The organism is Marinobacter sp. F3R08, assembly GCF_018860425.1.
In the GTDB taxonomy this organism is placed as follows: Bacteria; Pseudomonadota; Gammaproteobacteria; order Pseudomonadales; family Oleiphilaceae; genus Marinobacter.
Genome location: NZ_JAHKPI010000014.1, coordinates 403,342 through 518,684, shown reverse-complemented (window position 1 = coordinate 518,684; position 115,343 = coordinate 403,342). Strand labels below are relative to the sequence as shown.

Below are 115,343 nucleotides of genomic sequence, written 5' to 3'. Positions count from 1 at the left end.
ACGCGGCCATGTGCATGGCGTACTCACCGCTGACCTGGTAAACAAACGTTGGCACCCGCAATTCGGTTTTCACCCGATGCACGATATCCAGATACGGCATACCGGGTTTGATCATCACCATGTCTGCGCCTTCGGCTAGGTCCATGGCAACCTCGTGCAACGCTTCATCACCATTGGCCGGATCCATCTGGTAGGTTGCCTTGTTACCCTTACCAAGATTGCCTGCCGAGCCCACCGCATCCCGGAAAGGCCCGTAATAACTTGATGCGTATTTGGCAGAATAAGCCAGAATCCGGGTGTTCACATGGCCCCTGTTTTCCAGAGCTTCACGAATGGCACCAATGCGGCCATCCATCATGTCCGAAGGGGCAACCACATCGGCGCCGGCGTCAGCGTGTGAAAGCGCCTGATTAACCAGAGCCTCGACAGTGACGTCATTTAAAACATACCCGTCATTGTCGATGATCCCGTCCTGACCGTGGGTGGTAAACGGATCGAGCGCCACATCGGTGATCACGCCCAGCTCCGGATACGCCGCCTTCAGGGCCCGGGTCGCTCTTTGCGCCAGACCCTCTGAATCCCAGGCTCCGGAGCCGGACAGATTCTTTTTCTCGGCCGGCACCACCGGAAACAGTGCAACGGCCGGAATTCCCAGGTCCACCAGTTCTGCCGCTTGCTCGACCAGAAGATCAATGCTCAGACGCTCCACCCCCGGCATCGAAGACACCTGTTCCCTTTGGCACTCACCCTCGAGAACAAAAACCGGATAAATCAGGTTATCCGGTGTGAGCTGATTCTCCCGAACCAGTCGACGGGAAAAGTCACTCGCCCGATTGCGGCGCAGGCGGGTGGCAGGAAAAGCTCGGGGAGTCGGAATCGGCACGGACAACCTCCTGAATGGCGGAACAAGAACGGATGGATAAGCACGACACTGGCACAGTGCCCTTTACATCATCATACACGCCCAGCGCCGCCGGTTGCAGACTCCCCACTCAGGTTAGATCGACAAAATGACAGTTCGGTTACCTGATTGAGTCCAACGCCTCTGCCCGGATCCGTTCAGCCGGATCGAAATGACTGGCTCTGAGACGATCCAACGCTTCCTGACGGTCCGGCCCTGCCAACCCCGATGAGATCAACTGGTCACGTTCCCGGGAATAAAGCTGCCAACGCCGCGCCCACGCCTCCTGCTCCTCCTCAAGCCCGGCCAGCCTGTCTGCTGCAGCCTCACCAAACGTCTCCCTCCGCCAGGCCGCAAGTGCCCGGGGGTCATCCGCCAATTCTGAGCGTACCTGTTCATACTCGGTAAACCGTCGGGTTTCCATTCGGGCTGCGCGGAGAGGCTCTGGCAACGAAGCTTCCGCTTCGCGCAGGGCCTCTGCTTTCTGATCCCCGGTCAGGCTGTCATCCGCGGCAATGGCCAGCTTCTCCATCTGGAAGCGATCCACCGCTTCGTCATCAGCAAAAAAAGCGCCTGCCGTTTCAGCATCCAGCCAGGTTCTGCGCAAGGCCTGAATCTCAGCCATGCGCCGCTGCATTTCCTCGACCCCACCTCCGGACGCGTCACCATAAGCCTGTTCCAGGTCCGAAACTGCCAGCTTGTATTCCAGGTAAGCGCCAAGGGTTGCCAGCGCCTGGGATCTCGCCGGTTCGTTGAGGCCGGAAAGCGCTGTTTCGATGCGAGCCACCAACTGTTGCAGTGATTCCTCGCCCAGAGCCGAAAGGAAATATTCAAACAGTTGCCGCAGATGCGGAGTTGGGATCAGGTTTCCTAACCGATCTGTTCGTGCCCAGCCGTCCGGCACTGAGGTACCCGAGAGCGAGGGCGGCAACTGCTCAGGAACATCAACCAGGGAACTTCTGCCCACCAGCTCCGACGGAGCTTTCCGGACGCCCTTCTGATCCACTACGCTGGTTGATGATTCGTTTACCCGGACAGAATCAGCCGGGCCGACAGGGGCATCCTGAGCCCTTCCGCTCAGCCAGAAGATGCCGACAACCGCGGTTATCAGTACAAACACAAACACGAGACGGATAGAGAATTTCATGACCCCAAAAACCGGAACGATCGGATGACTGGCACGGTGCCTCAATCGATGAAACAGAGTGATAGACAACGAGAATAGACGACGCTGACCCGCCATACCGAGAACCGGATCATAAACAAGGCCGGGGCAGAACATTCCCTCCGGCTCCCTGTATGATCCAGGCTGCTTTCGTTCTGCCGTCTATATACTCTGCGTGTCATAACCATGCCGCCTATAGATAACGGCGTCCGGCATCTTGCTGAAACTTATAGCAAATCCATGAATTTATTGATTAAAATCTTTACGTGCAACGAACTCGGGAATTGACAGAAAGAATGAATGCTGATTCACTACTTCTAGGGTGTCGGAATGGCCTATCGAGAAACTGAAAAAATGCGCCAGCGTAAGGCTGAGGCGCGAAAACGGATTGTGGCCTGCACCTACCAGTGCGTTGCCGAAGGCGGTTTTCGAAGCGCCAGAGTCACTCGCATTGCGGGTCTGGCCGGGGTTGCCACAGGAACCATCTATCGGCATTTCGAGTCCAGAGAGGACCTGTTTGCAGAAATTTTCCGGCTGGCGACTCAGCGGGAAGTGGACAAGGTAGCCGAGGCCCTGAACTCTGACGGAAACGCCGCCGAGCGATTGGAATGGGCCCTGAGACAATTCGCCGAACGGGCACTGAAAGGCCCGACGATGGCGTGGGCACTGATTGCCGAGCCGGTTGACCCGAAAGTGGAAGAAGAACGACTGGCGTACCGCAAGGCCTACGCCGATCTGTTCGAGACAGCCATCCGTGAAGGTATTGAGGAAGGATGTATCCCGGACCAGAACGCTCGCCAGAGCAGCACGTGCCTGGTCGGGGCCATTGCAGAAAGCCTGGTTGGTCCTCTGTCACCCACCCAGAGCAGCAAGACCGACAGTACAACAGACGACAACAATGACCTGCTGGTCGATTCCATTATCCATTTTTGTATTCAGGGGTTGACCGGCACCAGGAGATAATTATGAACCTGCGGCAGCCCGGGCCCGACATGCCATCAGATGACCAGGAGGGTCGCTACCTGGCCGCCACCCACGAAGTGTTCAACCAGCCCCCCGCCCTTGAGGGCTATAACCTGTTCGAACAGGATATTGCACTTCAGGAAGCCGCTCTCAGGGAGGGTGCCGGTCAAGCCACTGACGATCTCAGGGCTTTCGGTGCCCTGGCCGGCACGATCGAAACCATTGATCTGGGTTTCCGCGCCAATGCCAACAAGCCGGTATTCAATACCCACGACCGTTACGGGCACCGCACAGACAACGTCGACTTTCACCCGGCGTATCATGAACTGATGCGGATTGCCTTCGATCACGGTCTGCACAGCAGCCCCTGGAGCCATCCGGGCCAGGGCGCCCACGTTGCCCGTACTGCAAAATATTACATGCACTCCCAGGTCGAGGCGGCCCATTGCTGCCCGGTGACCATGACTTTCGCCGCTATCCCCTCGATCCGGAAACAGCCGGATCTCGCAGCCGACTGGGAAACACGAATCCTGGCCAACAGCTACGACCCCCGCAACCTGCCTGACCATCAGAAAAGCTCTGTCACCATCGGCATGGCCATGACCGAGAAACAGGGTGGTAGTGATGTTCGGGCCAACAGCACCAGAGCCTACCCGGCAGGCGCTGGAGGCCCTGGCCAGGCCTATGAGCTGGTGGGCCACAAGTGGTTCGTTTCTGCCCCGATGTGCGATGCGTTCCTGGTTCTGGCTCAGGCGCCGGGCGGACTGTCCTGTTTTCTGATGCCACGATGGCGCCCGGACGGTAGCAAAAATCCGTGGCAGATCCAGCGTCTGAAAAACAAGATGGGCAACGTCGCCAACGCCTCCAGCGAGGCCGAACTGCGTGGCGCTCTGGCCTGGATGGTCGGTGAGGAAGGTCGCGGCGTGCCAACGATCATCGAAATGGTCGCGATGACCCGGTTTGACTGCATGATCGGCAGCTCCGCCGGCATGCGCCAGGCTATCGCCCAGGCCAGCCATCATTGCCGACACCGGAGTGCCTTCGGCAACCACCTGAATGAACAGCCCCTGATGCAGAACGTCCTGGCCGATCTGGCCCTGGAAAGTGAAGCCGCACTGGCCTACACCATGCGAATTGCCCGCGCGCTCGACAATCAGGACAAGGAGCACGAGCGCCTTCTGGCCCGTCTGGCAACACCTGTCGGCAAATACTGGATCTGCAAACGCACTCCGAACCATGCCTACGAGGCCATGGAATGCATTGGAGGAAGCGGCGTGATGGAAGAGTGCATCATGCCCCGACTGTTCCGGGAATCCCCGGTCAACGCCATCTGGGAAGGCAGTGGCAACGTTCAGTGCCTGGACACCCTTCGCGCCCTGCAAAAAGAACCCGAAACCCTCGACGCCTTCTTCAACGAAGCCGCCGAAGCCAAAGGCGCCGACCGTCGCTTTGACCAGTTTCTGGCGCAACTGCAACACGACTTCGCCGATATCAGCGACTTCCAGTACCGTGCCCGTAACCTGGTGGACCGAATGGCGCTTGTCATGCAGGCATCCCTGCTTCTCCGCCACTCCGACCAGGCCGTAGCCGATGCGTTCTGCGCCGCCCGCCTGCAATCCGGTGGCGGCTTGAACTACGGCAACCTGCCCTCTGGCACTAATCCGGCGGCTATTATCAAACGGGCAACGCCTGTAGTAGGCTAAAACACTATCTTTCCGACCAATTGTGAGCCTAGCGAATCAGCGATGTCAGAAGCCCTGAGAAGACTCCTGAAAGAGGGCCGAAAGCCCCAGCAGCCGGCGGTCATCACACCCCACGTGGGCGTCCTGACCTTGCATTTCCAACTCTACGGCTGCGACGATCTCAAAGCCAAGCGCAAAGTCTTCACAGCCCTGAAGGCACTGTGGGGTAAAGAGCCCGACCTGGCTGTTGCCGAAACCGCCGACCAGGAGGCACTGGATTGCGCTACCTGGACCATCGCCGCCCTCGGCACCTCATCCCAGCAAATCACCCAGCGTCTGGATCAGATCGAGAAGTCCATCGAGGAGCGGGTGGATGCGGCCATACTGGACATACACCGGGAAATACTCTGAGCTTATAATCCTGACCCGGAGCGTGTGGCGTAACTTTTCACCAGGCCGTATACTACGCCCCCTCAGGGATGCCAGTGCGCCTGCCAGCGGCGGGTGACCAAATCAATGCCGGATATATTTGCCGGCCGTATCCGCAGGGCATCCGGAACCGGCCCTTCGGATGACCACTGAGTGTGAGTGGCACCTATGACCGGAAAGAAAAAATCCGCCCAGGCCTCGGTAGGGGCCATGTATCGCGTATTCACGGTGCCTGAAGCACCGGAATCCACGCTAAGCCGGATTGACCAGAACATATCCCGCAACCTTGCAGGCTTCCTGCAGGAACATATTGTTGCGGTTGAACGGGACCTCTCGGATGTGGAGAAAGACTTCTCCGATTACAGCATCCCCGAGAAGCCCGTGTTCGTCTCTGAACAGGCCCAGTTTCTGCTCGACAAGCTTGTGGCCAATTCCGTTCACACAGCCTCACCAGCCTTTATCGGGCACATGACCTCAGCGCTGCCGTACTTCATGCTGCCGCTGTCAAAAATCATGATTGCCCTGAATCAGAATCTGGTCAAAACCGAAACCTCCAAGGCCTTTACACCCATGGAGCGCCAGGTTCTCGGCATGATTCATCGTCTGGTGTACGAGGAAGACGGCGCCTTCTATCGCAAATGGATGCACGACCCCCGCTACGCCCTCGGTGCCATGTGCTCCGGAGGCACCGTTGCAAACCTGACGGCGCTGTGGGTGGCCCGCAACCGGGCTTTCCCCGCGGAAGGCAGCTTCCGGGGCCTGCATCAGGAAGGTCTCTTCCGGGCCCTGAAATATTACGGATACGAAGGCGCTGCCATCGTTGTTTCTCGCAGGGGCCACTACTCTTTGCGAAAGGCCGCCGATGTGTTGGGCCTGGGCCGCGAGTCTCTGATTCCCGTAGACACTGACGATGAAAACCGCATCCAGACCGATGCGCTGCGGGACAAATGCCTGGAATTGCAGCGCCAGAAGATCAAGGTCATGGCCATCTGTGGAATTGCAGGTACCACCGAGACCGGCAACGTCGACCCGCTGGACGCCATGGCCGACATTGCCCGCGAGTTCGGCGCACATTTCCACGTAGACGCCGCGTGGGGAGGCCCAACGCTCTTCTCCCGCAGCTACAAACAATTACTTCGTGGCATCGAGAAGGCCGACTCCGTCACCTTCGACGCCCATAAACAGCTCTACGTACCCATGGGCGTGGGGCTTGTTGTATTCCGAGATCCGAGCCTCGCAAGTGCCGTTGAGCACCATGCCCAGTACATCATCCGAAAAGGCTCCCGAGACCTGGGCACCACAACACTCGAGGGCTCGAGGCCGGGCATGTCCATGCTGATCCACTCCGGTCTGAAAATTCTGGCCAGAGAAGGCTACGAGATTCTGATCGACCAGGGCATCAACAAGGCAAAAACCTTCGCAGAAATGATCGAAGCGGAGGCGGATTTCGAGCTGGTTACAAAGCCAGAGCTGAACATTCTGACCTATCGCTACTGCCCGGAAAATGTTCAGAAAGCCCTGGCATACGCAGATCCATTACAGGCAGAAAAGCTCAACACCTGCCTGAACCGCATCACCAAGTTCATCCAGAAAACCCAACGGGAACGGGGCAAGGCCTTCGTGTCACGGACCCGACTGGAGCCGGCACGTTACTTTCACTTTCCCTGCATTGTATTCCGGGTCGTATTGGCAAATCCGCTGACGACCAAAGACATTCTGGCCGACATTCTCGCTGAACAGAGAGATCTGTCACGGGATGAAGGCATACAAGATGAAATTCACATTCTGAACCGAATGGCGAATGCAGTACTAGAGCAGGTGCAAGCGGGCGCCAGGCAGGCCTGACAACACATCAGTGCCCGAACAAGCCGCTCGGAGACAGGCATAGCACATGCCTCCGAGCGGCTCACTCCGCACAGTCAATCTCAGTAAAGGGCCTCTTCATCATCCAGAACGTCGTGGATGATATCCAGGAACATCCGATCCGCCTCACTCCAGCTCTCGGGAATCCGGATGGTGGTATTTGCACTGATTTCTCGGGCAATGAGTTCCTCGGCATTTGGCTGCCCACGATGTGCACGAGCAATCTCCATGGATTTGACCGCAATGGTCGGGTCACTCATCACTTTCTTGATGAATACCCGAAGCTCATCAATCATCTTCGCCTGACGGCTCTCAATCGATGTACTCATACTTCACTCCCCGGACAATTGGATGCTCGGGGGCGCCGCCCCCGTAATTTCTGCATAGTATGGCCAAACTGGTCTGCTACAACCAGCCCAACGCGTCAGACCAGCAAACCGCGGAGCGTAAAGAACAGCATCGCGGCCATAATGGCCGAGGCCGGCACGGTGATAATCCAGGCGGCTGCGATCTTCACCAGATGCGACCGCTTCACCATTTCTTCCCGATAAATCTTTTTCAAACGCTTGCGTTCAGACTTGGACAAGGGGACCTGTTTCTTCTTCTTGGCCTGCTTGAGCAGATGCTCCATTTCCTCAACCGAGGCGTTGCGGAAATCATCCAGAAACGGTTTGAGACGCTCCTGCTCGGCAGGATCATGGTGCTCCATGATCTTGTGCAACTGGGTGGCATAGTTCGTCTTCAGATACTCCCGGAGGAAGCCAACACCGAATACTCCGCCGATTGCTATATGAGTAGAGCTGACCGGCAGCCCCAACTGGGACGCAAGGATAACTGTCAGTGCCGCTGACAGAGCAATACAGAAGGCTCGGGTCTTATCCAGTTCGGTGATTTCACTACCCACGGTCTTGATCAGGCGCGGCCCAAAGAGCATCAGGCCAATAGCCAGACCAAGGGCACCGACCATCATCACCCACAACGGTATGCTTGCGGATGTAACGACGGCACCGGCAGACAGGGCATCGTTGATTGCCGCCAGCGGACCAATGGCATTGGCCACGTCGTTGGCACCGTGAGCAAAGCTCAGAAGAGCAGCAGCAAAGATCAGCGGCCAGGTAAACAGGGTATTCACCCCGGCGGAACTGTTTTCCATGGTGGATGCCATGCGCCCCACCAGCATGCGCATGATAAAGAACACCAGCGCTGCAGCAGCAAGGCCGATCAGTGTTGCATCGAGAAAATCGACCTTGACGATTTTTTTGACGCCCTTAACCATCAGGTAGGTACCGAAGGCCCAGGCCATGATGGCCACCAGCCATGGAACAAAGGTTCTCGCCGCCGGAACGACCTCTTTCCGGTACAGCACGGTTTTCTTGATTGCAAACAGGAACAGGGCGGCCAGGGCGCCACCTAACACTGGCGAGATGACCCAGCTGGCGGCAATTTTGCCCATCACAGCCCAGTCAGCAATACCCCAGCCGCCAGCCGCGATACCGGCACCGAGAACACCCCCCACAATGGAGTGTGTCGTGGAAACCGGTGCGCCCATCCAGGTGGCCAGGTTCAGCCAGAGAGCGCCAGCCAACAAGGCGGCGGTCATCAACCAGACGAAGGCCCGACCGTCCTCCAGACTGGAAGGATCGATGATGCCGCCCTTGATGGTCGAAACAACATCACCACCGGCAATAATCGCGCCTCCGGCTTCAAAAACAGCTGCAACAACAACGGCGGCACCCAGGGAAAGCGCCCCGGACCCGACCGCAGGCCCAACATTGTTGGCAACGTCGTTGGCACCAATGTTGATCGCCATGTATCCGCCAATGACCGCCGCGGCCATCAACAGCATACTGTTGGGCATTCCCTGACTGAATGATCCGACAGTCAACCAGACGCCGAGCAGGAACAGCAGGCTGATGCCGATCCTGTATCGTTCTGTGGTAGGGCTGGTGAGAAGGGTATCCAGGAATCCGCTCGAACGGGCCATAACAGATCAGATCTCGTTTAGTCTGTGAGGGTTGGGAGCGAGCTCTGCCGCGGTGCAACTATAAATTTTTTGACATCAAAATGAAATAAACCGTTCATAATTCAATCAGCGTACATACATCACGGATCGGACTGCAAAAAACCACTAAAGTGGCTTGCCAAAGTGCCCCGACGCACCAAAATTACTGAAATTCCAACAATAAGACACTTATGCCTCTATCCACCGCTTTTGGCCAACTCACGGTTGGCGAAAGGGAAGATGCCCAAATCTCGCACATGCTCGCCTGGCTTTCGGGAGTGGGCGCACTGTTTCTGGCGGGCATAGGCACCAAGGCCTGGATGTCGAACCATACTACGCATGCTCTGGTGCTCTGGTGCTTCATCGTATTGATCGCCATCAACCTGGCGCTCTTCGCCCGGACCGGCAACCAGACCTGGCAAAAAACAGGCCTTCTGAGCATTGCCGCCCTGCTCTTCAGCTACCTGGTCGCCTCGGGCGGCGAAAGCAACACCGGACCGCTGTGGTTCTATATCTTCCCACCACTTCTATTCTACCTCACGGATCTGAAAACGGGCACCGCTGTTCTGCTGGTCTGCAGCCTGGTTGCCGTTGTGGTCTTTCAGTTCCCGGAACTGCCACTGGTTGCGGCACAATACAGTAGCGACTTCAAAATTCGCTTTTTCGCCACCCTGAGCTTCGAATCAATCTTCTGTTTTATACTGGAAGCCAGCCGCCTTAAGGCCCGCAACGAACTTCTCGCCCTGGCTGAAGCCCATGAGCATGCAGCACGGACGGATGAACTCACCGGACTTGCCAACCGTCGTGATATGCAAAACCGCCTGACCATGGAGTTTTCCCGCTACCAACGTTCCGGCCACCATTTTTCCATAGCCCTGATCGATCTGGATCTGTTCAAACATATCAACGATCAGTTCGGCCACGATGCCGGCGACGACGTCCTCCGTGAGTTCGCTACGTTAATGCGAACCGTTATCCGCCATACCGATGTCGCTGCCAGATGGGGCGGTGAAGAATTCCTGGTCTTGTTACCGGACACCTCGCTGCTCCAGGCGCTGACTCTTGCTGAAAGACTCAGATCTGAAGTTGACGCGCGCCCGTTCCGGTTTGGCGGCCGGGAATTACCTGTGACCATCAGTGCCGGCGTCTGTTCCATTGTCACGGCCCGTTCACTTGATGACCTACTCAAGCAGGCCGATCTGAACCTGTACAATGCCAAGGAGTCCGGAAGAAACCGGATAGCTCCGAGGGTCCGAAGCCAGGAAACCGGGCCCACTGCGACCTGCCCATCTTGAGGCAGTAAAACACTCCAGCTATCATCATACGCCTCCAAATGACCGGAAGATCATTCCCAAGGCAGCAAACAGGTAAGCTATGACTTCGATCAGAATCCTGGTGGGCAGCGTTTATGGTGGCGCACTCCTGACAGCCAGAGCCATTAAAGAGGCGCTGGAACACGAAGGCCACCGCGTCACGGTGTTGGAGAATCCTGAACTGGATGACATCACCTCAAACAACGACCCGTTGCTTGTGTGTACATCAACAACCGGACAGGGTGAATTACCAGCGAATTTACTGCCTTTCTACCTGGCCCTGCGGGAACAATTGCCGCAACAACCGGGCCGCCCGTTTGGCATCATCGTTCTGGGCGACAGCTCCTACGGCGACACCTTCTGTGGCGCCGGCGATCTCATGGAAGAAGCACTCTACGAAACCGCTGCCCGCAAAGCCGGAAACACACTCCGGATTGATGCCCTGGAAACCATGGAACCCGAATCAGAAGCACTGCCCTGGGTCCGCTCATGGCTCGATGAGATCTGAGTCTCACCGCTAACCATTAGCCAGCCAGGATCGGCCAGCGACTTGAGCTGCCAACGGCGACGCGCCATACTCCTGATAATAATGATAAACAAACGGTACGACGTGGGATCCATTTACTGGCTTCGTTCTCTGGTAACGCTGTTGCTGTTGTCGGCGCTGGCTGCTCCATCCCTTGGAGCAGAAAACTCCTATGTCCCGCAAATCGACTTTCTGCGCTCCGCGCCCGGTGACAATCTGACGGCCAGTGACGCCCTGTCCTCAGAGCACTGGCAAACCTTGCAAGAGAAAAGCCCGAATTTCGGTTACGTTCAGGATACCGTCTGGCTAAGGTTTCCAGCGGCTAATCCTGACACCATTGACCTGCTTGCCGTCCATTATTCACAGCTGGACAAGCTCACTTTTCACCTGCTGGAGAACGGTCGCATTATCCAGCGCATCGTGACTGGCGATCATGTTCCGTTTGATCAGCGCCCGATACGGCATCGGTATTTTCTTTTTCCATTTGAACAAAGTACGGCAAGCCAATACGAAATCCTGCTCGAAGTGCACACCAAAGGGGCAATGCAGATACCGCTCAGACTCTGGAACGCCCAGGCGTTTTTCGAACACGCCTCCAGAGAAGATCAGATGCATGCGCTCTACTATGGCATCCTGATCACCGTCATATTTTTCAACCTGTTTATCTTTGCTGCCCTCAGAGAACCGGTCTACCTGCTCTATGTACTGTCAACAATGGGCTACCTGCTGCTAATCGGCAGTCTTAACGGCACCACCTTCCAGTTTCTGTGGCCGAACAGCCCCGCTCTACAGAACCAGATAATGTTACTGGTGGTGCCCTTTTCACTCCTGTTCACACTCGTGTTTTCCCGGTCTTTTCTGCGACTGAAGTACACAGACCCGTTCCTGAATCGCCTCGTACTGTTCATGATTTCGCTGAATGCAGCGATTGCCCTGATGATGTTCTTTATGGATTACAGCTCTGGTAGCCGGTTAACCGTTGCAATGGCAATACCCAGCTGCCTGCTGCTGACCGTTCTGGGGCCAGCCCAATGGTGGAAAGGAAATCCACAGGCCGGGTATTACACCGTGGCCTGGGCGGCACTAACCCTGGGCAGTGCAACAACCGCTGCCAACAAGTACGGCCTGCTACCCAACAATTTCGTGACCACCTACGGCATGCAGATTGGATCGGCACTGGAGGCCATTCTGCTCACCCTGGCGTTGGCGGCACGGGTATACCAGGAACGGGAAGAAAGAGTCGACGCCCGGGAAGCAGAACTGAGTGCCCTCGCGGCACGAAGATCTGCAGAGCTCAAGTTGATGGATCATGCACTGCATAACCCTCTCACCGGCCTTCCCAATCGGGGCAGCCTGGAGATGATGCTGAACAATCTGATGAGGCGCAGCCCCGACCGCCGATATGGCGTTGCCATTATCAGCTTGAACAATCTTCGGTCGGTTACGAAAACCCTGGGCCATCGCAACAGTGACCGGGTTCTGGAGCTGGCCTCCAAGCATTACAACGCCGTCGCACGGGAGCTTCCGGGTGCCATTCCGGTGGAACAAAGTGACCAGCACAACTACTACCTGACATCACTGGATCCTCAGACATTCGCCTTTGTTATCGACGCCGACATCACGGGTTCTGCTCCGAGAGCCATTCTGCGGTCTCTGGAAGGTATCCGCTACCCGATTGACTATCTGGGCATGCAAATCCCCCTGGACCCGAGACTGGGCGTGGCGATCTTCCCGGAACACGGGACTGATGCAAATACCCTGATACGCCGTGCTGTCATTGCCGAAGGCTCGGATTCTGCGCGGGAACGGGGCATCGCCTACTACAAATCCCAGAAAGACTCCTACAGTGCCGACCGGCTCACCCTGGTTTCGGAGCTGAAGCATGCTCTTAGCAGCAATGAGCTCGCCCTGTACCTGCAGCCAAAGCAGAGCCTGAAAACGGGCAGGATTGTCGGGGTTGAAGCTCTCATTCGCTGGCCCGGACGGGCAAAACCGATCAGGGCCGATGAGATCGTCAGTCTTGCTGAACAGACCGGGTTGATCAAACCGCTCACCCGGTGGGTACTTGAGCAATCCCTGGAATTACGCTCGCGGCTTCTGGATAGGAACTGGTGCCTCAGCATGTCCATCAATATATCGCCCAACAATCTGCGGGAGCCTGATTTCCCCATCTTTGTGCAGCGCCTGATGAACAGCTATCACAGCCATCAGGGTGCCATTATATTTGAAGTGACGGAAACATCCATGATGCAGGATCCGGGCAACTCCCTGCAGGCCCTGAACTCACTCAACGCTGCAGGCATCCCGGTGTCGATCGACGATTTCGGGTCCGGCTATTCCTCCCTGTCCTACATCAAGCAGCTGCCCGCCAGTGAGATCAAAATCGACCGGTCGCTTGTCACCGACCTCGCCTCCGTTGCCGAAGACCGGGTGATAGTGCAGACCACCATTGATATGTGCCACAACCTTGGTTATCGGGTAGTCGCCGAAGGCGTCGAAGACGATGCTACCGCCAATCTGCTCAGAGAGATGGGCTGCGATATGATTCAGGGTTATCTGCTGACACCACCCTTGCCCCTGGAGGCGCTGGTTGGCTGGCTGGAGCAGAACGATTCTCAACCCGAACAGCATAACCTGGGATGATCATCTACTGCTTCTGACGAATCAACGCCTCCTGAGTCGTGGAAGCCACCAGCACGCCCTTCCTGTTAAAGAAATTGCCACGATTAAAGCCCCGTCCCGCCGAAGCACTCGGACTGTCCTTGTCGTACAACAGCCATTCGTCCATGCGGAAATCCCGGTGGAACCAGATGGCATGATCCAGGCTGGCCACCTGGAGGTTTTTGCTCATGAATGTCAGGCCATGCGGGTTCAGGGAAGTACCGAGAAACTGGAAATCCGATGCGTACGTCAGCAGGCATCGGTGCAGTACCGGGTCATCCGGAAGATGTCCCTGAGCACGAAACCAACTCTGCTTGTGGGGCGGTCGTTTCTCTGGTTTTAACGGATTCACCGGATCTACCGGTCGGATCTCGATCGGTCGGTCACGGGTCAGGATTGGCCGCATTTTCTCAGGCACCTGGGGTGCCAGCAGTTTTCCCCAGTCCTGTTCCGAGCGAAGCGTTTCCGGATCCGGCGCGTCAGGCATGGCAAGCTGATGCTCAAACCCTTCTTCGGCCACTTGAAACGACATGGATCCGGTCAGGATTTCCTTTCCATCCTGGCGGGCAATCACCCTGCGCACCGAGAAGCTGCCGCCATCCCGAACCCGCTGGACCTCGTAGTCTATAGGCATGCTCTGATTGCCCGGACGCAGAAAGTAGGCATGGAGAGAATGACAAAGGCGACCTTCGACCGTTCGACTGGCAGCCATCAACCCCTGACCCAGTACCTGCCCGCCAAACACATTCGGGAATCCCAGATCTTCACTGTCACCCTGAAAATGATCGTCACCAATGGGCGAGAGATCCAGCAATTCCACCAGTTTCTTGGTTACCTCAAGCATGCCTGCTCCTGTGATTTCGTTAGCACACGACGGAGTTTTCTACCGTAAGCGGCAAACTTTCGCAATGAAAAGCCGTTGCCGGCGGTGACAAAACAGCCCCGTGAAACCGGGGCTGTTGAATGGAGCGGGCGAGTCTCAGCCGTGTATTGGCGGCACTTCCTTGGACAAGGCCTGCTTTTCCATGGCAAATCTGCCAGTCAACGCAAACCCCTGAACCTCACCGCCGGAGCTCTTGAAGACTGCCTTGACGTTGCTGCCATCCTGCTCCATTTCCCATCCGCCCTGGGCCCCAGAAGGTGGCGGGCAGACAGCGGTGGGACAGCAGGGCGTTTTGATCATAACCGGCATGGTGCCATAACTGACCTCAACCCGCTCACCGAGCAATGTTTTGGCGAGCGCCCGCGAACAGGCCATCAATGGCAACACATAAAGCAGAACGTGACCATCTACCTCGGCGCAATCACCGAGTGCGTAGACATCCGGTGCCGAAGTCTCCAGGGCGCGGTTGACCACAATACCCCTGGCCGTCTCAATCCCGGCAGCCCGAGCCAGATCGATCCTCGGGCGCAGGCCAACTGCGGACAATACCAGATCGGCATCCAGCATTTCGCCATTGGCAAGGGTCAGGCTGACACCATCTCCCTGACGATCGACCCGGTCAACGACGGTTCCGAGGTGGAACCCAACTCCCAGAGTCTCCAGCTCCTGCTGCACCGCATTGGCCGCAGGTTCAGGCAGCAACCCGGGCATCACCGACTCGGAGGGTGCAATCACATCAACCTCATAGCCACCATTGCGAAGGTCATTGGCAAACTCGCAACCAATCAGACCGGCACCCATGATTGCCACTCGCTTGCCCTCTCCCAGAGCCTTCCGGAAGGCGCGGTAATCCATCAGGTCATTGATTGAGAAAACATGCTCCTGACCATCACCCTCGAGGCCAATCCGGATCACATCTGCTCCCCAGGCCAGCACCAGCTTGCTGTAGGCAAGGCGCTCGTCACCAAGGATCAGTTCATGAGCATCGACATCAATACCGGTTACCGTAGCAAAGGTCCTGACCTGGACGTTCAGCTGCTTCGCCATGTCCTCGGTCGAGCCCTGGGCCAACCCATCGGCATCCTTTCCCTTGGTAAAACCGGTAGACAACATGGGCTTGGAGTAGCTCACACCATCGTCGGCAGTCACCATCAGGACAGGTATCTCCTTGTCCTGCTTTCGAATTTCCCGCACCAGCGAATAACCGGATAAACCGGTGCCAACGATAATGATGGGAGCCTGTTCAGTCATAACCGCTTTCCTGTATTTAACTAGCCATGGCCGATCTCACCAATCAAGCCGGGAATGATCAGCCAATCTCGATCATCTCAAAGTCTTCCTTGCCGACGCCGCAATCAGGGCACACCCAGTCTTCCGGGACGTCCTCCCATTTGGTGCCCGGCTCAATGCCGTCATCCGGCCAGCCTTCAGCTTCATCGTAAATCAGACCACAAACCACACACTGCCACTTCTTCATCAACACTCTCCCAACATCATTCAAGGATAATCGTTATTGTCCGACAATTACGCACACGCGCCTCTTGTCCAGGTTACAGATACGAATCGTTGTCGAATCCCGTCATCATACCCATCGCTTCGGAATTGACCAACGCCAACGAGGCTGTCCGGAGATTTATGCCAATAGCCACAAATACAGATCTGGCAGAAGGCAGCGCCCCTCCCTTCTGCCGCCCCTCTCCGGTATAATCGCCCGTTTTACGACAGGACCGCCCGATATGACCGATACCGTCGCCGAAATGAACAAGGTAATGGCCGAAGCTGACTGCCTGGTCGATGAACAGCAGGTACAGACTGCAATCGGCAACCTGGCAGACGATATTACCGCCCGCCTGAAAGACAGCAACCCTCTGTTATTCTGTGTCATGAACGGCGGACTGATCCTGACCGGACAACTGCTGCCCCAACTCCGGTTCCCGGTCCAGGCCGAATACCTGCACGCCACCCGTTACCGCCAGGAAACTACCGGCGGCATTCTTGAGTGGAAGCTGCAGCCCGAAGCCGACATGAACGGCCGCACTGTTCTGATAGTCGATGACATCCTGGATGAGGGCACCACCCTGTGCGCTATCGCCGACTACTGTCGTGCTCACGGTGCCAGCGAAGTGCTGACGGCTGTTCTGGTCGACAAGCAACACGACCGCAAAGCCCGGCCGGATCTGAAAGCCGATTTCACCGGCATGGAAGTGGAAGACCGGTTCCTGTTTGGTTACGGCATGGACTACAAGGGCTACTGGCGCAATGCGCCCGGCATCTATGCAGTCAAGGGTCTTTGATATCGACGGCCACCTGACCATACCTCCGACTGACTGGCACCCTTCGCTGACTGCTGCAGGCCTGCGAAACCCGGCGGTAAAGGGGCCAGCGCAGTACTGGCTGAAAGTGGAGGGTTCGTTTACCCGTGCTTTACAAAAGCAATGCCGGCAGTCCTTCCATGTTGAGGTCCGTCGGGAAGGCTACGCAACGCCGACACAGGATGAAGCCAGCCGCCTCGGCATCCCCCACCGCCAGCGTGCCTGGATAAGGGAAGTCAGTCTGTGTGGTGACAATCGGCCCTGGGTATTGGCCAGAACAATCATCCCCCTGAATTGCCTGGAAGGCGAGGGGCGACGGCTTTTGCATTTGGGCAACCGGCCCCTGGGGGCTTATCTGTTCACCAGCCCCCACTGGCAACGAGGCCCACTGGAGACCGGACTCTGCAAACCGGAAATACCAGGCCAGCCGGAGTTGGCCCGGCGCTCTCTGTTCAGTGGTCAGAGCAGCTCACTCCTGGTGGGAGAGTATCTGCTTCCCGCCCTGTTTCAGAGGAACGCGCTTTAACCGGCCTCCTGCCACTGGCTATAATCCCAGCACTCATTCGTTTCCCAGAACACCAAACGGACGCACACCATGCTGCCTGACGCTGTGCCAGAATCAATCCGCCGACGGTTGGCCGATTACGCCAGCCTGCTCAGAATCGACCGCCCGATCGGAACCTTGCTCCTGCTTTGGCCGACCTACTGGGCTCTGTGGCTGGCCGGTGAAGGCAGCCCCGGAATCAGCAATATCATCGTTTTCACATTGGGCGTATTTTTCATGCGCGCCGCCGGCTGTGCCATCAACGACTATGCCGACCGGGACTGGGACAAGCACGTCAAACGCACCAAAGACCGGCCGCTTACGGCCGGCAGGGTCAAGCCCTCGGAGGCGTTGGCGCTGTTTGCGGGCCTGTGCCTGATATCTTTCCTCATGGTGGTTCTGTTCACCAACTCGCTCACCCTGTATCTGTCGTTCGGCGGCGCCCTACTCGCGTTCATCTATCCTTTCATGAAGCGCTACACCCATCTGCCCCAACTGTTCCTCGGGGCCGCATTTTCCTGGGCCATCCCCATGGCGTGGGCAGCGGAAGCCGGCAGCCTGAGCCAGCTCACCTGGTTGTTATTCACCGCCAACGTGCTCTGGACCGTAGCTTACGACACTCTCTATGCCATGGTAGACCGGGATGACGACCTGAAAGTGGGCATCAAATCGACAGCCATCCTGTTCGGTGATGCCGACAAGGCGATTATTGCCATCCTGCAAGCCATGGTCGTACTGGTCCTGATCATCGTGGGCCATCGTGCCGAACTGGGCAGCTTTTATTATCTGGGGCTCGTCGCCATGGCCTGTCTGTTCGTATATCACCAACATCTGGCACGGGAACGCGAACGTGAAGGCTGCTTCAAGGCGTTCCTGAATAACAACTGGGCCGGTTTTGCGGTTTTTGCGGGCCTGGTGATTGACCTCACTGTTGGCTGAGCCTGTCATATACTTGTAACACTTGGGCGTTGTAATGAGGCAGCAACAAACCAAGGTCTGACACAGGTTAGAAGCTCATGACTGGAAAAACTGTCCTGATCGTCGATGACGAGGCACCTATCCGCGAGATGATCGCCGTGGCCCTCGAGATGGCGGATTATGACTATCTGGAGGCAGCGGACGCCCGGGAAGCCCATGCCCTGATTGTCGATAAACACCCGGATCTCGTGCTCCTCGACTGGATGCTTCCCGGCACAAGTGGCGTGGAACTGGCCCGTCGCCTGAAAAAAGAAGAGGCGACCTGCGATATTCCCATTATCATGCTCACTGCAAAAGTAGAGGAAGACAACAAAATCCAGGGCCTGGAAGTTGGCGCCGACGACTACATTACCAAGCCGTTCAGCCCACGGGAGCTGGTTGCCCGACTGAAAGCCGTGCTTCGGCGCGCAACCCCGCCGGGCGTAGACAGCCCGATTGAGGTTAAAGGCCTGACCCTGGATCCCGTCGGGCATCGCGTTACCACCGAGGAAGGCGCCCTCACCATGGGCCCCACCGAATATCGGCTGCTTCAGTTCTTCATGACACATCAGGAACGGGTATATACTCGCTCCCAGCTCCTGGACCAGGTCTGGGGAGGCAACGTCTATGTCGAAGAGCGCACAGTGGATGTTCACATCCGCCGGCTTCGGAAGGCCCTCGGCGACCAGTACGATCACCTGATCCAGACGGTACGGGGTACCGGTTACCGCTTCTCCGTCAGAGCGGCGTAACCAACTCCGGCCCGCTGGCGACCATCAGCCCCGGAACGGACACAAGGCATTTTTTAATGCAACATAACTGGTCACGCTACCTGCGCTACATTATCGGTGGTCTGATTGGCTCCACCCTGGTTGGTCTCTACTTCGGTGAGCCCGTCTACGGTCTCAGCTTCGGGCTGATTGTCTATCTGTGGTGGACATTGGTTCAGGCCCGGCGCCTCTACCAGTGGCTGTCCAATCCAAGCGCCACCGACGAAGCACCCCAGAGCATCGGGCTCTGGGGCGATATCTTCGACAATCTCCACAAACTGCACCAGAAGCATCTGAGAACCCAGGACCGGTTGCGAGCCCGGATCAACCGGGTTCAGGAATCAACCAACGCCATGCGGGATGGCGTGATCATGACCGACTCCCGGGGAACCATGGAATGGTGGAATGGCTCCGCTGAATACCTGCTGGGCTTCCGACGTAATACAGATGAGGGTCAGTATATTCATAACCTGATCCGAACCCCGGTCTTCAAGACCTATTTTGATTCCCGGGACTATCGTGAGCCTCTGGAAATACATTCACCGGCCAAACCTCACATTAACCTGCAGATTCAAATCAGCCTGTTCGGTGACGACGACCGCCTGATCGTCGCCAAAGATGTGACCCGTTTGTACCAGCTGGAACAGATGCGCCGGGACTTTGTCGGTAATGTGTCGCACGAGATGCGCACCCCTCTCACGGTCATCAGTGGTTATCTGGAGACCCTGGTGGACAACGCCGACGATCTGCCTCCGAAGTGGCGCCGCGCCATCAATACCATGGCGGCCCAGTCATCCCGAATGGAGGCTCTGATTACCGATCTGATTCTGCTATCACGGATTGAAACCGGCGAACAAACCGTCAACGACACACTCACGGATGTAAACCAGCTGCTGGCACAGATCTGCCATGACGCCCGGGTACTCAGCGGCGAAAAACATCACGACATCACCATGCATATCGAAGATCACAGACTGTTGAATGGGGATGAAAGCCAGCTGCGCAGCGCTTTCTCGAACCTGATTTTCAATGCGGTAAAATACACGCCGGCGAACGGTCAGATCACGGTTTCCTGGTCCACCGACCGGGAAGGCGCTCATCTAACGGTGAAAGATACCGGTATCGGCATTGATCCGGTTCATATCCCTCGCCTGACGGAGCGCTTTTACCGCGCCGATCCCAGCCGCCACAAGGATACCGGTGGCACCGGCCTTGGCCTGGCCATCGTCAAACACGTTCTGCTCAACCACGATGGCAATCTGGAGATTCGCAGCCGAATTGGTGAAGGTAGTCAGTTTATCTGTAACTTCCCCCGGGAACGACTGGTTGAACGCGTCCCGGAAAAAGTGGATGACCAGGGAATGAATTCCTAGCGCATTCCCGCCCGGAAACGGGCAACAAACTTCGATAAGTCCTCGAGCTTCTTCGGGTCTTCATCGACAAAACGAATGGTTACGCTTACAAAATCGGTGTCCTGACGTTTATCCACGGCCTGCAGCTGATGCACGTAGCCGTTCAGCCTGGCCATCTGGCCCTCGCCTGTTTCGATGTCCACCACCGCCTGATCCAGAATTCCGGGGAACACCTGATCCCGCTTGGCAATCACCCGCACTTCCGTCAGATTGATGTCCTTGACCACCGATTTCAGAGTACTTTCGGCAAATCGCACCGATGCAAGGCTCATCAAACCGCGGGACTGGGCCTGTTTCGGCGTTGCCGAAGCTTGTGTCCGTGAGGGTGAGGCAGGTGCCGGAGCGGCCGCGTTCTCAGGCACGGATTCCGGCTTACGGGTCAGAATGTTGGCGGATTCCTTGAAAGCATCGGCGGGGCTCGCCAGGGACTTGCCGCTGCGATCCATGGCGTCTTTGAGTTTACGCCCCATCACCTTGATGATTTTCTTGCTCAGACCGTCGGGGCTGAAGGGTTTACCCAGATATTCGGAAACGCCTTCTTTGACCGCCTCAATAACATGATCTTTATCACCCCGGCTGGTAATCATGATGAAGGGTACGTTTTCATACTGGGGTTGCTGGCGCATCCACTGCAACAACTCCAGACCCGACATTTCGGGCATTTCCCAGTCGCACAGAATCAGGTCAAACGCCGTCCGGGACATCAGCGACTGGGCTCGCCGACCATTCTGGGCATCGGTTGTCTCGATCACAGGAAAACGCTGGCGAACGGTTCGTTTGACCAGATCACGTACAAAGCTGGCGTCATCAACCACCAGCGCCTTGAGCATTGCCATATTGCAAACCTTCCCCTAGCGACAACCTGATTCTATGGTGCAACTATAGAACAAAGACCCGCGCCAGAAACCTGTCAGCAACAAAAAGACGACAAACCCTGCAAAGCGCGAAGCCGCAGGTTAAAGAATTGTCACTCCAGCAGACGCCGGACAGTGTTTCTCCGGCCGGAAAACGCGCTAACATGGGGTCCGGACTATTCCACCATCATCGGCCTGATAGGGGTTTTGTGTGCTGACCACACCTGCAAGGATTCTTCGCCAGGGCGGCTTTGCCCGCGCATTACTGGCTTCCGGTTTTATATCGCTTCTGTCGCTTCCTGCCAATGCCCAGGAGAGCGATGCATCGTCTTCTACCGGTTTCGCCGAATGCAAGGCCCGGCTCCAGGACCAGGCTATTGCCGCCGGAGTCAGCCGCAAGACCGCCAGCGAAGTGATGGCGAACGTTGAACATCTGGATCGGGTGATCGAGTTGGATCGGCGGCAACCTGAATTTACGACCACCTTCGCCGATTATCTGAACCGCCGGGTGAACGATGCCCGGGTCAGTAAAGGTCGTGAACTGCTTCAGGAACACCAGGCATTACTGGCAAAAGTCACCCGGGAAACCGGCGTTCCGGCACCGTATCTGGTTGCGTTCTGGGGGCTGGAAACCAACTTTGGCAGTTATTTTGGCAAGATGTCGGTTCCCAGCTCACTGACAACGCTGGCGTGCGATCCCCGCCGACGCACCTTTTTCACTGAACAGCTCATCGCCGCCCTGCGTATTATTGATGAAGGCGCCATTCCGGCTGACCAGATGGAAGGTTCCTGGGCCGGCGCCATGGGCCATGTCCAGTTCATGCCCACGGTCTTCCTGAAGCATGCGGTCGATGGTGACGGCGATGGCCGGAGGGATCTCTGGAACAGCCTGCCAGATGCCATGATGTCGGCCGGCAGTTTTCTGGAATCCATGAACTGGAACAGCGATTATCGCTGGGGCCGCGAGGTAGTTCTGCCCGAGAATTTCGACTATTCCCTGGCAGACGGGCGTCGCCTGCCTCTGAAAAAATGGCACGACCTGGGCGTCACGGATGCCTTTGGCAACCCACTGGCCCACGAACCGATCAATGCCGCCCTGGTGGTACCCGCCGGACACCGTGGCCCGGCGTTTCTCGCCTATGACAACTTCCGGGTCATCATGGGCTGGAACCGCTCCGAGTTCTACGCCATCGCGGTTGGCCACCTTGCTGACCGTATCGCCGGTGCGGGCCAGTTGCAGAACCCGCCACCGGTAGATGCACCGGCCCTGTCTCGGGCCAACATCATCAGCCTTCAGAAAGCCCTTCAGCAACACGGCTACGAGCCCGGCAAGCCTGATGGCATCATGGGCCCGGCCACCCGATCTGCAATCCGCCAGTTTCAGGCGGCCAACGACCTCGTGGCCGACGGTTATCCCGGTGACTCGGTTCTTGTTGCGCTGGAAATAGCGGTGAGCGAGTGATCCGGAACAGAGTCTGCGACCTACAACAACAGGTAACCGTCCTGATGCGAGACTGATCTGACATGGATTCCATAACCCAGGCCGCTCTGGGTGCCTCCCTGGCCGGTGCCATAGCCGGCAAGACTCTTGGCCGTTCGGCCTTGGTGGCGGGCGCGTTGCTGGGTACCCTGCCGGATCTCGACGTGGTCATCGATTATGGAACGGCGGTGGCCAACTTCACTCAGCACCGCGGGTTCAGCCACTCGCTGTTTATCCTCGCGCCCCTTGCGGTTACCCTGGCCTGGCTGCTGTGGCGCTGGAAACCGCAACTGAGCTTTCAACGGTGGCTCGCAGTAACCGGACTGGTCCTGATTACCCATCCACTGCTGGATACCTTTACCACCTATGGCACCCAACTGTTCTGGCCCATCCGGCCACCGGTCGCCATCAACAGCATTTTCATCATTGATCCCCTCTATACCCTTCCCCTGCTCGTTGGCTGCCTGTTCTTCCTGGCTCGGCCACCGGCAAGGCAGGCTATCGTTACAGGGCTGGCACTATCCACGCTGTACCTGGGCTGGAGTGTACTGGGACAACACCTCATTACCCAACGAGTGCAACCGGCACTTGCAGACGCCGGGCTGGAACACTCCGCGCTTCTGGTGCAACCGATGCCGTTCAGTACCCTGTTGTGGCGCGCCACAGCCCTGCAAGGTGATCAGCGGGTAGAGATCGTGACCGGCTTCCTGGATGGTGACGCCCCCCTGAGCCTTGAATATTTCCCCCGCCGGCAAGATCTCGCGAGGACGGTGGCAAACCTTCCCGACGCACGGCGGCTGGAATGGTTTACCAAAGGCTTTCTGGATTACGATCAGGTGGGTAACCACATTACTGCTACTGACATCCGGTTAGGCATTCCCGGCGCCCACCCTTTCACCTTTGTTCTCGCCGTCCAGAATGGAGAGGGCGTTGCACCCACGACAAGCATCCGCACTCTTCGCCCCGACGTGGATTCTGAAAAGCTGGCTTTGCTCTGGTCTCGCATAACCGGAAAAACCCCGGTGCTTTGTCTCGCCAGCCTGAGCACGCCAGCACAAGGACAAGGCTGCTGAAAACCATGCGCCTGGATTACTTTATTGCCACCAGCACCGAACTCTCCCGAAAGCAGGCGAAACAGGCCATCAGCCGGGGAGAAATAACGGTAAATGATCAGCCCTGCAAAAGCGCCAACACCCGCTTGGCCGGCAATGAAAGAGTAGCCCGGAATGGCGTACCGCTCGTTTTACCGGGCGAACGCTATCTGATGATGAACAAGCCAGCGGGCGTGGTGAGCGCCACAACCGACAGCGACCATCCAACGGCTCTGGACCTGCTGCCTGCAGACATAACCCGGAATCTTCACATTGCCGGCCGCCTGGATGCAGACACCACCGGCTTGTTGTTGTTGACCACTGATGGACAGTGGTCCCACCGGATCACCTCACCGCGAACGGATTGCCCCAAAACCTATCGGGTGACGCTGAACGAGCCGCTGCCAGACTCTGCGGCAAAAGAACTGGAACAAGGCGTGCTCCTGCACAATGACCCGAAGCCTACCCGGCCTGCCCGGATAAAAACTCTTGAAGAACGCATCATTGAGCTGACGATCTCGGAGGGACGCTACCATCAGGTTAAACGTATGATGGCAGCTGTTGGCAACCATGTTGAGGCATTGCATCGTATCCGGATCGGACAAATAGAACTGGATACGGCGCTGAAGCCCGGCGAATACCGGGAACTGACTTGTCAGGAAAAAGGCAGCCTGGACTGAAATTCAGGCTCGCTCAAAACGCTGGGCCTTCAGGTTCTTGCGAACCGCTCCGGCTTCAAACACTTCGCCGTTCATCGCGATATAGACACCCGGTGGCAGCAATTGCACCGACGCCCAGGCAAAACCGATATTGAACACTGCATCAGTCCGGCGCATGCGAGCAGGTTGCATGGCTCCGGTCAACACAATGGTTTTACCTTCAAGGCTGGACAGCACCGAGGCTGTCTCTGCCATGGTGTCGGTGCCATGGGTGATGACAATGCGGTCACAGTCACATTCCTTGGCCGCCGCCAGCACCTGCTGACGATCGTCATCGGTCATCTCCAGACTATCTTTACGCGTCAATTCCCGCAGGCGATAGCCTTCGTGGATATTGGATTCAGACAGTAACTCCGGCAACAGACTATGGCCTACTTCGAACTCGCTGTTGGCATCAAAGTACACCTTGTCGATGGTGCCACCCGTAGTGAAGATCTGGATCATAGCAGAATTCCCTCAAGTGTCAGTTCACGCTGACAGCGCTGTTACCTGCGGTCGCGTAGGCCGCATTCTTTTCCTGTTCGTAACGCCGTGCCGCAGCGGCGACCGAACCCCGGGCACCGGTGTCCAGCCAACGCTTGACCCGCCCGGCATCGCCCATGGGGGAGCGGGTGCCCAGGGAATCCAGAAGCACGGTAACCACTTCCTTGCCGTTCATCTGTGAAATCATGACCAGGCACCGCCCGGCCTCCGCAAGATAACCGGTCTTGCTCAGGGCCACCCCCCAGCTATCCCTGTGAACCAGAGCGTTGGTGTTCCCGAACGACAGGCTGTAACGGGGCATACGAAACTGTCCGCGGAAATACCCTGTCGTGGAATAGGCACGGATTTCCGGATAGTCGGCCGCGGCATTAACCAACCGGACCAGATCTGCGGCGGTTGAAAGGTTCTCGGATGACAGTCCGGTTGGGTCAACAAACCGGGTACCGGTCATACCGAGTTCCCTGGCCTTGGCGTTCATCGCTTCAATAAAGGCATCGAATCCGCCCGGATGGTTTCTTGCCAAAGTGTAGGCGGCGAAGTTTTCGGATGACATCAAGGCTATGCGCAAAACATCCGCACGACGCATCTGTGAGTCAATACGAATCCGGCTGTAGGCATTCGCGGCCGCTGGCGTGTGTCGCTTGTGAAAGGTTAACCATTCGTCCAGCGGTTCTCCGGATTCCAGAACAACCAGTGCAGTCATCACTTTGGTGATCGAGGCTATAGGCACTGGTCGGTCGGCATTCTTGCCAAAGACCAGGTCATTGTCACCGGCCCACGCCACTGCAGCATTCACCGAGGCAAGACTTGGCCCCTGCTCAGCAGCCGGTGTCTCGGCGCCGGATGTCTTTTGATGGGCGCTAAGCAGCCCCGGCAAACACAGCAATACACAAGCCACCAAAGGGGCAAGACCAGACCTTCTCATTTGTACAGATCCTGTGAATGATGCATACCTCGTACGACCAGTTCATCGTCGGGATTTGTGCAGGTGATTGGTTCAAAAAACCACTATACCAGCGAATCCCGGGTTTGATCAGGTGAAACCTTGTTTACCCCGTTGTCATTCAGGCAACGACAGGATGAACCCGTCACGCTCAGGCTGGAGCAACTCCCTGGCCGGTATGGCCAGGGATACTCTCAGGGCAGATCCGTGACCGCACCGTTCGAGGCGGAACCGACCGTGCGCGAATACTTCGCCAGAACACCTCGGGTGAACCTTGGCGCTGGTTTCTGCCAGTTCTCGCGGCGGCGCTCCAGTTCCTGCTCCGCAACATCCAGCTCAATGCTGTTGGCTACCGCATCAATGGTGATGGTGTCGCCATCCTCAACCAGAGCAATGGGCCCACCCTCAGCGGCTTCCGGGGTGATATGACCAACAACAAACCCATGGCTGCCGCCAGAAAAGCGACCATCGGTAATCAGGGCCACATCACTGCCGAGGCCCTTGCCCATAATGGCAGAGGTGGGACTGAGCATTTCCCGCATCCCGGGCCCTCCTTTTGGCCCCTCATAACGAATAACCAGCACATCGCCTGCCACCACGGTGCCGTCCAGAATCCGCTCCTGGGCCTCTTCTTCCGAATGAAATACGCGAGCGCGGCCGGTAAAGTGGGTACCTTCCTTGCCGGTGATCTTGGCGACCCCTCCGGTCGGCGCAAGGTTCCCGAACAGGATTCGCAGATGGCTGTCAGCCTTGATCGGGTTCTCAAAGGCGTGAATGATGTCCTGCCCCTCGGGATAGGGCGCAACGGCGGCCAGATTCTCCGCCAGAGTCTGGCCCGTCACGGTCAGGCAATCGCCATGCAGTAAACCCCGGTCCAGCAGCATTTTCATCAGCGGCTGAATGCCGCCGATGGCCACCAGTTCCGACATCATGTAATGACCGCTTGGACGAAGGTCTGCCAGCACCGGCACCCGCTTGCCGATTTCAACGAAATCTTCCAGCTCCAGATCAACGCCCACTGTGCTGGCCATAGCCAGAAGATGCAGCACTGCATTGGTGGAGCCACCCAGGGCAATCACCACCGTAATGGCATTCTCAAAGGCTTTCCGGGTCATGATGTCGCTGGGTTTGATGTCTTTCTCCAGCAGGTTCAGAACTGCCGCGCCGGCGCCCCGGCAATCCTCCGCCTTGGTATCTGACACCGCATTCTGGGCGGAACTGCCTGGCAGGCTCATACCCATGGCTTCGATGGCCGATGCCATGGTGTTGGCGGTATACATGCCGCCACAGGAGCCCGGACCGGGAATTGCCGTTTCCTCGATCTGCTTGACCTCGATCAGATCCAGATCGCCCCGGGCGTGAGCGCCAACGGCCTCAAACACGGAGATGATATCGGTGTGGTTTTCCCCGGGCATGATGGTGCCTCCATACACGAATACCGAAGGCCGATTCAGGCGAGCCAGCCCCATCATGCAGCCGGGCATATTCTTGTCACAGCCACCGATGGCCACCAGCCCATCAAAACCCTCACAGCCAGCCACGGTTTCAATGGAATCGGCAATCACCTCCCGGGACACCAGGGAATACTTCATGCCCTCGGTGCCATTGGCGATCCCGTCCGATACCGTGATGGTGTTGAAGATCAGCGACTTGCCGCCCGCGTCATCGGCACCAGCCGCCGACGCTTCGGCCAGCTGGTTAATGTGCATATTGCAAGGCGTAAGGTTACTCCACGTAGACGCAATGCCGATCTGGGGCTTGCTGAAATCCTCATCCGTAAACCCGACCGCCCGAAGCATGGCGCGACTGGCAGATTTGCCGATGCCATCAACCACGGGTGCTGAATATTTCCTCCGATTGTCCTGATTCCTGTCTCGCGTCATGGGAGTCTCCTTGTTCAGATGCCTTATCCGGTCAGACTCTCAGAAACCGTGGCATTCGGCAACGTGCAGGCAACCAGATCCTGCCGCTCACCCAGAACCGGTCTCAGAAAAGATGCAGCCCCGACTGACCTGAATCAAGGGCTGTGCCCGGTGGTGGTTTTAGAATCCAATGACACACTGACGCCATGGAGCCATCTCATGTCATTACCCATTCAAACAGCACCGGTGGACCCCACCCATTCAGGCTGTCCGGACTACCGGCGCTGGTGCGATGGCTATGGTGTCATCCATCACAGCGAGACCACGAAACAGAAGGTAAGGCTGCTGTCGGAGCATCTGGTAGAGGCCGGACACCAGCCGGATGCCGCCGCGGTTTACCGTCAGTTGGCCGACCTGGACCGATTAGCCAGTGCCGGTCTGTGGCTGGTGGTTCATATGACCTACGCGCGCCGGGTAGATGTCTCAGGTCAGCCTCTGGCGCCCCAGGATTTCAAAACCAATCCGGAAGGTCACACCGGCGGTGCCCTTAACATGGTGCCGGCTTATGCCGGCTATATGGCACTGAACAATTTAACCGGGCGAACACGGAGCTGGTTGATGGGCCAGGGCCACTGTGTGTCAGCAATTGACGCCCTGAATGTGCTAACCGGAAATCTTCATCCGGAACAGGCGGAACGCTACCGCGGCCCTGACGGTCTCTCCATCCTGGTGGCTGATTTCTACAGCTATCGGCAGACCCCGGATGGCACCATGGCCGCGCCCCTTGGCAGCCATGTGAATCCGCACACCGCGGGCGGCATTCTCGAAGGTGGTTACCTGGGGTTTGCCGAACTCCAATACGCCCACATGCCCCTGCCCGGCGAATCCCTGGTGGCTTTCCTCTCAGACGGTGCCGCTGAGGAACAGCGCGGAAGCGACTGGGTCCCGCGCTGGTGGCGTGCCGAAGACTGCGGTGCCGTCATGCCGGTATTGATTGCCAACGGCCGGCGCATTGAACAGCGAACCGAGCTGGGTACCCGCGAGGGCCTTGAACGCTTTGAGGCGCACCTTGAGCAACGGGGGTTCGTACCGTTCCGTTTTGACGGCCGTGATCCTGCTGCCTTTGTCTGTGCCCTGTATGAAATGGAGCAGGCGCTGGCAGCCAATGGCGAGGCTGTTCTTCAGGGCGACAGTAACTATCCGGCCCGGATGCCATACGGCATTGCAGAAACCACCAAAGGTTACGGATTCTATGGCGCCAGCAGCAATTCGGCCCACAACCTGCCACTGCCCGGCAATCCACGCATTCACGCGCGAGCCCGGGAGTTGTTTAACGAACATGCCGCCAGATTGTGGGTGGCTCCGGACCAACTGCAGAACTGCATCGCCCGGCTGAAACAGCATACCGAGCAATCACGCCCTCTGGAGCGGGACCATGCCCTCGCAACACGCAATCCGCCAGCCCCTGTGATTCCCCGGCTACCATCCAACCCCAACCTCGCCTCTCCCATGCAGGCGGTGGATGACTTTTTCCGGGCATTGGTGAATGAAAACCCGGACCTCAGGGTTCGGGTGGGCAATCCTGACGAGCTGGCCAGCAATCGGCTCGGCGGTGTGCTGAGCCAACTGAAACACCGGGTAAACGATCCCGAAAACGACAAGGAATCGGTGCACGGGAAGATTATCACCGCGTTGAACGAAGAAGCCGTGGTTTCGGCCTGTCTTGCCAATAAAGCAGGGCTGAATCTGGTAGCCAGCTATGAGGCATTCTGCGTAAAGATGCTCGGCGCCATCCGGCAGGAACTGATCTTCGCCCGACACCAGAAAGAAGTGGGCCGACCGGCACGCTGGCTTGGCCTGCCGGTTATCGCCACCTCACATACCTGGGAAAACGGCAAGAACGAGCAATCTCACCAGGACACCACCTTCTGCGAGAGCATGCTCGCAGAGATGAACGATGTGTCCCGGGTTGTGTTTCCCGCCGATTACAACAGCACGCTCGCAGCTTTGCCATCGGTATTCAGCGCACGAGGGCAGATCACCTGTATGGTGATTCCCAAACGGGAGCGGCCCTGTGTCTTTGACAGCACCGAAGCCGACCTTCTGGCCAGACACGGAGCCCTGGTGGTAGATGAAGATACCTCTGCCGGCGAACCGTTGCTGCTCATGGCCAATGGCGCCTATCAGTTATCCGAAACAATACGGGCCTGTGAGCGTCTGCGGGAGACCGGCACCCCATTCCGCCTGGTCTATATCCAGGAACCCGGTCGGTTCCGCCAGCCAAGGGACACCATGGAAGCACAGGCCTGTCTGTCGGAATTCGAAAGGGAACGTCTGTTTCCCCAGCGTATTAATCGGCGAGTTGCTCTCACCCACATGCGCCCTGAAGTATTCCGGGGCCATTTTCATCCGCTGTTTCCGGACCCGTCACAGGCCCGTGTTCTGGGTTACATCAATCGCGGCGGAACACTGAATGAGGCCGGCATGCTGTTTGCCAACGGTTGTTCCTGGGGCCATGCCCTGGCAGCCTGTGCCAGTGTGATGGACAAGCCCCCAGGGGAATGGCTGTCCAGCGCGGAGCTGGCAGCGGTTGAGGGGCGGGGCGATCCAGCCGTAATTACACGGGGCCTGCCCTGAGCAGGCGCTTTCGCAACAACGTTTCGATTTCCAGAATCGCCAGAACCATTAGTCCGGCTGCCACTGCAAAACCGAGCATTTCCAGGCTCAGTGCCCGGGTACCAAAGGTATCGTTGAACCAGGGCACATAGGTAAATAGCAGCTGCAACGCAATCACGCTGGCAACAGCGAGAAGCACAACCGGCGTACCCAACACACCACGGAGGGTAATGGACGCTGAATCCAGGTAACGCACGGCGAACAGATAGAACATCTCCATGGCCACCAGCGTATTGACCGCAAGCGTCCGCGCCGTCTCCTCGTCGCCGTAATGATGGATGGCCCAGTGCCAGGCCGCAAAGATCCCGATCAGGAACAACAAGGAAACAAACACCACACGCCAGATCACAAACCCCTTCAACAATGACTCGTTCCGGGCCCTGGGCATACGTTTCATTACATCCGGTTCCGCGGGCTCAAACGCCAGCGTCATTGCCAAAACCACCGAACTGACCATGTTGACCCAGAGGATCTGCAAGGCGGAAATTGGCAAGGTCAGCCCCAACAGCAAAGCCGTGATCAGGCTAATGGACTCGCCTCCATTTATCGGCAACATAAAGGCAATGCCTTTTTTCAGGTTGCTATAGACGGTTCGCCCCTCGCGCACGGCCGCAGCGATACTGGCGAAGTTATCATCCAGCAAGACTACTGAAGACGCTTCCCGCGCCGCTTCCGAGCCCTTCACTCCCATTGCAATTCCGACATCCGCACGCTTCAGCGCCGGAGCATCGTTCACCCCATCCCCGGTCATGGCCACAACCCCATGCAGGGCCTGAAGCGCGGTTACCAGCCTCAGCTTGTGCTCCGGACTCGTCCGGGCAAAGACATCCACCTCGGCAACGAGATCCCGAAGCTGGCCATCATCCAGTTGGTCCAGCTCCTTACCGGTCAGTACCCGTTCGGTATTTTTCAGACCCAGCTTACGGGCAATAGCGCCGGCCGTAAGGCCGTGATCACCGGTAATCATCTTGACCCGGATGCCCGCATCGTGACACTCCGAAATCGCCCAAATGGCCTCCTGCCTTGGCGGATCAAGAAGCCCGACCAGACCAAGCAGTTCTGCGCCCTGTTCAAGATCCTCAATCGCCAGTTCGCCAATCCCACGCTCTGCCGGTTTTCGGGCCAGGGCCAGCACTCTGAGACCATCGGAGGCCATCTCGGCAATGACCTGCTCCCAGACATTCCGTCGCAGCTCCCGGGCCTCACCGGATTCAGCTACCTCGCTGGCACACATGTCCAGGATTCGCTCCGGCGCTCCCTTCAGGTAGACCACGCTATGCCCATGATGATCATGGTGCAACGTGGCCATGAAGCGATTCTCGGTATCGAAAGGAATTTCATCTTTCCGGGGCCAGTCGGTCGGACTGTTCTCAACATCAAACCGGGCTTTTCGAGCGAAAACCGAAAGCGCCGCCTCCATGGGATCGCCGGTGATTCTGATCTTCCCGGAATCCTGGTGTACATGGGCATCGTTACAAAGTGCCGCTGCCCGGGCAATTTCGTCCAGCAGTGCGGATTCCACCGGCTGTCCCGGTTCACTGCTCACCGCACCATCAAAATCATAGCCTTCGCCGGTCACCTCCAGCCGGGCGCCAGACAACACGACCCGGGTAACCATCATTTCGTTTCGGGTCAGGGTTCCGGTTTTATCCGAACAGATGACCGACACCGCACCCAGGGTTTCAATGACCGGCATTCGACGGACCACCGCCTGGCGACGGGCCATCTGGCGTACACCAATGGCCAGGGTAATGGTAAGAATCGCCGGCAGACCCTCGGGAATGGCAGCAACCGTCAGGCCAACCACTGCCATGAACAGTTCACGAAAGGGCAACCCGCTGAAGACAGATCCACCGACAAAAATCGCAATGCCCGCAAGAATAACGACGATGGACAGGATTCGTGCGAATCTGTCCATCTGTTCCAGCAAAGGGGTTTTCAGGGTTTCAGTCTGGGCAAGCAGACCTGAAATACGGCCGATTTCTGTCCGGGCGCCGGTGCGCACCACAATGCCTCGCCCCGTCCCGGTCGCAACCATGGTGCCCGAAAATGCCATCCCTGACTGATCACCCAAGGCAGCATCCGCAGTGACCGCCTCGGTCGATTTATCAACAGCTTCCGACTCACCGGTGAGGATAGCCTCATCGATTTTCAGATTATGGGATTTTTCCAGACGCAGATCCGCCGGTACACGATCGCCCGGCTCCAGCAACACTGTATCCCCCGGAACCAGACCCGCAGCGTCCACCTGATGCTGTCCATCGGAACGGACCACCCGGGCTTTGGGCGCGAGCATATGACGAATAGCCGACAGGGCCTGCTCGGCTTTTCCTTCCTGGACAAAGCCGACCAGGGTCTGGATAACAACAACGGCGAGAATTACGCCGGCATCTACCCAGTGGCCCAGGATTGCCGTAATTGCTGCGGCCGCTGTCAGCACAAAAATCAGAAAGTTTTTCAGTTGCCGGCCCAACCGGGCCCACGGGCTCCGTGCCCGAGATTCCGGCAGTGCATTAGGGCCGTAGCTGGCCAGACGATGGCGAACCTCATCAGCAGACAGAGGCATCTCTGCGTTCAGTTCCTGTCTGGTTTCAGCAGGCCCTAGCACATGCCATTCCGGCTCCCCCTCCCCGCGTTCGCTGCTTTTCACTTCCACCAATTCGGTCATTCCCTGGAGCTCCCTGTCGTTGCAACAGGACCATTAAACCGAGAAAGAGCCCGATATGGTTTGCGCTGCGTCAAGGACAGAATAGCTAAGGGAACGGCCGCTCGTATTATCCGATGGCTGCCTCCAGCACCGTACGGTTTCCGGCACCGGGTAAGACCCGGCGGGACGCGTTTCGTGCCGCATCGATCTGGTAATCTCTTGATTTTATTGTATCCACAAAATACCAGTCTGACCGGGCCTCTTCCGGAGTAAAGGTAACCAACATATAGCCACGCTGGTTCACATTCAGGTAATCCAGATCATCCACCAGCAAACCAATGGCTTGCTCAGCCCCCTGGATCATGTCATCCGGAATGCCCAGATATTCCTCCAGACCGGGGGATGTAACCGAGGCTGTGGCGAATTCCACGCCAATCTGGTCCCCCTGGATGTCTTTCAGATTATTGGCCCAGGCATTATGGGTGTCCCCCGCCAGCACCACCAGATTCTTGTTCAGCGCCTTGGCGGTACCCAGAACCACCTCCCGTTCATACTGGTAGCCATCCCACGCATCCAGGTTGTAGGGGGCAACCGTATTGATACGTGCCAGTTCCTCGTCAGTCAGAGTCGGATCACCCTGAAGAGCCCTGACCTTGATCTGGGCCAATTCCGCCAGGGTTTCCGGCAGGCCGTCCAACTGCTCCGTAGCGATGCCCACCAGTAATTCGGCGGGCAGGTTCATGCGCCCCATCAGCACCTGCTGCCCCAACACCTGCCAAGTGGCGGTGGAATAACTCAGGGAAGACTGCAACCAGAGCAACTGCTCAGCGCCCAGCAAGGTACGGTTCTGACTGCCAACATCTGCGGTAAAGCGGGCGGCATCCAGCCCTTCTCCGGTAAAATAGTCCATGTAGTCCAGTTGCTGGTCACGACCGATCACACGAGTATCCAGCATGTGCAGGTCCACCAGATTGCCGAATCGGAAGGTCCGGAAAATGGCTTCGTCGCTACCCTCAATCACCGGGCGAATCGGCATCCACTCGAAATAGGCTTTGAGGGCATTGAGCTTACGTTCGGAGAAACTGCCTTCGCCGTCATTATGGTTTTCAGCGCCTTCCTCCCAGGTGTCGTTGGCCACCTCATGATCGTCCCAGACCACGATGAACGGCACCCGGGCATGCAGGGACTGGAGATCCGGATCGGCCCGGTACGCAGCGTAACGCCTGCGATAATCCACCAGTTCAAGCAGCTCCAGATTGTTGTCCTCCGGGAAGGTTCGGCCCAGCGCCTGAGCATCTTGTGCCGCATAACTGCTACCGTCGGAGCTGTATTCGTAGATGTAATCACCCAGATGCACCACGGCATCCAGATCAGTCTGTTTACTGATTTCCCGGTAGACATTGAAATAACCACCCGGGTAGTTCGCACAGGACACCACGGCCAGACGCACGGAGTCGATGCTGCCTTGCGGAAGTGTCCTGGTCAGGCCTACCGGTGACTGGCGATCGGTCGTCTGGAAGCGATAGTAGTAGCTTTGCCCAGGCGCGAGCCCGCGAACATCCACTTTGACAATAAAATCATGGGATTCTGCGGCCTCCGCCGTACCGGAATGCACCAGCGTCTCGAAACTCTCATCGGTCGCTACCTCCCAGGACACACTGACAGGAGCTCCCTGGCCGGTTGCCGGCATTGCCCTGGTCCACAGCATGACGCCGTCGGCAAGAGGATCGCCACTGGCCACTCCATGAGTAAAGCTGATAGTTCGCGTATCAGAGCTGTCCAGCACGCAACCTGCCAGCCCTGTCGACACTACCACCGCCCCCATACTCATGGCCGATGCTTTCAGAAAATCCCGTCGTGTCAGTCGTTTCATTGTCATGTCTTCCCCTGCGTTCGTCCTTCGTAGTACCGGCGTTCTGCGATGTTTGCCGCTACTACTCCAACGAATGAACCTAATCGGACTTCATTAAGAACGCATTGCCAAATTGCGACAGGAGGTTGGCAAAACACGTCAAACACCCTGCAGGGACCAGAAACCACAAAAAAAGGGAGCCTTTGGCTCCCTTTCTTCGGGTCCATTCAGAATCTTCGCTATCCGCTGATGAAGACAGGGCCGACACCCATGTTCCAGAGAATCACAGACCCCACCCGGGTGGAGACCAGGATCACAAGGGCAACCGTCAGTAACGCACCGGCGTACATTACCGCCCGATCCTTTTCGATACCCATAACAATCGGCAAACCGTCATACATCAACCATGCGCCGTAACACGCTGCAATCAGGAAGACGATGGCGTTAAACCAGGGCACCGGATATAGCAGGGCAAAACCCGCCAGAAACAGAGGTGTGCAGGAGTATGCTGCCAGGGCAATCCCGTTGGAGGGGACGTGCTCTTCCTTTGCCCCGTACGTTTTTGCCATCCAGTTGATAGCAAATCCCAGTGCAAAAACCCCCACGAGCATTGCAAAATAGGTAAGCAGACTGAGCTGCATCGCACTGATTTCAGTGAGCTTGATCAACCGTTCATTGCCTACCGTCCAGCCAAAATAAGCCGTCGATATGTAGGCACAGATGGGTGCAACAGCCGCCAGGATGAAGACATAGGCAACGTACACCCTGCGGGGTGTTTCATGTTCTTTTCGTATGGAAGCCCATTCTTCGTCAGGATGGGTGAAGAGCCCGAACGCATGTGACAGGAGCATGGATGATCCCCTCTCTTTTCTATTGTTGGTATGTATACGTACGGAAAGCGGAAACTGTCAGACCAGAAGCCGTTCCTTATTCTTCACTATAGTCAAGAACGGCAATTGCGAAAGGAAAATTGATCAAGAAGTGAACCAGTTTTGCAGCAAGTGTTGGGCGACCGATAGTGACCGGCCGCCCCGAAATCAGGATCGGCGGGGATCGGTCTCGCCAACCCAGGGGTAGTCCCTGTGGCTGTCTCGGTACGCCAACAGACTTTCCACTCCCGAAAAGTCGACAAGCTCCCTGAAATCCAGCCAGTCTATCAGGCAGTACAAACAGATAGCCGGGTAGTTCCAGGATTCGAACTGACCGTCTTCGACCATCGCCGCCAGTGTACGCAAGGTCGTCATGATGCGCTCACGCTGAAGGTTATAGAACATCAGGTCTTGGCTGGTATCAATCCCGGATTTCTCTGAAAGAAGCATGGTGACGGCAGAATCATTGGCACCGTCAATCATGGTCAGCTGGTTCTGCTGGTTCCAGGTTAGCGGGTCGCGGCCCTGCTTGGCGCTGATATAGCGGGCGATAATCCGGGAATCATAGATTTCCTGTCCACCATCCTCAAGGACCGGAATTTTCAGGGTCGGATTGTTGCGACGCAACTCGTCCCGGCCCTCACCATAGATGTTCAGATCGACAAACTCATAGGGTTCTTCATCCAGTAGAATACGAATTCGCCGAACATAAGGTGAAGTGGTGGATCCGATCAGTTTCATTCTGTCTCCGAGTATTTCACGCTCAGGATCCCAACAGGGATTCAGGGTTTGTATATGGATGCCCGGTTCGGGCCCTTATTGGCCAAGGCAGTCACAAAAGGCAAAGTCACGTTATCCAGCGCCGGTGGCGATGTACGCGCCACCGCGCCGGGCATATTTGCCACGCAGTAATGTACCACACCATCAACGATATACGTGGGATCGTCGTGGGAGGTTGCCCGAGAGGTTTCCACGCAGCCCCCTGACCGATCGCAACTTCAACGATAACACTGCCTTCCGGCACGCGACGGATCATATCCCGGGCAATCAATCTGGATGCGGAAGCGCCGGAATTCACGAGTGTCCGGGTGTAGTGTCGTCAAAAGGCCCTATACTGGATTGACAATGGAATCCGTCAATTTAACGGTTCCTGACGTAAAACCGTGAACGCCAAACAACCGTAAGGAGCAGGACACGCTATGACCATTCTGAGCAAGGCGGCGACAACCGCGACCCTGTCACTCACCCTGGCAAGCACGCAAGTGCTGGCAGCAATACAAACCGAAACCGTCGAATACCAGGTTGGCGATGATACCTTTACTGGCTATATGGCCTGGGATAATGAAGTCGGGCAAAAGCGTCCCGGTGTTCTCGTGGTGCATGAATGGTGGGGACACAATGAATTTGCCCGGGATCAGGCTGAGCGACTTGCGGCAGAGGGCTATACCGCTTTTGCCCTGGATATGTATGGCTCAGGCAAGCAGGCAGAGCATCCCGATACCGCCAAACAGTTCATGCAGGAAGCGACCAAGGACATCGAGCAGGTCAAATCACGCTTCATGAAAGCCATGGACATTCTCCAGAGTCATGCAACTGTGGATGCCACGCGCATGGCGGCCCAAGGCTACTGCTTTGGCGGCGCTGTCGTTCTGAATATGGCACGCCTGGGCGTTGATCTGGACGGAGTGGTCAGTTACCACGGAGCCCTGGGAAGCCCGGTCACCGCCGAAGCCGGAGCCGTTAAAACCAGGATCCAGGTCTACACTGGCGGCGCCGACAAGATGGTTCCTGCAGAGCAGGTCGCCGGCCTGGTGAAAGAAATGCAGGACGCGGACGTGGATCTCACCCTGGTAAGTTTCCCCGGAGTACTGCATTCCTTCACCAACCCTGACGCCGACGAGATCGCCGAAACGTTCGGCATGCCGGTTGGTTATGACGAAGCCGCCGCAAACCGTTCCTGGGAGGGCACTCTGCGTTTTTACGAGGCAATTTTCGCACAGTAATACACTCTCCCGCCTCCGGAGACGACGTTTTTCAGCCATAAAAAAAGGCAGCCTAAGCTGCCTTTTTGGCGGTTATTGCCGAATCCATCAGGGATTACAGGGCAACAACGTTCTCCGCCTGAGGACCTTTCTGGCCCTGGGTAACGGTGAACTCAACCTGCTGGCCTTCTGCCAGAGTTTTAAAACCGCTGCCCTGAATAGCGCTGTAGTGAACAAAAACGTCCGGGCCGCCTTCACGAGTGATAAAGCCAAAGCCTTTTGCTTCGTTGAAGAACTTAACAGTACCGGTAGTAGTAGACATACTTAAACTTCCTGAAATCAATCATATTATCTGCCGCCTTTCACCTTTATGGTGCCAGGTCAGCGTTTTGCGGAAATACAGAAATCGCGTAATCAAAAACAGGACGGTCACTACTAACTGCGGAGGTACGTCTTATTCATGAAATGCTTTACTGAATCTTTCCTACGCCTTTCACTTTACTCCTGAATCCAGAGCTTGCCAAGGGTATTTTCGAGAATTTGTGTAGGTAGTGGTACACATCATCCTTTCACCAGGCCAAAGGTGTAAATTCCCAGCGCAGTCATAAGGATGGAGCCCACGACGTGGGCCAGAATACCGGTCAGGGCCATGGCCCATTTGCCATCCTGAATTGCAGCAAACATTTCCAGCGAGAACGTGGAAAAGGTAGTCAATGCACCACACAGACCAGTGATGGCAAACAGACGCCATTCCGGAGCCAGACTGGTGCCGTGACTGAAGAAGCCGATCAGCAGGCCGATCAGCCAACCACCACTGAGGTTGGCCACCAGCGTTCCGTATGGCACGGCATGATAAGCGCTGTTCAGCCACAACCCCAGCAGCCAACGAAGGTTGGCGCCGATGACGGCGCCAACACTCACTGCAACGAAAGACAACCACATTTCAGGACTGTCTCTTGTCAGGCTGGGTTGTGATCAATCACGGTTTCCTTGTTTCGTGCGAACGCATCAAACGGGAAGTCATCCACCGTCAGCATTTCAAGCACCACCGTCTCGTACTGGCGCATGAAATCGGCTTCCTCCTGAGTATAGACACCCGCCTCGAGCGCCGCTTCGAAACGCTCTTCCGGATGCAAGGCCGTCATCGGCAGTTCGCCCTTGGCGTAAGCTTTGGTCGCCTTGCGATAGAGCTGTTCTGCCTTGTCGTAGTCTTTCAGCAGATCATTGTACCGGGCAACCGGATTTTCCACGGAACCCTCTCCGCTGGTGTGCCACACACTGGCAATCAATTTATTACGAATCGGTGTATCGGTCGAGATCGCCCTGGCCAATTTGCGCGCCAGATCGTCATGGGGGCTTCCCCACCGGCGACCAAGCGGTAAGGTGACACCACGCAAGACCAACGCCACCGCGCGGTTCGGCAGATTCTGGAGGAACTCATCCAGTGCGTTTTCCGTGCGATGGAGCAACAGACTCAAGCTGTACTCCATGACCTCTTTTTCGCCGTCTACCGGCTGGGTCTCGTGCCAGTTCTTGAGCACCATAGAAGCGAGGTACAGGTTGGAAAGCATGTCCCCCAGTCGCGCTGAAATCAGTTCACGCATTTTCAGCTCGCTTCCCAGAGTGGTCATCGCCGCATCTGAACACAGTCCGAACGCCGCACTGAAACGGGCAACCGCCTGGGCATACTTGCGGCTACTGCTGTCAAAGGGCACATCGGCCCGCCCAAGACTCAAGGCCTGGGTGAAAGCACGAGCCGCGTTGCCGAAGATCAGGCCGGCATGGCCAAAGAAGGCATCATCAAACGCATTGATATCGTCATTATCCTTGGCTGCAAGTTCCCTGAGCACATAAGGATGGCAGCGTATCGCGCCCTGCCCGAAGATCATCAGGCTGCGAGTCATGATATTGGCACCCTCAACGGTAATCGATACCGCTGCACCGCTGTAACCAATGCCCAGATAGTTTCGGGGGCCGAGGGTTACTGTTTTACCACCATGAACGTCCATGGCATCAGTAAGAACACCGCGCTGAAATTCCGTAAGGTGATATTTGAGAATAGCGGACGGCACGGCCGGCTTTTCACCCTTATCAATCATGTTCGCCGTATGATTGACCGCTGTCTGAGAGATATAGGTTTTCGCAGCGATCCGGGCCAGCGGCTCCTGCACACCCTCCATATCAGCAACGGGCGTATTGAACTGGCGGCGAATTCGGGTAAAACCGCCAGCTGTGCCAACCGCAGAGGCAGATGCACCGGCAGCACCAGAAGGCAGGGTAATACAGCGCCCCACGGACAGGCATTCAACCAACATCCGCCAGCCCTCGCCCGCCATTTCGATACCACCAATGATGTAGTCGAGCGGAATAAAAACGTCCTTACCCTTGATTGGCCCGTTCAGGAACGGGCTGCCAATCGGGCAATGGCGACGGCCGATTTCCATGCCCTTGGTGTCCCGGGGAATAAGAGCACAGGTTATGCCGTAGTCTTCCGTATCCCCAAGCAAACCATCCGGATCAAACATCCGGAAGGCGAGCCCGACAACCGTGGCGATGGGCGCCAGAGTGATCCAGCGTTTCTCGAAGTTAAGTCGAATACCGACCACTTCCTTGCCGTCCACTTCCTGCTTGCACACGATGCCTGTGTCAGGAATGGATGTCGCATCCGAACCTGCCCGGGGGCCGGTCAGACCAAAACAGGGGATCTCCCGGCCATCAGCAAGGCGCGGAAGATAATGTTGCTTCTGTTCCTCGGAGCCGTATTTCACCAGCAACTCGCCAGGGCCGAGCGAATTCGGCACACCGACGGAGACCATCAGGGTTTCGTTGGAGGCCAGTTTCTGCAGGACCGCAGACTGAGCTTTGGCGGAAAACCCGAGACCGCCATATTCTTTGGGAATGATCATCCCGAAGAACCCTTCTTTCTTCAAAAACGCCCAGAGCTCCTCCGGAAGATCGGCCCTTTCAACCGCAACATCCCAGGTATTACACATGGAGATTGCCTGGGTGCACTGGTTGTCAACGAACGCCTGTTCTTCCTCTGTCAGCCCGGTATAGCGGTTGATCAACAGGTTATGCCAATCCGGGCGGCCGGTAAAAATCTCACCGTCCCAGCCCACTGTCCCCGCCTCCAGGGCAATCTTTTCAGTTTCGGAAACCTTCGGTGCGACTTTCTTGAACATCGCAAAAACTCGGGGGGTAAGCCAGCTCTTCCGAAAACCCGGCAGGCCAGCAGCCGCTGTGACCGCAGCCCCGATGAACAGCAGGAGGGCCAGCCAACCAGAAGCAAAAATCAGCGACAACAGCCCGGTGACGGCCATTACGCCAATGGCAGACATTGCACCGGACTCGCGCCGCATCACGATCAGCAGGCCTGCCAGTGCCACTATAAACAGTATGAAAGTCATCATAGGTTCTCTCTGTCATCCATGGTTCGGGAATATTGAAGACTATAAATCATTGCGTTTACGGTACCGCATCAGGTTAGGGCTGACTAGCAAGTGCCGCACAGTCAGCCAGTTACAGCCGTCACACCCCAGCTCATGAGGTCACGATCACACGAATGCCTTCCAATGCCAGGCTGGCATGGGCAATGGCATCCCGGGCGGCCTGAAACTGGTTCCGAAAGAAGTCAATTTCGTCCTCTCGAATCGCCGGATTCACTTTCTGCAACGCTTCGAGTCTGCGGATTTCCGGTTCAAAACTGGCAGACAGCTGCTGCAGTGCCTGAGTTTTCAGGGGTTCGAGGTGCGGCTCAGACAATCGCTCCGCGTGATCCACCATGGTCTCAACCTGCGGCCGGATCTGGGGCACAATAGCCTGAGCCGTTCGCCGGCGAATGTTGGAACACATGTCATTCAGCCGATCGTGGGGCAGAGCACCCGACAGCTCCTTGCCATTAACGTCCACTAGCAGCCGCAACGGCGAGACCGGCAGATAGCGGGTCAACTGCAGGGCTTCCGGTGCCGGACAATGCACAGTAAACAGGGCCTCCATCAACAGCGTTCCCGGTGGTAGTGCCTTGACCGAGAGGCTGGCAAGCGCGGCCTTGCCCAGACCGGAACTGGTCACGGAATCCATCACCCCGGTCACCATTGGGTGCTCCCAGCTCATGAACGCCAGATCTTCCCGCCCCAGGGCGTTTTGCCGGTCCCAGGTTACGGTAACACCGTCTTCGGGCAATTCGGCCACATGGCCAGCCTGATATTGCTCACCCGGACGAAGAATATCGGAGTGATCTGCATGGTCCTCAACGTCCACCCCGAGTATGTCGAAGGCTTCCATCATGTAATCCCGGACCTGGGCCTCGCCCTCTTCCTCCTCAATGGCTGAAATCAGCCCTTCAGCCACATCCTGTCGGCAGGAGTTAAGTTCGATCAGCGCGTCACGGCCATTCTGCAGCAACGTTTTCAGTCGCTTCGCCTCATCCGCCGACGCTTCTACCAGCGCATCGGCCAGCCCGGCGTCGCCATCAATAGCCTGCCGCCATTGAGTTTCCACAGCTTCCTGAACCGCGACACCCACAGCGCAACTTTCAGCGAAGGCATTCAGACCTTCATGGAACCAGCGGAACTGAATCTCCTGGCTGGTGCCACGCAAGTAGGGTACGTGGATATCGATGGTTTCAGTCTGTCCGATCCGGTCAAGCCGTCCGATGCGCTGCTCAAGCAAATCGGGGTTGGCGGGCAGATCGAACAGGACCAGGTGATGCGCGAACTGGAAATTCCGGCCCTCACTGCCAATTTCGGAACAGATCAGCGCCTGGGCACCCTGCTCCGTATCGGCAAAGTAAGCGGCAGCCCGATCTCGCTCGATCAGACTCAAATGTTCGTGAAACGCGGCGCTACGGATGCCAGCCCGAAGCTGAAGATAGTGCTCCAGAGCCATGGCCGTCTCTGCACTGGCGCAAATGACGACGACTTTTTCCGGACGAAGACTGACCAGTTTTTTCTCAAGCCACATCACCCGGGGATCGTCCGCCAGCCACTGCTCTTCGGACACCAGTTGCTCAGGAGCCAGTCCCGGAATGCCCTGAGCCTGCCCCTCGTACATGGCCGGACAACTCAAGGGCTCCGGATTGGGGCGACGCTCCGGGAAGCCCTGAATGGCCGCCCGGGTGTTCCGGAACAGCACCCGCCCGGTACCATGGCGGTCCAGCAAAGCATCAATCACCGATTGCCGCGCATTCTCCCCGGCCAATAGCTGAGCCAGCTCCTCTCCCAGCCATTCCTGCAACAGTGCCTGGTCCCCGGCGCTGATTTCGGAGGCCTCATCCTGAAGCCGGCGGACAACACCATTGATCGTTTCGTACTGTTTCTCTTCTTTCTGAAAGGTTTCCAGATCATGGAAGCGTGCCGGATCCAGCAGTCGCAACCGGGCAAAGTGACTGGCAACACCAACCTGCTCCGGCGTCGCCGTCAGCAGCAACAGCCCCCGACTGATCCCTGACAGCTCTTCGACAATCTGGTATTCCGGGCTGGCCTGATCCGGGCTCCATGCCAGATGGTGGGCCTCGTCCACAACCATCAGGTCCCACTGTGCCTTCAGAGCATCTTCACGCGCCCTCTGACTCTTCTTCAGAAAATCGAGGCTACACAGAACCAGTTGCTCGCTTTCAAAGGGATTGACCGCGTCGTCGTCACCAAAAATATGATTCATCAGAGCATCAACGTCGCTCTCCTGCTCTTTCAGAGCGTCATAGCGACCCTGATCCACGATCGAAAAACGCAGATTGAAACGCCGAAGCATTTCCACCAACCACTGGTGAGTAAGGGAGTCCGGCACGACGATGAGCGCCCGCTTTGCCCGACCGGTGTGAAGCTGGTAGTGCAGGATCAGCCCTGCTTCAATGGTTTTTCCGAGGCCGACTTCATCCGCCAGAAGAACCCGTGGTGCATGACGCCGTGCAACTTCGTGAGCAATATAGATCTGGTGTGGCAGGTGCTGGGTCCGTGCACCGATCAGCCCCTGGGCCGGGGACGCACGAAGACGGTTCATGTGCTGAAGCGTGGCGAATCTCAGGCGAAAAGCACCGTTGCGATCAAACTGGCCCGCGAACAGTCGCTGGTGAGGGGCTGAAAAATTCACCGACCCGGCGAGCTTTACCTCGGAGATTTCATGCAGATCGCTGCCATCGTCTCCGTGGTACATGAGCACGCCGCCAATATCCTCGACCGCGCGGACCGTGTACCGCTCACCACTAAAGGTCTCTATTTCCTCACCCAACTGATAGATGATGCGAGACAGTGGCGCGTTATCAATCGCGTAGGTGCGCTCCTCATCGGCGGCCGGAAATCCCAGAGTGACCCGGCGTCCGGAGATGTCGGTGACGATACCGAGCCCCAGACCGGTATCACTGTGGCTGACCCAACGCTGACCAATAACAAATTCCGATGTATCCAAGAAACCTCCAGACCAATTAAGTTCTTGTAGCGCCGTTTTCGCGCACCCAGTAAGCCGTTGCCCCACACACCGCCGCCGGAACCACAAAAAGGTTCAGTATCGGCACCATCGCCGCCAATGCCACCGGCAGGCCAAACCCGAAGGCTGACAGCCGGGTGTCACCCAACAACCGACGCAAGGCGGGGAAACTGACCTTATGGTTATCGGCGGGATAGTCGACATACTGCAAAGCCATCATCCAGCTGTTGAAAAGAAACCAGAGCACGGCTGCAACCAGATTAACAACAGGAATCAGGCCAATGATGAGCAGGCCGAGAGCCCGCGGCAGGTAGTACAGGATTTTCTGCACCTCACGCCACAGTGCGCGGGGAATGTCCTTGATAATGGACGCCCAACTGTCTTCGGTAGTCACTTCCTGGCCGGTCAGGTGCTTTTCTGTCAGTTCAGCAAGGTACCCATAAAAGGGAGAGCCAATCAGATTGGCTACGATCACAAAGCCGTAAGCCAGCATCAGCACGATGACGGCGCCATACAAAATCCAGAACAGCCAATCCAGCGCCTGAAGCCAGGGCCAGTCCGGCAGCCAGGACATGGCAACGGCAACCAGGCCGGCGAAGAGTTCTCCCAGAAAGACGAACAGTAATCCGAAGAGCAGAATATTGATAACCAGTGGAATAATAACGAACAGCCGCAGGCCAGGCTGACGAATCAGGCGGAAACCTTCACCCAGATAGCCCAGTCCACGAAAAAAATTACCCTTGAGCATCGCTGGCAGGACCTCCGCTTCAATGACAATGACGGGGCGCAAAGCATATCATGTTGGCAACATTCCCACAGCCCGAGAACGCTCAGGGACTTCCCGGATGGATACTTTGAAACAACAGCTGACCAGCCTTCTGAACTATCGCCCCTTTTGGCGGGCAGCTTTCGTGCTGTCTGTGCTGGCCATCGGGTTTCTTGCGACGACCAGCACCGCATACCCGATCTCCTCATCATCCAGTGACAAGCTGAACCATCTGATTGCCTTTCTTGAGCTAACGATTCTGACCCGTCTGGCCTGGCCAGAACTCCGTGCCATCTGGTTTGCTCCGGTACTTCTGGGCTTTGGTCTCGGCATTGAACTCATCCAATCCAATCTGCCATACCGGGAGTTTTCCCTGGCCGACCTGGCTGCTAATGCTGCCGGCGTCACCATCGGGCTCTTGCCTTGGCCAGGTATCCAGAGACCCGAAAAGAGTGGCTTGAGAAATTCGCCAGAATCTTTGTGAGATATATCTCACAAAGCCGTGAGATCTTTCAGTGCAGCCGCGTGCGCGGCCGGTCTACATACCTCTTAGCCAAAATCTAACGCACTGATAAATATCAACTATTGATCCTGGCAAAGCCGCGGCTGGCGACCCTTCGCGCCAACGTACACACGATTGTCACTGTTCAACTGGTATATTGATTTCATCAGGGAGGACGAGGAAAGGACGACGCACCGGATGCACCCCTGCATGGATTGCAGGGAGAGGTAAGGACACAAGGACGCCTCGCTTAAGGGATAACTGGATAGTTGGCCTGGATGCCAGCACCAAGGAGTGGCTCAAGGATCTCGCAACACGGCTGTTGCCCAATGCGCAAGGACGCGCCGACCTGTTCTGACAAAGGGTAACCCCCATGGTTGCCCTTTATTTTTTCCAGTCCTTTTTCCCTGCTTCTGTTTCGCCACTGGTCGTCCCGGCCACATATATTCTCACCTGATTGAACTCCTCGAATTCGTTCAGATCCGGCCAGGTCCGGGCTTCAATCACAGTCTGCTTGCAATACGCATGGTCACCCAGAACTTTCATCCGAGAGTCTGCCAATAACACCCGCGGTGCGGCCTGTCGAAACACCTGGAGTAATGGCCGATTGTCCGGGTCATAGAGTACATCTGCCGCCGTCACGACATCCAGATCCCGGGGTCGGTCTGCCCAGTCACTGCAGAGCCCAACGGACACGCCATTAAGTTCCGCGTTGGCATGGACAGCCTCCAGAGCGGCCGGATCAATATCACACGCTATAACGTCCCTGGCCCCAGCCATCGCCGCAGCCACGGCCACTATCCCGGACCCGGAACCAAAATCCAGAACCCGCTTACCCTTCACCCACAGAGGATTATCCAGAATCCAGTTAGCCAGCACCTGACCGCTGGCCCAGCAAAAGGACCAGTAGGCAGGTTCTGCAACCACGGCCTGTGCTTCGTCATGGGACAAGGGCCCCTCAAGTACGGCAGGATCAAAGAGATACAAGGCAATTCGTTCACAGCCAGCTGGGCGGGTCACAGCCACCCGCCCCCGGGCCAGGGTCTTGCGCAAATGTTGATTCAGACAATCCTCTGACACAGAATTCACCCTTGAATTTCAACGGGACGCCATTGTACCCCGGAGCGTCGGCGAACAGAGCACGATGAGCAGAAAACACCCATTTCCGCTATACTGCCGTACCTATCAGACAACTGGCTCAACCCCAAAATGGCAAGCAGACACGACACCGACGACTACCTTTCCCTGTTCCTGAATGACGTGCCCCTGATGGACGTTCGGGCACCCGTGGAATTCGCCCGGGGCAGCTTTCCAAGCGCGGAAAATGCGCCACTCATGAACGATGAGGAACGCCACCGGGTCGGCATCTGTTACAAGGAAAAGGGCCAGGACAAAGCCATTGAACTGGGCCATCAGCTGGTTTCCGGTGACATCAAAGCTCAGCGCATTGAGGCCTGGAAACGTTTTATTGCCCGCCATCCCGAGGGGTATCTTTTCTGTTTCCGGGGCGGCCTTCGGTCCCGACTCACCCAACAGTGGATCCGCGACGCCGGGATTGACTACCCGCTGGTAAAAGGCGGCTATAAATCATTGCGCCGGTTTCTGATAGACAGCCTGGAAGAGCAGGCCAGCTCTGGCCAGTTCCGTATGCTTAGCGGACGCACTGGCACCGGCAAGACGCGAATTCTTCAACAACTGCCAAACCCGGTAGATCTTGAAGGCCTGGCCAACCACCGGGGGTCCAGTTTCGGACGTCAGGTAACGCCCCAGCCCTCACAGATCGATTTTGAAAACCGGCTGGCCGTAGCCATGCTCAAAGCCCGTCATTGCAACCATGGCCCGGTTTACCTGGAAGACGAGGGCCGCCTGGTCGGACGTTGCGCTCTGCCCGAGACCCTCAAGGAGCGGATGGGCGCATCCCCACTGCTCATCCTTGAGCAACCCATGGAAGAGCGCATTGCCATCATCCGAGAAGACTATGTTGAGGGCATGTATGCGAACTATGTGAGTCGCGACGGCGCCGAAGCTGGCTGGCTGAATTTCCGGGACTACCTGCTAAGCGCCGTGGACCGTATTCGCAAACGACTGGGCGGGGAACGTCACAAACAGTTGCGCGGCTTGATGGAACAGGCATTGGCGCAACAGAGTGCTACCGGCCAGACCGATACCCATAATGCCTGGATTCAGACGCTGCTTCAGGATTATTACGACCCCATGTATGACTATCAACTCAGCCAGAAACAAGGGAGAATACTGGTCCGCGGAGAACCTCGGGCCATCCTTGATTGGGCCCATGAAAACCGTTGTGCCTAGGATTTTATCCGAAGATTTAACCGGCAATATACTTTCGTTAACGTTGTCTGCTATATAAAGATATAGACGGATCAAGCTGTTGCGGAAATTTGTCTGTTGACCTCACCCTTATGAAAAATATTAATGAACAAGGAGTTCTTTTATGGAAGACCTGTTTGGAGCCGAAGGCGGCGCTTCAGCACTGATGGATCAGGCCATGGCCCTGATTATGACCTACGCACCGAAAGTGGTGCTGGCCATCGTCACACTGATTGTCGGCCTGTGGCTGATCAATCGGCTTGTCGGTGTACTCGATAGCAAATTGGGCAAGAAAGACCCCACCCTCAATAAATTCCTTTGCGGTCTGGTCAGCGCGATTCTCAAGATCCTGCTGCTGATTTCTGTCGCATCCATGGTTGGTATTGCCACCACCTCCTTCATTGCCATTATTGGTGCCGCTGGCCTGGCCGTCGGCCTGGCACTCCAGGGCAGCCTCGCCAACTTCGCTGGCGGCGTGCTGATCCTGATCTTCAAGCCTTTCAAGGTTGGTGATGTCATTGAAGCTCAGGGCTACCTTGGCTCAGTGCGGGAAATCTCGATTCTGTACACTCTGATCGACACCTTCGACAACCGTCGGATCATTATCCCGAACGGCCAACTGGCCAACGCCAGCCTCACCAACATGAGCATCTATGACACCCGTCGCTGCGACATGAGTTTCGGTATCGGGTACGGCGATGACATCGACAAGGCCAAGGCAGTCTGCAAACGACTCATCGAAGAAGATGAGCGCGCCATGAAAGATCCTGAGCCGCTTATTGTGGTTGGCGCTCTGGGAGAAAGCTCTGTAGATCTCACCGTCCGGGTCTGGACCAAAGCAGGCGATCTGTGGCCGTTCTACTGGGACATGCAAGAGAAAGTCAAGAAAGCGTTTGATGCCGAAGGGATCAGCATTCCGTTCCCTCAGCGCGATGTGCATATGGTTAAAAGCGACTGAGACTCAAAATCCGTTGCTCTTTGATACATCTGGTTACTCGCAAACTGCGTAACCTCAACTAAGCTGACCATTAATGGCGGGGTCTCCCGACCCCGCCAGATCATCGGAGCCAGACAATCTGAACGACACAGGCTCCGGAACGCTGTCATTGCTGGTAGGAGGTTGTCACTATGCCGGTACAGCAGTTGAAGGAATTCCTTGATGGCGCAGGTATCGAATACATGTGCCTCTCCCACCCCCCTGCGTTTACCGCCCAGGAACTGGCCCACCACGTAAAAATCGCAGGCGACCGCGTCGTCAAAACAGTGATTATTGAGCTGGATGGCAAAATGGCGATGCTTGTCATGCCGGCGACCTGGCGAATCCGCTGGGACAGATTATCCCGAATTCTGGACACCGATTTTATTGATCTCGCTGATGAACAGGAGTTCCAGGACCGCTTCCCGGATTGTGAGGTGGGTGCCATGCCACCCTTCGGCAACCTGTTTGGAATGACCGTTTACTGTGCAGAAGCCCTCACGGAACAATCGGAGCTCGCCTTTGCCGCTGGCAGTCACAGTGAATCGGTACACATGAAAACCACCGATTTTCTGACTCTGGTACAACCCATGGTACTGCACCAGGGCTTCAACAAACCCGGCGCCCAGAAGCCTGCCTGGCTGCTAAAAAGCCGTCGCCGGCCTGACAACACAGCCGAACATCAGGTGTCCGGCATGGCAGGTTAGCCGGGCTTTCCCTGCCTGCCTGTCCCCGGTCTCTTGTCTGGCAGCCGTCATCGCGTAAACTGAGGGCCTCAGACAGGAAACCGATATGACTCAAGCCTTTGATATTTTGGTGGTTGGCGCCGGCATGGTCGGTGCTGCCCTGGCCACTGGCCTCGGCCAGAATGGCTTCCGCGTTGCTGTGGTTGATCGAGCCCCGGCACCCCGGTTTGATCCTGCAACCACGCCGGACATCCGGGTATCAGCCCTGAGTGCTGGCAGTGAACGCTATCTTCAAAGCCTCGGCGCCTGGGACCACATCACCCGGATGCGAGCGACGCCCTACCGACGCCTGGCAGTGTGGGATGAAACCCGTCATCCGTTGACAGACCTGATCCCCCGGAAACTGGCTGAAGTTCAGTTCGACGCCAACGAACTGGGCGCAGCCCACCTTGGCCATATTGTCGAAAACTCGGTAACGCAGCAGGCTCTTTGGCAAACGGCGGAGGCCTGCCCGCAGGTCACCCTGATCCAGGGTCATGGCGTTTCCTCGCTGACCCAGGCAGGGAATTCAGCCACCGTCACCCTGGATGACGGCAGCGAACTGGTTGCAAGCCTGGTGATCGGGGCCGACGGAGCTCAGTCCCGGATAAGGGACCTGGCAGGTATTGGCATCACCCGGAACCAGTATGACCAGCAGGCGATGGTAATCTCGGTTCGTTATCAGGGAGCGGTCGACGATATTACCTGGCAAGGTTTCCATCCCTCCGGCCCCCGGGCTTTCCTTCCATTGCACAGTGCCGGAGCGGCACATCCCGGAGAAAGCTGGGCCTCGCTGGTGTGGTACGATTCGCCCGATGAACTGGCGCGCCTGAAAGCTCTGGACGACAGCGAACTGATGGCGGCTCTCCAGTCAGCGTTTCCCGCTTGCCTGCCAATGCTGACCCATATCGACCACAGAGCCTCATTCCCCATTGCCCGCCAGCATGCCAGGCACTACCACTCCGGGCGTGTGGTTCTGGCCGGCGATTCTGCGCACACGATCAATCCCTTGGCCGGCCAGGGCGTGAATCTTGGTTTCCAGGATGCCCAGGCCCTGCAGGCAATCCTCCGGGAAGCCAAACGCGCGGGCGATGACCTGGCCGCCCCTGAGTGGCTGGAGAGGTACGAACGCCAGCGCCGGCCCGCCAACCGGAGGATGATGCTGACCATGGATATGTTCTACCATCTGTTCAGTAACCGGATTCCACCGGTACACCTGGTGCGCAACCTCGGCCTCGGCGCCGCCCGCGCGCTCCCCGTCGCCCGCAACCGGGTTGCCCGCTACGCCATGGGTATCGACGAGGAACTGCCACCCGTAGTCAGGCAGATAACCGCCCGGATTCCGGGCCTGAGCCAGCTCTAACACCGCACGAAAATCTCAAGAACAATCCATAAGGAGCCGTCATGTCAGAAACGATATTTACCAAGATCATTAACCGGGAAATCCCCGCCGACATCCTCTACGAGGACGACATCAGCCTGGCGTTCAGTGACATAAACCCCCAGGCACCCGTGCACTTTCTGGTAATCCCGAAGAAAGCCATCGCTACGATCAACGACATCACTGAAGAAGATCGGGAACTGGTGGGGCATCTGTATCTGGTGGCGGCGAAGATTGCCAAGGAGAAGGGTTTTTCGGATGACGGCTATCGGGTTGTCATGAACTGCGGGGAAAATTCCGGGCAGACGGTGTTCCACATCCACCTGCACGTCCTTGCCGGCAAGCCTCTCGGATGGCCGCCTTATACCGACAGGATGAAACAGGCCTGACCGGTCAAGAGCAATGGGGAGGGCCGGCTCGCTTGCGCCTCCCCAAGCCAGAAAAATCAGCGTCCGACGACTTTCTCAGCTTCTTCCACCGGCGTATGACGGACGTCCTCACCTTTCACCATGAAGATCACGTTCTCGGCAATGTTGCACGCATGGTCACCTACCCGCTCCAAGGCACGGAGCACCCACATGACAGACATGCACCGTGAGATATTGCGGGTGTCTTCCATCATGAACGTCAGCAGCGTGCGGGCTGCCGCCTGATATTCCTCATCGACGCGCTTGTCTTCCTTCATGATCCGCAGGGCCTGCTCGGAATCCAGTCGAGCAAAGGCATCCAGGGCCTCGTGAAGCATGCTGAGCACGTGAGTGCCGATATGACGCACTTCCACGTAACCACGGGGTGCCTGGCCTTCTTCGGTCAGTTTGATGGCCAGTTTGGCAATCTTCTTGGCTTCATCACCAACCCGCTCCAGATCCGCGACCATCTTGATCACCGAGATCACCAGACGCAGGTCCCGTGCCGTAGGCTGGCGGCGAGCAATAATAAGCGTGGCTTCCTCGTCGATTTCCACTTCCATGCGGTCAACTTTCTTGTCGTTGGCGCGAATTTCCTCGGCCAGATGACCATCTCCGTCCACCAGAGCCTGAACGGCACTCTCGACCTGAGCTTCCACCATTCCGCCCATTTTCAGGAACTTGGTTTTGAGTTCCATCAGTTCATTGTTGAACTTGTGGGAGATGTGATCCCCGTAAACATCATCCTTCTTCGTAGGCATACTATTCTTCTCCAAAAATTCCTCAGGTCCGGAATCAGCCGAAACGGCCAGTGATATACGACTCGGTCAGTTCATGTTCCGGCGAGGTGAAGACCTTGTTGGTCTCGTTCACTTCCACCAGATGTCCCAGGTGGAAATAGGCCGTGCGATGGGATACCCGGGCCGCCTGCTGCATTGAGTGGGTCACAATCACGATCGTGTAGCTCTCAGAGAGCTCCGCAATCAGCTCTTCCACTTTTGCGGTAGCGATCGGGTCAAGTGCCGAGCAGGGCTCGTCCATCAGCACCACTTCCGGGCTCACGGCAATCGCCCGAGCAATACACAGACGCTGTTGCTGACCACCGGACATACCGGTTGCCGTGGCATCCAGGCGGTCCTTCACCTCGTCCCAGAGCCCGGCTTTGCGCAGGCTGCTTTCGACAATTTCATCCAGATCCGATTTGCGGTTAGCCAGACCGTGAATACGAGGTCCGTAGGCCACGTTGTCGTAGATGGACTTGGGGAACGGATTCGGCTTCTGGAACACCATGCCAACCCGGGCCCGTAGTTCGACCACATCCCGCTTGGGGTCGTAAATATCGTGATCGTCCAGTTGCAATGTTCCATTCACCCGACAGATATCAATGCTGTCGTTCATCCGGTTCAAACACCGCAGGAAGGTGGATTTGCCGCAACCGGATGGCCCGATGAAGGCAATAACCTCGTTGCGGGCAATATCCAGGCTGATTTTCTTGATCGCACGGGTCTCGCCGTAAAACACCTCAACATCCCGAAGCTTGAACTTCGGATCATTCGAGAACGGATTACCGACGGTCTTGCCTTCCTCGATCACGGTTTCCGCAGGCTTTGATTCCTGGACTGGCACGGCCGTTTCGACCGGTTGGGTAGCTTCGCTGGCAATGGTTGTGTTCACACTATTCATCTTGATTCTCCTTACCACCGGCGCTCGAGACGTTTACGCATCCAGATGGCCAATGCATTCATGCTGATCAGGAAGGTCAGCAACACCATAATGGCTGCCGACGCACGTTCTATAAAGGCAAGTTCGGGACTACCGGCCCACAGGAAGACCTGCACCGGCAGAACGGTTGCAGAATCGAAGAAGCCATCGGGCACATCCACGATGAACGCCACCATACCGATCAGCAGCAGGGGCGCAGTTTCACCCAGGGCCTGGGCCATACCGATGATTGATCCAGTCAGCATCCCCGGCATTGCCAGCGGCAATACATGGTGCAGAACCACCTGCATCTTGGAAGCACCGATGCCTTCCGCTGCCTCGCGGATCGAAGGCGGGACACTCTTGATCGCGGCGCGGCCGGAGATAATGATCGTCGGCAGCGTCATCAGGCTCAGAACCAGACCACCAACCACCGGAACCGAGCGCGGCATGCCGAACAGGTTGATAAACACCGCAAGGCCCAGCAGACCAAAAATGATGGATGGAACCGCCGCCAGGTTGTTGATGTTGACCTCGATGAAGTCGGTGAATCGGTTCTGCGGTGCAAACTCCTCCAGGTAGATGGCGGCTGCCACACCTATGGGAAACGACAGGATCAGGGTAACGAACATGGTCAGCAACGAACCGACGATTGCACCGACAATGCCTGCCTTGGACGGATCACGGGAATCGCCGCCACTGAAGAAAACGTTGTTGAACGATGTATCGACAACGTTTCGCTCCAGAAGATCGTCAACCCATGCACGCTGCTGTTCATTCAATTTGATGGAGTAAGCACCATCCCCTGCATGCTTCACATAGACATCAACATCCGTATGCGTCAGGAACGTCAGGGTCCGGGTGGTGTTGAGCCACTCAGGATTGTTCTTGAGGGCATCTCGAAGCGTGACGGAAGCGTAGGGGTTAATCAGTTCCCGAACCTGCTTCCGGTCTTCTTCCGTTGCCCCGGGGATCTCTTTGATCAGCGCCTGAACCAGAGGCTCGACAAAATCGGCCATCTTTATCTGGCGCTCGTCCGTGGGATCGTCCAGATACATCATCCCGCCATCCAGCTGGACATCCATGGTGATGGTGGTTTTCACGAAACCGGTGTAACCCTTGCCGATAATATCGGTGAACAGGATTATCAGGGCCCCGAGGGCAATGGCGATGGCCATGATGCCGTAGGCACGGAAACGACGTTCCTTACGGTAGCGGCGCTTGAGCGACTGGCGGACAATTTCCGCCTGTGAACGTTGGTCAGTCATACTGTTCCCGATATTTGCGTACAATTTTCAGTGCAACGACGTTAAGCAACAAGGTTGACAGGAAGAGCATGGCGCCCAGAGCAAAGGCGGCCAGCGTCTTGGCACTGTCGAACTCCTGATCCCCCGTGAGCAGTGTCACGATCTGGACGGTAACGGTGGTGACCGTTTCCAGAGGGTTGGCTGTCAGGTTTGCCGCCAGACCTGCGGCCATGACCACAATCATGGTCTCACCGATGGCCCGGGAAACTGCCAGCAGAATACCGCCCATGATTCCAGGCAGTGCGGCCGGGAATATCACCTTTTTCATGGTTTCGGACTGGGTTGCCCCCAAGGCCAGAGAACCGTCGCGCATGGCCTGAGGTACCGCATTGATCACATCATCCGAAAGAGACGACACGAAAGGAATAATCATGATGCCCATAACCGCACCGGCGGCCAGTGCACTCTGGGAGGACGCTTCAATACCGAGGGTGGCCGCAACGTCACTGATAAAGGGTGCAACGGTCAGGGCGGCAAAGAAGCCATAAACCACGGTAGGTATACCGGCCAGCATTTCCAGCAACGGCTTGACCACACCGCGAACCTTTTTACCGGCATACTCAGACAGGTAAATCGCCGACAGCAATCCAACGGGTACGGCGACAATCATGGCAATTGCAGAAATCAACAGGGTGCCGGTGAACAGGGGGATCATCCCGAAAGCACCCTGGGAAGCGACCTGATCGGCCCTCAGTGCGGTCTGGGGGCTCCAATGGCTGCCAAAAATAAAGTCTGTGAACGGCACCTTCTCGAAGAAGCGAAAGGTCTCAAAGGCAACCGAAAAAATAATGCCAACGGTGGTCAGAATGGCGAGTGCCGCACAGGAAAAGAACAGCCACTTGAGAATGGCTTCCACCTGAGCGCGGGCATTCAGTCGCGGCCGAATTCTCAACCAACCCAAAAAGCCAGCCAATACCGCCACAGAAATAACCAGAGCAGACATCAGGAACTGGCTCTGCGAACGCAACGCCTTCAGCCGCTCTGCCGCCTCTGCGATCGGCGCTTCCACAAACCCGGAGGGCAAGGCGCCACTGGCGACGTTACTGATCTTGCTTAGCAGAAGACTCGCCTCGCCATCAGTCGGCGGAATCAGCCCTTCCGGTAAGCCACCAATCACGATCAACTGAATAACCTTGCCCTGAAAGGCCATCCAACAGGCCAGTACAAGCAGAGCGGGAATACCACTCCAGAGGGCTGCTCGGGCGCCGTAATAAAAAGGCAGCGATTTCAGGTGTCGAATCCCGCCCATTGGCATTGCCAGTGACCGGGAACGGGCGTATCCAAGCCCGTACGCGACAATGGCCATCACCAGGGTCAGCAATAAAAGATTAGCCGGTTGCATGAAAATTCCTGTCCTCGACTTCGGATTGGCGCTCAGTTTACAGGTTCACATCTGCACTGGCACCGGATCGTCCAAACGTGCAAAAGGTGCGAGCCTCGCTCGAGACCCGCACCTCTGTTATTGACCGGACGGCGGTCTTACTTGAGCTCGCCCAGTGTCAGGTTCGGCATGCTTTCTGCCTTATCCATCAGTTCCATCAAATCAGCGCGGGGCGGAACGATCAGGCCAACATCTTTGAGGTAGCCGTTCTGACCCATGGCTGCGTTGCTGGTGAACTCACCAACGTATTCTGCAATGCCTGGCACCACGCCAACGTGTGCTTTCTTCACGTAGAAGAACAGCGAACGGGCAACCGGGTAATCATCTGCGGCAATCGCTTCAGCAGTTGGAACCTTGCCGTTGAGAGTCGCGGCCTGGAGACGGTCTGCGTTTTCTTCCAGGAAGCTGTATCCGAACACGCCGTACATGCCGGTGTCGCCGATCAGTTTCTGAACGATCAGGTTGTCGTTCTCACCCGCTTCGATAAAGGCCCCGTCTTCACGAACGCTTTCACAGATAGAAGCGTGCTCATCCTTACCCAGGTTCGCGGCTTCTGGCAGTTCGTCACAACCGGCGGCCAGGGCCAGCTCGTTGAACGAATCACGGGTACCGGAGGTCGGGGGAGGTCCCATCACGCGAATTGGCTTATTCGGCAAACTGGCATCAACGTCGCTCCAGTTTTTGTTCGGGTTGGCTACCCACTTGCCATTAACAGGCACTTTGGAACCCAGGGCCAGGAACAGCTGCTCCAGGGTGAGGTCCAGATTCTCGGCATCTTTCGAGCTGGCGATAACAATGCCGTCAGAACCGATGCGGAATTCAGTGATATCTTTAACACCGTTGCTCTGGCAGAGTTCGAACTCGGAAGTCTTCATGCGGCGTGACGCGTTGGTGATATCCGGATGCTGGGTACCAATACCCTGACAAAACAGCTTGAGACCGCCACCAGAGCCGGTAGATTCCAGCTTCGGAGTGCTGAAGTCCGTCTTGGTGCCGAAACGCTCGGCCACAACGGTGGCAAACGGATACACAGTAGAGGAACCCACGATGCTGATGGTGTCACGGGCCATGGCCGGTGCAGACAGGGCGGCTACGGAGCCAGCCAGCGCAACGGTCGCGAGTGCTTTGTTCAGTTTCATCACGTCAAGTCTCCATTATTCGGTTTGGACATTGTGTCGGATGTGTTTTACCGATGAATGCAGACTAATGGCACTCTATGACAAGTTTGTTACAGCTTCTGAAATATAGTCAGGAATATTGAAATTTGCTTGCAGCTTCGGCCCAGCCCGTTAACATGCCATTTAAAACAAGTCCAGGCTCGCACAAAGGCACCACTATGACCGCGTTAGACGATGACAAGCCCACACCCCGGGGTGAGCTCACCCTCCAGGTAATTCCTCTTCCCTCCGACACCAACGCCAATGGCGATGTTTTCGCCGGATGGCTGGTTAAACAGATGGATATGGCCGCAGCCACTATGGCCGGGCGTATCTCCCAGGGGCGCAATGCAACCGTAGCGATGGACAGGATGGAGTTCCTTTCGCCGTTACGCATAGGTTCCCAGGTTGGTTGCTACTGCGAGCTCGTTGATATCGGTCGCAGCTCCATGAAGATCTGCGTGGAAGTATGGACCCTCGACCGCACCGCGAAACATCCGCGCAAGGTAACTGAAGGTCTGTTTGTCTACGTCGCCATTGATGAGCAGGGACGGATCCGGGAAGTGCCCGAACAAAGCCTCTGAGCTTCATTTCCAGCCATGTAGCAGGCGGGCGTAATTCAGTCGCTCCCAGGCTCGGGCGTTCGGGGCATTCTCCATGGACAGCGCGCCCCGGGCTTCCGCAAGCGACTGGTATCCCATGCCGGAGAGCCGCTGAGTCATCTCCCTGTTAATTCTGGCCAGGGCACCGGCGCCGTCAGCCAATACGGCAGAAACAACCTGCACTACCGAGGCACCGGAAAGGACTGCCTTGACCGCATCGTCACCCGCATGCACGCCACCCGAAACCGCCATCTCAAGACCGGTCTGGCCATACAGCATGGCAACGGCGTGCAGCCGCAACGGCAGTTCGGCACTGGAAGACAGCACGACTTCCCGACTTAACTCCAGCTCATCCAGATCCATACCCGGCTGATAAAACCGGTTGAACAGGACCAGTCCTCGGGCGCCCCCCGCTTCGATACCGGCCACGAACGCCGGCAACGCCGAGTAGAAAGGCGATAGCTTGACGCTGACCGGGATACTCACCTGCTGAACCACGGAACGGACCACAGCCAACTGGCGCTGTTCCAGGGTGTCCGCGGTGTCGGAAGGATCCGGGGCCAGATCATAAAGGTTCAGTTCAATGGCAGCGGCACCGGCCTCCTCCAGCTCCCGGGCATACTGGGTCCAGCCACCGGGCGAAATGCCATTGAGCGAGGCGATCACCGGTACATCCAGGGCATTACGGAGCAGCTCGAGGCGTCGGCAATAACTGCCGGAACCCATCTCGAACACTTCGGATTCCGGAAAAAACGAGCGCGCCTCGGCATCCATATTGATGCGGGAATCGATAAACCGGTGCGCGGCCATCTGCTCTTCCACCAGCTGTTCCTCGAACAGCGAATGCATCACCACTGCGCCGGCGCCCGCAGCAACACAGGCTTTCAAAGCATCCAGGTCATCGGTCAGCGGACTGGCACCGACCACAAGAGGAGAGCGCAGCTCCAGGTCCAGCCAACGGGTTGTCAGATCAGTCATGACGTTCACCCTTTTGGTTGTCAGCACTGGCGGAATCGTGAGGTTCAAAGTGGATGCCGGCCAGCTGTTTGTATAGCTCCCGTTGTTCAGTGGCCGCTTCTGAAGCCGCCGACACCAGTTGCTCGTAGCGCTCAGGGTCCCTCAATTCCAGCATCCGGAAGCGGGCTTCCTCCTGCATGTAAGCCTTCATGGTGACTTTCTGACGCAGGGAGTCCAGTTGCAGCGGAGACAGGCCTTCGTGAATGCGCCTCGGGTCGAACCGGTACAACGGCCAGGCCCAGCTGTCGACTGCCCGCTTCTGTTGCGCCGGCGAGTGCACCAGATCATAGCCATGGGCAATGCATGGGCTGTGGGCAATGATCAACGCAGGGCCATCGTAACTCTCGGCCTCCTGCAGTGCTTTGGTGGCCTGATTGCTGTGGGACTGCATGGCGATCTGGGCGACGTAGACATGACCATAACTCATCGCAAGCAGACCCAGGTCTTTCTTGCGGGTTGCCTTGCCGGCGGCGGCGAACTTGGCGATTGCCCCCATAGGGGTAGCCTTGGATTGCTGGCCACCGGTGTTGGAATACACCTCGGTATCCAGCACCAGCAGTTTCAGATTCTGGCCCGAGGCCAGTGCGTGATCCAGACCACCATAGCCGATGTCGTAGGCCCAGCCATCGCCACCGATCACCCACACACTCTTCGGGCACAGTTCATCAGCCAGGCTGCCAAGCTCCCGGAACTCCGTCCCCTGCTGATCGGCCAGCCAGGCCAGTAGCTGTTTAACGGCGGCACGCCTCGAAGCCATGGCCGCTTCATCTGCGGTGGAGCAGGCATTAGTCAGTTCCGTGTATAGCCCACGGGGCAATTGACCCCGGACCTGATCCAGAAGCTGCCGGGCCCGTCCAACCAGTTTGTCGAGGCCCAGGCGCATCCCCAGACCAAGCTCGGCGGCGTCCTCAAACAGCGAATTGTTCCAGGTCGGCCCACGCCCTTCGGCATTGACGGTGTAGGGCGTGGTGGGCAGATTGCCGCCGTAAATCGAGGAACAGCCGGTGGCATTGGCGATCAGCATCCGGTCGCCCACCAGTTGGGTCAGCAGCCGGATGTAAGGCGTCTCACCACAGCCGGCACAGGCTCCGGAGTACTCAAACAGGGGAATCAGCAGCGGCAGCGATTTGAAATCCCGGGGAATTCGCTCCCTGGGCACCTCAGGCAACCCCCGGAAGAACGCCAGGTTCTCGGCTTCCACCTCCCGGTGTTGCTCGATAGGCTGCATGTTAATGGCCTTGCGCTTGGGTTGGGTGCGGTCCCTGGCCGGACAAACCTCCACACACAGCCCGCAGCCGGTGCAATCATCGGGCGCCACCTGAATGCGGTAATCCAGCCCCTCCAGCTCTGATGTCTGGGTTTCCGGCACCGTCTCGAAACTCTCCGGCGCACCGCTGACCGTTTCAGGTTCAAACACCTTGCTGGTAATGGCCGTGTGCGGGCAGATCATTGCGCAAAAGTTGCACTGCACACACAGGTCGGACTCCCAGATGGGAATGTCCAGAGCGATGGTTCGCTTCTCGAACTGGCTGGTTCCTGTGGGCCAGGTACCGTCCGGCGGAAACGCACTGACCGGGAGCTTGTCACCCTGCCCCTCCAGCAACAGCCGAGTGACTTTGTGCACAAAGTCCGGCGCATCCTCCGGCACCCGGGGCACACGGAAACGGGTAGCCGTTACCGTGTCCGGCACCGACACTTCATGCAGATTATCAAGCGCGGAATCCACGGCCGCCACATTACGGCGCACCACCTCCGGGCCGCGCCGACCCCAGGTTTTGCTGATGGATTCCTTGATATGAGCAATAGCTTCGTCGCGGGGCAGAATGTCGGCCAGGGCGAAGAAACAGACCTGCATCACCGTATTGATCCGACGTTCCAGCCCGGCTTTTTCTGCCACTTCGGCGGCATCAATCACAAACAGGCGAGCCTTGCGCTGGACCAGCACCCGCTGGACCTCAACCGGGAGCTGATCCCAGACTTCATCTTTTGGCCAGGGCACATTCAATAACACGGTCGCGCCTTCTGCCGCATGCTCCAGAACATCAAAGCGCTCCAGAAACTGGGGCGCGTGAATGGCGACAAACTGGGCCTGACGGATCTGGTAACTGGAGCGGATCGGCAGTGGACCAAACCGCAGATGGGATACTGTCGTGGCTCCGGATTTCTTGGAGTCGTAAACAAAGTGGCCCTGGGCAAACAGCTCAGTGCCCTCCCCCAGAATCTTGATGCTGGCCTTGTTGCTGCTGACAGTGCCGTCCGCGCCAAGACCGAAAAACAAGGCCCGGCGGGTTTTTGGGGACTCAATATCCAGCTCGTTATCCACGTCCAGCGAAAGGTGGCTGACATCGTCACGCACACCAACCGTAAAGCGGGTTTTCGGATCCCCAACCTTCAGTTCGTCAAAAACAGCGCTGACCATGGCCGGGGTAAATTCCCGGGAGGACAAGCCATAGCGACCTCCGATCACCCTTGGCAGGACCTTGCGCTCGCCCCGGCTATAGGCCTCCATCAGCGCACCACTGACCTCCAGTAACAGGGGTTCACCCTGAGCCCCGGGCTCCTTGGTTCTGTCCAGTACCGCCAGGTGTTCTACGGTAGCAGGCAAGGCCTTCAGAAAACGGTCCATCGCAAAGGGCCGGAACAGGCGCACCTTGAGCACACCGACCTTTTCATTCTTCTCCAGCAACCATTCCACGGTTTCATGGGCACATTCAGCACCGGAACCCATCAGTATGACCACCCGCTCGGCCTCAGGGTGGCCGACATAGTCAAACAAGCCGTATTGGCGACCTGTAATACCGGCAAACCGCTCCATCACAGCTTCCAGTTTTTCCGGAAACGCCTCATAGAAGGGATTGATTGCCTCTCGGGACTGGAAAAAGGCATCCGGATTCTGGGAGGTACCCCGAACCACGGGCCGGTCCGGCGTCATGCGACGGCTACGATGCGCTTCCAGACCCTGGTGTGGCACCAGGGCCAGCAGGTCCTCGTCAGTCAGGACAGCGATTTTGGCGATTTCATGGGAGGTCCGGAAACCGTCGAAGAAGTGCATCACCGGAACCCGGCTTTCCAGGGTTACCGCATGGCCGATGGCCGCCAGATCCTGAGCCTCCTGAACCGATCCGGACGCAAGCAGGGCGAAGCCGGTACCCCGGGCGGTCATCACATCGGAATGGTCGCAGAAGATAGACAGGGCATGGGTGGCTACGCTGCGGGCCGCAATGTGCATACAGAACGGCGACAGCTCACCGGCGATCTTGAACAGGTTGGGCAGCATCAGCAGCAGGCCCTGGGAGGCGGTAAAGGTGGTCACCAGGGAGCCGGCCTGCAATGCCCCGTGCATGGCCCCGGCGGCGCCTGCCTCAGACTGCATCTCCACAACACTGGGCACCTGCCCCCAGAGATTGGGCTTACCCAGGGCCGCCCAGTCATCGGCGTGCTCGCCCATCACCGAAGCGGGGGTAATCGGGTAGATGGCAATGGTTTCGCTCAGGCGGTACGCAACCGAGGACACAGCTTCATTGCCGTCGAGGGTATGAAACTCCATGGCCACAACTCCTGTGGTGAGGCCGAAAGACTGTTCTGAGTCTAGTATTGCCCGGGACAACCGCAAGTGAGGGGCTTGACCTGAGACAGATTCAGGCAAGAAACCGGGTCAGGATTTGCCTGGCCTGCCAGCAATCAGATCGCTGAACAGCGTCCGGTAGTCTTCCGCCAGTCGGGACGCCCGCCAGCCCTCCGGTGGACAGGCCGACGGCTGCTTCTCCAACAGCCGCTCCAGGCAATCGGCAGCAGCTTCCGCCTCCCGTTCAGCATCCGGCTCATGGCTCGCATATCGGCACAGATCCGGCACATAGTCCCGATAGGCCAGCCGGTCCGGCGCCAGGGGCATGCAGCCAGATGCCATGGCTTCAAGCATTGATAGGCCCTGGAAATCGTGGAGGGCTGTGGATACGACAATATCCGCCCTGCGCAGCAAGCAGTCATAGTCGTCACGACTCTCCAGAAAACCCCAGTGCTCGATTTGATCACCGAACTCTTCCCGGATCTGGTCAAACGCCTTCGGATATTTCCGGAACCGCTCACCCACCAGGCTCAGGCGGAACGGAACCGAACGCCGGTCCAAAACCTGCAGGAACCTCAACAGCCGTTCAGGCCCCTTGTCGTATTCCCATCGGTGGTTCCAGAGCAGGTGCGGGCATGTCCTGTCCATGGGCGCCGGCCGATCCATGAACAGCCGGTCTTCGATTGGCACCGGTATCACCAGTGACTTCCTGCGGAGCTCTTCGATCAGGCCATCCGGCACCCGGTCAGGCAGTTTCTTGAGAAAGGAATCAACGCCATCAACAAAACTGTCCAGATTCCAGCCACTGTTGAACACCACGCAATCCGCCGAAACGGCACTGTAAAGATTCACCATCTGAGGATCAGCACTCGCGTTCTGACCACCGGACAAGGGAAAGGCAAACTGATTCTCATGCATGTACAGCAGGCAGGGGATCTGCGTGAGGCGTGGGTGCAGACCCCGCAGCGACGCCAGATCCACCATCGATGTGGCGATTACCAGATCCCAGTGTTCCCGAAGCACCGGCTCATTCAGCCAGCTCAATGGATTGCCGCGAATACGCCATCGAAAGAATCTGGCCGGAAGCGTAAGGCTTTGCCACTCGTATTCCGGAAGCAAGGTCGTCAGCTGCTCACGCCAACGTTGGTGACTGGCAGCATCATAGCCGGAAAGCACAAGAATTTTCGGTGCGTGGTTACCCCGGCCTGGCAGGGAGGGTTCAGCCATGGAGAGCCTCAGATACTCATCAACGGAAACGGTTGCATTGCAGAACAGCGAGTAACATACAACAATTGAAAGTATCGTTTCCGCCGGTCGTTCGTCTTCAGGTTATCAGCTTCCAATCACAAAGGCCTTATTGACCATGCTTGCTTTGTTTACCGAATTTGCCACCTGGCTGGCTTACGGAATTCTTGGCCTTGATCCAGCGACCAGGATCGGTACGTCCGTCCATTTTTTCATTGAGGACACCACCAAGATACTGTTCCTGCTGGTGCTCATGATTTACGTCATTGCACTTGCACGGGCGGCTTTGGACCTTGAGCGTGTTCGCGCCTATATCCAGAGCAAGAACCGTTTTGCCGGCTACGTGTTCGGGTCCGGTTTCGGGGCTGTCACGCCATTCTGCTCGTGCTCCAGCATCCCTCTGTTTCTCGGTTTCACCAGTGCCGGAATTCCTCTGGGGATAACCATGGCATTTCTGTTTACCTCACCCATCATCAACGAGGTTGCTGTAGTTATGCTCTGGGGCCTGCTGGGCTGGGAGTTCACTCTTGCTTATGTGGTGATTGGCATGACCGCGGGTATTGTTGGCGGCATGATACTCGACAGTCTGGGAGGTGAACGCTGGCTCAAGGATTTTGCCGCCAAGGCCTATCAGAAAGCCAAAGACACGGCCCATGAACAATCGGGTGATCCGGAGCTTCCCAAGCGCCGGACGATGAGCTTTGCTGAACGCCACCAGTTTGCGAAGGAAGAACTCAAGGACATCGTCGGACGCATCTGGAAATGGGTGCTGATCGGCGTTGGTATCGGTGCCGGGCTGCATGGTTTCGTACCGGACGGCTGGTTTGCCGACAACCTGGGATCCGGCCAGTGGTGGAGCGTTCCGGCGGCTGTATTCGCGGGCTTGCCCCTGTATTCCAACGCCACCGGTGTTATTCCGGTCATAGAAAGCCTGATCGTCAAGGGACTGCCAGTAGGCACCACCCTGGCCTTCTGCATGAGCACAGTAGCGGCGAGTTTCCCGGAGTTCATCATGCTCAAACAGGTGATGACTTTCCGCCTGCTCGCGCTGATTTTCGTTATCCTGCTGGCCAACTTCATGGTAGTCGGCTGGGTCATCAACGCCATAAGCCCCTGGATCTTTACCGGATTCTGAGGGCACATTGAACATTCAACGAGATCGGGAGAAAGACCATGAAAACCTTTGAAATTCTTGGAACCGGCTGCAAAAAGTGCGTAAAAACAGCGGAAAGCATCGAACGGATTGCCGACGAACTGGGACAGACCGTAACTGTGGAAAAAGTGACCGATCCGGCCAAAATCATGGAATATCAGGTCATGTCCACGCCCGCCGTCGCGGTTGATGGCAACGTGGTGCACAGCGGCTCTATTCCCGGGCGGGACGAGATCACCCGCTGGCTGACGTCATGAACTGGCAGTCACAGAACGCACCCTTCCCAGCGACCACAACCCCAGAACAGGCCCGGGAACCAAGAGAAGCACCACCCAGACGTCCAGCATGCCCCAGAGCCCGCTGGTGAGCCAGATGGCCGGCAGTGTAATTATAAAGCCGATGGCATTCATGACCGCCAGCGAGGAGCCCAGCGTCTCTCTCGGTGCGGCCTCGGCAGCCAGTGCCGAGAGTTGGGGAGAATCTGAAATAACGGCTACCCCCCAGATCAACAACAACATAATCAGAAGCACCGGAGATAAACCCGCCAGCCAGGGGTAGATCAGACATACCAGGCCAGACAACAACAGCGCCCGCCGTGCCACCCACTCACTACCCAGGGTACGGGTGAGTGCTCCGCCACCGACACAGCCAACAGCACCAATGCCAATCACTGCAAACGACAACCAGGGAGCCAGTGAATCTCCCTGGTCCAGGCGCAGTAACTCCCGTTCAATCAATAGCGGTGCCAGCGTCCAGAACGCGTATAGCTCCCACATGTGCCCGAAATAACCGCCGGCTACGGCCCGAAACCGGGGTATACGCAGCGCCGCCAATCCCTGACTGAGAGGCAACCTGCCTCCGCTCTTTGGCAAATGCGGTCCATCCCCCAGCAACAGGACCAGCACGCCCCCCGCCAGGGCCAGCCCCGACGACACCAGCAACGGCCACTCCCAGGGCATTCCGGGAGTGGCTCCGCGCATCAGGTGTGGCAATGCAGTACCCAGAGTGAGCATTCCCACCAGCCAGGCCAGTGCAGCCCCCGCGTATTTCGGAGTCCAGGCAATGACCATCTTCATACCCAGTGGATAGATGCCGGCCAGGCACAGGCCAGTGGCAAATCGCAGCAGGAAATCAAACGGTGGCACGCCTGCAGTAAAAACAAACCCGCTATTCACCAGGGCACCGAGCAGACTGGACAGGGCAAAGATCCGACTGGCACCAAAGCGGTCCGCCAGCCCGGTCACGGCAATGGTCAAGGTACCCGCAATAAAGCCCGCCTGCACCGCCAGCGTTAACCAGCCCAGATCGGAGTCGGTTAACCCGAGTTCGCGGACAAGCGACGCCCAGACACCATTGATACTGAACCAGAGCGAGGTCCCGAACAGCTGGGCAATGACAATCACAGGCAGGGGGTAACGTCGTAGTAACTCAATCATTGTTATCGTCTTTTCTCCACCCGGGATCACAGCCTAGCGTCATGGGGCAGGTCTCGCCCATGCTACTTTGGTGTTCGTCTGAGCTTGCTGACATCAGGATTTCACCAAGCGGTCCAACCGCAAACGTTCGCGATCATCGAACAGCCTTCGCCCGCCCCATTTGACCGCCATCACAGATCCAAAGCCGGTGCCTGCCGTGATCACAAGCATCACCAGAATCTGGTACTTTACCGCTACCGCAGGTGGACTCCCCGCAAGAATCTGCCCCGTCATCATGCCCGGCAAGCTGACGATACCAGCCGCTGCCATGGCATTTATCGAAGGCATCATACCACTGCGCATGGCGTCCATCCGGATATCCTGCAGCGCCTGCTGCCAGGTCTGCCCAAGCATCAGACGGTTCTCGATCACAGCCCTTTGCCGCCAGATCGATTCATTGAGTCGATCCAGAGCCAGACCTACCCCAGTCATCGTATTGCCCAACATCATGCCAAGCAACGGAATGGCGTACTGGGGCGAATACCAGGGATCGGGCCCAATCACTACCGTCAAAGCCAGAATGGTGACCGTGAATGACGACACGAACATCGCGCCGGTGCCGATGCTGAAGGCCCACCACCCCCGAAGGCGTCGACTCTGGCGCGCCACCACCTCCCGTCCGGCAACCAGCAGCATCGCCAGCGCCATAAGAGCAACCCAGTAAAACGCGGCGGAAGCGAACAGAGCTTCCAGCACCAGACCGATCAACGCCAACTGGATCACCGTGCGCAGTGCCGCAATGAGCAGGCTCCGGGTCATACCCAGCCGGGCGAAATACCCGGTCGCAGCCAGAGCCAGAATCAACAGGGCCGCCAGCCCAAGCTTCCACCAGGCCAGATCAATCACTTCCATGGATAACCTCCAGCTCGGTTCCATGAACCCGGTAGTGGGCATTGGCCACCCGGTGAATCTGGCCCGAATCATGGGCGACCCATAGGACCGCGATCTGCCGCCGCCGGATCTCCTCAAGCAACCAGGATTCAATAATTTCGGTGGTGGTGGTGTCCAGATTGGCCGTGGGTTCGTCCAGCAACAAAGCCTCCGGCTGAAGGGCAAGTGCGCGCCAGAGCGCAAGCCGCTGGCGCTCACCGGAAGACAGACGACTGACCGGCCAGCCCATTACGTCAGCCGAAAAGCCCAGTGCGGAGGGTAGTCTTGCGCCGGTATCCGCCGGGAAGTGGCCACCCACTTCGTCAAACCACCACTGACTGTCAGCGGGAACCATCACCACCCGTCGTCGCCACTGGTGTGCTGGAACGTTCTGCTGGTCTGTGCCCGACAGAGAAACCCTGCCGCCATGGGGTTCGAGATCCGCCACCGCCCGAAGCAGGCGGCTTTTACCACAACCTGAGGGACCGGACAGACAGAACACCTGTCCGCCAGACACGGCCAGTGACACATGGCTCAAAGTGCCAACGCTTAGATTTTCCAGCAAAAGATCTGTCAAGATAGTGTCACCGGGGCTCGCAAACGTTATAAGGGTTATACCATTGCACAGTGCCGGGACAACAACCAGCCACACAGGGCCGCAATAGATGAAACGCCAAACGCTTATTGCATTGACACTGGGATCGGTACTGATCACGTCGCCGGTGGCCGCTGAAGTCAGCCTGGCCCCGTTTGTCGGTTATCGAGTAAGTAATTCGGTGGATATCGAGACGGCAGGCGCCAGCACCAAAGACCAGATTGACTTCCGGGATTCCGCAAGCCAGGGCCTGGTGCTCAATTTTGATCTGGCGGAGCCCGGTAAGCAGGGGGAACTATACGTTGGCCGGCAACGCACCTCGGCAAGGCTGGACGACGGGCTGTTCGCCCCCGGTGTCGGATCAATCGACCTGACTATTTACCAGGTGCAGTTCGGCGGGCTCTATTTCCCTGGCGGCAAGAATCACGGGGGTTTCGTATCCGGCGTGCTGGGCGTTACCCGACTTGAACCGAAAGATTCGGGGTATGACACGCACCACCGGGCAGCGCTGGCCATTGGTGGTGGCTATCAGTTTTTCCTGACTGAACACCTGCGCCTGAGACTGGATCTTCGCGGTATCTACACGGCCCTGAATTCCGGCGGCTCAGCGTTCTGCTCCGGAGGATGCGAGCTCAGGTTCAACAGCAGTGGCTACCTGCAGATGGAAGCAGGCGCCGGTCTGGCCATTCGATTCTGATATTTGCTCAGGCTGTCACCGGCCGGCGCTCGGGCAGTAACACAGACAGCACCGATGCCATAGCCACCAGACCCGATGATATCCACAGGCAGGCCTCCAGCCCCCAGACCTGGTAAACCCATCCTGACAGTATGGTTCCCAACAGCCTGCCGGCGGCATTGGACATGTAATAAAATCCCACATCCAGGGACACACCATCCCCCCGGGCATAGCTGACAATCAGATAGCTGTGCAGGGAGGAGTTAACGGCAAAGAGCACGCCGAACAACAGCAGACCACCGATAACCACGATCTGGGGTGACCAGCCGGCCGACAGGCCAACTGCAATCGCCGCAGGAACCAGGGCAAGTGCTGCCGCCCAGAGCACTGCAGGCTGTGTGCCCTCCATGTTTCCGGTGAGGCGCGGGGCAATGGTCTGGACAAAGCCGTAACCAATAATCCAGGTGGCCATAAAACCGCCCACTTTCCAGAAATCCCAGCCAAAGACCGTGTGCAGGTAAACCGGCAACGCCACCACAAACCAAACGTCCCGGGCGCCGAACAGGAACATCCGCGCCGCTGAAAGCACGTTTATGGCCCGGCTCTTGGAAAGCATGTCACGGAACTTCGGTTTGGCTTTGCTCTTGCCCAGCTCCTGTTTCAGCAGGAACAGGCTGGCCAACCATACCAGACCCAGGGCCAGGGCCATCGTCACCACGGCTCCCTGGAAGCCAGCGGCCATCAAGAGGACACCACCGAGGAAAAAGCCGACACCCTTGAGGGTGTTCTTGGAGCCGGTAAGGATGGCCACCCATTTGTACAGGGTGCCCTGCTGCTCGTCCGGCACCAGCAACTTGATGCCGCTCTTGGCAGACATCTTGTTCAGATCCTTGGCAATACCAGAGAGCGCCTGCGCGGCCATCACCCAGGGAACGGTGAGCATGGCCGCCGGGACCGCCAGCATGGCCAGCGCGACAATCTGCAGAAACAGCCCGATATTCATGGTGCGGTTCAGCCCCATGCGAGCGCCCAGATAGCCGCCGACGAGATTGGTCACCACCCCGAAGAATTCGTAGAAGATGAACAGCAGGGCGATAGCCAGGGGCGAGTAACCCAACTGGTGGAAATGCAGCACCACCAGCATCCTCAAGGCACCATCCGTCAGGGTAAACGCCCAGTAGTTGCCGGTAATGACGAGGTACTGTCGGATGGCGGCAGACATATCAGGCAGAGCCTACCCGCCGTGCCAGTTCAGCAGTGCGGTTGGCATAGCCCCATTCATTGTCGTACCAGGCGTAAATTTTTACCTGGGTGCCGTTGACCACCATCGTGGAGGGGGCGTCAACAATGGACGACCGCGGATCCGTCTTGTAGTCGATGGACACCAGCGGGCGTTCTTCATAACCCAGGATGCCATCAAGCTCCCCCTCAGCCGCGTCTTTCAACAACTGATTCACCGCATCACGGTCCGTGGCCGTTTCGACCTCGAAAACGCAGTCAGTCAGCGAGGCATTGGTTAACGGCACCCGCACCGCATGGCCATCCAGCCGCCCTTTCAGTTCCGGGAAAATCTCGATAATCGCCGTGGCGGAACCGGTGCTGGTAGGAATCAGTGAGCTCCCGCAGGCACGGGCCCGACGCAGGTCCTTGTGGGGCGCATCAATGATCGTCTGGGTATTGGTCAGACTGTGAATGGTGGTGATGGATCCGTGCTTGATACCCAGTTTCTCATGAATCACCTTCACCACCGGAGCGAGACAATTGGTGGTACAGGAAGCGGCCGTGACAATGCGATCTCTGGCGGGATCAAAGCTATCATCATTGACACCTACCACGATGTTTCTGGCACCCGCCTCCTTCACCGGCGCGGTGACTACCACGCGCTTCACGCCCTGATCCAGGTAGGCTTGCAACACCGACACTGTCTTGTTGACTCCGCTGGCTTCAATCACCAGGTCGCACCCCGACCAGTCCGTCTCATCAATACCCTTGTTATGGGTCACCCGGATGCGTTGCCCTTCAATGTCGATATCCTTGCCGTCCGGGACGGCTTCGTGTTGCCAGCGGCCGTGCACGCTGTCGAAATTCAGCAGATGCGCCAGCGTACCGGCATCCGCGCCGGGGTCATTGATGGCAACAAATTCCATATCCGGCCACCCCCAGGCGGCTCGCAAAGCCAGGCGGCCAATACGGCCAAATCCGTTAATACCGACCTTGATGCTGCTCATGATGCGCTCCTGAATTCGCTGTTACGTCCATTTGGTCACGTGATGGTTACTGGCATTGAACCAACGGGCGGTCGGCCATGGCCTGCAGCCGGGCAAGTGGCTGCTCAATCAATTCGGCATTATTGATAGCCGTTTCATCCAGTACCCGGGCCAGCCAGTCGGGAATACCCGGGTTCAGGGAGTAGTAGATCCACTGTCCCCGACGCTCGGTTGCCAACAGGCCTGCTTCCCGCAACGTCGCCAGATGCCGGCTGACCTTGGGCTGTGGCGCATTGAACACTTCCGTCAACTCACAGACACAGAGTTGTTCCTGACTTCGGATCAATAGCAGCGCCGCCAGGCGAAACTCGTCGGCCAGCGCCTTGAACACGGTTACCGGGTCATAACTGGCGGCTTTCGGGCCAGTCTGTTTCTGATGCACCAGGGCGAAAAGCGCAATGCGCTCTCGTATTTCCTTAAGCGTCAACGCAAAGATCGCCGTGCGGTTTACAGGAACCGGATCGGCAAAGTCCCAGGCAATTTGCTGGGCTGGCTGGCAGACAGTACCGCACTCATTGGCCGCTTTGTCACACAGGGTAATCACGTAATCCCAGTACTGCCCCTGCATATCCGCCAACTGCTTGCTGTGCAGACCTTCAGTGGAAATACCGGCTTCCTCAAGAACCTTCAACGCCAGAGGGTGAGGGCTGTCAGGCTCGGTGCCGGCACTGGCCACCTCAAAGCGATCCCCGGCCATGTCACGAAGCAATGCTTCAGCCATCAGCGAACGGGCACTATTCGCCGTACAGACGAACAAAACTCGGCGTTTCATATTCATTTTTCCGTATATTCGCTTTTACGTATATCTGATTTTATGCATAATAGGATCTGTATCTCTACAAGTAAAGGACTCCTCCAACAAATGAGCACTCAGGACCTTCCCAACATCGATTCGGACCTGTTCAGCACACCCACCATGGACCAGCTATTGAAGGCACCGTCGGCATCGCATCCGCCACGGATTCTGTTGCTGTATGGCTCCCTGCGCGATCGTTCGTTCAGTCGGCTGGCGGTGGAAGAAGCTGCCCGGTTGCTCGAAGCCATGGGCGCCGAAACCCGCATCTTTAACCCACGAGGCCTGCCCCTGGCCGATGCGGAGGACGCCTCGCACCCAAAGGTTAAGGAATTGCGTGATCTTGCCGAATGGTCTGAAGGGATGGTCTGGTGCTCGCCCGAACGTCACGGTGCCATGACCGGCATTATGAAAACCCAGATTGACTGGATCCCGCTCTCTATTGGTGGCATGCGCCCCACTCAGGGCAAGACACTCGCCGTCATGCAGGTCTGTGGCGGCTCCCAGTCCTTCAACACCGTCAACCAGTTGAGGGTACTGGGTCGGTGGATGCGGATGGTCACCATCCCCAATCAGTCTTCGGTACCCAAGGCGTTCCTGGAGTTCGATGACAACGACCGCATGAAGCCCTCCCCTTTCTATAACCGTATCGTGGATGTTATGGAGGAACTGGTGAAGTTCACACTGCTGATACGGGATCGGAGTGATTACCTGACAGATCGCTATTCGGAGCGGGTAGAGAGCGCCGAGACCGTATCAAAGCGCGTCAATCAGCGATCCATGTAAGAGGAAGGCCATGAGCACTGATATGGAAGCCACAACGCAAGAGTCCAGCGGCGGCATGGATCTGTTCGGCAGATTCCTGTCGGTCTGGGTTGCCCTGGCCATCATTGCCGGCGTCGCCCTTGGCCAACTGGCACCCTCGGTTCCGGAAACCCTGTCCCGCTTCGAATATGCCCAGGTGTCGATCCCCATTGCCATCCTGATCTGGGCCATGATTTTTCCGATGATGGCCCAGATTGATTTCAGCGCCGTGGTCGGGGTCCGGAAAGAGCCCAGGGGATTGGCGATAACCACCATCGTAAACTGGCTGATCAAGCCCTTCACGATGTTCGCCATCGCCTGGTTCTTTCTTATGGTGGTGTTCAAAGCTTTCATTGCGCCCGACCTGGCCAGCGAATATCTGGCCGGCGCCATACTGCTGGGGGCCGCACCCTGCACTGCCATGGTATTTGTCTGGAGCTACCTGACCCGAGGCGATGCCGCCTACACCCTGGTTCAGGTGTCCCTGAACGACCTCATCATGCTGTTTGCCTTTGCGCCAATCGTGGTGTTTCTGCTGGGTATTTCCGACATCCAGGTACCCTGGGATACGGTGCTTCTTTCTGTGTTGCTGTATATCGTCATCCCGCTGACCGCAGGCTATCTGACCCGTCGAATCCTGATCGCCAGCCACGGCCAGCAATGGTACGACCAGGTCTTCATGAAACGCCTCAGCCCGGTAACTCCGGCTGCCCTGATCATTACCCTGGTGCTGCTGTTCGCCTTCCAGGGCGAAGTGATCCTCAATAATCCCCTGCACATTCTGCTCATCGCTGTGCCGCTGGTCGTACAGACCTTCCTGATCTTCTTCCTGGCCTATGGCTGGGCAAGGCTCTGGAAGGTGCGACATTGCATTGCCGCGCCCGGTGCCATGATCGGCGCCAGCAACTTTTTCGAACTGGCCGTGGCAGCCGCCATCGCCCTGTTCGGCCTGCAATCCGGCGCGGCTCTGGCAACGGTTGTCGGCGTTCTGGTGGAGGTACCACTGATGCTGGTGCTGGTGCGCATTGCCAACACAACCCGGGACCGATTCCCCGTCTGACGCATCGAGACCGGCCGCCGGGCCGCAGTCCCGGTGCGGGTCTCGATGGCATTACCTGTTCAGTCCCCTGACACCCTGCTAATATCGCGACCACATCACCGACGTACTGAACCTGACGGAATCTAAGCGATGGACGTTCTCCAGGCCCTCTTCCTTGGCCTTCTCCAGGGACTGACCGAATTCCTGCCAATATCCAGCTCGGCCCACCTGATCCTGACACCGGCATTCTTTGGCTGGACCGATCAGGGCGTGGGTTTCGACCTGTCGGTGCACATAGGTACCCTGCTGGCCGTGGTCCTCTATTTCCGCAACGATGTATTCGGTATCGCCCGGGACGGCCTGATTTCCGTCAGCCGCCGCAAAATCGTCGGCCAGGGCGCCCTGGCCTGGTACCTGGTGATCGGCACCATCCCGGCAGGTCTGGCTGGCCTGGCTTTGCTGGACATGATCGATAACGAACTGCGGGCGGTGGAGGTCATTTTCTTTACCACCCTGTTCTTTGGCTTGCTCCTGGGCGTTGCAGACTGGATACCCAAGCGTCAGCGCACCCTCGACAAACTCAACTGGAAAGACGCCGTCCTGGTCGGCATTGCGCAGGCCATGGCCCTGGTTCCCGGCACGTCCCGCTCCGGTGTCACTATCACCGCCGGCCTGTTTCTCGGCATGACTCGTGAAACCGCCTCCCGGTTCTCTTTCCTGCTGGCAATTCCCATCATTGTGCTGGCATCGGCAGTGAAATTAATGGAAGTCGCAACGTCAGACATCATTGTCGACTGGAATGGATTTCTGATAGGTGGGGTAACGTCATTCCTGATGGCCATTACCGCGATTCACTTCTTCCTGAAGTGGCTTAACAAGGTAGGTATGTGGCCATATGTTATTTACCGCGTTGCTCTGGCCGGGGTTATTTACGTCGTTCTGATGTAAGCACTGGCCTAATCTCCAGCGTCAAGCGCCACCGCCTTCACCAAGGCCCTGGCGTTCAATAATATCGGCCCACTCAGTACTGCCCGGCCCGACCACGCACTGCCCGCTCTCGCGCAATGCAAGGCGCAGATGGCATTTTTTGATCTCGGTTTTCAATTCCAGCTCGGGAATGCTTCTCACGGCCGCCAGTAATTTTATCTGGAAAGGAGATCCTTCGCGGTTAAGGGTATAGAAAACCCATTTGCCTTCTTTATGCGCGGTCACCAGACCCGCTTTCTGCAGAATCTTCAGGTTGCGCGAAACGTTGTAATGGGTTTCTCCCAGCACATCCATCGCTTCCGCAACACAGATTCGTTCGTCGACATGCACCAACAACCAGAAAAGTCGCAAGCGATTGGTGTCTGCAATGGCCTTTAAGACATCGGTATAACAGGCATCTATCATTCTATTTCCAAACCTCCGTTGGTCTGGATCTTAAGTGATTACTATCGGAGCAGCAATCGTGAACCCGGAAACGGCTTATTCGGGCAAATTTCGGTGTTGCCTGAGTCCTCTCAGCATCAAAAAAACTCCGGCACAAAACACCAGTCCGGAATGACTGCCATGAAAGATCAGCTCGGCTTTGCTGGCACCAGACAGCAAAGCGATCCAGAAGAAGGGACACAGGAGCCCCAGCAAAGCAATAGAAAACCCGGGCCTGGCAGACGAGGGCAGCCTGCGCTCCCGGATCACCTGCCACAAGTGGGTGTAGGCGCATAGATTGGCTAAAACCTGTCTCGCTTTTCCCATGTTTCTCTCCCTGTTTCGTTAATCCCCAGCAGAAAATGATTCAGCACTCGGCAGGCTGCGTCCCCGTCGTCAGGGTTCCGCATACCCCTGCGAGCCTGAGCCAGCGCTTGTCCGTCGAATTTGGCGTGGGCCACATTCAGAAACTGGTGAAAAAAGTCGCCGGTAAACTCCGGGTGCCCCTGTATGGTCAAGACTCTGTCGGTATGACGCATCAGGTAATAAGGACAAAACTCACTGCCCGCCAGGAGCTCAAAACCCTCAGCCGGTGCAACGACCTGATCACGATGCATCGCGTAGAGAGCAACAGGCCTCGAATCAGGGAGTCCGACTATTCGTTGGTGCATGTGTACCGGATAGATTCCCAGCCCCCAGCCTGCAGCACGCTCTACGTGACCGCCTAAAGCCTGATGAATCATCTGGTGACCGAAGCAGATCCCCAACAATCTCCGATGCGCGCCATGTGCGACCCGAATAAAACTTCCCAGCTGTTCAATCCAGTGTTCCCGATCAAACACACTGGCAGGACTGCCACTGACCAGATAGACGTCAGCATCCCTGACATCGCCTGGCAGTTCACCTTTCCATGCCCTCCAGGTTCGGATTTCGGCCCCCGGGTTGTCGAGCCGGAGCCGTTTGACCAGACATTGGGCGTAGTTACCAAACCTCGATTGCAGGGCGTCATGTACGTCTCCACACAACAACAGGCCGACACGGGTCGGCCGTTGTTGTGCGCTTTGCCTGCAACCTGGTGTTTTAGAAGACAACACTGAAAACAACCCCACCAACAATGGCGAGAGTAATGACGGTTATCACGAAAGCCACCACTGCTTTCGGCTTGAGCACGGAAGAGATAATGGCGATTTCCGGCAGACTGGCACCCGTTCCGCCAATCAACAACGCCATGGCAGCCCCCATACCCATGCCTTTGGCAATGAGCACCTGAAGCAAGGGAAGAGCCATCTCAATTCGCAAATACAGTGGCACACCAATGCTTGCAGCCACGGGAATGGCATACCAGCTATCCTCGCCTATGTATTGCTCGACGATTTCCGCGGGGAGAAAAGCCGCAGACAGCGCACTGATCACGGCCCCAATCAAAACGTACGGAATTATTCGCTTGAACAGTGCCCAGGCGAAGCGCATGGCCAGCTTCATGCGCTCTTTGTGCGCTATGCCGGCCATGCTGCTGGTGGGAGCACAGGCGGTGGCTATGCATTCTTCCAACTGCCCTGACGGCGACTCTATCGCCATTGCCTCACTGTTGCAGCTGGGCATGGCGGTTGCCGTACATGCTGTGGCGGCGGGAGTCGGGGCAGAACAGGCCGAGACGGGAGCAGAAGCAGAGCAAGCAGGCGCCGGCGCACTGCCACATCCGCCTGCGGGTACATCCTCAATACGGCGAAAAGCATGTTTTAACGGTGTCCGGCCAATGACGAACCCCGCCAGCATGGCACCGCCCAGAGTCAGAGCCAGGTACACAAGCGCTACCTGCCAACCCAAAACCGCAACAATAAGACCGACAACAACAAAGTTGCACAGAGGGGCGGAAATCAGAAAGCCGAACACCATACCCATGGATGCCCGCATTTCTATCATCCCCATCACCACTGGCACCATGGATGCACTACAAAACGGTGTAAGCGTACCCAGTAACGCCCCCACCAACGGGCCTCGTTTTTCATTCTTGGCCAGTTTTTTCTGAAGTTTATCCTGTGGAATATATTCCCGGATGATGCCTGTCAGAACCGCGACAACGGCGATGATAAGTATCAGAGCACCGCCTACATGCAGCAACTCATCAAGGGCGACTGCCCAACTATTCTTGTCCATAACCTTTCCTTCAATGACGTAAAACGCTCCATATCTGCACGTATGCACATTTATGCGTTTGTGCACATTAAGGGATTGACCAACGCCTGACAAGGAAAATCGTATTCAATAGCTGCTAGCAGGCCTCCAAAGGCGCATAGGCAAGAACAAGCCACTTCGCCCCTTCATCAAAGTTCACCTGAACCCGGGTATGGTGCCCTGTGCCTTCTGAATTCATCACAATACCCTCACCGAACTTCGGATGGCGCACCCGCTGCCCCAGGCTGAACCCCGATTGCTGTGCTGAATCCTGGCTGAACATGCTTTCATTCGGACGCCCCACCATGGCTGGTCGGGTCACCGTGTTACGCAAACGCACTTCCTGCAGACAATCCGCTGGAATCTCCCGCACAAACCGGGACAGGGCATTGAATTTTTCCTGGCCGTACAAACGCCTGGATTCTGCGTAAGTCAGCACCAGCTTTTTCATGGCCCGGGTGATGCCCACGTAGGCCAGACGCCGTTCTTCCTCCATTCGGCCGGGCTCTTCCAGGGACATGCCGTGAGGAAACAGGCCTTCTTCTACACCCGCCAGGAACACCAGAGGAAACTCAAGCCCCTTGGCAGAATGCAACGTCATCAACTGGACACTGTCCTCATGGGCTTCGGCCTGGGATTCGCCGGCATCCAGGGCCGCCTGGGCGATAAACTCCGACAGCGGATCGACGCCGTCTTCCACGTCATAGTCAGACAGCGCGTTGACCAGTTCCTCCAGGTTTTCCACCCGGGCCTGACCTTTCTCGCCCTTTTCATTGGCGTGATAGTCTTTCAGCCCGCTGTTTTCAATGGTCTGTTTCATCAGGCCATGCAGCGAAGCCTCCCCCACCATGCCGGAGAGGCCTTCAATGATGGCAATAAAAGACTGTAATCCGGTTTTCGCCCGACCTTTCACCTGCCCGGCGTCCAGCAAACGCTCAGCAGATTCCCATAACGAGATGCTCTGCTCGGTGGCATATTCCCGAAGTTCCGCAAGGCTCTTGGCACCGATGCCACGGGGCGGCACGTTCACCACACGCTCGAAGGCAGCATCATCCCGCCGATACTGGACCAGCCGCAAGTACGCCAGAGCGTTGCGAATTTCCTGTCGGTCGTAGAAGCGCAGGCCACCATAAACCCGGTATGGAATGCCCTGACGCATCAGCGATTCTTCCAGAACCCGGGACTGGGCGTTGGAGCGATAGAGGATCGCGGACTCACTGCGCAGGTTGCCATCCTGAACCCAGGCGGAAATGCTGTCGGCGATGTAGTTGGCCTCATCCTGCTCATTAAACGCCGCGTACAGGCTGATCGGTTCGCCCTCGGGACCGTCCGTCCAGAGCTCTTTGCCCAACCGGCCCTGGTTATTGGCGATAACCGCATTGGCGGCCTTGAGAATCATCTGGGTGGAGCGGTAATTCTGCTCCAGACGAACCAGCCGGGCATTGGGAAAATCCCGCTGGTATTGCTGGATGTTCTCGATCTTGGCGCCGCGCCAACCGTAGATGGACTGGTCGTCATCTCCCACCACGGTCAATGGCACCCGGTTACTGGCCAGCACCTGGAGCCAGGCGTATTGAATTGTATTGGTGTCCTGAAACTCGTCCACCAGTATGTGCTGGAACCGACTCTGATAATGGGCCAGCAGCTCCGGCCTGTGCAGCCACAGCTCGTGAGAGCGCAGCAACAGCTCGCCAAAATCCACCAGACCGCCCTGCTGACAGAGCTTTTCATACTGGCGGTAGACTTTCAGCATGATCGACAGGAAGTGGTCACCCGGATTCTCCTGAATATGATCCGCCCGCAGTCCTTCGTCCTTCTGGCTGTTGATAAACCACTGGGCCTGCTTCGGCGGCCACTTGCTCTCATCAATCTGATTTTCCCGCATTACCCGCTTGATCAGCCGCAGCTGATCGTCACTGTCCAGTACCTGGAAGTTCTCCGGCAGGCCAGCGTCTTTCCAGTGCGAACGCAACAAACGGTGAGCGATGCCATGAAAGGTGCCAAACCAAAGGCCGCGAGCAGGAATCTGCATCATCTGTTCGATGCGGTAACGCATTTCCTTGGCGGCCTTGTTGGTAAACGTAACCGCCAGGATGCCAGTGGGCGGCACCCGATCCACGGTCATCAACCAGGCAATCCTGTGCACCAGAACGCGGGTTTTGCCACTACCGGCACCTGCCAGAACCAAGAGATGGTCGTTCTGTGCGGTAACAGCTTCACGCTGGGCATCGTTCAACGGATCGATGATGTGGGAGACGTCCATAGAAAATCGGTTCGCTACTGGTTAAATAAACAGGTCGATGAGTATAACAGGAGAAAAGCAGGTTTGTCGGGCAGGAATATTTTCAAAGAGTGAGCCGGATTACGCGTTGCTAACCCGACCTGCGTCATGTCAGGTGTGAAAGTTTGATCAGCCGTCACCCACCGCCAGAAAGAGCGCGGGGGAGGTTCCCCCTCAGGACTGTCTGTGGCCATGGATGGCCACAGACAAGCGCACATGGATGTGCTCGTAGCGTGTCCTGAAGGGGAACCTCCCCCCGTGCGACATCCTCAAAATCGAGGGCTTATACCTTAAAATCCACGCGGTACGGTCTGCGCTTCAACAAACTCGAACAGACCCTCCAGGCCACCCTCGCGGCCGATACCGGAGGCTTTCATGCCGCCAAACGGCGCTTCCGGTGTCGGACCAGTGCCGGTATTCCAGCCACAGTGACCGAAGCGAAGACCGGCCGCCACCCGTTGGGCGCGCTCAGCATCGGCTGTAAACACGTAAGAGGCCAGACCGAACTCGGTATCGTTACCAGCGTCAATCACTTCCTCTTCCGTACGGAACAGCGCCATGGGCACCAGCGGGCCGAAGGTTTCTTCCTGGTAGCAGCACATCTCCCGGTTTACACCGTGTACCACGGTGGGCGGGAAGAACAGGTCGTTACCCAGCTCTTCCGGCTTCTTGCCGGCAACCAGGGTCGCGCCTTTTTCCAGGGCGTCCTGCACATGGCGTTTGACCTTATCGTAGCCGGCCTGATTGATCAGGGGACCAAGATCCACGTCGCCATTGATGCCGTCACCGACGGTCATCTTGTTAACCCGCTCAGCCAGTTTTTCACCGAAGGCATCCGCCACTTTTTCATGCACGAATATCCGGTTGGCACAGACACAGGTCTGGCCACCACCGCGGAATTTATTGGCAATCAGATTATCCGCTGCCGCATCCAGGTCGGCATCGTCAAAAACGATGAACGGTGCGTTGCCACCCAGTTCCAGCGCCAGCTTCTTGACCTGCTCAGCCGTGTCGACGATCAGCTTGCGGCCTACCTCGGTTGAGCCGGTGAAGCTCAGCATCGGGACATCCGGGCTCTCACACAGAACCTTTCCGATCACGCTAGCCTTGCCCATCACCAGGTTCACCATGCCATCGGGCAGATCGGTGTGTTTGTCCATCAGACTGAACAGCGCAATCATGGTCAGCGGGGTTTCGCTGGCCGGTTTGATTACCGATGGGCAACCTGCTGCCAGGGCAGCGGAGAGCTTCTTGGCGATCATGCCAATGGGAAAGTTCCAGGGCGTGATCAGACCGGTAACACCGACAGGCCGGTAATGGACCGTCCAGGTGCAGTCTTTCGGTTTTTCCGGAATGGTATGCGCATCCAGGGCCTGGATGTGCCGGGAACAGTAATCGAAGAATCCCGCGGCATAGTCCACTTCACCCTGGGCTTCCTGCAGCGGTTTGCCGTGCTCCATACACAGGATCCGGCCGACCTCCTCCTTGTTGGCCTTTAGCGCATCCCGGATATCCTCAAGCCACTTGCGGCGGGTCTCAATGCTGTAGGGACTGGTCAACCGGAGTGCCGACTTGCCGGCAGCAACCGCAGCGTTTACTTCCTGTTCCGACATGGACGCGACCTGGGCGATCACGTTGCCTGTTGCCGGGTTATAAACATCGAAGGTATTGCCATGCTCATTGTCAGTCCAGCGACCACCGATGTAGCCGGTCCGCTTTTCCAGCAGGGGTGACTCGATCATCTCGGCTCCTCTTCTGTGATTGGCTCCGCCCCGAGTAGGACGCAGTATAGGTATTCTGGTTGCGTCAGTGTTTTATGTCTTTCATAGTGGATGTTGTATCCCAACCTGTAAAGTCAAGGGCAGGCTTTTGATCATCCCCCGAGTGTGCCTATACTCGGGGCATCAGACACTCAGGAGGCCGGACAATGAAGGCATTTTTCCATCCTGCACAGGATGAGCATATTCCACAGACCTACTTTACCCGCGGACAAATGCGTCAGCCCCAGGAAATTCCTGCTCGAACCGGAGAAATGCTGAGCGGTCTGAGGGAAATGGGTATTTCTGTGCTTCAACCGGCAGATCAGGGAGCCGGGCCGATCTCGAAAGTGCATGACCTGGGCTACCTGCGGTTCCTCGAATCCGCCCACCGGCGCTGGAAACAGATGGACGACTGGGGCGACGAAGTCATCTCGAACATTTTCGTTCGCTCCCCCAATCATCTGACCGGCATCCTGGCTGAGGCCGCCCGGTATCAGGCCGACGGCAGTTGTCCGATTGGCGAGCACACCTGGCATGCGGCCTACTGGTCAGCCCAGAGTGCCCTCGGTGCCGCGGACGCGCTGATTGCCGGCGACCGTACCTCATATGCAGTCTGCCGCCCACCGGGACACCATGCCCGTCGCGATGCTGCTGGTGGCTTCTGCTACCTGAACAATGCTGCCATTGCTGCTGAACACATGAAAACGCGGTTCCCGAAAATCGTGATCCTCGATACGGACATGCATCATGGCCAGGGCATCCAGGAAATTTTCTACGATCGTAGCGACGTGCTCTACATTTCGATTCATGGCGATCCCACCAACTTTTACCCGGTGGTTACCGGTTTTGAGAACGAGCGCGGCGAGGGTGAGGGTTTTGGCTACAACATCAATATGCCAATGCCCCATGGCTCAACGGAAGAGGACTTCTTCAGCAGAGTGGACGAGGCTCTGGCGGCTATCAAACTGTTCCAGCCGGATGCTCTGATCCTCGCGCTGGGTTTCGATATCTACAAAGACGATCCTCAGGCCAAGGTATCGGTTTCTTCGGAAGGCTTCTGCAAACTCAGCACCCATGTGCGTCAGCTCGGTCTGCCTACCCTGGTCGTTCAGGAAGGTGGGTATGATCTGGACGCTCTCAGCGAGAACGTCCAGCAGTTCTTCAAGGGCCTGTCTGGTTGAGGTTTCAGGCGGCGGGCGCGTAAACCTTCACGTTTGCGTGCCCTTCGGCTTTCAAATGGCCGGCGTGCATTCGGCTCATCGTGCCTCGATCGCAATACAGCAGATATTGCCGATTCTTTGGTAACGCCAACAACTGCTGATTCAGCTCGTAGAATGGGATGCGAAGAATTTCGTTGTTGGTTAGTGTCAGCGGCGACTGCTCGCCCTCCGAGGGGTGACGCACGTCGATGATCACGTCATCGACTGACGGCGTCTGCACCAGCTCCACTTCCTCCGGTGTCACGGTGGTTTCCAGCAGCCGGTGAACCGGCGTTTCCTCCCGGGCCTCAATCGCATTTGCCAGCACGTTGGCGTCCATCAGCGCTTCGTCAGCTTCCACCCGGTGGAGCTTGGCTCGGGTAGCCGGCTTCTGGGAAATCACACCACAATATTCCGGCATGTTCCGGGCGTAGACTTCTGTACCTATGTCCCGCGCCATGCTGATGATGGCCTCTTTATCCATCGACACCAGCGGACGAAGGACCACTTCGTCACTGGCCCGGTCCACGACATTCAGGTTGCTCAGGGTCTGGCTGGAAACCTGGGCAACGGCATCGCCGGTCACGATACCGCAGGCATTGTTCTTGCGCGCAATCTCGGCTGCGGCCATCAGCATCTGGCGCTTCAGCACCACCCCCCAGTGGCGGTGATTCACTGAACGCATGATTTCGGCCACCACACCCTCGAAAGGTACCGAGATGAACTTGGCATTGTGGGAGGCGCCGTAGCGGTCCCACAGATAATGCACCACCTGGCGCACGCCGACCTCATGGGCGATGCCTCCGAGATTGAAAAACAGAAAATGGTTGCGCAGGCCCCGGCGCATCATCAGATAGGCGGCTACGGATGAATCATAGCCCCCGGAAATAAGGGTCAGAACGTTCTCGACACTGCCAAGCGGGTACCCGCCCAAGCCTCGGTGCTTCCGGTGGGCAATATGAAACTGATCGCCGTGCACCTCGATGCGCACCTCAACCTGCGGTGATTTCAGGTCGACGCCACTGGCGGCTGACGCCTGCATCAGAGCAGAACCGGCCATTCTCTCCAGATCAATAGAGCGGAAACTGTGTTCACCCTGACGGCGAACCCTGACGGCAAACGTTTTGCCGTTCAGACGCTCAGCAAAGGCCTCAACTGCCTTTTCAGCCACGTCCTCAAGACTGATGAACGGGAATACCGCGATTTCCTGTATGGTGGAAATACCCGGAATTCGCGCAATCACGTCGATGGCGGGCCCGGATAACCCAAGGCCATCCGGAACCTCCACGTCCACGCGATCCCAGCTCCCTTCAACCCGGATACCCGGATCCAGCCGGGCCAGCAATTTGCGAATGTTCTGACGCAGATGACGCATCTGCTGTCGACGGACAGGTTTACTCTTGATAGCAACTTCCTGGGCGGGACGAATAAGCAGTTTCATAGATCGGAATTTTGTCGGGTGGCGTAAAGGAGTGAAAGGCCTTAGTCTACTCTTTTGACTGCTTGCCTCAAAGTCGGGCATTTCCGTAACACCCAGGAGTTCCACCGTTAATGCAGGAAACGACCATCAATGCCCTGGTTTCCCCCGAGGGCAGCCTTGAAATTCTCTCGAACCATGAGGTCAACCGCCTGAAAGACCGCAGCAAAGGCGGGTTGTACAAACTCTTTCGTCAATGTGCCCTCGCGGTCCTCAATACCGGCATCGAAACCGACGACTGCAAGGCATTGATGGAGTCCCATGCCGAATTTGATGTCCGGCTGGTGCCACAGCCACGGGGACTCAAGCTGGAGCTGATCAATGCACCGGCACACGCGTTTGTGGACGGCGAAATGCTCCGTGCCATTCGAGAGCATCTGTTCTCTGTTCTGAGGGACATCATCTACTCCCACTCGATCCCGCCGATGGCCGCTGGTTTCCGCCGGGATGATCCGGAAGACCTCACCAACTACGTGTTCCATATCCTTCGAAATGCCCGGGTATTGCAGGCGGGCAGACAACCGGACCTGGTTGTCTGCTGGGGCGGCCACTCCATCAGCCATGACGAGTACCAGTACAGCAAGGAAGTGGGGCACCAGTTGGGGCTCCGGGGCCTTAGCATCTGCACCGGCTGCGGGCCTGGCGCCATGAAAGGCCCCATGAAGGGCGCAACCATTGCCCACGCCAAGCAAAGGGTCAAAGATGGCCGGTATATCGGGATCACAGAACCCGGCATCATTGGCGCCGAGGCACCCAACCCCATCGTGAATGAACTGGTGATCATGCCGGACATCGAAAAGCGGCTGGAAGCCTTTGTCCGCTGCGGCCATGGGGTCATCGTATTCCCCGGTGGTGTCGGCACTGCCGAAGAAATTCTCTACTTGCTGGGCATCCTCCTGCACCCGGACAACGCCGATCTGCCCTTTCCGGTTGTTTTTACCGGTCAGCAGGAGAATGCAGAGTATTTCGAGATGATCGACAAATTCATCCGCAACGCCCTCGGGGACGAGGCCGCCGGCAAATACGAGATCATCATTGATGATCCGGTGCGCGTGGCGCAGACCATGAAGAAAGGTATGAGTGAAGTCGAGACGTTCCGACGCGCCATGCAGGACGCGTACTACTTCAACTGGATGCTGAAAATCGACCCGGTGTTCCAGCTGCCTTTCGAGCCCGATCATGACAACATGCGGGCGCTGGAACTTCATCGCGACCAGCCGGTACACCTGATTGCAGCGAACCTGCGTAAGGCCTTCAGCGGCATCGTTGCCGGAAATGTCAAAGAAGGAGGCGTTCGCCAGGTCCAGGAGAAGGGGCCGTTTGAGATTGCTGGTGACCCCAGCCTTATCAAACCGCTCGAGGCCATGCTGGAACAGTTTGTGGCCCAGGGCCGGATGAAGTTACCCGGCTCCTCCGCCTACAGACCCAGCTATCGCATCGTCAGCGGAGCGGCCTGAGCCGCCTCGCTGACACTGCCGGGAACTTACTGGCCGCCGCCTGCAGGCAGGCTGGCAAAGTATGCCGCCAGGTTAGCAATATCAGTATCGCTGAGGGCCGCTGCCTGGCCCTGCATTATGGCTGCCTGGCCACCGGTCCGCTGCTTGTTCTTGTACGCCTTGATAGACGATACAAGATACTGTTCGTTCTGGCCGGCCAGATTCGGATACGTCGGGATCTGCGCCACGCCGTTCTGGCCATGACACGCCGCACAAACCGCTGCCTTGGCCTTGCCAGCCTCGGCATCGGCGGCTGAAGCAACAACGGGCACCGCCGCGCCAAGCGCAAGAATTCCCGCAACAGCATAGTGTTTCACATTCATTGTTATTAACCTCTCATCATCATTGTTAAAGTGTTCAAATCGGTTGAAAAACCGGACACTGGATTGGGTTGAACTTATAGCACAGAGCCGGGGAAGCTCAAATGCGATAGATCAAGGATCCGCTTTCGACGTTCGTCCCCTTTCCCCGGCTGGCTATTAGAGTAAAAGTACGTTCGATTCCGCATCCAAGATCGTTTTACTACTCCGGAGATATGGTCCATGTCAGTAGAGGCCCAGGAACTGCCCTGTCGCGAAGGCCAGATTGGCGTTTTGACGCTGAATTCCCCAGGCAATCTCAACGCGCTCTCCGAGCAGATGATCCAACAGATTCAGGAAACTCTTGATCGCTGGGCCGACGATGACCGGATTTGCATCGTGGTCATACAGGGCGCTGGAGAAAAAGCCTTTTGCGCGGGCGGGAACATCCGCGAATTGTATGACGCCATCGTGGAGCCATCGGACTCTGAAAAGCCGGTGCGTTTTTTCAATCGTGAGTACCGGATGGATTACAGCATCCATCGTTTCCCGAAACCGGTATTGGGCCTGGCCCACGGCGTGGTGATGGGCGGCGGCCTGGGTGTGTTATCCGGATGCCGTTATCGACTGATAACACCGGATGTCACCCTGGCGATGCCCGAGATCGCCATTGGCCTGTTTCCCGATGTGGGTGGCAGCTGGTTCCTGAAACGGCTACCCGGCCGGCTCGGCCTGTTCATGGGTTTGACTGGCGCTCGCCTTAATGTGAGCGATGCACTTCGGGTAGGCCTGGCGGACATGGCCATTCTGCCTGAAGACCGGTTCAGCCTGCTCGACCGCCTGGTATCGGAACGCTGGACCGGACAGCCTGCCGCCGACGACAACCGCCTCTTCCGCTTGCTCAATCAGATCCAGGCACAGGATTACCGGGCATTGCCACCCAGCCACCTTGCCATGCATGAGCAGCGGATTGCCCGGCTGAGCGCCGGTGACGAACTGCCGGACATCGTCGATCAGTTACTCACAGCAGAGGTGGACTGCGATTGGTGGCATGCCTGCATGAATACGCTGAGAACCGGATGCCCGGTGTCGGCCTGGCTGGTGTGGACCCAGTTGCAGAATGCCCAGCAGATGTCTTTGAAGGACGCCTTCCGTATGGAGCTGGCAATGGTCTCGGAGTGCATCCGCCGTCCTGATCTTGCGGAAGGTATACGAGCTCTGCTCGTCGACAAGGATCGTCAGCCACAATGGAGCTACGCAAGTGTTGCCGACGTACCGGAAGAAGTGGTGGCCGCCCACTTCACCCCTGAATGGAATGATGAAACCGATCCGATGGGACTGGATTAATGCTCGCAACGCTATAGTTGGGCGCCCGCCTGCACCAGCAGCATCTCGAGATCCCGATTATTGCTGGCGCGGGCGATGTCCAGAGCTGTGCGGCCATCGCTGGCCCGGTAATTTACATCAGCGCCGGCAGCCACCAGCCTTTCTGCCGTCAGCAAATCCCCATTACCAACGATCTTCATAAGCAGGGACTGTCCCCCCTGACTGACATTGACGTTGGCACCGGCAGCCAGCAATAGTTTGACCACCGAAAGGTGACCGTTCTCCGCCGCCCGTATCACAGGGGTGTAGCCGTTGGGCCCGCTGGTGTTCACATCGGCACCGGCAGACAACAGTAACTGCACGCGCCTTTTTTCACCATTGCCGGACGCTGAAATCAGAAGTGCGTCAGCCTCGGCCAGAGCCTCCGGGCTCAGAGTAACCGGCTGGCCAGGGGAGGCGCAGGCTGACAACAAAAACACAAACGCAATCAACAGAAAACGGAGGAAGCCGGTTCCCTTGGCCATAACACATTCTCAGTAGGAAGGTACGTGAAGCCATTCTGAGCAGACACTGCCCGAAATTAAATCGAGCGGGTCACAAACCCGGCCCCTCCTTCAAAAGATCGCGAACAAGTTGTCGCAGACGATCCTCCCCATCTTTCTGTCCCAGGCACAACTTATCCTGTTGAAGGGAAGACCAGCCCCGCCCCTGAAGGACGCTGCAGCACCACAAGGCGAGCTCCGGATGGCCCTTCAGACAGGCCATGATACCCGGTGCCTGACTCAGCTTCCGCAACACCGGGATCATCATCTGAAACCCCCTGTGGCCGTTTGCGAAATTGCGAAGATCCCGCAGGTCATCGCGATCCAGCGCCGGGCCGGAAGGCAAGGCAGCCGTAATCTCCGCCAGCATAAGCGGGGTCAACCCGGACCAGTTGTTCGGCACCAGGGTAAGCCAATGGCTGGCCAGTCGGTGGCTTATACGCTTTTCCAGATCCTCGCCCGCCTGCGAGAGGCCTTTAATCATCTGCAGCGGATATTCGCCACTGGACGCTTCCTGTTGCAGACCGACCCTCACCACACGAAGAGCACAGGTCTGCCAGAAAGCCAGCAGATCAGCGCTGCCACCAAAACTGGTGCCAAGATAATCCAGACCCTGCTCCAACGCATGCGCCCTTGCGGCCTCGACCAGACGACCACCAATACCCAGCCGCCGGACATCGTCTGACACCGCGACACGAATAACCCGGAGCCCCCTCAGAGAAGCCGCTTCCGGATACCCGCTGTGACTGGCAAGCGACTGCGGCAGGAGGTGCCCTCGCACGCGGCGGGCACCCAGGCTGACCTGCTCCGCCAGCTCAGGTGCAAGCCCACCCTCAAGCGCACACCAGAGCACACCAATGGTCTTGTTACCTATCCTCGCACGCCAGCTACGAGCTTCCGGGTCGTCCAGCCATTGCCGAAGATCTGCCGGGCGGGTCCGGTAATGCGCATCCACCAGCAAACCAAAGGCATTGGACAACGCCTCATCATCCGCGACTGACGGCTGCCAGGGTTCAATGATCAGATCCCCGGCATGGCTTTCGTTCGTCCGGGAGGCGATACCGCCATCTGCAGCCAGGAGAAACAATTCAGACACCAGAGCTTCCAACGGATCCGTCCCGGCCCATCGCACCGGCTCGGACAGGACTACCTGCTGCCAGTGAGGCGTTGACTGTTCCAGCACCTGGCGAAAGCGGATAGAGAACCCCCGGCCGGCGCCTTCATAACCATGCACCGTGGTGGCAAAGGCCACTCTGGGCCAACCCAGAAGAACCGCTTTCAGGAGCGGGGCTGGAATCGCTGCAGCTTCATCGACCATGACGACTTCAGCCTCCGGCCGAGTGGCCAGGAGTTCCCGGATCGGGACATACCTCACGCGCCCGCCTGCGCGGGTTGTCAGCGTCCCCGGGCCGACCTCATCCAACTGGCCGGCGAGCGCTTCCCGGGCGTGACGAAACAGAGTCTCTACATTCTGTTCCGATGGCGCAGTGACAACAATTTCCTGCCTGCCGGTCTGCAGCAGTTCCGCCGCCGCCATTCCCAGAGCCGCAGACTTACCCCGGCCACGGTCCGCCGTAATGACCAGCGGTCGACGCCTCCTGCCCAGACCAAAACGGACCAGACGCTGAACCAGTTGAGCCTGATCGCCGGTGGTTCCGGTGCGAAATGGATCTTCCGGTGAAGGAAGTACGGGCAGCAATGGTGAGCGCCCACTTCCCGGAGAAAGGCGGATGACTGCTTTATGGTTGGCCAGTATCCCGGCCATGCGGCCAGCGAAGGGGTGTTCGCCACCATAGTCGAGGCCGGTTCTCGGATAATCCGGATCGGCGTAACGACTCCAGTCTTCCAGGGGCGGCATCAGCCAGAACAGCAGTCCGCCAGCCGTCAACGCGCCTGAGAGTGCCGCAAAGGCATCCGGTGGATTGCCCTGCCAGCCGTCCCAGACGATCAGCGAAATGTCACGGCCCAGCCATTGTCGGGCCTCAGTAGGTGCAATACGGGTCAGGCGCGGATCCGGACGCTGATCCTCAGGGCCGGTCCAGAGGCCAGTCTGGAGCCCAAGAGCCGGCAACACACGAGAGAGCCACTGCAGGGCACTTTCCCGGTCGCCCTCCAGCAGGATCAGCCTGCGCTCACCATTAGCGGCGAGACTGGCCTGCAGGGCCCACCAGGCACTGGCGTCTGGTGCGGCATCGGGTCCGGGATAACTCATCAGCTAAGGTCAGCACCATGGGCTTTGAGATCGTCGAGGGCGCACTTTTCCAACGCAGCCCGATGGGTAGCGCGCAGGCGAACCCGTGGCGCAGAGCCGGCCTCAAAAGCTTCCTGCCAGCGCGCAGCACACAGACACCAGCTGTCGCCGGCTTTAAGGCCTTCGAAGCCAAATTCGGGTCTGGGGGTGCTGAGGTCATTGCCTCGAGCCCTGGAAAACTCGAGGAAGTCATCGGTAACGACGACACAGACAGCATGGAGGCCAACGTCATCAGGCCCTACGTTGCAACAACCATCACGGTAGAAGCCGGTGATTGGGTCTTTACCACAGGCTTCCAGCTTTTCACCGAGTACGTTTACCGATTCGGACAGTTCCATTCTTATGACCTTTTCGCATTCGTGTTTGATCGCAATTATGCGCGAGCGGTATCCGCCCTACCAGCAGCCCGTTACAATAGCGGCCATGCCGACCGAACCTCAAATCTCTGATACCAACAACCTTCCGGATTACCTCACCGACGAACAGCGGGCGATTATCACTGCCGGTTTTGAGCATGCTGTGATTACCGCCGTGGCCGGGAGTGGCAAGACATCAACACTGGCCTGGCGTATACGGTTCCTGCTGGAGCAGGGACACGACCCGGACCGGGTGCTGGTGTTGATGTTCAACCGCAGCGCCCGGGTGGACTTCGAGCGGAAGCTGCAAACAACCTGTGCCCGGAGCGGGCTGGCATTGCCGGAGATCCGGACCTATCACGCCATGGGTCTGCGTCTTTACAAACGGTTTGTCCGGGAGGGTTATCTGCCCGGGTTTTCGGAAAAGATTCTGACCGAGCAGGAAATCAGTTTTCAGGCCTGGCAGCTGACACGACGCCTTGCGCCGGAAGACCTTGCCGATGAAATCCGGCGGAGCAAAAAAGATTTTGTCGAGACCGCAACGGGGTTTATCGATCTGGTGAAGACGACGCTGTCGCCGGCGGAGATCGTATTTGAAGAATTAGGATATTCGGACAAGCACCGCTACCTGATCGAGCTGTTCCACAGCTTTGAACAGTGGCGTAAGGGTCAGGGTCGAATCAGTTATGCCGACATGCTGTATGAGCCGGTGATGGCGATCCATCAGAATCCGCCGTTGCAGCGGCTCGTGGGTAACAAGATGGATCTGATCCTGGTGGATGAATATCAGGACACCAACGAGATACAGCATCTGTTGCTGCGTTACGTAGCCGGAGACCGGGCGCGGGTTACGGTGGTGGGCGACCCGGACCAGACCATCTATGAGTTTCGCGGCGCCAAGCCGGAGTTTATTCTCAAACGGTTCAGCGATGAGTTCGAGAGCCCGCTGGAGCAGACGCTGAGCTACACCTTTCGCTATGGCCACCGGGTTGCCTTGCTGGCCAATCATCTGATCTGTCACAACACCGGTCGCAAGGATGTGCTTTGCCATTCCCATCCGTCGACACCCCGGACAGACATCAAACTGCACCGGACGGAAAACGACGCCGATGCGGTATTACAGATTCTTCAGGGCCAGTCGGAACCGGCCCTGGCAGGCACTGCCATTCTGTTCCGGGTCTGGAGCCAGAGTGTACCAATCGAGCTGAAACTACTGGCACGCCAGATTTCCTACCGCATCGATGCTGGCAAGGGAGCTCTGTTCAGCCGGGAGGTTCAGGCAATTACGGCTCTGCTGATGGTGGTGACCGGAAAGCTGGCCAAACTGCCAGATGAGGACCGACTGGAACTGGCAAGGCAGCTACTACGCTTCCCGCACGTCGGCCTGAAAGAGCCGGAGCTTGAACAGTTGGCCCGGTTCCTGTCGGGCTTTTCCGCCGACTGGCACGAGCGCCTGCTGGCAATGGATTTCGACGCCCTGTCGCCCATGGCGGCCCGCAAGCTCAGAAAGCTCGGGGAAGTCCTGGCTCAGCTTCGGGGTTACTCCGGGCCCGTGGCCGGGCTGATCCGTGTTTATGCAGAACACACGGACCTCTACGAAGGCATCCGAAGCCTGGCGTTGACGCATGAGAGTGCCGAGGAACGGATTGATACCCTGCAGGGATTCCGCCAGTACCTGAAAAGCCTTGATGTCACGGCGGACGGCGCCCTGGAGCACCTGAAAACCCTGAAGCAGCAGGCCTCCGAAAAGCAGCAGGGAGGCGTTCTTCTGTCGACCATTCACCGCACCAAAGGCCTGGAATGGCCAACGGTGATTGTCCCGGGCCTGCAGGAGAAGTACCTGCCCTACAGTCCCAGACCCCAGGACGATGCCCGGGGGTTCCTGGAAAGTGAACGTCGGTTGCTCTATGTAGCCATGACCCGCACTCGCCAGCAATTGCACCTGATTACCCGACCCGCCAGCCAACAACCCCATCTGGACGGTGATCTCGGGCCCAGCCGGTTTGTCGAGGAGTGTTGTTTCGATCTGGCGGCGGAGTTCGGGCACTGGCTGGATGAGCGGAACCCCTCTGAGGGCTCGGTCATCCAACTCTCGTCACCACTGACACCGGTCAGCCAGCGATATGCCAAACGGGAACACGTCACAGTAGAGGGGCAGGCCGCAACGTCGACGCATGCGCTGGCACCTCTCTGGCATTGCCAACGCCTCAGCCATGCTATTTTTGGTCAGGGCTCGGTGGTTACAGAGGATGAAAGTTCCTTCGCGGTGCATTTTGACAGTGGGGAAACTCTCAACTTCAGCAAAAAGAGCGCACACCTTTATTTCACGGCTCTGGCCTGAAACGATAGACTCGAACACTGACCGCCTCAGTACAATTACCAAGGTAACATTTAGTAACATTGCTTTGTCTTTTATTGCCATCTAGCATAAATTCCCCGCAGTCACAGCGTTTTCTGCTGAGAAGCGCGAATTAACGAGAATGAACAGGAGGTTCTGCATGAACATCATGCGTCCGATCACCCTTGCCGCCCTGGCAACCACTATTGCAACTCCGGCGATGGCCGATCGTCAGGAAACGGTTTACATCAACCCGTTCGCTGGCTTCCAGTTGTTTGACGACAAACGCGATCTGAGCGAAACCGGCACCTTCGGGTTTGGCCTGGAATACCGCTTCAAGCCGCACTGGTCTGTAGAGGCTCTTTACTCACGTGCAGATGCCGACCGCAAATATGTGCCAGGCGAATCCGAATTTGATGAGATCAGACTCGACGGTACCTATTACTTCGCAGGTCCGGACGAAGCCTGGAACCCGTATGTGTCCCTGGGGGCCGGTCACGCAGACTTCGGTTCGGACAGCAGCGGTGTTATGACTGCGGGCAGCAATCATGACGAAACACGTGTCAATGTGGGCACAGGCTTCCGCTACAACGTAAGTGATGCCGTATCATTGCGAGGCGATCTCCGCGAATTCCACGGTATCGACGAGAGCACGTTCGACACCCAGGTTTCTCTCGGCGTCAGCTTTGCCTTTACCCGTACCGTCGGCCAGTCCATTCCTGAGCCCGCTCTTCCGGCAGACACTGACGGTGATGGTGTCCCTGATTCCCGGGACCAGTGCCCCAGCACCCCGGCCGGCGTCACTGTTGACAGCAACGGCTGTGAACTGGATTCCGATCGCGACGGCGTTGCCGATAGTCGTGATCATTGCCCCGACACACCGCGCGGTGCAGACGTGAACAGCCATGGCTGTGAGCTGGACAGCGACAACGACGGCGTTGTTAACAGCAAGGATCAGTGCCCGAATACCACCGCAGGTGCAGACGTGGATGCGACTGGCTGTGAAGGTGTGACCGAAACCATCCAGACCTTCACCATTGAAGTTCAGTTCCCGACCGACAGCTCCGTGATCGGAAATGCTTATGATGACGAAATCCGTCGCGTCGCAGACTTCATGCAGGAAAATCCGGAAACCATCGTGGAAATTGCCGGCCATTCTGACAGCCGCGGCAATGCAGACTACAACCTGTCACTGTCACAGCGTCGCGCTGAGGCTGTTGCTGGTCGTCTGACCGAATCTCTGGGTATCGAAGCATCACGAGTGCAAGCCACAGGTTACGGTGAAGAGCAACCAATTGCGTCTAACCAAACCGCAGATGGACGTGCTGCCAACCGTCGGGTTGAAGCTCGAATTCAGGTTCGCCGTTAAGTCCCGGTCGCTACCTGAGTGATTGATAAGGCGCCTCCGGGCGCCTTTTCTTTTTCCGGCAACAGCGGGGAAACCCTGATCCCATCCAGCAGCAGATTACGAGGTGTCAGTGAGCGATCGCAGAACTGACCGAGCCGCACCCGATAGCCCTGCTCTTCCAGAAACAGCGCGTAATCGAACACCATCCACAGTTCCAGGGGACGACGGAACAGATGCCTGACCAACTCGTGGCGGCGAACTTCCTGCAGACGGTGCGTCCCAAACGCCAACCAATGGTCAAAGTCGATCGTACCAGGTAACTCCAGATGCTTTTGGGCCGCCGCCCACCGGCAAAAAGCCGGAAAACCTTCGTTCAGCAACGATGCAGGGTGAGACGGCACAGGTAAATACTCGTCCCGTCCCCGCAGGTGCCGCTGCAGACCATCAAATCCCAATCGCCACTGGCGGACAAGGCGAGTCTGCCTTCGCACTCGTGCAGGTGCCGTCACGGTTTCCTGGACAGCCAGGCGCAGGTCACTCCGGTCCGGTTGCAGAGCCGCCTGATACCCGGAAGCCTGCTCTGAAAGCAGCTGATAGTGGTCTGTATCCGTCAGGTGATAGCAGCAAGGCGATATACTCAGTCTGGGCAGAGCTGCTTCGCTGCCGCGTTTGAGCAAGCGCCGATGCAGATCACCGCAGGCATGGAGCGCAACACCGTGGTAGCCTTCCGGCAGCTCCAGATCCGGCGCCATAACATCCTGGCACCCGATATTAACCCGATCCCCAAAATGCCGTGCCAGACGAAGACCGTCACGCACCAGTTCCGGATTCCATTCAAAGCCCCTGACCTCACCACGACAGAACGGTGCCAGCGTCCGGGATAAATGGCCTTTGCCACAACACCAGTCCAGGGTGGAATGCGCCAATGGCGTCAGTGCCGCCGCAAAAGCACCTGACTGCAACCGCTTCCGGCCAGGCATATCCGTGGCCCGGACTTCCGGCAGCGTCGCCTCTGATGCCTTTTCGGCCGACGGCAGCAGGTCCGGAAGACGGACCATTTCGGGGTAACTCTCAAGACATGGCAGCCACCGGGAGACCTGAGCCGCCAGTTCAATCGGATTCTCTGCCAGATACTCACAATCATCATCAGACAGTCCTGCCAGCATCCCGGCCAGTTCGGGAAAGCGCCGGGCCCACGCCGGCGCCGGTGTCACAAACGGCATTGGCTGCCAAAACTCCCGACACAGCACCAGGCAGTCGTTCAACTGCGTCCATCGAGGGTAAAACGATTGCTCGCCCTGGTGTGTCCTCGCCGCCTGAGTTAGCGTCATTCAACTTACCTTTGTACGTACTGAACCCAAGGTTCCGGAAAAGACCACCAGACCGGGCCAAGCGGCTGGTCCAAAGAATTACCCGGCAAACCGCCCGGGCCGGAAAGCGTCAAGGCAAACGGCTGGTTCCTCGCCTTCAATGACCTGAGCAATGACGTCTGCGCTGCCGGCGGAGAGCGTCCAACCGAAGGTTCCGTGGCCGGTATTCAGATACAGGTTTTCTCTTGGACCACGTCCGATGATCGCTGGTCCATCCGGTGTCATCGGGCGAAATCCGGTCCAGGTTTCCGCCGCTTCAAGATCGGCACACCCGGGAAACCGCGACTCCACAGATTTCCGGATTGTTGCCAGGCGAGCTTCGGGGATATCCCGGTTAAAATCCGCCAACTCTACAAAACCGGTGGTTCGCAGACGGTCTCCCAGACGGGTAGAGACGACCTTGTAGTTATCGTCGTGAATGGTTGAGGTGGGGCCACGCTCAGGATGTTTCATCGGCACCGTCAGGCTGTACCCCTTGACCGGGTAGATGGGCAGTTCAAGGCCCAGTGGTTTCACCAGATGGCTGGACCAGCATCCGGCGCTGATCACCACGGCATCCGCTTCCAGGGTTTCCATGAACCCATCGCTGTTTCTGAGCGAAATAGCCTCTACCTTTTGGTCATCGGCAATCAGCTTTTCCACGTCTACATTGTATCGAACCACGACCCCCTTTGACTCGCAGGCTTTTGCCATTTCCCGGCAAAACAGATGACAATCCCCGGTGCCGTCGGTGTCGTAACTCAAGGCTCCGTAGAGCGGACCGTTACCGACCATACCGGGCTCGGCCTCATGAACCTGTTCCGGGGTAAGCAAGCTGGAAGCAATGCCCAGCTCATTCAGCATGTCATGGATGTCACGGTAACTTTCCAGCGCTTCAGGTGTGCTGGCTAGGTGCAGCAGGCCCCGGTGATCGCCGTCAAAGGCCAGATCAAGTTCCTTTTCCAGAGCCAGGAACCGTTCCCGGCTGTGGATACCGAGGCGCAACATGGCTCGCCGGTTCAATCCAAACAGACCCGGCGACCAGGCGTACCGGAGCGTGGCGAACATGAATTTCAGGGTTTCTACCGACGGTGGAAACCGTAGTTTGAGAGGGCCATCCTGTTTGACAATCCAGGGAATGGCCTTGAACACAATCGACGGATCAGCCCAGGGATAGACAACGCCATAGGATCGCTGGGCTGCGTTGCCTTTGCTGGTCTCGTTCCCGGCCACTGCATGGCGCTCCAGTACAGTAACCTGGTGGCCCCTTCGGTTCAGTTCGTAGGCCGTGGTTATTCCCACTACACCGCCACCGACTACAACAATGTGCATGCGTTTCCTCCAATTGACTTATTTCACGCCACTTTTTGCCAGCAGGCGCCGATAGTCGCTCAACACACTCTCATCTTCTTCCGGATAGTCCGGCGCCAGTTGCCTCAGCTGCTCAGCCAGCACTGCCGCAACAATAGCGCGAGCCTGGGGTTTGCGGTCACCAGGCACGACAAACCACGGCGCTTCCCCGGTATGTGTCGCCTCCAGAGCTTCTTCAGCGAACGCCTGGTAATCATGGCGTTTTTCCCAGCCACTGATGTCTGATTTGTCGAATTTCCAGCGCTTCCGGGGTTTATCGAGACGCTTGAGCAGGCGCTTGCCATGCTCCTCTTCTGACAGATTGAGCCAGACCTTGATCAGTGTCGTACCCTCTTCCACCAGGTGGCTTTCAAAGTTGCGGATGGCTCGGTACCGGTTCGGCCAGTTATAACGTTCAGGAGAGTGCACCGGCCAGACCCTTTCGGCAATGACAGCCTCATGATGGCTGCGATTGAACGCCACCATCTGCCCAAAGCTGGGCAAATAGGGCGTGACCCGCCAGAGAAAGTCATGGCGGGCCTCGGCGCCGGCAGGGCGGCTGAAAGACCAGGCATGGAAGCCTGCAGGATCGACAAACGTTGCCAGAGTGCGAATCAGACTGTCCTTACCACTGGTATCAGGCCCAAGCACAACCAGTAAAACGGCCTTGGCCTGATTGGCCCAGAGCCGGCGCTGGTATTCGCCGATTTGCTCAAGGCTGGCATCCAAACCGGGCAATGTCATGTCATCGTCATCCAGCACGGTCGGGTAATCCCGGAATCCGGGCCGGGCGGGATCGAAAACAAAAGAACGGGCAAACGCCGACAGCTTCATCTGGAGACTCCGTGCAACTAACTATGGCAGTAGTACAGGCTAACAATCGTACAAACTGGTAAACTGGAGTTAAACAAATGTTCAGAATAGCAGCCTGAGCGCAGGTTGCGGTGGAGCACATTAGCCGACAATGAGTAAAAAGCGTCGAGAAATTCCGGTTTTTGATCATCCGATCATCGAGACCCACTGTCACCTGGATTACCTCAAGGATCGCCCTCTTGAGGAAACGCTGGAACAGGTGCAGTGCGTCAACATCGAAAAAGTGATCACCATTGCCGTGTCGCCGGACAACCTCGCCGCGGTGCGCGAGCTTAGCCGGGTTGCGCCCTGGGTCTATGGCACTCAGGGTATTCACCCCCACGATGCCGAAAGCTATTCCGATCTGGTAGAAGTAGAAATCCGCACTCATGCCCGGGACGATAAAATCGTTGCGGTGGGCGAAATTGGCCTGGATTATTTTTACGATAACGCTGATCGCAACGTTCAGCGCGACGTTTTCCGGCGGCAACTGCAGATTGCCTGTGACACAGATCAGCCTGTCGTGATCCATAGCCGCGAAGCGGACGAAGACACGATTGCCATTCTCGGTGAGTTTGAAGAAACCCTCAAACGCCGGGGCGTGATCCACAGCTTCACGTCTGGCCCCGGGCTTGCCCGATATGCTCTGGATCAGGGCTGGTGCCTGGGCTTCAACGGCATCACTACATTCAACAAAGCGGAGAACGTCCGGGACATTGTGCGTATGACGCCCATTGACCAGATCCTGCTGGAGACTGACGCTCCTTTTCTGACCCCCGTGCCCTACCGCGGAAAAGAAAACGCTCCGTTTTACCTGCCTTTCGTGGCCGAAAAAATCGCAGAGGTAAAGGACCTGCCTCTGGATGACGTGATCAGCAAAACCTACAACAACAGCTTGCGGACGTTTTTCCCGACCGAATGATCAAACGTGTGCCCATTGCAGCCCTCAGGGTCGGCATGTACATCACCGATCTGAACAACGACTGGATTCCTCACAACACCCAGCGCAAGCGCGGTGTTATCAAAAAAGAGGAGACCATCGAGAAAATCCGTCGTATGGGCGTGGAGTTTGTTTACATCGATGCGTCGAAAGGCCTCGATACTCAGGACGCCGAACCCGCCGCAGAGGTGGATCGCCGCAACGAGTCGGCCCTTCAGAAAGCCGGAGAACAATCACCAGGCCTTCAGCCGCGCGTGCCTCTGGAAGAAGAAATCGTGGTTGCCCAAAAGGTCCACAGCCAGGCTCAGGGCCTGGTTGGAGACTTCATGAACCACGCCAAAATTGGCAGTGCTATCGACATTGCGCCCATCCATAAACTGGCAGACGAGCTCCAGCATTCCGTGCTCCGCAATGCCAACGCCCTGAGTTGCCTGGGACGTATCCGGGAGAAAGATAATTACCTGCTTGAGCACTCGGTCAATCTGAGTGTTCTTATGTCCCTTTTCGGAAATTACCGGGGCCTGTCTGCCGACATCCTGCACCAGACAATCGTTGGCGCCCTGCTCCACGACCTGGGCAAGATCCTCACACCGGATGAGATACTTCATAAACCCGGCCGACTGACGCCCGAAGAATTCGAGGTCATGAAGCTGCATGCGCGACATTCCAGGGATATTCTCGCCACGACCAAGGGCATTGGTGAACTGACCGTCATCACAGCGGCCCAGCATCATGAGCGCCTTGATGGCACTGGGTATCCAGAGGGGCTCAAAGGCGACGAAATCTCGGAATACGGGCGTATGGTGGCAATCAGCGATGTCTATGACGCCATCACGGCAGATCGGGTCTATCACAGAGGCATGACACCAACACAGGGCCTGAAGAAGCTACTGGAATGGAGCGGTCATCATCTGGATCCGGTGCTCGTCAAAGAGTTTATCCGTTGTCTTGGTCTCTATCCCGTGGGTTCTTTGGTACTGCTGGAAAGTGGCCGGTTAGGTGTTGTTATCGAGGCCAATGAGAGCGATCAGAGATTGCCGACCGTGCGGGTGATGTACCACACCAGATTCCGCATGCCGATCACGGTGGATACCATTGATCTCGCCAAACCCGGCGCCCAGGACCGGATTGTGCGCGCTGAGGACCCTGTCGATTACAAAATCGATGTCAGGAAGTTCATGACCTGAGCACATGTCACTGAACACGCCGACAACCTGCCTTGCGGGCATGCCGATCTAACCGAGAGACAGAAACACACCCATCAGCACAGGGGACAGGAAAGACAACAGGAAACCCGAGGCAATAGCGACCGGAACGCAGGATAACCCACCACTGCTTCGGATAACCGGTAGTGTAAAGTCCATCGCAGTAGCGCCACCATAGCCAATCGCCATAGCCGGTCGACTGGCAATCAACAGCGGAATAATGGCCAGAGCAACGATTTCCCTGATCACATCATTAAGGAAAGCCACGCCTCCCCACGCCGGGCCGAGCGCTTCGCCAATCACAATGCCAGACAGCGAATACCAGCCAAACCCCGACGCGATCGCCAGAGCATCGTGCCAGGGCAGCCCAAGGACAGGAATCAGGATAACCCCGGCTGCCAGAGAGCTGAACGTCAAAGCCAGCGCGATACCCAGGCCCTGACGATTCATCAGCAGTTTCCGCAGCGAAAGACCCGCATTACGCAACTGAAGACCAATCAGGAATAAGAGAAACATCAACGCCCAGGTCGCCAATTGCTCCACCATGGGCATATCCGGCAACAGGTAATAGCCGGCCAGCAAACCAGCAATAACCGCAACCAGCGGCTTCAGGCCTGCAAGGAACAGCCTGCGGTAACCCGGACTGACATGGCCTTCAGGGCTTACCAGCGTCATGGGCTGCCAGCGGTGAAACAGCCAGAGACCAGCCATGTTAGCGACGAAAAGCACCACCACCAGCGCCAGTACCTGAACGGCCATGCCACCCAACTGCGCCGCCAACCCCTCCATCTGGCCAAGCCCAAGCCCGAGCAACAACAGGATAAAGTAAACCAGAGCCTCCAGGGTGTAATGGATAACTGTCATGACTCTGCGATTTTCCAGCGAGATGGCAAATCCCAGGAACAGGGGAGCAAGAATGAGCAAAGCTCCAGTCAGCATAACGTCCTCACGAAACAGAAAGGGTGGAGATCAGATCAGGGGTTTGAAATGGACTGGGTCGGCTTCGGGGGTAGCCGATTCACCTTCCGGAGTCCCGATGGTTCGGGCAAGGCGCTGGGCAGCCACAGACCACAAGACATAATCATCGGGCTTCGGATCATAGCCCTCGCCCATCATGGATCCAGCGATACTGCGCAGCGTTGATTCAGCACTGACAACGGTTTTCCAGGGACCACGCAGAAGCTGCCCGCTGGGGCGCTCCTGATCTGTTCCAGACAGGGCCACCAGCCCCCAGAGCCCATCGCCAACCGGCCGGATATGCAGCTCAATGCGCTGATCGTCACGAAGCATCACAAGATCTTTCAGCGGAGCCCGGCCATGAAAATAGTGCAGCTTCATGCAGCCCTGCGTTTAATGAAGTACATGGCCAGAACGGTCCTGCACCAGAACCCAGGGCGCAACCACAACCGCCCAGAGTTCAGCATTCCGGTCATACCAGGCTTGCGCTGTTTCAGGCGTGACCTCACCAACGTGTCCCTCATCCATCCACCGGGCAAACCGTGGTTTGTTATCCGCAGCAAGTTCTGCCGCCACATCCAGCAGATCCAGATCCGGCGACACGCGAACCACCTGCCCTCGGGCGAAGTAGGTCTGCAATTCGTGCCAGTGAATACGGGAGGTTTCCAGATTGAGCTTTGCTTTCAGCTCATCCCCGGGAGGAATAGACGACATCAAAGGGCCTCAGGTTCGAAAACAATCACAACAGGTTAACCGAATCGGGCGCAGCAAGACCAGCAGCCCACGGAAATTAGGGGCCCGGTTCAGGTTGTCAGTCGAGCTTATCCCAGATGTCCCGAATGCGATCGGACAGCGTCATCGGATCAAAGGGTTTGGGAATCACATCCACGGCGCCAAGGGCCAGATAACCATCTACCTCGTCCCGCTGCACCTTGGCGGTCATGAAAACGGCTGGTGTATTGGCAAATTCGGGCTTTTCACGGATAGCTCTCAGTGTGCTGGGTCCGTCCATCATGGGCATCATCACATCCAGAAGGATCAGTTGTGGCCTGAAAATATCAATGTTTTCGAGGGCGTCCGCTCCGGAATCACAGGCTTTAAGGGTAAACCCACCCACGGCCTCCAAAGCCAGCTCAGCCACCGCTCTGATATCTTCTTCATCCTCAACCAGCATGATTTTCTGTAAAGGTGCTCCGGACTCCGCCATTTATACACTCCCTCTATCCGTTGTGTCTTTCCGTGAGTCCAGCCAGTCATCCAGTCCGATCTGTCTGAGTAGCCTGGAGCACTCCGGGTTGTCTGTCTGCCCGCTCGCAATCAGGCCAGCTGCCCGCATAACCAGGAGGTTCTGCCTGACATCCTCCCGGGCAAGATAATGCACCGCGCCGGTCATTTGCCGGATGCTCAGCGGCAGCCGCCACTGTACCTTCAAGGTGTTTCCATATTGCTGCGCCCAATCCCTGAGCCCGCTCTCGATATCCGTTTCGGTCAGTTCTCCACCTTGTTGAACAAATTGTTGCATGACATTCAGTACGGCGAGCTCTCCCATACGGCTCAGCAGCCCGGCGATCTGGAATTCGAGCGCCTTTTTACCGAGCACCATGGCAATTTTCTGGGCTTCCGAACCCACCAATTCTGCTTCGGCCTGAAAGTACTTTGCCCTTCGTGCCAGAGCCTCAGACCGGAAGACCGAGCCGGTGTCCAGCGCCAGTGCCAGCGCCTGGCTCAGAGCCATGGGAACGCCCATCACCGAAATGGCATCACGCACGTTCACCACCGGTGTTCCGGTTCGCCGGAACGAAGAACGATTTGCGATCTCCAGCAGTCTGGCACACAGAGCGGCTTCTTTCTGCCACCGCTCGGCCAGTTGCGCACCGGACAGATCATCCGCTCGCTCAATCAATCCAAGAACACCCGCCACATCCATTCGGGTGGGCACCTGAACGCCCGATTCCAGTTTTCCGGACAGCATCTCGGCCAGCGTTTGAAAGCCAGGGTCTTCGGGCAGCACCGCCTCGAGCATGCTGGCAAGACGGGTATGAAGCACTTCCACATTGAATGGCTTGCTGATGTAGCCGCTGATGCCGTAATGAGCCGCCTTCAGAATGGAATCACGGTCCGCCCTGCCCGTCAGCATGACCACGGGCATGTCCTTATCGTCTGCCCGGATCTCCCGCAAAATCTCCAGACCGGATCCATCAGGCAGCAACCAGTCAATGATAAAAAAGCCTGGCGCCCTGGTTCGCCAGAGCTCCAGTGCCTCCCTCACATTGAATGCCTTGAAGACCTTCAATGCAGGATGCAGGCCGGCAACCACCGTTTCAACGAGATCAGCCATCAACTCGTCGTCTTCAACAATAACGACATTCACCTCTACTCACTCCCTGATGAACTTCCTCCATCTATCACGCTGCGGTAACGCCGTTTCGGCCTGCCGATTTGCGTCGATACAGTGCTCTATCAGCGGCTTCTATCGCTTCCTCTGCCTTGTCATAAGCATCCAGCGGGGCCAGGCCAACACTCACCGTCACAGAAAACGGACCCTCTGCCCCATTGAAGGTGATTTTCGACATCCGCTCACACACCGCCTGCATGGATTGCCGGGCGCCTTCCATCGAGCAGTTCGGCAACGCCACGATAAATTCTTCACCGCCATAGCGACCGATAACGTCGGTTTTTCGAAGCCGGTGCCGAAGCAGGTTTGCCAGACCTTTGATAACCAGATCGCCAACCCTGTGCCCGTGCCGATCATTCACCTGTTTGAAGTGGTCAAGATCCAGCATGGCAACAACCGAGGGATAACTCAGCCTCTGGCTGCGCCCATGCTCTTTGGCCACTTCGGAATTGGCCAGGGAGTGCTTCAGCAACCCGGTCAGGCTGTCCCTGGACGCCAGCTTGTCCAGTTGCCTGGCCCGGTAGCACCGGACTTTGGCCGCTTGTAACAACACTCTGTCGGACACGGGCTTGGTGAGAAAATCATCACCACCCTGGGACAGAGCATCAAACTGAAACTCCCGGTCTTCCTCAGAGGACAGGAAAATGATGTGCAACCCCACCCATTCGGGGTCAAGCCTGAGCATTCTTGCCAGTGTAGGACCGTTGAAGTGTCCCATCTGGACATCCATCAGAATGATATCCGGCCGAAACTCCGAAAGGACGCCCAGGATATCGGAGGGCGAATTCACGCACCGGACTTCGAGCCCTCCACCTTCCAGAATCAGACTGTACCGTTCGAGTAGCTCCGGATCGTCATCAATCACCATCACTCGCCCGGTGCCGGACTCTATTTTCTCGTCAACCAGCCGCTCCATGTAGTCCACCAATAACGGCACATCAACGGGTTCACTCACGAAACCGTCAACGCCCAGTGTGGCAAGCCGATACCTTTCATCGAAGGTATCGCGGGAACTGATACAGATAAACGGAGGACGATCGCCCGAGTCCCAGGGGATTTGCTCTTGCGAAATCAGGACATTGTCCCTTATCAGGACAACAGATACCCGAGACAGCTCTTCAGAGACGAGGTCTTTCGGGGTGACGCAATGAATACTGAAGCCATGAGGGGTCAGTGCGCTCGACAGTTGTTCCGCAGCTTTCCGATCCGGTTCGATAATCAGAACAACCGGCTGATCTGAGGTGTCGGCGCTCGGGCCTTTGAACAGTTCGGCCGCATCCTGGCCATCATCCTCGATGATCAGAAGGTTTTCCAATCCCAGGACTCGACCAATGAAGTGCTCACGTAGAAGGCTTTTCGGAATCCCTGCGTTATGCTCAGGAATCCCTGGCTCTGCCTCCACGTAGGGCTTGAGTATCAGTTCGAGTGCCCGGGCTTCGTCGCCCAGAGCGCGGAAGCCAAACGTACCAGCAGAGCCTGCGAGCCGATGAAGCACCTGATAGGCGCGTCGCAGTTCGTCCAGACTTCCCTCTCCGGCGGCGGCATCCTGCGCCATCAGAGCGACCATATGGATATCGCCTGACGCTTTCTCCTTGAAGCGCGCTTTCAGGACACCAAGCTTGCGTAGAACGTCAGCCGTTTGTTCGTCAGACATAGACTACTCAATCAGATCCGCACCAAAGCGGTTTTATGCCATACTTCGGCGAAGAAACATTTAACCTTTCTTCCAGAATACCACCGGGGAAACTGTTTTGCCGCCACTTTCACTTGGCACCCGCCTCGCCGTGATCGTTATCCTTGGTTCCATCTCAACCGTCGGGGCCGTTCTGGCCGTTGCCTACAATGCGTTGGTGGACGATTTCGAGGCAATACTCACCGAGCAACAGCTTGTGGAGACCCGACGAATCGCCACCGAAGTAGAGCAGCGCCTTAAGCTGAAGCTTGATGTACTGAGTGAATCTGCCGCCATGATGAGTGACGGGAACGCCCTTCACTCGCTGACAGAAATCACCTACCAGCTCGAGCGACAAAACCTTTTGCATACACTTTTCCCGGATGGCCTCGTGGTCTTCGACGCGGAAGCAACCGCGATTGCAGAGAATATTCACGCACCCGGACGCCTGGGCACCAATTATTCGGACAGAAACCATTTTCGCCGCGCCATTCAGACCAGAAGTCCGGTCATCAGTCGCCCTCTCCTTGGCCGGGCCACCGGCGTGCCGTTGCTGTCTTTTCTTGCCCCTATCGAATCCGGGGAAGGTGATCTTCTGGGGTTGCTGAGCGGCACGGTCACTATTGGCCAGACCAGCCTGATACCCGACGATATGCTCAAGCGTCTGAGAGATGAACAGGACCGTTTCAAAGTGATTGATGTGGAGAATCTTCTCTATATTGAAGGGGGGCCTTCACCCGGCCAGGGCGTGCAGCCGCTGCCAGTACCTGGCGCAGATCCGCTGGTGGACGCGGGACTATCCGGCATCACCTTCGGGACGGTGACAGACAACAATGGCCAGGAACAGATTTACGCCGCCAGTCATCTGGAGGATCTGGGCTGGATGTTCATCCGCTCCGTGCCATACGAACGGGCTACGGCTCCGGCATTCGATTCGTTCATGAAATTCTCCATCATCAGTATCGCCATTGGTTTTTTCATTGCCCTGCTGGGCTTTCTCGCCAGCCGCTCCGCCGTAAAGCCTCTGGACAAGATGACCGAAACCATCGAAGGCATGGCAAGAAGCCCGTCCAATGGACAACGACTGACCGGGAAAGGCACCAAGGAAACTCGCCAATTAGCCGCAGCGTTCAACCAGCTGATGACCGAACGAGATGCCATCAGCACCATGAAAGAAAACTTCGTGTCGAACGTCAGCCACGAGTTACGGACGCCATTGACCTCTCTCAACGGCGCGCTGCGCCTACTGGCTTCCGGAGCGGCCGGCGCACTTCCGGTGAAAGCCGAAGAGATGGCCCGTCTGGCGTTGCGTAACGGTGATCGCCTGCATCTTTTGATTTCCGATTTGCTGGATTTCAGCAAACTGACCGCAGGCCAGATGACGGTTTCGCTGGCGCCCCAACCTCTGGAGCCTGTCATCGAAGCGGCGATGATCGACAATACCGCCCTGGCGTCGGAGCACAATCTGTCACTTGTCATCGAAGGTCTTGGTGATCAGGTGATTGTCGCTGACGAGCACCGTCTGCGACAGGTCCTGGATAATTTCATCAGCAATGCGATCAAGTTCTCGCCATCGAATGACACAATCACCCTCAAAGTTGAGCAGAGCGGCCCGGAAACCACCCGGATCATCGTCAGTGATTGTGGCTCAGGGGTACCGAAGCAGTTTGAGAGCGAGCTGTTCGAGCGTTTTTCACAGGCAGAAGTTGGCACATCGAAATCCATCAAGGGCACCGGTCTCGGCCTCGCAATCTGCCAGGACCTGGCCCGACTCATGAACGGAAAAATCGGCTATTTTTATGACAGCGGGGCCAACTTCTGGATTGAGCTGCCAAACTCCACAATCAGGAAGAATAACGCCAATGAAAACGCCGGAATTTCCTCCCGAGGAGCGTGAGCGCCTATCGGCACTTGAACGCACAGGCTTGCTCGATACAGGGCCTGAAGAACGCTTTGACCGGTACACCCGGATGGCCTGCAAGGCCTTCAATGTACCGATTGCTCTGGTCAGCCTGGTAGACAGTAATCGACAATGGTTCAAGTCCTGTCAGGGTATCTCGGCTACCGAAACCTCCCGCGAGATCTCGTTCTGTGGTCATGCAATTCTGAGTTCTGATCTGCTGGTGATCGAAGACGCCCAGCAGGATGAGCGTTTCAAGGATAATCCGTTAGTCACCGAGGATCCGTTCCTGCGTTTTTACGCCGGTGCGCCACTCCACAACAGCGAGGGATTCCGACTGGGCACCCTGTGCCTGATTGATCAGGCAGCGCGCAGTTTCGATCAGAACGAGCAGTCCCTTCTTCGTGAAATCGCCGATTGCGTGGAGCGGGAGATTAATCTTCAGGCTGCCGCCGAGTTCTACCAGGAACTCAAACATAGCGAACGTCGTGCCAGAGCAATCATTGACGGCACCCGAATTGGCACCTGGGAGTGGAACGTACAAACCGGGGAGACCGTTTTTAACGAACGCTGGGCCAACATTTGCGGCTATACACTCGACGAACTGATGCCCGTCAGCATAAAGACCTGGGTGGGCCTCGCGCACCCAGACGATCTGCCGGAATCAGAACGTCTGCTCAAAGCCCATTTTGCCGGCGAGCTCTCCGAGTATGACTACCGATGCCGAATGAAGCATAAGAACGGCCACTGGGTATGGGTGCACGATCGCGGCCAGGTTTTCGAATGGAGCCATGACGGCAAACCGGTGATGATGTATGGCACCCATGCCGATGTGACCGAGGTAATGAACAACCTCAATAAAACCCAGCAGCAGAACGAAGCACTGGCCATCCTCAATGATCTGGCACTGGATACCGAGACAAATGACGATATCCGCATCGAAAGAGCCCTTCGGCTCGGGTCAGACTACCTGAACCTGCCTCTGGGAATTGTCAGCGAGATACACAGTAACGTCTATTCCATCCAGTGGTTTGTCGCCCCCGAAGATTCGGGGCTTGAACAGAATGCAAGTTTTCCACTGAGAGATACCTACTGCTCAATGCTCCTCGGTGCACGAGAAAGTCTGGCCATTGCGCACATGGCCAAGTCGGGCTATCGCGGTCACCGCTGTTACGAAAAATTTGGCCTTGAGAGCTACCTTGCCGCCCCCATTTTCATCAAGGATCATTTGTACGGAACACTCAATTTTTCCTCACCTGAGCCACGTGAACAGGATTTTTCGGAAACCGAAATCACCTTCGTGACACTGCTGGCGCGCTGGATTGGCGGCCTTATCGAAAGAGAGCTCAGCGTAAAGATGCTCACCAAACTGGTAGAGCAGACCCCCGGCATGCTCTATCAATACCAGCTGTGGCCGGATGGCCGCGTGTCATTCCCCTATGCCAGCCCTCACATAGAAGAGATTTATGGCGTTACGGCCGAGGAAGTAAAAGACGATGCATCTGTTTGCTTCACCAAAATCCATCCGGATGATTTTTCAGCAGTCTCTGCCAGTATCGAGCAATCGGCAGAAGCCTTAACGATCTGGCATAGCCAATATCGCCTGGCAAACGGTCAATCCGGTTGGCGATGGGTGGAGGGCAAGTCATCACCGGAGAAGATGCCCGATGGCAGCGTCATGTGGCACGGATACATTGCCGATATTGACGAGTCAAAGCACACCGAACTCGCCCTTCAGGAAAGCGAAGCCCAGCTCCGGAGGCTGTACGAACTATCGCCCATCGGCATCGCTCTGACCGACTACAGATCCGGTGCGTTTCTTGATGTGAACGAAGCGCTGCTGGAACCCACCGGATACAGACGTGAGCAATTGATGGCCGGGGATTACTGGCAACTCTTGCCGCCAAACTTTGAACAGCGACAACAGGAAATCATTGCCGAACTTCAGGCCGAAAAACGTTTTGGCCCTCATGAGGTCGAGATCGTGCGCGCAAATGGTTCAACCTACCCGGCCATCGTCCGCGGGATGAGGATCAACAGTCCCTCAGGCCAACCTCTGATCTGGACGCTGATCGAAGATATCTCCGAGCAGAAAAAGGTAGACCGGATGAAGAGCGAATTCATCTCAACGGTCAGCCACGAGCTCCGGACGCCGCTGACATCCATATCGGGCTCTCTTGGCCTGATCGAGAGCGGCACTCTCGGAGCCCTCCCGCCACAAGCCGAGCGAATGGTGTCCATTGCTCATCGCAACGCGGACCAACTGAAGCAACTGGTCGACGACCTACTGGATATGGAAAAACTGGTTTCCGGCAAGATGACCATGCATCTGCAAAACGAGGAAATGACCCCGGTTATTGAAGAATCGATAGAGCGCCTTAAAACCTATGCCCTGGAAAGCGGTGTAGCCATCCGCGTCACCGATGATTTCGATGGACGCATTGCGAAAATCGACCATTCACGTTTTGGCCAGGCGTTTACCAACCTACTGTCCAATGCCATCAAGTTCTCGCCCGCCAATGGGCAGGTTCAGGTAAGCAGCAAGATCGATCAGGGGTGCATTCAGATCCTGGTCACGGACCAGGGACCCGGCATTCCCGACAGCTTTCGCCCACGAATCTTTCAGAAATTTGCGCAGGCAGACAGCTCCGACACTCGCGGCAAACGAGGAACGGGGCTCGGCCTGGCCATAACGAAAGAAATCATGACCCAGATGGGCGGCGATGTCGGCTTCGACTCTGAACAGGGCCAGGGATCCTGTTTCTGGCTCAGCCTGCCCCTGGCCGAAACAGACACAAATAGCACCGCCTGAAAGGCATGGGGGCCGAATCTTGCGTTGCGGGTGAGTCCGGCATGTCGGCAGACCGCTATGCCGGACTCACCCCAGACCATCAGGCAGTACGCAGCATCTCTCTCACAACGTAGTGGAGAATGCCACCGTGCTTGAAGTAAACGGCCTCGTTGGCAGTATCAATCCGGGACCTCAGCTCACAGCTCTGTGTCGAACCGTCCTTGTATTTCACCGTCATGGTCAGTGTCTGACCTGGTTTGATCTCGCCGGACAGACCTTCGATGCTGATGGTTTCCTCACCGGTCAGTTTCAGGCTCTTGCGATCCGTGCCTTCCGGGAACTGCAGTGGCATCACACCCATCCCGATAAGGTTTGAGCGGTGGATGCGTTCATAGGATTCAGCCACCACGGCTCTCACACCCAGCAATCGGGTGCCTTTGGCCGCCCAGTCACGGCTTGATCCGGTGCCGTATTCCTTACCGGCAATGACCACCAATGGCGTGCCCTGCGCCTGGTACTTCATGGCGGCATCGTAGATGGCCATCTGCTCACCAGTGGGTACGAACCGGGTGAAACCACCCTCCACTCCGTCCAGCATCTCGTTCTTGATGCGGACGTTGGCAAAGGTGCCACGCATCATCACTTCGTGATTACCCCGCCGGGAGCCATAGGAGTTAAAGTCTTTCGGCTCAACACCATGCTCCTGGAGGTATTTACCGGCAGGGGTATCCGGCTTGAAAGAACCCGCCGGAGAGATGTGATCAGTGGTTACTGAATCGCCCAGCAGTGCCAGGATTCTGGCATCCCTGATGTCCTCGATGGCATCAGGCTCTTCACCCATGCCGTCAAAAAACGGCGGATGCTGGATGTACGTGGAATTGTCGGACCATTCGTACACCTTGCTTTCGGGAACCTCGATAGACTTCCAGATAGCGTCCCCATCAAAGACTTCCGCATACTCCTTGCGGAACATACCTGTTTTCACTTTCTCTACGGCGTCAGCAATTTCCTGCTGGCTGGGCCAGAGATCCTTCAGATACACCGGGTTACCATCCGTGTCTTCGCCCAGCGGATCCCTGGAGAGATCCAGACGAACGTTCCCCGCCAGCGCATAGGCAACCACCAGAGGCGGCGAGGCCAGCCAATTGGTTTTTACCATTGGATGCACCCGGCCCTCGAAGTTACGGTTGCCGGAGAGCACAGAGGCCACGGTCAGATCCCCATCGCTGATGGCTTTTTCCACCGCATCCGGAAGCGGACCCGAGTTGCCAATACAGGTAGTACACCCGTATCCCACCAGGTTAAACCCGAGTGTGTCCAGATCATCCTGGAAGCCACCAACTTTCAGGTAATCGGTAACCACCTTGGAGCCCGGCGCCAGCGAGGTCTTCACCCAGGGTTTGGTTCTCAGGCCCTTCGCAACGGCTTTCTGGGCAATCAGACCCGCAGCCATCATTACACTGGGGTTGGATGTGTTGGTGCAGGACGTAATGGCTGCAATCACCACGGCCCCCGGATCCAGCCGGCTTTTTTCTCCGTTCATCTCCAGGGGTTGACTGGCACGGTGTTCGTAGCTGTTGTCGACGCCTACAGCGGTCTGACCACCTTCAGATTCCAGCTTGGCCTCTCGGTTTTCAGCAGGCCCCTCGGCGGTTTCCATCAGCAGCTCGAAAGAAGACTTCATGTTTTTCAGGGCTACCCGGTCCTGTGGACGCTTGGGTCCGGCGAGACTCGCTTCCACTTCGCCCATGTCGAGTTCCAGGCTATCGGTATAGACCGGCTCGTGGCCGGGTTCACGCCACAATCCCTGAGCCCTGGCATAGGCTTCTACCAGCTCAAGCTGTTCTTCGTCACGGCCGGTCAGGCGCATGTACTTGATGGTCTGCTCATCCACCGGGAAAAACCCGCAGGTTGCGCCATATTCCGGCGCCATATTCGCGATGGTGGCGCGATCGGCCACCGGCATGTCTTTGAGGCCATCGCCGTAGAATTCCACGAATTTGCCGACCACACCTTTCTTGCGCAGCATCTCGGTGACAGTAAGCACCAGATCGGTCGCGGTAATACCCTCACGTAGCTTGCCGGTCACCTTGAAGCCCACCACTTCCGGAATCAGCATGGACACCGGCTGGCCCAGCATGCCCGCTTCAGCTTCAATACCGCCGACACCCCAGCCAAGAATGCCAAGCCCATTAATCATGGTGGTGTGAGAATCGGTGCCAACCAGAGTGTCCGGATAGGCAATGGTCTTGCCTTCCTGATCTTTCTGCCAGACGGTCTTGCCCAGGTACTCCAGATTTACCTGGTGACAGATACCGGTACCCGGCGGCACGACACGGAAATTATCAAAGGCCTGCTGCCCCCAGCGCAGAAATTCATAACGCTCCTGGTTGCGTTCCATTTCGATGGCCACGTTGTCTTTGAACGCCGATTCATCACCAAACTTGTCGACCATCACCGAGTGGTCAATCACCAGATCCACAGGTGACAACGGGTTGATCATTGCCGGATCCTTACCCGCCGCCTTGACCGCCTCACGCATCGCCGCCAGATCGACAACGCCGGGCACACCGGTGAAATCCTGCATAAGGACCCGCGCTGGACGGAACTGGATTTCGGTATCAGAACTACGATCCTTCAGCCACTGAACCATGGCATCAATGTGGCTCCTGTCTACCGTTGTGCCGTCTTCGTTGCGCAGCAGGTTCTCCATCAGAACCTTGAGTGAGAACGGCAAGCGGTTGAGATCGCCCAGGGTATTCGCAGCCTTGGGAAGGCTGTAGTAGTGAAAGGTTTTACCGCCAGCATCAAGGCTGGAAAGGGTATTCAGGCTGTCTTTGCTGAGACTGTCACTAGACATTTGTTGCCTCCTTTTCGTCGTTATCCGAGTGTTCCGGAAGGCTCTTTCGAAGCCCTTTCAGCAGCGTATAGACCGGAAGCAATGCCATAACGGACCATAGCCTGATGAAAGGACTCCACAGCAGGACGTCACCTTTAACTATTGCAGCAATTAATGAGAGTTCAACCGCATGCTGATGAATGTTCGGCATCAGCGCCGTGAATATCAGACCAAGGTCGGAGCGCTCGCAGGCTCTCCAACCTCAGCTCTTTGAGGGGGTTAGATGCGATAAAGTCTGACCAGTTCATCCAGTTTTTCGGTGATAGCCTCAAGCTCGGCTGCCATGGTCCTGACCCGCTCCGCCTCAGACACGACATCGTTGTTGCGGTTGGCAATGGAATGGATGTTTTCATTCATCTGGAGAGATGTTGCGGCCTGCTCTTCCGAGGCTGAGGCAATCTGGTCGTTCATCCTGGACACGTCATTGATCGCCGCTTCCACCTCGCCCATGGCCTGTGCAGTTTCACGCATGGCCCTGGTGGATTCAGCGGACCGACTGCGACCCATCGCCATGGACGCTTTGGTGGCGTCAGAGATCTCGCCCAGCTCGCTGACCGTGGCGCGAATCTGATCCGTAAACTCCTGGGTTCGCAAGGACAGCGCCCTGACCTCATCGGCCACGACCGAGAACCCGCGACCATGTTCGCCCGCCCTCGCCGCTTCGATGGCTGCGTTCAGAGCCAACAGATTGGTCTGTTCGGAGATGGCGTTGATCGAGCCCACCACTGTCGATATGGATTCGATCTTTTCGCTCAGTTCGTCAACTCTGTGGGCGCTGCTTTCTAGCGCCTCGTCAGTCGCCTCTGTCAGCGTTGATGCATTCCCCATTGCCTGGCCGCCCCGGGTTGCAGCTGCCGAAGCATTGCGCGCTGCGTCGGAAGCCAACTGAGCGTTGCTGGCCACCTCCTGTATGCTGGCCGACATTTCGTTGGTGGCCGCTGCCGCCTGATCCGTCTGAACCTGCTGATCATTGGCAATCCGGGTCGTGGTATCGCTGACGCTGGTCATGTCGTCGGCGTCCGAGTTGAGTTGAGCCGACAGTTCCCTGAGCCTGGAGATCAACTCAACGAACCGCTCCAACATGTTGTTGAACGAGCCGGCGGTAACACTCTTGTCGGCGCCATCGAGACGGACGGTGAGGTCGTTGTGACTGTCGAACGCCCGGATAATCTCGATAATCTGAATGGATTGTTTCTGCTCCGCCCCCATCCGGATCGCAAAGAACACAAGAATAACGGCCTCGAATACCACGAACGCAGCATGCAGAAAGGTGATAGACCAACTGCAATCATAATTGAAGATCATCAAAGACATGCTGCCAAGGGATGATCCACTCAGCTGCAGGCCGGTTAACACCAGGTGATGAACGGCGATGGTTGTCGCCGCTACGGCCACCGGTAACCAGTCACGGTAGATGATCACCAGGGCAAGCGCGGCAAAAATGTGGAAATGCATCTCGATCCGGCCCATCTGCGCCTGAATCATAATGGCCGAAAACAGCATCAGACAGACTGCGAACAGCGCAGACAGAGCTCGTGTAGCGCGCAGGGTAAAAAAGCCTGCTGTCGCAAGACCACCTACCAGCAGAGACGCCACCAGAGCAAAGGTTGTTGTGCCATACCCCATAGGCACCAGCAGACCGACCACAGGAACATGGGCCAGGAGAATCATCAGCATCTGCCGATCGGTGCGTTCCCGGATTTCAATTTCATACGACTGGGTACCGATTGCTGCCGTCATGACGAACGTCCACTCTCGTTGTTTTCAAGTAAGCGTCGAAGATCCTGCTCAACCAGTTCAAGGTTCAGGTCCGGTGTGGTGTACACCAGCCTTCTTCGAAAATCAGAAGTCACCACATGCAACCCGGCGCTGTGGGCAATCAGGTTTTCCGATGTGCTTCCCTGTTTGATGGCAACGTCGTTGTAGGCCGACGCCAGTCGGCGGGCTGCGAGATGGCTTTCAGGTCGGTAGGTCCGGAACGCGGCTCCAAGTCCCTGGGCAGTCTGTTCCATCAATTCCGGGGTATCGTTTTCAGGATCAAGGGTGATAAACAAGAACTCGACATTCGCATCTGCCAGGCGTTGGCTTAGGTCCATCAGATTAACCAGTTGCACCGGGCAAACGGTTCCGCACTGCCGATAGCCAAAAAACAGGATAACAAGTCCCCCCGCAGGAGGCTGGTAACCCCTGACAGGCGCACCTGGTTCATCAATTGCCAAACCATAAAAACCACTGCTGTTCAGCAATGAGGGCATCACAGGAAGCGCCACCCCCAACAGAAAAGCCAGCGTAAAAAGCAGGATCGCGGTCGTTTTTTTATGCACAGTCTTCACTCATCGAACATCGACACGGCTTCATCAACGAAACCGGGTCAGGAACAGAACCACCTCTTGGGCAGACGGAGGGCAGAAATGAACTGCTCTGACGAACCAATACGGTCATCAAGTGCGACGGATCATTATTTGCTGTAATAAAAAGTAAAGTTTACGGAGGTGAGCTACATCTGACGCTCGCCGTAGAGCTGGGCGTATAACCCTTCTCTGGCGATCAGTTCGTCGTGGTGACCTTCCTCTATAATTCTGCCGTCTTCAAAAACACAGGCTCTGTCTGCCTGTTTAACGGCACTGAGGCGATGGGCAATGATGAGGGTGGTACGCTGCTTGAGAAACGCTTGAAGGTCCCGGTGCAACAGGAACTCCGTTTCGGCATCCAGGGCTGATGTCGCCTCGTCCAGAATGACCACCGATGGATCCGACAGGATCATCCGGGCAATGGCGAGCCGTTGACGCTGGCCGCCAGACAAGCGAACACCCTGCCGGCCAATCACGGTGTCGAGCTGCCGAGGCAGGGCCCCCACCGTGCTGTCCAGCTGGGCAATCCGTAACGCATCCCAGAGTTTCGCATCAGGCTGGCTACGGCCCAGAGTCAGGTTCTGGCGCACCGTGTCATTGAACAGCGCCGGGTGCTGGAGCACCGTCGCCACATGCTCGCGAAGACACGGCAACCCGATTCGCTGAACCGGCACACCATCAATCAGCACGTCACCCTGTTGAGGTGTATACAGGCCCAGAATCACCTGTATCAAAGTGGATTTGCCGCCGCCACTGGCGCCCACCAGCGCTACCTTTTCTCCGGGTGCAAGGTCCAGGTTGATGCCCCTGAGCACGGCCTCTTCCCCATAACCGAAATGAATGTCCCTGAGGGTCAGCCCCACGGTGTGGCGGTCCTGGAAGGGATTTTCCAGCGCCGGGTATCGAGGTTCTTCTTCCAGGTCCAGCAGACGGTTGATACGCCCAAGAGCCGCATTAGCCGCAAACCAGGCGTACTGCATGTTCAGCATTTCCTGAACCGGCGTCAGCATGAACCAGAGATAGCCGAAAATGGCGAACATCATGCCGATACTGAGATCACTGAATAAAACAGTGATCATGGCCGCAGCGCGGAACGCGTCGACACCAAACTGGAACAGGGCAAAACTGGCCCTGCTGGCCGCATCACTGCGCCATTCAAACTGAATGGCATGATCTCGCACGTTGCGGGCACGGTCGATCAACTGGCGCAGGTAATGCTTTTCCCGGTTGGCCGCACGCAACTGATGAATGGCATCCAGCGTCTCAGTAAGATCACCCTGGAACTCTTCGTACGCGCTGTTTTCCCGGTGTTTCAGTTCCTTGACCCGCTTGCCGATCAGAATCGTGGCGAAGATCACCAGTGGATTGAAGAGCAGAATCAACAGCGCCAGCTGCCAGTGCACCCAAAGCAGAATTATTGCCGTGCCG

At 57.1% G+C, this 115,343-nt stretch carries 98 protein-coding genes and 1 pseudogene (2 of these 99 only partly in view); 39 read left to right on the top strand and 60 right to left on the bottom strand.

The features are described from left to right. A protein-coding gene (gene hemB / locus KO499_RS05410; protein ID WP_215982680.1) for a porphobilinogen synthase crosses the window boundary here: on the bottom strand, positions 1-883 show its 5' portion. It extends 137 nt beyond the left edge of the window; the window shows 883 of its 1,020 coding nt (coding positions 1-883); it begins with the start codon at positions 881-883; its stop codon lies beyond the left edge, outside the window. Positions 884-1,022: 139 nt separating this feature from the next. Then, positions 1,023-2,183, bottom strand: a complete 1,161-nt coding sequence (locus KO499_RS05405) for a lipase secretion chaperone (RefSeq protein WP_228339758.1) — start codon at positions 2,181-2,183, stop codon at positions 1,023-1,025. A 213-nt stretch (positions 2,184-2,396) separates the two neighbouring features. Here KO499_RS05405 and KO499_RS05400 point away from each other — a divergent pair, with 213 nt between their 5' ends. From KO499_RS05400 to panP, 4 genes are all read left to right on the top strand, one after another. After that, positions 2,397-3,029: a TetR/AcrR family transcriptional regulator gene (locus tag KO499_RS05400; protein WP_215982679.1), complete on the top strand. Its 633-nt coding sequence runs from the start codon at positions 2,397-2,399 to the stop codon at positions 3,027-3,029. Positions 3,030-3,031: 2 nt separating this feature from the next. Then, complete coding sequence (locus tag KO499_RS05395; protein WP_215982678.1) at positions 3,032-4,732, top strand: isovaleryl-CoA dehydrogenase; 1,701 nt, start codon at positions 3,032-3,034, stop codon at positions 4,730-4,732. Positions 4,733-4,774: 42 nt separating this feature from the next. Next, on the top strand, positions 4,775-5,122 hold the full coding sequence (locus KO499_RS05390; protein ID WP_215982677.1) for a DUF503 domain-containing protein: 348 nt from the start codon (positions 4,775-4,777) through the stop codon (positions 5,120-5,122). A gap of 186 nt (positions 5,123-5,308) precedes the next feature. Continuing rightward, positions 5,309-6,985 (top strand): pyridoxal-dependent aspartate 1-decarboxylase PanP, encoded by a 1,677-nt coding sequence (gene panP / locus KO499_RS05385; protein ID WP_215982676.1) that lies wholly within the window; start codon positions 5,309-5,311, stop codon positions 6,983-6,985. A gap of 80 nt (positions 6,986-7,065) precedes the next feature. On the opposite strand, the gene KO499_RS05380 is transcribed toward panP, so the two are convergent. Together KO499_RS05380 and KO499_RS05375 are read right to left on the bottom strand one after the other, a co-directional pair. After that, the gene (locus KO499_RS05380; protein ID WP_215982675.1) at positions 7,066-7,332 is read right to left on the bottom strand and encodes a hypothetical protein; all 267 of its coding nucleotides are present in this window, start codon (positions 7,330-7,332) and stop codon (positions 7,066-7,068) included. Positions 7,333-7,427: 95 nt separating this feature from the next. Further along, on the bottom strand, positions 7,428-8,987 hold the full coding sequence (locus tag KO499_RS05375; RefSeq protein WP_215982674.1) for an inorganic phosphate transporter: 1,560 nt from the start codon (positions 8,985-8,987) through the stop codon (positions 7,428-7,430). Between the two features lie 209 nt (positions 8,988-9,196). Between KO499_RS05375 and KO499_RS05370 the strand changes: the two genes are divergently transcribed. From KO499_RS05370 to KO499_RS05360, 3 genes are all read left to right on the top strand, one after another. After that, positions 9,197-10,300, top strand: a complete 1,104-nt coding sequence (locus tag KO499_RS05370) for a GGDEF domain-containing protein (protein WP_215982673.1) — start codon at positions 9,197-9,199, stop codon at positions 10,298-10,300. Between the two features lie 79 nt (positions 10,301-10,379). Continuing rightward, the gene (locus KO499_RS05365; RefSeq protein WP_215982672.1) at positions 10,380-10,826 is read left to right on the top strand and encodes a flavodoxin; all 447 of its coding nucleotides are present in this window, start codon (positions 10,380-10,382) and stop codon (positions 10,824-10,826) included. An 81-nt stretch (positions 10,827-10,907) separates the two neighbouring features. Continuing rightward, positions 10,908-13,487 (top strand): EAL domain-containing protein, encoded by a 2,580-nt coding sequence (locus tag KO499_RS05360; protein ID WP_215982671.1) that lies wholly within the window; start codon positions 10,908-10,910, stop codon positions 13,485-13,487. A 4-nt stretch (positions 13,488-13,491) separates the two neighbouring features. Here the strand turns inward: KO499_RS05360 and KO499_RS05355 are convergent, their stop codons facing one another. The 3 genes from KO499_RS05355 to KO499_RS05345 form a co-directional block, all read right to left on the bottom strand. Further along, positions 13,492-14,349: an acyl-CoA thioesterase gene (locus KO499_RS05355; RefSeq protein WP_215982670.1), complete on the bottom strand. Its 858-nt coding sequence runs from the start codon at positions 14,347-14,349 to the stop codon at positions 13,492-13,494. A gap of 135 nt (positions 14,350-14,484) precedes the next feature. Next, the gene (locus tag KO499_RS05350) at positions 14,485-15,639 is read right to left on the bottom strand and encodes an NAD(P)/FAD-dependent oxidoreductase (protein ID WP_215982669.1); all 1,155 of its coding nucleotides are present in this window, start codon (positions 15,637-15,639) and stop codon (positions 14,485-14,487) included. A 58-nt stretch (positions 15,640-15,697) separates the two neighbouring features. Further along, complete coding sequence (locus KO499_RS05345; RefSeq protein WP_215982668.1) at positions 15,698-15,865, bottom strand: rubredoxin; 168 nt, start codon at positions 15,863-15,865, stop codon at positions 15,698-15,700. Positions 15,866-16,124: 259 nt separating this feature from the next. On the opposite strand from KO499_RS05345, the gene KO499_RS05340 reads away from it, so the two are divergent. The 5 genes from KO499_RS05340 (at position 16,125) to phoR (ending at position 20,344) form a co-directional block, all read left to right on the top strand. Further along, positions 16,125-16,682 carry a hypoxanthine-guanine phosphoribosyltransferase gene (locus KO499_RS05340; protein WP_215982667.1) on the top strand — a complete coding sequence of 186 codons (558 nt, stop codon included), beginning with the start codon at positions 16,125-16,127 and terminating at the stop codon, positions 16,680-16,682. Continuing rightward, positions 16,663-17,226 (top strand): chorismate--pyruvate lyase family protein, encoded by a 564-nt coding sequence (locus tag KO499_RS05335; protein ID WP_215982666.1) that lies wholly within the window; start codon positions 16,663-16,665, stop codon positions 17,224-17,226. The genes KO499_RS05340 and KO499_RS05335 overlap by 20 nt, the downstream gene beginning before the upstream one ends. Before the next feature lie 69 nt (positions 17,227-17,295). Further along, positions 17,296-18,183 (top strand): 4-hydroxybenzoate octaprenyltransferase, encoded by an 888-nt coding sequence (gene ubiA, locus KO499_RS05330; RefSeq protein WP_215982665.1) that lies wholly within the window; start codon positions 17,296-17,298, stop codon positions 18,181-18,183. A gap of 77 nt (positions 18,184-18,260) precedes the next feature. After that, positions 18,261-18,953 (top strand): phosphate regulon transcriptional regulator PhoB, encoded by a 693-nt coding sequence (phoB, locus tag KO499_RS05325; RefSeq protein ID WP_215982664.1) that lies wholly within the window; start codon positions 18,261-18,263, stop codon positions 18,951-18,953. Positions 18,954-19,009: 56 nt separating this feature from the next. After that, on the top strand, positions 19,010-20,344 hold the full coding sequence (gene phoR, locus KO499_RS05320; protein ID WP_215982663.1) for a phosphate regulon sensor histidine kinase PhoR: 1,335 nt from the start codon (positions 19,010-19,012) through the stop codon (positions 20,342-20,344). On the opposite strand, the gene KO499_RS05315 is transcribed toward phoR, so the two are convergent. After that, positions 20,341-21,219 (bottom strand): response regulator, encoded by an 879-nt coding sequence (locus tag KO499_RS05315; protein ID WP_215982662.1) that lies wholly within the window; start codon positions 21,217-21,219, stop codon positions 20,341-20,343. The genes phoR and KO499_RS05315 overlap by 4 nt on opposite strands. Before the next feature lie 229 nt (positions 21,220-21,448). Between KO499_RS05315 and KO499_RS05310 the strand changes: the two genes are divergently transcribed. The 3 genes from KO499_RS05310 to KO499_RS05300 all read left to right on the top strand — a co-directional run bounded on the left by KO499_RS05310 (position 21,449) and on the right by KO499_RS05300 (position 24,488). Next, entirely contained in the window at positions 21,449-22,699 is a 1,251-nt protein-coding gene (locus KO499_RS05310) for a lytic murein transglycosylase (protein WP_215982661.1), read from the top strand. A 62-nt stretch (positions 22,700-22,761) separates the two neighbouring features. Next, a complete protein-coding gene (locus KO499_RS05305; RefSeq protein WP_215982660.1) occupies positions 22,762-23,790 on the top strand; it encodes a metal-dependent hydrolase in 1,029 nt (342 codons plus the stop codon). Between the two features lie 5 nt (positions 23,791-23,795). Next, positions 23,796-24,488, top strand: coding sequence for a pseudouridine synthase (locus tag KO499_RS05300; RefSeq protein ID WP_215983391.1), 693 nt, complete (start codon positions 23,796-23,798; stop codon positions 24,486-24,488). 3 nt (positions 24,489-24,491) lie between these two features. On the opposite strand, the gene KO499_RS05295 is transcribed toward KO499_RS05300, so the two are convergent. The 3 genes from KO499_RS05295 to ilvD all read right to left on the bottom strand — a co-directional run bounded on the left by KO499_RS05295 (position 24,492) and on the right by ilvD (position 27,836). Further along, the gene (locus KO499_RS05295) at positions 24,492-24,971 is read right to left on the bottom strand and encodes an asparaginase domain-containing protein (protein WP_215982659.1); all 480 of its coding nucleotides are present in this window, start codon (positions 24,969-24,971) and stop codon (positions 24,492-24,494) included. A gap of 19 nt (positions 24,972-24,990) precedes the next feature. Further along, complete coding sequence (pbpG, locus tag KO499_RS05290; RefSeq protein WP_215982658.1) at positions 24,991-25,935, bottom strand: D-alanyl-D-alanine endopeptidase; 945 nt, start codon at positions 25,933-25,935, stop codon at positions 24,991-24,993. Positions 25,936-26,147: 212 nt separating this feature from the next. Continuing rightward, positions 26,148-27,836 (bottom strand): dihydroxy-acid dehydratase, encoded by a 1,689-nt coding sequence (ilvD, locus tag KO499_RS05285; protein WP_215982657.1) that lies wholly within the window; start codon positions 27,834-27,836, stop codon positions 26,148-26,150. Between the two features lie 198 nt (positions 27,837-28,034). On the opposite strand from ilvD, the gene KO499_RS05280 reads away from it, so the two are divergent. Next, on the top strand, positions 28,035-30,452 hold the full coding sequence (locus KO499_RS05280; RefSeq protein ID WP_215982656.1) for a xylulose 5-phosphate 3-epimerase: 2,418 nt from the start codon (positions 28,035-28,037) through the stop codon (positions 30,450-30,452). On the opposite strand, the gene KO499_RS05275 is transcribed toward KO499_RS05280, so the two are convergent. The 5 genes and pseudogenes from KO499_RS05275 to KO499_RS05255 form a co-directional block, all read right to left on the bottom strand. Then, complete coding sequence (locus KO499_RS05275; RefSeq protein ID WP_215982655.1) at positions 30,433-33,159, bottom strand: cation-translocating P-type ATPase; 2,727 nt, start codon at positions 33,157-33,159, stop codon at positions 30,433-30,435. The two genes, KO499_RS05280 and KO499_RS05275, sit on opposite strands and share 20 nt — an antisense overlap. Before the next feature lie 106 nt (positions 33,160-33,265). Next, positions 33,266-35,017, bottom strand: coding sequence for an alkaline phosphatase D family protein (locus KO499_RS05270; RefSeq protein ID WP_228339757.1), 1,752 nt, complete (start codon positions 35,015-35,017; stop codon positions 33,266-33,268). A 212-nt stretch (positions 35,018-35,229) separates the two neighbouring features. Further along, the gene (locus KO499_RS05265; protein ID WP_215982654.1) at positions 35,230-35,841 is read right to left on the bottom strand and encodes a Yip1 family protein; all 612 of its coding nucleotides are present in this window, start codon (positions 35,839-35,841) and stop codon (positions 35,230-35,232) included. 186 nt (positions 35,842-36,027) lie between these two features. Then, the gene (locus tag KO499_RS05260; RefSeq protein WP_215982653.1) at positions 36,028-36,600 is read right to left on the bottom strand and encodes a glutathione S-transferase family protein; all 573 of its coding nucleotides are present in this window, start codon (positions 36,598-36,600) and stop codon (positions 36,028-36,030) included. A 41-nt stretch (positions 36,601-36,641) separates the two neighbouring features. Next, positions 36,642-36,895 (bottom strand): annotated as a pseudogene (locus tag KO499_RS05255) (hypothetical protein). A gap of 163 nt (positions 36,896-37,058) precedes the next feature. Here KO499_RS05255 and KO499_RS05250 point away from each other — a divergent pair. Continuing rightward, positions 37,059-37,862, top strand: coding sequence for a dienelactone hydrolase family protein (locus KO499_RS05250; RefSeq protein ID WP_215982652.1), 804 nt, complete (start codon positions 37,059-37,061; stop codon positions 37,860-37,862). Between the two features lie 94 nt (positions 37,863-37,956). On the opposite strand, the gene KO499_RS05245 is transcribed toward KO499_RS05250, so the two are convergent. The 5 genes from KO499_RS05245 to cysZ form a co-directional block, all read right to left on the bottom strand. Continuing rightward, positions 37,957-38,163 carry a cold-shock protein gene (locus tag KO499_RS05245; RefSeq protein ID WP_008172950.1) on the bottom strand — a complete coding sequence of 69 codons (207 nt, stop codon included), beginning with the start codon at positions 38,161-38,163 and terminating at the stop codon, positions 37,957-37,959. Positions 38,164-38,402: 239 nt separating this feature from the next. After that, positions 38,403-38,783 (bottom strand): fluoride efflux transporter CrcB, encoded by a 381-nt coding sequence (crcB, locus tag KO499_RS05240; RefSeq protein WP_215982651.1) that lies wholly within the window; start codon positions 38,781-38,783, stop codon positions 38,403-38,405. Between the two features lie 17 nt (positions 38,784-38,800). Then, positions 38,801-41,251: an acyl-CoA dehydrogenase gene (locus KO499_RS05235; RefSeq protein WP_228339756.1), complete on the bottom strand. Its 2,451-nt coding sequence runs from the start codon at positions 41,249-41,251 to the stop codon at positions 38,801-38,803. Positions 41,252-41,381: 130 nt separating this feature from the next. Further along, complete coding sequence (gene rapA / locus KO499_RS05230) at positions 41,382-44,243, bottom strand: RNA polymerase-associated protein RapA (RefSeq protein WP_215982650.1); 2,862 nt, start codon at positions 44,241-44,243, stop codon at positions 41,382-41,384. Positions 44,244-44,259: 16 nt separating this feature from the next. Next, entirely contained in the window at positions 44,260-45,009 is a 750-nt protein-coding gene (gene cysZ / locus KO499_RS05225) for a sulfate transporter CysZ (RefSeq protein ID WP_215983388.1), read from the bottom strand. A gap of 97 nt (positions 45,010-45,106) precedes the next feature. Between cysZ and KO499_RS05220 the strand changes: the two genes are divergently transcribed. Continuing rightward, complete coding sequence (locus KO499_RS05220) at positions 45,107-45,511, top strand: VanZ family protein (protein WP_215982649.1); 405 nt, start codon at positions 45,107-45,109, stop codon at positions 45,509-45,511. A gap of 402 nt (positions 45,512-45,913) precedes the next feature. Here the strand turns inward: KO499_RS05220 and KO499_RS05215 are convergent, their stop codons facing one another. Further along, positions 45,914-46,609, bottom strand: a complete 696-nt coding sequence (locus tag KO499_RS05215; RefSeq protein ID WP_215982648.1) for a class I SAM-dependent methyltransferase — start codon at positions 46,607-46,609, stop codon at positions 45,914-45,916. A 129-nt stretch (positions 46,610-46,738) separates the two neighbouring features. Between KO499_RS05215 and mnmH the strand changes: the two genes are divergently transcribed. The 5 genes from mnmH (at position 46,739) to KO499_RS05190 (ending at position 51,331) form a co-directional block, all read left to right on the top strand. After that, entirely contained in the window at positions 46,739-47,842 is a 1,104-nt protein-coding gene (mnmH, locus tag KO499_RS05210) for a tRNA 2-selenouridine(34) synthase MnmH (protein WP_215982647.1), read from the top strand. 142 nt (positions 47,843-47,984) lie between these two features. Next, entirely contained in the window at positions 47,985-48,818 is an 834-nt protein-coding gene (locus tag KO499_RS05205) for a mechanosensitive ion channel family protein (RefSeq protein ID WP_215982646.1), read from the top strand. A gap of 170 nt (positions 48,819-48,988) precedes the next feature. Beyond that, on the top strand, positions 48,989-49,543 hold the full coding sequence (locus tag KO499_RS05200) for an aminoacyl-tRNA deacylase (RefSeq protein ID WP_215982645.1): 555 nt from the start codon (positions 48,989-48,991) through the stop codon (positions 49,541-49,543). A gap of 85 nt (positions 49,544-49,628) precedes the next feature. Beyond that, on the top strand, positions 49,629-50,924 hold the full coding sequence (locus KO499_RS05195; protein ID WP_215982644.1) for an FAD-dependent monooxygenase: 1,296 nt from the start codon (positions 49,629-49,631) through the stop codon (positions 50,922-50,924). 41 nt (positions 50,925-50,965) lie between these two features. Continuing rightward, entirely contained in the window at positions 50,966-51,331 is a 366-nt protein-coding gene (locus KO499_RS05190; protein ID WP_215982643.1) for a histidine triad nucleotide-binding protein, read from the top strand. A 56-nt stretch (positions 51,332-51,387) separates the two neighbouring features. Here KO499_RS05190 and phoU read toward each other — a convergent pair whose 3' ends face one another. The 5 genes from phoU to KO499_RS05165 all read right to left on the bottom strand — a co-directional run bounded on the left by phoU (position 51,388) and on the right by KO499_RS05165 (position 56,877). After that, on the bottom strand, positions 51,388-52,110 hold the full coding sequence (phoU, locus tag KO499_RS05185) for a phosphate signaling complex protein PhoU (protein ID WP_215982642.1): 723 nt from the start codon (positions 52,108-52,110) through the stop codon (positions 51,388-51,390). 34 nt (positions 52,111-52,144) lie between these two features. Beyond that, a complete protein-coding gene (pstB, locus tag KO499_RS05180; RefSeq protein ID WP_215982641.1) occupies positions 52,145-53,032 on the bottom strand; it encodes a phosphate ABC transporter ATP-binding protein PstB in 888 nt (295 codons plus the stop codon). Between the two features lie 11 nt (positions 53,033-53,043). Continuing rightward, the gene (gene pstA / locus KO499_RS05175; protein WP_215982640.1) at positions 53,044-54,318 is read right to left on the bottom strand and encodes a phosphate ABC transporter permease PstA; all 1,275 of its coding nucleotides are present in this window, start codon (positions 54,316-54,318) and stop codon (positions 53,044-53,046) included. Further along, complete coding sequence (gene pstC / locus KO499_RS05170; protein WP_215982639.1) at positions 54,311-55,699, bottom strand: phosphate ABC transporter permease subunit PstC; 1,389 nt, start codon at positions 55,697-55,699, stop codon at positions 54,311-54,313. The genes pstA and pstC overlap by 8 nt, the downstream gene beginning before the upstream one ends. 137 nt (positions 55,700-55,836) lie before the next feature. Then, a complete protein-coding gene (locus KO499_RS05165) occupies positions 55,837-56,877 on the bottom strand; it encodes a substrate-binding domain-containing protein (protein ID WP_228339755.1) in 1,041 nt (346 codons plus the stop codon). Positions 56,878-57,074: 197 nt separating this feature from the next. Between KO499_RS05165 and KO499_RS05160 the strand changes: the two genes are divergently transcribed. Further along, positions 57,075-57,479: an acyl-CoA thioesterase gene (locus KO499_RS05160; protein WP_215982637.1), complete on the top strand. Its 405-nt coding sequence runs from the start codon at positions 57,075-57,077 to the stop codon at positions 57,477-57,479. Between the two features lie 3 nt (positions 57,480-57,482). Here the strand turns inward: KO499_RS05160 and KO499_RS05155 are convergent, their stop codons facing one another. The 3 genes from KO499_RS05155 to KO499_RS05145 all read right to left on the bottom strand — a co-directional run bounded on the left by KO499_RS05155 (position 57,483) and on the right by KO499_RS05145 (position 63,306). Continuing rightward, on the bottom strand, positions 57,483-58,475 hold the full coding sequence (locus KO499_RS05155; protein ID WP_215982636.1) for a dihydroorotate dehydrogenase-like protein: 993 nt from the start codon (positions 58,473-58,475) through the stop codon (positions 57,483-57,485). Beyond that, positions 58,468-62,061, bottom strand: a complete 3,594-nt coding sequence (nifJ, locus tag KO499_RS05150; RefSeq protein WP_215982635.1) for a pyruvate:ferredoxin (flavodoxin) oxidoreductase — start codon at positions 62,059-62,061, stop codon at positions 58,468-58,470. Before nifJ ends, KO499_RS05155 begins: the two co-directional genes overlap by 8 nt. A 108-nt stretch (positions 62,062-62,169) precedes the next feature. Continuing rightward, complete coding sequence (locus KO499_RS05145) at positions 62,170-63,306, bottom strand: tRNA-queuosine alpha-mannosyltransferase domain-containing protein (protein ID WP_215982634.1); 1,137 nt, start codon at positions 63,304-63,306, stop codon at positions 62,170-62,172. Between the two features lie 136 nt (positions 63,307-63,442). On the opposite strand from KO499_RS05145, the gene KO499_RS05140 reads away from it, so the two are divergent. Together KO499_RS05140 and KO499_RS05135 are read left to right on the top strand one after the other, a co-directional pair. Continuing rightward, positions 63,443-64,459, top strand: coding sequence for a permease (locus tag KO499_RS05140; RefSeq protein WP_215982633.1), 1,017 nt, complete (start codon positions 63,443-63,445; stop codon positions 64,457-64,459). A gap of 38 nt (positions 64,460-64,497) precedes the next feature. After that, positions 64,498-64,734 carry a thioredoxin family protein gene (locus tag KO499_RS05135; RefSeq protein WP_215982632.1) on the top strand — a complete coding sequence of 79 codons (237 nt, stop codon included), beginning with the start codon at positions 64,498-64,500 and terminating at the stop codon, positions 64,732-64,734. Here KO499_RS05135 and KO499_RS05130 read toward each other — a convergent pair. From KO499_RS05130 to KO499_RS05120, 3 genes are all read right to left on the bottom strand, one after another. Continuing rightward, positions 64,729-65,913 (bottom strand): MFS transporter, encoded by a 1,185-nt coding sequence (locus KO499_RS05130; RefSeq protein ID WP_215982631.1) that lies wholly within the window; start codon positions 65,911-65,913, stop codon positions 64,729-64,731. The two genes, KO499_RS05135 and KO499_RS05130, sit on opposite strands and share 6 nt — an antisense overlap. Before the next feature lie 93 nt (positions 65,914-66,006). Further along, positions 66,007-66,804: an ABC transporter permease gene (locus KO499_RS05125; RefSeq protein WP_215982630.1), complete on the bottom strand. Its 798-nt coding sequence runs from the start codon at positions 66,802-66,804 to the stop codon at positions 66,007-66,009. Further along, positions 66,791-67,399 (bottom strand): ABC transporter ATP-binding protein, encoded by a 609-nt coding sequence (locus tag KO499_RS05120; RefSeq protein WP_215982629.1) that lies wholly within the window; start codon positions 67,397-67,399, stop codon positions 66,791-66,793. Before KO499_RS05120 ends, KO499_RS05125 begins: the two co-directional genes overlap by 14 nt. Positions 67,400-67,487: 88 nt before the next feature. Between KO499_RS05120 and KO499_RS05115 the strand changes: the two genes are divergently transcribed. After that, positions 67,488-68,114, top strand: a complete 627-nt coding sequence (locus KO499_RS05115) for a hypothetical protein (protein ID WP_215982628.1) — start codon at positions 67,488-67,490, stop codon at positions 68,112-68,114. A gap of 7 nt (positions 68,115-68,121) precedes the next feature. On the opposite strand, the gene arsJ is transcribed toward KO499_RS05115, so the two are convergent. From arsJ to KO499_RS05100, 3 genes are read right to left on the bottom strand one after another with little or no spacing between them, the layout of a single operon-like run. Next, the gene (arsJ, locus tag KO499_RS05110) at positions 68,122-69,315 is read right to left on the bottom strand and encodes an organoarsenical effux MFS transporter ArsJ (RefSeq protein ID WP_215982627.1); all 1,194 of its coding nucleotides are present in this window, start codon (positions 69,313-69,315) and stop codon (positions 68,122-68,124) included. Between the two features lies 1 nt (position 69,316). Further along, positions 69,317-70,321, bottom strand: coding sequence for an ArsJ-associated glyceraldehyde-3-phosphate dehydrogenase (locus KO499_RS05105; RefSeq protein WP_215982626.1), 1,005 nt, complete (start codon positions 70,319-70,321; stop codon positions 69,317-69,319). Positions 70,322-70,367: 46 nt separating this feature from the next. After that, a complete protein-coding gene (locus KO499_RS05100) occupies positions 70,368-71,132 on the bottom strand; it encodes a metalloregulator ArsR/SmtB family transcription factor (RefSeq protein WP_215982625.1) in 765 nt (254 codons plus the stop codon). 90 nt (positions 71,133-71,222) lie between these two features. Here KO499_RS05100 and arsH point away from each other — a divergent pair, with 90 nt between their 5' ends. From arsH to KO499_RS05085, 3 genes are all read left to right on the top strand, one after another. After that, positions 71,223-71,939 (top strand): arsenical resistance protein ArsH, encoded by a 717-nt coding sequence (arsH, locus tag KO499_RS05095; RefSeq protein ID WP_215982624.1) that lies wholly within the window; start codon positions 71,223-71,225, stop codon positions 71,937-71,939. Between the two features lie 10 nt (positions 71,940-71,949). Continuing rightward, positions 71,950-73,017, top strand: a complete 1,068-nt coding sequence (arsB, locus tag KO499_RS05090) for an ACR3 family arsenite efflux transporter (protein ID WP_215982623.1) — start codon at positions 71,950-71,952, stop codon at positions 73,015-73,017. 129 nt (positions 73,018-73,146) lie between these two features. Continuing rightward, complete coding sequence (locus KO499_RS05085; RefSeq protein WP_215982622.1) at positions 73,147-73,944, top strand: undecaprenyl-diphosphate phosphatase; 798 nt, start codon at positions 73,147-73,149, stop codon at positions 73,942-73,944. A 21-nt stretch (positions 73,945-73,965) separates the two neighbouring features. Here the strand turns inward: KO499_RS05085 and KO499_RS05080 are convergent, their stop codons facing one another. The 6 genes from KO499_RS05080 to KO499_RS05055 all read right to left on the bottom strand — a co-directional run bounded on the left by KO499_RS05080 (position 73,966) and on the right by KO499_RS05055 (position 80,604). Continuing rightward, on the bottom strand, positions 73,966-74,388 hold the full coding sequence (locus tag KO499_RS05080; protein WP_215982621.1) for an ArsR/SmtB family transcription factor: 423 nt from the start codon (positions 74,386-74,388) through the stop codon (positions 73,966-73,968). Positions 74,389-74,463: 75 nt separating this feature from the next. Beyond that, positions 74,464-74,733, bottom strand: a complete 270-nt coding sequence (locus KO499_RS05075) for a hypothetical protein (RefSeq protein ID WP_215982620.1) — start codon at positions 74,731-74,733, stop codon at positions 74,464-74,466. Next, the gene (locus tag KO499_RS05070) at positions 74,709-75,500 is read right to left on the bottom strand and encodes a type 1 glutamine amidotransferase (RefSeq protein ID WP_215982619.1); all 792 of its coding nucleotides are present in this window, start codon (positions 75,498-75,500) and stop codon (positions 74,709-74,711) included. Before KO499_RS05070 ends, KO499_RS05075 begins: the two co-directional genes overlap by 25 nt. Further along, a complete protein-coding gene (locus tag KO499_RS05065) occupies positions 75,487-76,563 on the bottom strand; it encodes a permease (RefSeq protein ID WP_215982618.1) in 1,077 nt (358 codons plus the stop codon). The genes KO499_RS05070 and KO499_RS05065 overlap by 14 nt, the downstream gene beginning before the upstream one ends. 115 nt (positions 76,564-76,678) lie before the next feature. After that, positions 76,679-78,844, bottom strand: coding sequence for a DNA helicase II (gene uvrD / locus KO499_RS05060; RefSeq protein ID WP_215982617.1), 2,166 nt, complete (start codon positions 78,842-78,844; stop codon positions 76,679-76,681). Positions 78,845-79,152: 308 nt separating this feature from the next. Continuing rightward, the gene (locus tag KO499_RS05055) at positions 79,153-80,604 is read right to left on the bottom strand and encodes an NAD-dependent succinate-semialdehyde dehydrogenase (RefSeq protein ID WP_215982616.1); all 1,452 of its coding nucleotides are present in this window, start codon (positions 80,602-80,604) and stop codon (positions 79,153-79,155) included. Positions 80,605-80,789: 185 nt separating this feature from the next. On the opposite strand from KO499_RS05055, the gene KO499_RS05050 reads away from it, so the two are divergent. Next, entirely contained in the window at positions 80,790-81,803 is a 1,014-nt protein-coding gene (locus tag KO499_RS05050) for a histone deacetylase family protein (RefSeq protein ID WP_215982615.1), read from the top strand. A gap of 4 nt (positions 81,804-81,807) precedes the next feature. Here KO499_RS05050 and thiI read toward each other — a convergent pair whose 3' ends face one another. After that, on the bottom strand, positions 81,808-83,262 hold the full coding sequence (thiI, locus tag KO499_RS05045; protein WP_215982614.1) for a tRNA uracil 4-sulfurtransferase ThiI: 1,455 nt from the start codon (positions 83,260-83,262) through the stop codon (positions 81,808-81,810). Between the two features lie 110 nt (positions 83,263-83,372). Here thiI and ppnN point away from each other — a divergent pair, with 110 nt between their 5' ends. Then, complete coding sequence (ppnN, locus tag KO499_RS05040; protein WP_215982613.1) at positions 83,373-84,755, top strand: nucleotide 5'-monophosphate nucleosidase PpnN; 1,383 nt, start codon at positions 83,373-83,375, stop codon at positions 84,753-84,755. Between the two features lie 26 nt (positions 84,756-84,781). Here the strand turns inward: ppnN and KO499_RS05035 are convergent, their stop codons facing one another. Further along, entirely contained in the window at positions 84,782-85,117 is a 336-nt protein-coding gene (locus tag KO499_RS05035; protein ID WP_215982612.1) for a c-type cytochrome, read from the bottom strand. Positions 85,118-85,336: 219 nt separating this feature from the next. On the opposite strand from KO499_RS05035, the gene KO499_RS05030 reads away from it, so the two are divergent. Next, a complete protein-coding gene (locus tag KO499_RS05030) occupies positions 85,337-86,440 on the top strand; it encodes an enoyl-CoA hydratase/isomerase family protein (protein WP_215982611.1) in 1,104 nt (367 codons plus the stop codon). A gap of 11 nt (positions 86,441-86,451) precedes the next feature. Here KO499_RS05030 and KO499_RS05025 read toward each other — a convergent pair whose 3' ends face one another. The 3 genes from KO499_RS05025 to KO499_RS05015 all read right to left on the bottom strand — a co-directional run bounded on the left by KO499_RS05025 (position 86,452) and on the right by KO499_RS05015 (position 89,550). Then, positions 86,452-86,943, bottom strand: coding sequence for an ankyrin repeat domain-containing protein (locus KO499_RS05025; protein ID WP_215982610.1), 492 nt, complete (start codon positions 86,941-86,943; stop codon positions 86,452-86,454). A gap of 70 nt (positions 86,944-87,013) precedes the next feature. After that, positions 87,014-89,173 carry a tRNA(Met) cytidine acetyltransferase TmcA gene (locus KO499_RS05020; protein WP_215982609.1) on the bottom strand — a complete coding sequence of 720 codons (2,160 nt, stop codon included), beginning with the start codon at positions 89,171-89,173 and terminating at the stop codon, positions 87,014-87,016. Next, positions 89,173-89,550 carry a DUF2237 family protein gene (locus KO499_RS05015; protein ID WP_215982608.1) on the bottom strand — a complete coding sequence of 126 codons (378 nt, stop codon included), beginning with the start codon at positions 89,548-89,550 and terminating at the stop codon, positions 89,173-89,175. Before KO499_RS05015 ends, KO499_RS05020 begins: the two co-directional genes overlap by 1 nt. A 37-nt stretch (positions 89,551-89,587) precedes the next feature. Between KO499_RS05015 and KO499_RS05010 the strand changes: the two genes are divergently transcribed. Further along, on the top strand, positions 89,588-91,909 hold the full coding sequence (locus KO499_RS05010) for an ATP-dependent helicase (protein WP_215983387.1): 2,322 nt from the start codon (positions 89,588-89,590) through the stop codon (positions 91,907-91,909). Positions 91,910-92,066: 157 nt separating this feature from the next. Beyond that, positions 92,067-93,275, top strand: a complete 1,209-nt coding sequence (locus KO499_RS05005; RefSeq protein ID WP_215982607.1) for an OmpA family protein — start codon at positions 92,067-92,069, stop codon at positions 93,273-93,275. Here KO499_RS05005 and KO499_RS05000 read toward each other — a convergent pair. From KO499_RS05000 to KO499_RS04990, 3 genes are all read right to left on the bottom strand, one after another. After that, a complete protein-coding gene (locus KO499_RS05000; protein ID WP_215982606.1) occupies positions 93,272-94,585 on the bottom strand; it encodes a methyltransferase in 1,314 nt (437 codons plus the stop codon). The genes KO499_RS05005 and KO499_RS05000 overlap by 4 nt on opposite strands. Before the next feature lie 78 nt (positions 94,586-94,663). Beyond that, on the bottom strand, positions 94,664-95,935 hold the full coding sequence (locus KO499_RS04995) for a D-amino acid dehydrogenase (protein WP_215982605.1): 1,272 nt from the start codon (positions 95,933-95,935) through the stop codon (positions 94,664-94,666). Between the two features lie 18 nt (positions 95,936-95,953). Then, positions 95,954-96,787 (bottom strand): polyphosphate kinase 2 family protein, encoded by an 834-nt coding sequence (locus KO499_RS04990; protein ID WP_215982604.1) that lies wholly within the window; start codon positions 96,785-96,787, stop codon positions 95,954-95,956. Between the two features lie 130 nt (positions 96,788-96,917). On the opposite strand from KO499_RS04990, the gene KO499_RS04985 reads away from it, so the two are divergent. Both KO499_RS04985 and KO499_RS04980 read left to right on the top strand, forming a co-directional pair. Then, on the top strand, positions 96,918-97,727 hold the full coding sequence (locus KO499_RS04985; RefSeq protein WP_215982603.1) for a TatD family hydrolase: 810 nt from the start codon (positions 96,918-96,920) through the stop codon (positions 97,725-97,727). Beyond that, positions 97,724-98,932 carry an HD-GYP domain-containing protein gene (locus KO499_RS04980; protein WP_215982602.1) on the top strand — a complete coding sequence of 403 codons (1,209 nt, stop codon included), beginning with the start codon at positions 97,724-97,726 and terminating at the stop codon, positions 98,930-98,932. Before KO499_RS04985 ends, KO499_RS04980 begins: the two co-directional genes overlap by 4 nt. Before the next feature lie 48 nt (positions 98,933-98,980). Here the strand turns inward: KO499_RS04980 and KO499_RS04975 are convergent, their stop codons facing one another. The 6 genes from KO499_RS04975 to KO499_RS04950 form a co-directional block, all read right to left on the bottom strand. Next, positions 98,981-99,889 carry a lysine exporter LysO family protein gene (locus tag KO499_RS04975; RefSeq protein WP_215982601.1) on the bottom strand — a complete coding sequence of 303 codons (909 nt, stop codon included), beginning with the start codon at positions 99,887-99,889 and terminating at the stop codon, positions 98,981-98,983. Positions 99,890-99,919: 30 nt separating this feature from the next. Beyond that, on the bottom strand, positions 99,920-100,288 hold the full coding sequence (locus KO499_RS04970; RefSeq protein WP_215982600.1) for a hypothetical protein: 369 nt from the start codon (positions 100,286-100,288) through the stop codon (positions 99,920-99,922). Positions 100,289-100,300: 12 nt separating this feature from the next. Next, the gene (locus KO499_RS04965) at positions 100,301-100,621 is read right to left on the bottom strand and encodes a DUF2288 domain-containing protein (RefSeq protein ID WP_215982599.1); all 321 of its coding nucleotides are present in this window, start codon (positions 100,619-100,621) and stop codon (positions 100,301-100,303) included. A 97-nt stretch (positions 100,622-100,718) separates the two neighbouring features. Next, positions 100,719-101,114, bottom strand: coding sequence for a response regulator (locus KO499_RS04960; RefSeq protein ID WP_215982598.1), 396 nt, complete (start codon positions 101,112-101,114; stop codon positions 100,719-100,721). Beyond that, complete coding sequence (locus tag KO499_RS19890; RefSeq protein WP_215982597.1) at positions 101,115-102,278, bottom strand: response regulator; 1,164 nt, start codon at positions 102,276-102,278, stop codon at positions 101,115-101,117. A 34-nt stretch (positions 102,279-102,312) separates the two neighbouring features. Beyond that, positions 102,313-103,956, bottom strand: a complete 1,644-nt coding sequence (locus tag KO499_RS04950; protein ID WP_215982596.1) for a diguanylate cyclase — start codon at positions 103,954-103,956, stop codon at positions 102,313-102,315. A gap of 97 nt (positions 103,957-104,053) precedes the next feature. On the opposite strand from KO499_RS04950, the gene KO499_RS04945 reads away from it, so the two are divergent. Both KO499_RS04945 and KO499_RS04940 read left to right on the top strand, forming a co-directional pair. Continuing rightward, a complete protein-coding gene (locus KO499_RS04945) occupies positions 104,054-105,871 on the top strand; it encodes an ATP-binding protein (RefSeq protein ID WP_215982595.1) in 1,818 nt (605 codons plus the stop codon). Beyond that, entirely contained in the window at positions 105,837-108,686 is a 2,850-nt protein-coding gene (locus tag KO499_RS04940) for a PAS domain-containing protein (protein ID WP_215982594.1), read from the top strand. The genes KO499_RS04945 and KO499_RS04940 overlap by 35 nt, the downstream gene beginning before the upstream one ends. 79 nt (positions 108,687-108,765) lie before the next feature. Here the strand turns inward: KO499_RS04940 and acnA are convergent, their stop codons facing one another. From acnA to KO499_RS04920, 4 genes are all read right to left on the bottom strand, one after another. Then, positions 108,766-111,525 carry an aconitate hydratase AcnA gene (gene acnA / locus KO499_RS04935; RefSeq protein ID WP_215982593.1) on the bottom strand — a complete coding sequence of 920 codons (2,760 nt, stop codon included), beginning with the start codon at positions 111,523-111,525 and terminating at the stop codon, positions 108,766-108,768. 258 nt (positions 111,526-111,783) lie between these two features. Beyond that, complete coding sequence (locus KO499_RS04930; RefSeq protein ID WP_215982592.1) at positions 111,784-113,304, bottom strand: methyl-accepting chemotaxis protein; 1,521 nt, start codon at positions 113,302-113,304, stop codon at positions 111,784-111,786. Continuing rightward, positions 113,301-113,888: an SCO family protein gene (locus tag KO499_RS04925; protein WP_323133321.1), complete on the bottom strand. Its 588-nt coding sequence runs from the start codon at positions 113,886-113,888 to the stop codon at positions 113,301-113,303. The genes KO499_RS04930 and KO499_RS04925 overlap by 4 nt, the downstream gene beginning before the upstream one ends. 173 nt (positions 113,889-114,061) lie before the next feature. Next, positions 114,062-115,343, bottom strand: the 3' portion of a protein-coding gene (locus KO499_RS04920; protein WP_215982591.1) for an ABC transporter ATP-binding protein. Its footprint extends 542 nt past the window's final position; the window shows 1,282 of its 1,824 coding nt (coding positions 543-1,824); the start codon falls outside the window, past its right edge — the gene reads right to left on this strand; its stop codon occupies positions 114,062-114,064.

What these genes read in the sequence shown, in the direction of transcription:
- KO499_RS05135 (WP_215982632.1), top strand. Translation starts at nt 64,498, where the DNA reads ATGAAAACCTTTGAAATTCTTGGAACCGGCTGCAAAAAGTGCGTAAAA.
- phoB (WP_215982664.1), top strand. Translation starts at nt 18,261, where the DNA reads ATGACTGGAAAAACTGTCCTGATCGTCGATGACGAGGCACCTATCCGC.
- KO499_RS05190 (WP_215982643.1), top strand. Translation starts at nt 50,966, where the DNA reads ATGTCAGAAACGATATTTACCAAGATCATTAACCGGGAAATCCCCGCC.
- KO499_RS05295 (WP_215982659.1), bottom strand. Translation starts at nt 24,971, where the DNA reads ATGATCCAGATCTTCACTACGGGTGGCACCATCGACAAGGTGTACTTT.
- ilvD (WP_215982657.1), bottom strand. Translation starts at nt 27,836, where the DNA reads ATGACGCGAGACAGGAATCAGGACAATCGGAGGAAATATTCAGCACCC.
- KO499_RS05140 (WP_215982633.1), top strand. Translation starts at nt 63,443, where the DNA reads ATGCTTGCTTTGTTTACCGAATTTGCCACCTGGCTGGCTTACGGAATT.
- KO499_RS05015 (WP_215982608.1), bottom strand. Translation starts at nt 89,550, where the DNA reads ATGGAACTGTCCGAATCGGTAAACGTACTCGGTGAAAAGCTGGAAGCC.
- KO499_RS05155 (WP_215982636.1), bottom strand. Translation starts at nt 58,475, where the DNA reads ATGACTGATCTGACAACCCGTTGGCTGGACCTGGAGCTGCGCTCTCCT.
- KO499_RS05160 (WP_215982637.1), top strand. Translation starts at nt 57,075, where the DNA reads ATGACCGCGTTAGACGATGACAAGCCCACACCCCGGGGTGAGCTCACC.
- KO499_RS05315 (WP_215982662.1), bottom strand. Translation starts at nt 21,219, where the DNA reads ATGGCAATGCTCAAGGCGCTGGTGGTTGATGACGCCAGCTTTGTACGT.
- KO499_RS05300 (WP_215983391.1), top strand. Translation starts at nt 23,796, where the DNA reads ATGCGCCTGGATTACTTTATTGCCACCAGCACCGAACTCTCCCGAAAG.
- KO499_RS05125 (WP_215982630.1), bottom strand. Translation starts at nt 66,804, where the DNA reads ATGGAAGTGATTGATCTGGCCTGGTGGAAGCTTGGGCTGGCGGCCCTG.
- KO499_RS05400 (WP_215982679.1), top strand. Translation starts at nt 2,397, where the DNA reads ATGGCCTATCGAGAAACTGAAAAAATGCGCCAGCGTAAGGCTGAGGCG.
- KO499_RS05345 (WP_215982668.1), bottom strand. Translation starts at nt 15,865, where the DNA reads ATGAAGAAGTGGCAGTGTGTGGTTTGTGGTCTGATTTACGATGAAGCT.
- KO499_RS05265 (WP_215982654.1), bottom strand. Translation starts at nt 35,841, where the DNA reads ATGCTCCTGTCACATGCGTTCGGGCTCTTCACCCATCCTGACGAAGAA.
- KO499_RS05195 (WP_215982644.1), top strand. Translation starts at nt 49,629, where the DNA reads ATGACTCAAGCCTTTGATATTTTGGTGGTTGGCGCCGGCATGGTCGGT.
- KO499_RS05005 (WP_215982607.1), top strand. Translation starts at nt 92,067, where the DNA reads ATGAACATCATGCGTCCGATCACCCTTGCCGCCCTGGCAACCACTATT.
- KO499_RS04985 (WP_215982603.1), top strand. Translation starts at nt 96,918, where the DNA reads ATGAGTAAAAAGCGTCGAGAAATTCCGGTTTTTGATCATCCGATCATC.
- KO499_RS04980 (WP_215982602.1), top strand. Translation starts at nt 97,724, where the DNA reads ATGATCAAACGTGTGCCCATTGCAGCCCTCAGGGTCGGCATGTACATC.
- KO499_RS05020 (WP_215982609.1), bottom strand. Translation starts at nt 89,173, where the DNA reads ATGAGTTATCCCGGACCCGATGCCGCACCAGACGCCAGTGCCTGGTGG.
- KO499_RS05080 (WP_215982621.1), bottom strand. Translation starts at nt 74,388, where the DNA reads ATGATAGATGCCTGTTATACCGATGTCTTAAAGGCCATTGCAGACACC.
- pstB (WP_215982641.1), bottom strand. Translation starts at nt 53,032, where the DNA reads ATGAATAGTGTGAACACAACCATTGCCAGCGAAGCTACCCAACCGGTC.
- KO499_RS05145 (WP_215982634.1), bottom strand. Translation starts at nt 63,306, where the DNA reads ATGGCTGAACCCTCCCTGCCAGGCCGGGGTAACCACGCACCGAAAATT.
- KO499_RS04950 (WP_215982596.1), bottom strand. Translation starts at nt 103,956, where the DNA reads ATGTCTGACGAACAAACGGCTGACGTTCTACGCAAGCTTGGTGTCCTG.
- KO499_RS05055 (WP_215982616.1), bottom strand. Translation starts at nt 80,604, where the DNA reads ATGATCGAGTCACCCCTGCTGGAAAAGCGGACCGGCTACATCGGTGGT.
- phoR (WP_215982663.1), top strand. Translation starts at nt 19,010, where the DNA reads ATGCAACATAACTGGTCACGCTACCTGCGCTACATTATCGGTGGTCTG.
- KO499_RS05355 (WP_215982670.1), bottom strand. Translation starts at nt 14,349, where the DNA reads ATGCTTGAGGTAACCAAGAAACTGGTGGAATTGCTGGATCTCTCGCCC.
- KO499_RS04990 (WP_215982604.1), bottom strand. Translation starts at nt 96,787, where the DNA reads ATGAAGCTGTCGGCGTTTGCCCGTTCTTTTGTTTTCGATCCCGCCCGG.
- ppnN (WP_215982613.1), top strand. Translation starts at nt 83,373, where the DNA reads ATGCAGGAAACGACCATCAATGCCCTGGTTTCCCCCGAGGGCAGCCTT.
- cysZ (WP_215983388.1), bottom strand. Translation starts at nt 45,009, where the DNA reads ATGCTCAAGGGTAATTTTTTTCGTGGACTGGGCTATCTGGGTGAAGGT.
- pstA (WP_215982640.1), bottom strand. Translation starts at nt 54,318, where the DNA reads ATGACTGACCAACGTTCACAGGCGGAAATTGTCCGCCAGTCGCTCAAG.
- pbpG (WP_215982658.1), bottom strand. Translation starts at nt 25,935, where the DNA reads ATGAGAAGGTCTGGTCTTGCCCCTTTGGTGGCTTGTGTATTGCTGTGT.
- KO499_RS05405 (WP_228339758.1), bottom strand. Translation starts at nt 2,183, where the DNA reads ATGTTCTGCCCCGGCCTTGTTTATGATCCGGTTCTCGGTATGGCGGGT.
- KO499_RS04960 (WP_215982598.1), bottom strand. Translation starts at nt 101,114, where the DNA reads ATGGCGGAGTCCGGAGCACCTTTACAGAAAATCATGCTGGTTGAGGAT.
- KO499_RS04930 (WP_215982592.1), bottom strand. Translation starts at nt 113,304, where the DNA reads ATGACGGCAGCAATCGGTACCCAGTCGTATGAAATTGAAATCCGGGAA.
- KO499_RS05380 (WP_215982675.1), bottom strand. Translation starts at nt 7,332, where the DNA reads ATGAGTACATCGATTGAGAGCCGTCAGGCGAAGATGATTGATGAGCTT.
- KO499_RS05350 (WP_215982669.1), bottom strand. Translation starts at nt 15,639, where the DNA reads ATGACTGAACAGGCTCCCATCATTATCGTTGGCACCGGTTTATCCGGT.
- KO499_RS05130 (WP_215982631.1), bottom strand. Translation starts at nt 65,913, where the DNA reads ATGATTGAGTTACTACGACGTTACCCCCTGCCTGTGATTGTCATTGCC.
- KO499_RS05025 (WP_215982610.1), bottom strand. Translation starts at nt 86,943, where the DNA reads ATGGCCAAGGGAACCGGCTTCCTCCGTTTTCTGTTGATTGCGTTTGTG.
- KO499_RS05035 (WP_215982612.1), bottom strand. Translation starts at nt 85,117, where the DNA reads ATGAATGTGAAACACTATGCTGTTGCGGGAATTCTTGCGCTTGGCGCG.
- arsB (WP_215982623.1), top strand. Translation starts at nt 71,950, where the DNA reads ATGAGCACTGATATGGAAGCCACAACGCAAGAGTCCAGCGGCGGCATG.
- KO499_RS05100 (WP_215982625.1), bottom strand. Translation starts at nt 71,132, where the DNA reads ATGAAACGCCGAGTTTTGTTCGTCTGTACGGCGAATAGTGCCCGTTCG.
- pstC (WP_215982639.1), bottom strand. Translation starts at nt 55,699, where the DNA reads ATGCAACCGGCTAATCTTTTATTGCTGACCCTGGTGATGGCCATTGTC.
- KO499_RS05030 (WP_215982611.1), top strand. Translation starts at nt 85,337, where the DNA reads ATGTCAGTAGAGGCCCAGGAACTGCCCTGTCGCGAAGGCCAGATTGGC.
- KO499_RS04965 (WP_215982599.1), bottom strand. Translation starts at nt 100,621, where the DNA reads ATGTCGTCTATTCCTCCCGGGGATGAGCTGAAAGCAAAGCTCAATCTG.
- KO499_RS05205 (WP_215982646.1), top strand. Translation starts at nt 47,985, where the DNA reads ATGGAAGACCTGTTTGGAGCCGAAGGCGGCGCTTCAGCACTGATGGAT.
- KO499_RS05105 (WP_215982626.1), bottom strand. Translation starts at nt 70,321, where the DNA reads ATGAGCAGCATCAAGGTCGGTATTAACGGATTTGGCCGTATTGGCCGC.
- KO499_RS05010 (WP_215983387.1), top strand. Translation starts at nt 89,588, where the DNA reads ATGCGCGAGCGGTATCCGCCCTACCAGCAGCCCGTTACAATAGCGGCC.
- KO499_RS05340 (WP_215982667.1), top strand. Translation starts at nt 16,125, where the DNA reads ATGACCGATACCGTCGCCGAAATGAACAAGGTAATGGCCGAAGCTGAC.
- KO499_RS05085 (WP_215982622.1), top strand. Translation starts at nt 73,147, where the DNA reads ATGGACGTTCTCCAGGCCCTCTTCCTTGGCCTTCTCCAGGGACTGACC.
- arsH (WP_215982624.1), top strand. Translation starts at nt 71,223, where the DNA reads ATGAGCACTCAGGACCTTCCCAACATCGATTCGGACCTGTTCAGCACA.
- KO499_RS05165 (WP_228339755.1), bottom strand. Translation starts at nt 56,877, where the DNA reads ATGAAACTGAACAAAGCACTCGCGACCGTTGCGCTGGCTGGCTCCGTA.
- ubiA (WP_215982665.1), top strand. Translation starts at nt 17,296, where the DNA reads ATGCTGCCTGACGCTGTGCCAGAATCAATCCGCCGACGGTTGGCCGAT.
- KO499_RS05375 (WP_215982674.1), bottom strand. Translation starts at nt 8,987, where the DNA reads ATGGCCCGTTCGAGCGGATTCCTGGATACCCTTCTCACCAGCCCTACC.
- KO499_RS05280 (WP_215982656.1), top strand. Translation starts at nt 28,035, where the DNA reads ATGTCATTACCCATTCAAACAGCACCGGTGGACCCCACCCATTCAGGC.
- KO499_RS05220 (WP_215982649.1), top strand. Translation starts at nt 45,107, where the DNA reads ATGGATACTTTGAAACAACAGCTGACCAGCCTTCTGAACTATCGCCCC.
- KO499_RS05050 (WP_215982615.1), top strand. Translation starts at nt 80,790, where the DNA reads ATGAAGGCATTTTTCCATCCTGCACAGGATGAGCATATTCCACAGACC.
- KO499_RS04975 (WP_215982601.1), bottom strand. Translation starts at nt 99,889, where the DNA reads ATGCTGACTGGAGCTTTGCTCATTCTTGCTCCCCTGTTCCTGGGATTT.
- KO499_RS05065 (WP_215982618.1), bottom strand. Translation starts at nt 76,563, where the DNA reads ATGGACAAGAATAGTTGGGCAGTCGCCCTTGATGAGTTGCTGCATGTA.
- KO499_RS05335 (WP_215982666.1), top strand. Translation starts at nt 16,663, where the DNA reads ATGCAGTCAAGGGTCTTTGATATCGACGGCCACCTGACCATACCTCCG.
- KO499_RS05370 (WP_215982673.1), top strand. Translation starts at nt 9,197, where the DNA reads ATGCCTCTATCCACCGCTTTTGGCCAACTCACGGTTGGCGAAAGGGAA.
- KO499_RS05360 (WP_215982671.1), top strand. Translation starts at nt 10,908, where the DNA reads ATGATAAACAAACGGTACGACGTGGGATCCATTTACTGGCTTCGTTCT.
- KO499_RS05270 (WP_228339757.1), bottom strand. Translation starts at nt 35,017, where the DNA reads ATGACAATGAAACGACTGACACGACGGGATTTTCTGAAAGCATCGGCC.
- nifJ (WP_215982635.1), bottom strand. Translation starts at nt 62,061, where the DNA reads ATGGAGTTTCATACCCTCGACGGCAATGAAGCTGTGTCCTCGGTTGCG.
- KO499_RS05115 (WP_215982628.1), top strand. Translation starts at nt 67,488, where the DNA reads ATGAAACGCCAAACGCTTATTGCATTGACACTGGGATCGGTACTGATC.
- uvrD (WP_215982617.1), bottom strand. Translation starts at nt 78,844, where the DNA reads ATGGACGTCTCCCACATCATCGATCCGTTGAACGATGCCCAGCGTGAA.
- KO499_RS05245 (WP_008172950.1), bottom strand. Translation starts at nt 38,163, where the DNA reads ATGTCTACTACTACCGGTACTGTTAAGTTCTTCAACGAAGCAAAAGGC.
- panP (WP_215982676.1), top strand. Translation starts at nt 5,309, where the DNA reads ATGACCGGAAAGAAAAAATCCGCCCAGGCCTCGGTAGGGGCCATGTAT.
- KO499_RS05305 (WP_215982660.1), top strand. Translation starts at nt 22,762, where the DNA reads ATGGATTCCATAACCCAGGCCGCTCTGGGTGCCTCCCTGGCCGGTGCC.
- KO499_RS05395 (WP_215982678.1), top strand. Translation starts at nt 3,032, where the DNA reads ATGAACCTGCGGCAGCCCGGGCCCGACATGCCATCAGATGACCAGGAG.
- crcB (WP_215982651.1), bottom strand. Translation starts at nt 38,783, where the DNA reads ATGTGGTTGTCTTTCGTTGCAGTGAGTGTTGGCGCCGTCATCGGCGCC.
- KO499_RS05275 (WP_215982655.1), bottom strand. Translation starts at nt 33,159, where the DNA reads ATGACCGAATTGGTGGAAGTGAAAAGCAGCGAACGCGGGGAGGGGGAG.
- KO499_RS05250 (WP_215982652.1), top strand. Translation starts at nt 37,059, where the DNA reads ATGACCATTCTGAGCAAGGCGGCGACAACCGCGACCCTGTCACTCACC.
- mnmH (WP_215982647.1), top strand. Translation starts at nt 46,739, where the DNA reads ATGGCAAGCAGACACGACACCGACGACTACCTTTCCCTGTTCCTGAAT.
- KO499_RS05260 (WP_215982653.1), bottom strand. Translation starts at nt 36,600, where the DNA reads ATGAAACTGATCGGATCCACCACTTCACCTTATGTTCGGCGAATTCGT.
- KO499_RS05235 (WP_228339756.1), bottom strand. Translation starts at nt 41,251, where the DNA reads ATGATGACTTTCATACTGTTTATAGTGGCACTGGCAGGCCTGCTGATC.
- thiI (WP_215982614.1), bottom strand. Translation starts at nt 83,262, where the DNA reads ATGAAACTGCTTATTCGTCCCGCCCAGGAAGTTGCTATCAAGAGTAAA.
- KO499_RS04995 (WP_215982605.1), bottom strand. Translation starts at nt 95,935, where the DNA reads ATGCACATTGTTGTAGTCGGTGGCGGTGTAGTGGGAATAACCACGGCC.
- phoU (WP_215982642.1), bottom strand. Translation starts at nt 52,110, where the DNA reads ATGCCTACGAAGAAGGATGATGTTTACGGGGATCACATCTCCCACAAG.
- KO499_RS05200 (WP_215982645.1), top strand. Translation starts at nt 48,989, where the DNA reads ATGCCGGTACAGCAGTTGAAGGAATTCCTTGATGGCGCAGGTATCGAA.
- KO499_RS04970 (WP_215982600.1), bottom strand. Translation starts at nt 100,288, where the DNA reads ATGAAGCTGCACTATTTTCATGGCCGGGCTCCGCTGAAAGATCTTGTG.
- KO499_RS05000 (WP_215982606.1), bottom strand. Translation starts at nt 94,585, where the DNA reads ATGACGCTAACTCAGGCGGCGAGGACACACCAGGGCGAGCAATCGTTT.
- arsJ (WP_215982627.1), bottom strand. Translation starts at nt 69,315, where the DNA reads ATGTCTGCCGCCATCCGACAGTACCTCGTCATTACCGGCAACTACTGG.
- KO499_RS05365 (WP_215982672.1), top strand. Translation starts at nt 10,380, where the DNA reads ATGACTTCGATCAGAATCCTGGTGGGCAGCGTTTATGGTGGCGCACTC.
- KO499_RS05075 (WP_215982620.1), bottom strand. Translation starts at nt 74,733, where the DNA reads ATGGGAAAAGCGAGACAGGTTTTAGCCAATCTATGCGCCTACACCCAC.
- acnA (WP_215982593.1), bottom strand. Translation starts at nt 111,525, where the DNA reads ATGTCTAGTGACAGTCTCAGCAAAGACAGCCTGAATACCCTTTCCAGC.
- KO499_RS04940 (WP_215982594.1), top strand. Translation starts at nt 105,837, where the DNA reads ATGAAAACGCCGGAATTTCCTCCCGAGGAGCGTGAGCGCCTATCGGCA.
- KO499_RS05390 (WP_215982677.1), top strand. Translation starts at nt 4,775, where the DNA reads ATGTCAGAAGCCCTGAGAAGACTCCTGAAAGAGGGCCGAAAGCCCCAG.